The sequence below is a fragment of the Streptomyces radicis genome (assembly GCF_003626575.1).
GTDB classification, from domain to species: Bacteria; Actinomycetota; Actinomycetes; order Streptomycetales; family Streptomycetaceae; genus Streptomyces; species Streptomyces radicis.
In genome coordinates, this window is record NZ_RBDY01000009.1 from 1 (window position 1) to 115343 (window position 115343).

Annotated in this window: 101 protein-coding genes (1 of these 101 running past the window's edge); 59 read left to right on the forward strand and 42 right to left on the reverse strand. The window is 73.0% G+C overall.

All coding sequences use genetic code 11. The annotated features are described in order from the left end of the window. The first annotated feature begins 259 nt into the window (after positions 1 to 259). Positions 260 to 850, forward strand: coding sequence for an HAD family hydrolase (locus D7318_RS14245; RefSeq protein WP_183091427.1), 591 nt, complete (start codon positions 260 to 262; stop codon positions 848 to 850). On the opposite strand, the gene D7318_RS14250 is transcribed toward D7318_RS14245, so the two are convergent. The 5 genes from D7318_RS14250 to D7318_RS14270 form a co-directional block, all read right to left on the reverse strand. After that, entirely contained in the window at positions 840 to 1130 is a 291-nt protein-coding gene (locus D7318_RS14250; RefSeq protein ID WP_147437687.1) for a hypothetical protein, read from the reverse strand. The two genes, D7318_RS14245 and D7318_RS14250, sit on opposite strands and share 11 nt — an antisense overlap. 122 nt (positions 1131 to 1252) lie before the next feature. After that, positions 1253 to 1483 (reverse strand): DUF397 domain-containing protein, encoded by a 231-nt coding sequence (locus D7318_RS14255; protein ID WP_120697372.1) that lies wholly within the window; start codon positions 1481 to 1483, stop codon positions 1253 to 1255. Positions 1484 to 1485: 2 nt separating this feature from the next. Next, a complete protein-coding gene (locus tag D7318_RS14260; RefSeq protein WP_120697374.1) occupies positions 1486 to 2067 on the reverse strand; it encodes a DUF5753 domain-containing protein in 582 nt (193 codons plus the stop codon). A gap of 244 nt (positions 2068 to 2311) precedes the next feature. Continuing rightward, positions 2312 to 2533, reverse strand: coding sequence for a DUF397 domain-containing protein (locus D7318_RS14265; protein ID WP_120697375.1), 222 nt, complete (start codon positions 2531 to 2533; stop codon positions 2312 to 2314). Between the two features lie 210 nt (positions 2534 to 2743). Further along, positions 2744 to 3613, reverse strand: a complete 870-nt coding sequence (locus tag D7318_RS14270; protein ID WP_120697377.1) for a helix-turn-helix domain-containing protein — start codon at positions 3611 to 3613, stop codon at positions 2744 to 2746. 208 nt (positions 3614 to 3821) lie between these two features. Between D7318_RS14270 and D7318_RS14275 the strand changes: the two genes are divergently transcribed. The 3 genes from D7318_RS14275 to D7318_RS14285 all read left to right on the forward strand — a co-directional run bounded on the left by D7318_RS14275 (position 3822) and on the right by D7318_RS14285 (position 5851). Further along, on the forward strand, positions 3822 to 4241 hold the full coding sequence (locus D7318_RS14275; protein WP_183091426.1) for an ATP-binding protein: 420 nt from the start codon (positions 3822 to 3824) through the stop codon (positions 4239 to 4241). A 237-nt stretch (positions 4242 to 4478) separates the two neighbouring features. Continuing rightward, positions 4479 to 4955 (forward strand): DUF7848 domain-containing protein, encoded by a 477-nt coding sequence (locus D7318_RS14280; protein WP_147437691.1) that lies wholly within the window; start codon positions 4479 to 4481, stop codon positions 4953 to 4955. Between the two features lie 236 nt (positions 4956 to 5191). Further along, positions 5192 to 5851 carry a hypothetical protein gene (locus D7318_RS14285; RefSeq protein ID WP_230423734.1) on the forward strand — a complete coding sequence of 220 codons (660 nt, stop codon included), beginning with the start codon at positions 5192 to 5194 and terminating at the stop codon, positions 5849 to 5851. 118 nt (positions 5852 to 5969) lie between these two features. On the opposite strand, the gene D7318_RS14290 is transcribed toward D7318_RS14285, so the two are convergent. Both D7318_RS14290 and D7318_RS14295 read right to left on the reverse strand, forming a co-directional pair. Then, on the reverse strand, positions 5970 to 6656 hold the full coding sequence (locus D7318_RS14290) for a response regulator (protein ID WP_183091425.1): 687 nt from the start codon (positions 6654 to 6656) through the stop codon (positions 5970 to 5972). Then, on the reverse strand, positions 6653 to 8353 hold the full coding sequence (locus D7318_RS14295) for a sensor histidine kinase (RefSeq protein ID WP_120697383.1): 1701 nt from the start codon (positions 8351 to 8353) through the stop codon (positions 6653 to 6655). The genes D7318_RS14290 and D7318_RS14295 overlap by 4 nt, the downstream gene beginning before the upstream one ends. A 77-nt stretch (positions 8354 to 8430) precedes the next feature. Here D7318_RS14295 and D7318_RS14300 point away from each other — a divergent pair, with 77 nt between their 5' ends. After that, the gene (locus D7318_RS14300; RefSeq protein WP_230423736.1) at positions 8431 to 9423 is read left to right on the forward strand and encodes a Bug family tripartite tricarboxylate transporter substrate binding protein; all 993 of its coding nucleotides are present in this window, start codon (positions 8431 to 8433) and stop codon (positions 9421 to 9423) included. A gap of 26 nt (positions 9424 to 9449) precedes the next feature. On the opposite strand, the gene D7318_RS14305 is transcribed toward D7318_RS14300, so the two are convergent. Beyond that, entirely contained in the window at positions 9450 to 9944 is a 495-nt protein-coding gene (locus D7318_RS14305) for a hypothetical protein (protein WP_120697385.1), read from the reverse strand. Between the two features lie 1725 nt (positions 9945 to 11669). Between D7318_RS14305 and D7318_RS14310 the strand changes: the two genes are divergently transcribed. Further along, entirely contained in the window at positions 11670 to 13250 is a 1581-nt protein-coding gene (locus D7318_RS14310; RefSeq protein ID WP_120697387.1) for a S8 family peptidase, read from the forward strand. A gap of 4 nt (positions 13251 to 13254) precedes the next feature. Here the strand turns inward: D7318_RS14310 and D7318_RS14315 are convergent, their stop codons facing one another. Next, positions 13255 to 14211: a cation diffusion facilitator family transporter gene (locus tag D7318_RS14315; RefSeq protein ID WP_120697389.1), complete on the reverse strand. Its 957-nt coding sequence runs from the start codon at positions 14209 to 14211 to the stop codon at positions 13255 to 13257. Positions 14212 to 14268: 57 nt separating this feature from the next. Beyond that, positions 14269 to 14808 (reverse strand): GNAT family N-acetyltransferase, encoded by a 540-nt coding sequence (locus D7318_RS14320; RefSeq protein WP_120697390.1) that lies wholly within the window; start codon positions 14806 to 14808, stop codon positions 14269 to 14271. Positions 14809 to 14939: 131 nt separating this feature from the next. Between D7318_RS14320 and D7318_RS14325 the strand changes: the two genes are divergently transcribed. Continuing rightward, complete coding sequence (locus tag D7318_RS14325; RefSeq protein WP_120697392.1) at positions 14940 to 15692, forward strand: GntR family transcriptional regulator; 753 nt, start codon at positions 14940 to 14942, stop codon at positions 15690 to 15692. A 140-nt stretch (positions 15693 to 15832) separates the two neighbouring features. After that, positions 15833 to 16621 (forward strand): ABC transporter ATP-binding protein, encoded by a 789-nt coding sequence (locus tag D7318_RS14330; RefSeq protein ID WP_120697394.1) that lies wholly within the window; start codon positions 15833 to 15835, stop codon positions 16619 to 16621. Between the two features lie 56 nt (positions 16622 to 16677). On the opposite strand, the gene D7318_RS14335 is transcribed toward D7318_RS14330, so the two are convergent. The 3 genes from D7318_RS14335 to D7318_RS34790 form a co-directional block, all read right to left on the reverse strand. After that, positions 16678 to 19137 (reverse strand): SpoIIE family protein phosphatase, encoded by a 2460-nt coding sequence (locus D7318_RS14335; RefSeq protein WP_230423739.1) that lies wholly within the window; start codon positions 19135 to 19137, stop codon positions 16678 to 16680. A 351-nt stretch (positions 19138 to 19488) separates the two neighbouring features. Further along, on the reverse strand, positions 19489 to 20811 hold the full coding sequence (locus tag D7318_RS14340; RefSeq protein ID WP_120697396.1) for a hypothetical protein: 1323 nt from the start codon (positions 20809 to 20811) through the stop codon (positions 19489 to 19491). Positions 20812 to 21100: 289 nt separating this feature from the next. Continuing rightward, on the reverse strand, positions 21101 to 22090 hold the full coding sequence (locus D7318_RS34790) for an NAD(P)H-dependent oxidoreductase (RefSeq protein WP_120697398.1): 990 nt from the start codon (positions 22088 to 22090) through the stop codon (positions 21101 to 21103). 169 nt (positions 22091 to 22259) lie between these two features. Between D7318_RS34790 and sigJ the strand changes: the two genes are divergently transcribed. Then, the gene (gene sigJ / locus D7318_RS14350; RefSeq protein ID WP_120697399.1) at positions 22260 to 23207 is read left to right on the forward strand and encodes an RNA polymerase sigma factor SigJ; all 948 of its coding nucleotides are present in this window, start codon (positions 22260 to 22262) and stop codon (positions 23205 to 23207) included. Positions 23208 to 23919: 712 nt separating this feature from the next. On the opposite strand, the gene D7318_RS14355 is transcribed toward sigJ, so the two are convergent. Genes D7318_RS14355 through D7318_RS14370 form a run of 4 tightly spaced genes read right to left on the reverse strand, consistent with a single transcriptional unit; the run spans position 23920 to position 27827 of the window. Further along, positions 23920 to 24702 (reverse strand): succinate dehydrogenase/fumarate reductase iron-sulfur subunit, encoded by a 783-nt coding sequence (locus D7318_RS14355; RefSeq protein ID WP_120697401.1) that lies wholly within the window; start codon positions 24700 to 24702, stop codon positions 23920 to 23922. Then, on the reverse strand, positions 24699 to 26636 hold the full coding sequence (locus D7318_RS14360) for a fumarate reductase/succinate dehydrogenase flavoprotein subunit (RefSeq protein WP_120697403.1): 1938 nt from the start codon (positions 26634 to 26636) through the stop codon (positions 24699 to 24701). Before D7318_RS14360 ends, D7318_RS14355 begins: the two co-directional genes overlap by 4 nt. 33 nt (positions 26637 to 26669) lie before the next feature. After that, positions 26670 to 27476, reverse strand: coding sequence for a hypothetical protein (locus tag D7318_RS14365; RefSeq protein WP_120697405.1), 807 nt, complete (start codon positions 27474 to 27476; stop codon positions 26670 to 26672). Between the two features lie 57 nt (positions 27477 to 27533). Further along, positions 27534 to 27827, reverse strand: coding sequence for a hypothetical protein (locus D7318_RS14370; RefSeq protein WP_120697406.1), 294 nt, complete (start codon positions 27825 to 27827; stop codon positions 27534 to 27536). Positions 27828 to 28155: 328 nt separating this feature from the next. On the opposite strand from D7318_RS14370, the gene D7318_RS14375 reads away from it, so the two are divergent. From D7318_RS14375 to D7318_RS14495, 25 genes are all read left to right on the forward strand, one after another. After that, complete coding sequence (locus tag D7318_RS14375) at positions 28156 to 30099, forward strand: ABC transporter family substrate-binding protein (RefSeq protein WP_230423742.1); 1944 nt, start codon at positions 28156 to 28158, stop codon at positions 30097 to 30099. 149 nt (positions 30100 to 30248) lie between these two features. Then, positions 30249 to 30443 carry a hypothetical protein gene (locus tag D7318_RS14380; RefSeq protein ID WP_120697409.1) on the forward strand — a complete coding sequence of 65 codons (195 nt, stop codon included), beginning with the start codon at positions 30249 to 30251 and terminating at the stop codon, positions 30441 to 30443. 23 nt (positions 30444 to 30466) lie between these two features. Next, positions 30467 to 31852 carry a lanthionine synthetase C family protein gene (locus tag D7318_RS14385; RefSeq protein WP_120697411.1) on the forward strand — a complete coding sequence of 462 codons (1386 nt, stop codon included), beginning with the start codon at positions 30467 to 30469 and terminating at the stop codon, positions 31850 to 31852. Next, the gene (locus tag D7318_RS14390; protein ID WP_147437693.1) at positions 31849 to 35010 is read left to right on the forward strand and encodes a lantibiotic dehydratase; all 3162 of its coding nucleotides are present in this window, start codon (positions 31849 to 31851) and stop codon (positions 35008 to 35010) included. Before D7318_RS14385 ends, D7318_RS14390 begins: the two co-directional genes overlap by 4 nt. Positions 35011 to 35018: 8 nt before the next feature. After that, complete coding sequence (locus D7318_RS14395) at positions 35019 to 35756, forward strand: phytanoyl-CoA dioxygenase family protein (protein ID WP_120697415.1); 738 nt, start codon at positions 35019 to 35021, stop codon at positions 35754 to 35756. 171 nt (positions 35757 to 35927) lie between these two features. Further along, complete coding sequence (typA, locus tag D7318_RS14400) at positions 35928 to 37796, forward strand: translational GTPase TypA (RefSeq protein ID WP_120697416.1); 1869 nt, start codon at positions 35928 to 35930, stop codon at positions 37794 to 37796. Between the two features lie 331 nt (positions 37797 to 38127). Beyond that, positions 38128 to 39765, forward strand: coding sequence for a peptide ABC transporter substrate-binding protein (locus D7318_RS14405; protein WP_120697418.1), 1638 nt, complete (start codon positions 38128 to 38130; stop codon positions 39763 to 39765). Between the two features lie 97 nt (positions 39766 to 39862). Continuing rightward, positions 39863 to 40792 (forward strand): ABC transporter permease, encoded by a 930-nt coding sequence (locus D7318_RS14410; RefSeq protein ID WP_120697420.1) that lies wholly within the window; start codon positions 39863 to 39865, stop codon positions 40790 to 40792. After that, positions 40785 to 41735, forward strand: coding sequence for an ABC transporter permease (locus D7318_RS14415; RefSeq protein WP_120697422.1), 951 nt, complete (start codon positions 40785 to 40787; stop codon positions 41733 to 41735). The genes D7318_RS14410 and D7318_RS14415 overlap by 8 nt, the downstream gene beginning before the upstream one ends. A gap of 23 nt (positions 41736 to 41758) precedes the next feature. Further along, positions 41759 to 42781, forward strand: coding sequence for an ABC transporter ATP-binding protein (locus tag D7318_RS14420; protein ID WP_120697424.1), 1023 nt, complete (start codon positions 41759 to 41761; stop codon positions 42779 to 42781). Then, positions 42774 to 43808, forward strand: coding sequence for an ABC transporter ATP-binding protein (locus D7318_RS14425; protein ID WP_120697426.1), 1035 nt, complete (start codon positions 42774 to 42776; stop codon positions 43806 to 43808). The genes D7318_RS14420 and D7318_RS14425 overlap by 8 nt, the downstream gene beginning before the upstream one ends. 218 nt (positions 43809 to 44026) lie before the next feature. Then, complete coding sequence (locus D7318_RS14430) at positions 44027 to 45661, forward strand: peptide ABC transporter substrate-binding protein (protein WP_120697428.1); 1635 nt, start codon at positions 44027 to 44029, stop codon at positions 45659 to 45661. A 6-nt stretch (positions 45662 to 45667) separates the two neighbouring features. Next, positions 45668 to 46591: an ABC transporter permease gene (locus D7318_RS14435; protein ID WP_120697430.1), complete on the forward strand. Its 924-nt coding sequence runs from the start codon at positions 45668 to 45670 to the stop codon at positions 46589 to 46591. Further along, a complete protein-coding gene (locus D7318_RS14440) occupies positions 46584 to 47531 on the forward strand; it encodes an ABC transporter permease (protein WP_120697432.1) in 948 nt (315 codons plus the stop codon). The genes D7318_RS14435 and D7318_RS14440 overlap by 8 nt, the downstream gene beginning before the upstream one ends. A 33-nt stretch (positions 47532 to 47564) precedes the next feature. Beyond that, a complete protein-coding gene (locus D7318_RS14445; RefSeq protein ID WP_120697434.1) occupies positions 47565 to 48554 on the forward strand; it encodes an ABC transporter ATP-binding protein in 990 nt (329 codons plus the stop codon). Beyond that, positions 48535 to 49602, forward strand: coding sequence for an ABC transporter ATP-binding protein (locus D7318_RS14450; protein ID WP_183091424.1), 1068 nt, complete (start codon positions 48535 to 48537; stop codon positions 49600 to 49602). Before D7318_RS14445 ends, D7318_RS14450 begins: the two co-directional genes overlap by 20 nt. Before the next feature lie 352 nt (positions 49603 to 49954). Then, positions 49955 to 50926: an ABC transporter permease gene (locus D7318_RS14455; protein WP_120697436.1), complete on the forward strand. Its 972-nt coding sequence runs from the start codon at positions 49955 to 49957 to the stop codon at positions 50924 to 50926. A gap of 112 nt (positions 50927 to 51038) precedes the next feature. After that, positions 51039 to 52847 carry an ABC transporter substrate-binding protein gene (locus tag D7318_RS14460; RefSeq protein WP_120697438.1) on the forward strand — a complete coding sequence of 603 codons (1809 nt, stop codon included), beginning with the start codon at positions 51039 to 51041 and terminating at the stop codon, positions 52845 to 52847. Positions 52848 to 52938: 91 nt separating this feature from the next. Continuing rightward, positions 52939 to 53919 (forward strand): ABC transporter permease, encoded by a 981-nt coding sequence (locus tag D7318_RS14465; protein WP_120697439.1) that lies wholly within the window; start codon positions 52939 to 52941, stop codon positions 53917 to 53919. A gap of 12 nt (positions 53920 to 53931) precedes the next feature. Continuing rightward, a complete protein-coding gene (locus D7318_RS14470) occupies positions 53932 to 54966 on the forward strand; it encodes an ABC transporter ATP-binding protein (protein WP_120697441.1) in 1035 nt (344 codons plus the stop codon). A 61-nt stretch (positions 54967 to 55027) separates the two neighbouring features. Continuing rightward, complete coding sequence (locus tag D7318_RS14475; protein WP_120697443.1) at positions 55028 to 56125, forward strand: ABC transporter ATP-binding protein; 1098 nt, start codon at positions 55028 to 55030, stop codon at positions 56123 to 56125. Between the two features lie 151 nt (positions 56126 to 56276). Then, positions 56277 to 56471 carry a hypothetical protein gene (locus tag D7318_RS14480; RefSeq protein WP_120697633.1) on the forward strand — a complete coding sequence of 65 codons (195 nt, stop codon included), beginning with the start codon at positions 56277 to 56279 and terminating at the stop codon, positions 56469 to 56471. Between the two features lie 92 nt (positions 56472 to 56563). Next, a complete protein-coding gene (gene mshB / locus D7318_RS14485; protein WP_120697445.1) occupies positions 56564 to 57496 on the forward strand; it encodes an N-acetyl-1-D-myo-inositol-2-amino-2-deoxy-alpha-D-glucopyranoside deacetylase in 933 nt (310 codons plus the stop codon). Then, positions 57493 to 57858, forward strand: a complete 366-nt coding sequence (locus D7318_RS14490) for a DUF6113 family protein (RefSeq protein ID WP_120697447.1) — start codon at positions 57493 to 57495, stop codon at positions 57856 to 57858. The genes mshB and D7318_RS14490 overlap by 4 nt, the downstream gene beginning before the upstream one ends. Positions 57859 to 58112: 254 nt before the next feature. After that, positions 58113 to 59828: a peptidoglycan binding domain-containing protein gene (locus tag D7318_RS14495; RefSeq protein WP_120697449.1), complete on the forward strand. Its 1716-nt coding sequence runs from the start codon at positions 58113 to 58115 to the stop codon at positions 59826 to 59828. 35 nt (positions 59829 to 59863) lie between these two features. Here D7318_RS14495 and D7318_RS14500 read toward each other — a convergent pair whose 3' ends face one another. Beyond that, the gene (locus D7318_RS14500) at positions 59864 to 60844 is read right to left on the reverse strand and encodes a GNAT family N-acetyltransferase (RefSeq protein ID WP_120697451.1); all 981 of its coding nucleotides are present in this window, start codon (positions 60842 to 60844) and stop codon (positions 59864 to 59866) included. Positions 60845 to 60972: 128 nt separating this feature from the next. On the opposite strand from D7318_RS14500, the gene fdxA reads away from it, so the two are divergent. After that, complete coding sequence (fdxA, locus tag D7318_RS14505; protein WP_120697453.1) at positions 60973 to 61299, forward strand: ferredoxin; 327 nt, start codon at positions 60973 to 60975, stop codon at positions 61297 to 61299. Positions 61300 to 61354: 55 nt separating this feature from the next. Further along, positions 61355 to 62458 carry a succinyldiaminopimelate transaminase gene (gene dapC / locus D7318_RS14510; protein WP_120697455.1) on the forward strand — a complete coding sequence of 368 codons (1104 nt, stop codon included), beginning with the start codon at positions 61355 to 61357 and terminating at the stop codon, positions 62456 to 62458. A 37-nt stretch (positions 62459 to 62495) separates the two neighbouring features. Here dapC and D7318_RS14515 read toward each other — a convergent pair whose 3' ends face one another. Beyond that, on the reverse strand, positions 62496 to 62876 hold the full coding sequence (locus tag D7318_RS14515) for an ATP-binding protein (protein ID WP_120697457.1): 381 nt from the start codon (positions 62874 to 62876) through the stop codon (positions 62496 to 62498). Between the two features lie 120 nt (positions 62877 to 62996). Further along, positions 62997 to 63890, reverse strand: a complete 894-nt coding sequence (locus D7318_RS14520) for a hypothetical protein (protein ID WP_120697458.1) — start codon at positions 63888 to 63890, stop codon at positions 62997 to 62999. Positions 63891 to 63946: 56 nt separating this feature from the next. On the opposite strand from D7318_RS14520, the gene dapE reads away from it, so the two are divergent. Next, a complete protein-coding gene (gene dapE, locus D7318_RS14525; RefSeq protein ID WP_120697460.1) occupies positions 63947 to 65056 on the forward strand; it encodes a succinyl-diaminopimelate desuccinylase in 1110 nt (369 codons plus the stop codon). Positions 65057 to 65132: 76 nt separating this feature from the next. Further along, positions 65133 to 65882, forward strand: a complete 750-nt coding sequence (locus tag D7318_RS14530; protein WP_120697462.1) for an LOG family protein — start codon at positions 65133 to 65135, stop codon at positions 65880 to 65882. 2051 nt (positions 65883 to 67933) lie between these two features. Here D7318_RS14530 and folP read toward each other — a convergent pair. Continuing rightward, a complete protein-coding gene (folP, locus tag D7318_RS14535; protein ID WP_120697463.1) occupies positions 67934 to 68794 on the reverse strand; it encodes a dihydropteroate synthase in 861 nt (286 codons plus the stop codon). A gap of 166 nt (positions 68795 to 68960) precedes the next feature. Between folP and D7318_RS14540 the strand changes: the two genes are divergently transcribed. After that, positions 68961 to 69341 (forward strand): DivIVA domain-containing protein, encoded by a 381-nt coding sequence (locus tag D7318_RS14540; protein WP_120697465.1) that lies wholly within the window; start codon positions 68961 to 68963, stop codon positions 69339 to 69341. Positions 69342 to 69361: 20 nt separating this feature from the next. On the opposite strand, the gene D7318_RS14545 is transcribed toward D7318_RS14540, so the two are convergent. Beyond that, a complete protein-coding gene (locus D7318_RS14545; RefSeq protein WP_120697467.1) occupies positions 69362 to 70165 on the reverse strand; it encodes an enoyl-CoA hydratase-related protein in 804 nt (267 codons plus the stop codon). Between the two features lie 195 nt (positions 70166 to 70360). Here D7318_RS14545 and D7318_RS14550 point away from each other — a divergent pair, with 195 nt between their 5' ends. Beyond that, positions 70361 to 70528 carry a DUF3117 domain-containing protein gene (locus D7318_RS14550; protein WP_019434894.1) on the forward strand — a complete coding sequence of 56 codons (168 nt, stop codon included), beginning with the start codon at positions 70361 to 70363 and terminating at the stop codon, positions 70526 to 70528. A gap of 79 nt (positions 70529 to 70607) precedes the next feature. Here D7318_RS14550 and D7318_RS14555 read toward each other — a convergent pair whose 3' ends face one another. Then, positions 70608 to 71318 (reverse strand): O-methyltransferase, encoded by a 711-nt coding sequence (locus D7318_RS14555; RefSeq protein WP_120697469.1) that lies wholly within the window; start codon positions 71316 to 71318, stop codon positions 70608 to 70610. Between the two features lie 87 nt (positions 71319 to 71405). On the opposite strand from D7318_RS14555, the gene sigE reads away from it, so the two are divergent. The 5 genes from sigE (at position 71406) to D7318_RS14580 (ending at position 75956) form a co-directional block, all read left to right on the forward strand. Next, positions 71406 to 72215, forward strand: a complete 810-nt coding sequence (gene sigE, locus D7318_RS14560; RefSeq protein WP_230423745.1) for an RNA polymerase sigma factor SigE — start codon at positions 71406 to 71408, stop codon at positions 72213 to 72215. Further along, entirely contained in the window at positions 72212 to 73024 is an 813-nt protein-coding gene (locus D7318_RS14565) for an anti-sigma factor family protein (RefSeq protein ID WP_120697471.1), read from the forward strand. The genes sigE and D7318_RS14565 overlap by 4 nt, the downstream gene beginning before the upstream one ends. A gap of 19 nt (positions 73025 to 73043) precedes the next feature. Continuing rightward, positions 73044 to 74525 (forward strand): S1C family serine protease, encoded by a 1482-nt coding sequence (locus D7318_RS14570; protein ID WP_408055490.1) that lies wholly within the window; start codon positions 73044 to 73046, stop codon positions 74523 to 74525. Positions 74526 to 74642: 117 nt separating this feature from the next. Continuing rightward, positions 74643 to 75140, forward strand: a complete 498-nt coding sequence (locus D7318_RS14575; RefSeq protein WP_120697475.1) for a sec-independent translocase — start codon at positions 74643 to 74645, stop codon at positions 75138 to 75140. A gap of 135 nt (positions 75141 to 75275) precedes the next feature. Further along, positions 75276 to 75956, forward strand: a complete 681-nt coding sequence (locus D7318_RS14580) for a hypothetical protein (protein WP_113688617.1) — start codon at positions 75276 to 75278, stop codon at positions 75954 to 75956. Positions 75957 to 76055: 99 nt separating this feature from the next. Here D7318_RS14580 and D7318_RS14585 read toward each other — a convergent pair whose 3' ends face one another. After that, on the reverse strand, positions 76056 to 77234 hold the full coding sequence (locus tag D7318_RS14585) for an Mrp/NBP35 family ATP-binding protein (protein ID WP_120697476.1): 1179 nt from the start codon (positions 77232 to 77234) through the stop codon (positions 76056 to 76058). A gap of 80 nt (positions 77235 to 77314) precedes the next feature. Here D7318_RS14585 and D7318_RS14590 point away from each other — a divergent pair, with 80 nt between their 5' ends. Continuing rightward, positions 77315 to 78082 carry a hypothetical protein gene (locus D7318_RS14590; RefSeq protein ID WP_408055491.1) on the forward strand — a complete coding sequence of 256 codons (768 nt, stop codon included), beginning with the start codon at positions 77315 to 77317 and terminating at the stop codon, positions 78080 to 78082. Here the strand turns inward: D7318_RS14590 and D7318_RS14595 are convergent. Next, positions 78066 to 78620, reverse strand: coding sequence for a hypothetical protein (locus tag D7318_RS14595; RefSeq protein WP_120697478.1), 555 nt, complete (start codon positions 78618 to 78620; stop codon positions 78066 to 78068). The two genes, D7318_RS14590 and D7318_RS14595, sit on opposite strands and share 17 nt — an antisense overlap. A gap of 25 nt (positions 78621 to 78645) precedes the next feature. After that, the gene (locus D7318_RS14600) at positions 78646 to 79377 is read right to left on the reverse strand and encodes a ferritin-like fold-containing protein (RefSeq protein WP_120697480.1); all 732 of its coding nucleotides are present in this window, start codon (positions 79375 to 79377) and stop codon (positions 78646 to 78648) included. A gap of 453 nt (positions 79378 to 79830) precedes the next feature. On the opposite strand from D7318_RS14600, the gene D7318_RS14605 reads away from it, so the two are divergent. Continuing rightward, positions 79831 to 81528 carry a DEAD/DEAH box helicase gene (locus tag D7318_RS14605; RefSeq protein WP_230423747.1) on the forward strand — a complete coding sequence of 566 codons (1698 nt, stop codon included), beginning with the start codon at positions 79831 to 79833 and terminating at the stop codon, positions 81526 to 81528. A gap of 39 nt (positions 81529 to 81567) precedes the next feature. Here D7318_RS14605 and D7318_RS14610 read toward each other — a convergent pair whose 3' ends face one another. Continuing rightward, positions 81568 to 83364 (reverse strand): 5'-nucleotidase C-terminal domain-containing protein, encoded by a 1797-nt coding sequence (locus tag D7318_RS14610; protein ID WP_120697482.1) that lies wholly within the window; start codon positions 83362 to 83364, stop codon positions 81568 to 81570. A 143-nt stretch (positions 83365 to 83507) separates the two neighbouring features. Here D7318_RS14610 and D7318_RS14615 point away from each other — a divergent pair, with 143 nt between their 5' ends. Beyond that, positions 83508 to 84416: an alpha/beta fold hydrolase gene (locus tag D7318_RS14615; RefSeq protein WP_120697637.1), complete on the forward strand. Its 909-nt coding sequence runs from the start codon at positions 83508 to 83510 to the stop codon at positions 84414 to 84416. Positions 84417 to 84602: 186 nt separating this feature from the next. On the opposite strand, the gene D7318_RS14625 is transcribed toward D7318_RS14615, so the two are convergent. The 7 genes from D7318_RS14625 to D7318_RS14655 all read right to left on the reverse strand — a co-directional run bounded on the left by D7318_RS14625 (position 84603) and on the right by D7318_RS14655 (position 89227). Next, positions 84603 to 85445: a PHP domain-containing protein gene (locus D7318_RS14625; RefSeq protein ID WP_120697486.1), complete on the reverse strand. Its 843-nt coding sequence runs from the start codon at positions 85443 to 85445 to the stop codon at positions 84603 to 84605. 4 nt (positions 85446 to 85449) lie between these two features. Then, a complete protein-coding gene (locus D7318_RS14630) occupies positions 85450 to 86097 on the reverse strand; it encodes a DUF6758 family protein (RefSeq protein ID WP_120697638.1) in 648 nt (215 codons plus the stop codon). 43 nt (positions 86098 to 86140) lie between these two features. Further along, the gene (locus tag D7318_RS14635; protein ID WP_120697488.1) at positions 86141 to 86734 is read right to left on the reverse strand and encodes a suppressor of fused domain protein; all 594 of its coding nucleotides are present in this window, start codon (positions 86732 to 86734) and stop codon (positions 86141 to 86143) included. Beyond that, complete coding sequence (locus D7318_RS14640) at positions 86731 to 87687, reverse strand: DMT family transporter (RefSeq protein ID WP_120697490.1); 957 nt, start codon at positions 87685 to 87687, stop codon at positions 86731 to 86733. The genes D7318_RS14635 and D7318_RS14640 overlap by 4 nt, the downstream gene beginning before the upstream one ends. A gap of 139 nt (positions 87688 to 87826) precedes the next feature. Further along, positions 87827 to 88054 carry a DUF3107 domain-containing protein gene (locus tag D7318_RS14645; RefSeq protein WP_113688627.1) on the reverse strand — a complete coding sequence of 76 codons (228 nt, stop codon included), beginning with the start codon at positions 88052 to 88054 and terminating at the stop codon, positions 87827 to 87829. 154 nt (positions 88055 to 88208) lie between these two features. Then, on the reverse strand, positions 88209 to 88835 hold the full coding sequence (locus D7318_RS14650) for a TetR/AcrR family transcriptional regulator (RefSeq protein WP_120697492.1): 627 nt from the start codon (positions 88833 to 88835) through the stop codon (positions 88209 to 88211). 149 nt (positions 88836 to 88984) lie between these two features. After that, the gene (locus D7318_RS14655) at positions 88985 to 89227 is read right to left on the reverse strand and encodes a hypothetical protein (protein ID WP_120697494.1); all 243 of its coding nucleotides are present in this window, start codon (positions 89225 to 89227) and stop codon (positions 88985 to 88987) included. A gap of 153 nt (positions 89228 to 89380) precedes the next feature. Between D7318_RS14655 and D7318_RS14660 the strand changes: the two genes are divergently transcribed. The 6 genes from D7318_RS14660 to moeZ all read left to right on the forward strand — a co-directional run bounded on the left by D7318_RS14660 (position 89381) and on the right by moeZ (position 96554). Further along, positions 89381 to 90346, forward strand: coding sequence for an alpha/beta fold hydrolase (locus tag D7318_RS14660; protein WP_120697639.1), 966 nt, complete (start codon positions 89381 to 89383; stop codon positions 90344 to 90346). Between the two features lie 8 nt (positions 90347 to 90354). Further along, on the forward strand, positions 90355 to 91452 hold the full coding sequence (locus D7318_RS14665; RefSeq protein WP_120697496.1) for a DUF3152 domain-containing protein: 1098 nt from the start codon (positions 90355 to 90357) through the stop codon (positions 91450 to 91452). A gap of 159 nt (positions 91453 to 91611) precedes the next feature. Beyond that, positions 91612 to 93192 carry a DUF3492 domain-containing protein gene (locus D7318_RS14670; protein ID WP_120697497.1) on the forward strand — a complete coding sequence of 527 codons (1581 nt, stop codon included), beginning with the start codon at positions 91612 to 91614 and terminating at the stop codon, positions 93190 to 93192. Beyond that, the gene (locus tag D7318_RS14675) at positions 93189 to 94220 is read left to right on the forward strand and encodes a hypothetical protein (protein WP_120697499.1); all 1032 of its coding nucleotides are present in this window, start codon (positions 93189 to 93191) and stop codon (positions 94218 to 94220) included. The genes D7318_RS14670 and D7318_RS14675 overlap by 4 nt, the downstream gene beginning before the upstream one ends. A 106-nt stretch (positions 94221 to 94326) precedes the next feature. After that, positions 94327 to 95253: an NAD-dependent epimerase/dehydratase family protein gene (locus tag D7318_RS14680; protein ID WP_120697501.1), complete on the forward strand. Its 927-nt coding sequence runs from the start codon at positions 94327 to 94329 to the stop codon at positions 95251 to 95253. Positions 95254 to 95375: 122 nt separating this feature from the next. After that, positions 95376 to 96554: an adenylyltransferase/sulfurtransferase MoeZ gene (gene moeZ, locus D7318_RS14685; protein WP_120697503.1), complete on the forward strand. Its 1179-nt coding sequence runs from the start codon at positions 95376 to 95378 to the stop codon at positions 96552 to 96554. Between the two features lie 29 nt (positions 96555 to 96583). Here the strand turns inward: moeZ and D7318_RS14690 are convergent, their stop codons facing one another. The 7 genes from D7318_RS14690 to D7318_RS14720 all read right to left on the reverse strand — a co-directional run bounded on the left by D7318_RS14690 (position 96584) and on the right by D7318_RS14720 (position 105151). Further along, positions 96584 to 98185, reverse strand: coding sequence for an alpha/beta hydrolase (locus tag D7318_RS14690; protein ID WP_120697505.1), 1602 nt, complete (start codon positions 98183 to 98185; stop codon positions 96584 to 96586). Positions 98186 to 98267: 82 nt separating this feature from the next. After that, positions 98268 to 98573, reverse strand: coding sequence for a DUF6881 domain-containing protein (locus D7318_RS14695; RefSeq protein WP_120697507.1), 306 nt, complete (start codon positions 98571 to 98573; stop codon positions 98268 to 98270). Positions 98574 to 98607: 34 nt separating this feature from the next. After that, positions 98608 to 100230, reverse strand: coding sequence for an alpha/beta hydrolase (locus D7318_RS14700; protein WP_120697509.1), 1623 nt, complete (start codon positions 100228 to 100230; stop codon positions 98608 to 98610). Between the two features lie 83 nt (positions 100231 to 100313). After that, positions 100314 to 101108 carry an ABC transporter permease gene (locus D7318_RS14705; protein WP_120697511.1) on the reverse strand — a complete coding sequence of 265 codons (795 nt, stop codon included), beginning with the start codon at positions 101106 to 101108 and terminating at the stop codon, positions 100314 to 100316. A 30-nt stretch (positions 101109 to 101138) separates the two neighbouring features. Further along, positions 101139 to 101945 carry a molybdate ABC transporter substrate-binding protein gene (gene modA / locus D7318_RS14710; protein ID WP_120697513.1) on the reverse strand — a complete coding sequence of 269 codons (807 nt, stop codon included), beginning with the start codon at positions 101943 to 101945 and terminating at the stop codon, positions 101139 to 101141. A 24-nt stretch (positions 101946 to 101969) separates the two neighbouring features. Continuing rightward, positions 101970 to 102377, reverse strand: coding sequence for a TOBE domain-containing protein (locus D7318_RS14715; protein WP_120697515.1), 408 nt, complete (start codon positions 102375 to 102377; stop codon positions 101970 to 101972). Positions 102378 to 102457: 80 nt separating this feature from the next. Further along, the gene (locus D7318_RS14720; RefSeq protein ID WP_230423749.1) at positions 102458 to 105151 is read right to left on the reverse strand and encodes a lysylphosphatidylglycerol synthase transmembrane domain-containing protein; all 2694 of its coding nucleotides are present in this window, start codon (positions 105149 to 105151) and stop codon (positions 102458 to 102460) included. 125 nt (positions 105152 to 105276) lie between these two features. Here D7318_RS14720 and D7318_RS14725 point away from each other — a divergent pair, with 125 nt between their 5' ends. The 4 genes from D7318_RS14725 to nudC all read left to right on the forward strand — a co-directional run bounded on the left by D7318_RS14725 (position 105277) and on the right by nudC (position 113373). After that, positions 105277 to 105675, forward strand: coding sequence for an MGMT family protein (locus D7318_RS14725; protein WP_120697517.1), 399 nt, complete (start codon positions 105277 to 105279; stop codon positions 105673 to 105675). A 113-nt stretch (positions 105676 to 105788) separates the two neighbouring features. Then, positions 105789 to 109058, forward strand: a complete 3270-nt coding sequence (locus tag D7318_RS14730; protein WP_120697519.1) for an ATP-dependent helicase — start codon at positions 105789 to 105791, stop codon at positions 109056 to 109058. Positions 109059 to 109158: 100 nt separating this feature from the next. After that, a complete protein-coding gene (locus tag D7318_RS14735; RefSeq protein WP_120697520.1) occupies positions 109159 to 112425 on the forward strand; it encodes an ATP-dependent DNA helicase in 3267 nt (1088 codons plus the stop codon). 9 nt (positions 112426 to 112434) lie between these two features. Next, positions 112435 to 113373 (forward strand): NAD(+) diphosphatase, encoded by a 939-nt coding sequence (gene nudC / locus D7318_RS14740; RefSeq protein WP_120697522.1) that lies wholly within the window; start codon positions 112435 to 112437, stop codon positions 113371 to 113373. A gap of 18 nt (positions 113374 to 113391) precedes the next feature. Here nudC and D7318_RS14745 read toward each other — a convergent pair whose 3' ends face one another. Further along, positions 113392 to 113649 (reverse strand): glutaredoxin family protein, encoded by a 258-nt coding sequence (locus D7318_RS14745; protein WP_120697523.1) that lies wholly within the window; start codon positions 113647 to 113649, stop codon positions 113392 to 113394. 137 nt (positions 113650 to 113786) lie between these two features. Here D7318_RS14745 and D7318_RS14750 point away from each other — a divergent pair, with 137 nt between their 5' ends. Further along, positions 113787 to 115343 carry the 5' portion of an ATP-dependent DNA helicase UvrD2 gene (locus D7318_RS14750; RefSeq protein ID WP_329604578.1) on the forward strand. Its footprint extends 678 nt past the window's final position, so only the first 1557 of its 2235 coding nucleotides appear in the window; it begins with the start codon at positions 113787 to 113789; its stop codon lies off the right edge, out of view.

Here is a 115343-nt window from a genome sequence, read left to right on the forward strand (position 1 = left end):
CCTGGCGGGAGGGCTCGCCCGGCTTGGCGCCGAGGCCGGTGAGGGTGTCCTTGAGCGGCTGGACGGGGCCGGTGAGCCGGTACTTCTGCTCGACCTCGGTGTACTCCACGGTGTGATCCTCAAGGGGTTGGGCGGGCTGGGGCGTGGTGCGCGTTCATCCTCTCGCGCACGGGTGCCATGACCGTGCGCGCGAAGGCGATGTCGCCTTCCGGCAACGGGCGCTGTGGCAGCCGGGTGGAGAGCGTTTCGGGAGGTGGCCTTGGAAGTCGATCTGACCGCGTATCGGGCGCTGATCATGGACTGGGACGGCACGCTGGTGGATTCCCAGCCGCTGAACTACACGGCCATGGCGGCCGCTTCGCTGTGCCACGGCCATGTGCTGGACCGCCGGTGGTATCAGGTGCGGCTGGGGACGTCGGGGGAGGAGCTGCTGGCGGAGCTGGGGGTGCCCGAGGCCCTTGTGCCCGAGGTGTTGGCGGAGTGCGGTCGGCGGATCATCCGTGAGGTGGGGACGCTGCGGACCTATCCGGTGGTGGTGGACCTGGTGAGGCAGGCTCGTGACAAGGGACTTCGGTGCGCCGTCGCCTCGGGCGGGGGTGGCGCGGTGGTCAGGGCCGGGCTCGATGCGACGGGGCTGGCGCCGCTGTTCGACGCCGTGGTGACGCGGGAGGCCGTCGAGCGGGGAAAGCCCGCGCCCGACCTCTTCCTGGAGGCGGCTCGCGTTCTCGGGGTGGCGCCGGAGAGGTGTGTGGTCGTCGAGGATGCCGAGGAGGGCTTGGCCGCTGCTCGCGCCGCGGGGATGGCGGCGGTCGACGTCCGGCGCTGGGTGACGTCGGCGTTCACGCCATGAGGCCGCGCACCTCGTCGCCGAAGGACCGGACCTCGCTCAACGTCGGGTAGCTCCTGAGCAGGCTGTGCCGCAGCTGCATCGCCCTGTTGCGCGTCGACTGCGCCAGGCGGTCCCCGGCGAGGGCCTGACCCGCCCAGACGAGCGCCGTGCGGCTTCCCGTTCCGGCGTGGGCGCGGGAGAGCTGGGCGCCAGCCGGATCGAGGCGTTGCTTCGCGTGGTCGCGACGGCCGGGCCGCGTGTCGCCGCGCCGAGGAGGGCCAGTGGTCGGCCGACCGAACACGAACACCTCGGCTCGGCTCGGCCGGGCGAACGCGAAGCCCGGTACGCCGAGTCTCCTCGTCGTACCGGGCCGGGCACTTGAGCAGTCACACGGGGCAACGCCCCGGTCCGCTCCGCCCTTGGCTACTCGGGGCGCAGCTCGTGGTTGGCCACGGCCGTGACGAACGCCGCCCAGGCGTCCCGGGAAGTCAACGTAGCCGGGATGCCCCTGTCCTTGGTGTCACGTACCGCCACTCCGAGCGACGCCGGAATGATCCCCACCTCGACGCAGTTGCCGTTGCCTGCGGTGTAGGTGCTCGTCTTCCAGGTGATCTCGCCCAGGTCGGCCGTGTAGAGGTCGGCCCTCTCGCTCATGATCAAACCAGCTCTTTCTCGATGCGTTCCAGCAGCTCACAGCTATCCTGCGCCGACAGGGCAGCGCGGGACAAGTTCTTGAACAAACGGTTCAGGCGTCTCAATACCAACGCCTCGTCCCGGAACGCGGTCGTGTTGTCGGCCGCTTCCGTGAAGGCGGCGGCATCAGAAAGATTCTCCCCCGAAGCGAACAGAGTGAAAGCACCCGTGATGGCTGCTCGGGCGCCAGCCGTGTAGGGGATGACGCGGAAGGTCACGTTCGGCAGTTCGAAAACCCGCCTCAGGTGACGCAGTTGCGCCCTCATCACTTCGGGTCCGCCGACTTGCAACCTCAGCGCGGCTTCGGTGACGACGGCGTCCAGGACGAGTGGGCTGTCGCCGCAGAGGCGCTTCTGTCGCTGCATCCTGACTTCGACGAGGTCATCGACCTGATCGGGACCGAGGGCGAGGAAGCTTTGTTCGGTCACGGCTCGAGCGTAGGGCTCGGTCTGGAGTTGTCCGGGGATCAGCAAGGGCTGAAACTCCAGGCAGTTCCTCGCTTGCGCCTCGTAGGCGAGGAATGTTTCGTACGAGGCGCAGATCACGTCGTGGGGTGGTTTCCCGAACGTGCATGTGATCCATACCCCGGCACGCGAAGACTCGTTGTTGGAGGCCGTATGGTCGGCTCTGACTGCCTCACCCCAGCCTCATGCGGCAATCCGGCATGGTCAGGCAAAACGGCGTGGCGCGCAGCGTGCTGTTTCCCTATATATTCCCCCTCCCATCTGCGTAATGCGGCCCTCCATCAAGGCTCGATGGAGGGCTGAGAATATCGCCTTTGCTTCGACATTAGCCAAGTAGGTCACGCTGGCCCTGCTGGATTCCGCCGACGAACGCCCGGTAGTCCGCAAGAGAGATGACCAGGACTTGAGCGTTCGGGTCGCCGACATCTTTTGAATCCCGGAGTGCCACAACCTCGTCGACGAATGCAACTTCCAGGCAGTTCGTGGTGCCATTGCTCAGTTCCGACTTGACCCAGACGGCAGCGGACAGATCGATCTTCGCTTTCATGAAGAATTTCCTTGATTCGTAGGCAAGAGGAGTGCGAGCCATTCAGGGGGGTGCCTCCGGCGGCAACCTGCTGTCTGCACGGTTGATACCCGAGGCTAGCAATGCGTACGCACTACCTCGTCTTCCCAGAGCCGCATGCGTAGCCCTCTCGGCAGGTGGCTTCCACGGCACCGCTGGGGCCGGAGCCAGCAGCTCTCGGTGACGTAAACCTCACTCATTGGCAAGTCGATCGATGAACTCGCGTGACTCCGCAGCGTCCAGGGCTGCGCCCCGCAGCTGCTGAACGGCAAGCTCATACTGATCCAGGTCGTTACCCTGCTCCAGGTACGCGACTCGGGTCAGCGACTCAACAACCACGACGGGATCGCCACTCTCGAATCGGAAGACTGTGAACGGCCCCTCGACCCCGCAATGGCCTCCCACCGCCGTCGGCAGTACAAGGACGTGCATCTGCGGAAGCTCGTCAACAGTGTTACGGATGGCGCGTAGCTGGCGACGGAGGACCTCGCGATCCCCGATGGGGCGCAGGAGGGCAGCTTCTTCGATCACGCACGAGACGGAGAGAGGAATCCGCCTCCGCAGAACTTCCTTGCGAGCCATGCGTAGTTCGACGAACTGTCTCACCTGCCGCTCAGACTTCCACATGATCCCCGATGAGACGAGGGCCGTAGCGTACTCCTCGGTCTGAAGCAGGCCGGGGATCACCTGCGTTGTGTAGATGTCCGCATGGTCGGCGACCTCCTCCAGCTCCAAGTACCCGGCGAAAAGATCGTCGATGGTCTCCGAGTACTGATTGAGCAGGTCGGTGCGCCGTCCAGACGCCGCCAACTCCCAGAGACGTTTGACAGCCGCCACTCGGGCCTCAGGCACCTGATACACGCGCAGGTAGGCATCGAGCTGACTCTCGCTCAATGATTGCTTGCCGAGTTCCACTCGACTCACGGCCGAGACTGAGCCGCCGACCAGCTCGGCAGCTTCCTGCAAGGTGCGTCCACCACGCAGCTTACGCAGCGTCAACCCAAGTCGTGACCGCATCAGATTTGGTCGTGCTTCGGCAGCCATCAGATCGATCACCTCCACTCGCGCCAGATGCTACGGCATCACGCATCACCAACACCGGGCCTCCCCACGCTAGATGTCGCGAGAATTCTCGCGCCACTTGCCACGGGGAGTGGCGCGGGTCCATGCTGTACTCGACCACGCTCCGCGCTCGTCGCGTGACGCGTGGTCCCTGCGCCCGTGCTTGGGGAGAAGAGCGCGTCTCGTACGCGATGGAGGTGTCATGTCGGTGGCGCTGCACGGAGAGTTGGCCAGGGCCTGGGAGCTGCGGGTCCGGCCCGAGGAGATCGTCGAGTGGCGCCACCGGGTGACCGAAACCGTCAAGGAGTGGGATGTCGCCCGGGGAGCCGAGGACACCGTCTCCCTCGGTGTCACGGAGCTGCTGAGCAACGTTCACCGGCATGCGGGAGATCCGCACTGCTGGTTGCGTCTTCGCCGGTTGGGGGCCTTTGTCGTGGTCAGCGTGGATGACCGTTTCCCGCAGGCCCCGCGGGTCGTCGAGCCCGGTCCGAGCGCGCTCGGCGGGCGAGGGCTCTGGCTGCTGCGCGTGATGGTGGACGGGCACATCGGGTGGGTGCGAACCGACGAGGGCAAGCGGATCTGGTTCAGCGCGGGTCCCAGTGACGCTCCGACGGAGAGCGGCGCATGAAGGCGCGGACACGTGGCATATCGCGTCGGCGACGTGCAACGCGCCGCTTCACGACTCCTCCTGGGGGAGCAGAGGCTCTCCATCCCCGTTGCCGGTCGATATACGCGTGGATCGGCAATGAATGCCGCTGGGTCGCGCATGAGGGTGTCCGCACCCAGCAGCCCGACCACGTGGATTACGCATTCACCGTTCGCCCGGTCACGTCACCGGGCGCCGTCTTGGGAGTTCTTCGCCATCGTGAACAACGGTCAGGTATCCGCACTCGTCCGGCGCGCGATGTGGGGTGAGGGCGGCAACCCGGTCCATATCTACAAGTGTCAAACCTGCGGCACGTTCTCGAAACCCTACGCGGCGTTGGACGGGCCTCAGCCGTGGGCCAGGCGGCACGCCATCAGGGCCAGCACGCCCGGACATCGCATGTTCGCCAGGGTTGCCATTGATTTCTGGATGGCGAAAATCACCGCTGACCAGGACGCGGGCACCGTGGCGACCAGCGACTCCAAGCCCTCCGACGCTCATATGTACCGGCTTCGGGATGCGATCTCCACGGACGTAAAAGTGGGAGACCTGCTGTCGGTGGACGATGTCTTCCTTCTGGTCCTCGATTTGCGCGCGGCGGGTGGAGCCGGGCGTCGAGTTGCGACCCTCAAGAGCAGAAGGGTGCCCTTTGTCCTGGAACCCGGAACGATTTACGAGATAAAGCGGAGCATGTGACGCCCGGTTCATTCAGCCGTTGGTGTTCCACCCGCTCGATCGCTCATCGCCCCGGCGAGATCCCCAGCCACCGCACGGCACGGATCCAGGCGGCGGCTCACCCACCCGTTTTTCTCCGTCAACCCCTCTCCCGGCAGATCGCCGGAAACACGAGGAAACCCCATGAACATTCCTTTCCCCGGCGCCCCCTTGGTGTGCGCCGCCGAATTCTTCTCCCGCGAGCGGGGGGTCGCCGGATGACCACGTTCGTTCCCCGCCCTACAGCGGTCCCGTACATCACGGCCCGTCAAGGGGAGGAGGGCGACCTGGCGACGTTGCTCGTGGCGTCGCCGGATCTGTCGAGGCTGCGCTACCTCGACGAGGGGCCGGAGGACCGTGACCACCTCGGCGTGCTGTGGGCCAGGTGCTCGCAGCTGCTGCACAACGGGGTGCCGCTGGGCAAGCCTCGGTGGCGGGAGGTCCACCCGGGGCGCCAGCGGGAGACGATGATGTACCTGAGGTGCCAGGTGTGCGCCGGGCCCGCCAGCCGAACGGAACTCGGCTGCCTCTTCCTCCACACCCGCCCGCCCCACGGCACCGTGGAGCCCGGGTGGCCGGAGGGGGTCCTGACGACTCAGCCACCGGTGTGCCTTGAGCACGCGGTCATGGCCTCGCGGCAGTGCCCCCACCTCACCGACGCCGGGTATGTCGCGCTGCGTGCGAAACGCCCGCGTCTGTACGGGGTTTTCGGTCACGCCTACACGTTCGACCGGCGCCGTGGAAGGGTGCGGCACGTGCCCTCCGACGGTGCGCTCCCGTATGGACACCCCGCCGCCAGGTGGTATCTGGCGTCGCAACTCGTTCGCGAGCTGCGCGACGTGACGGTCGTGGACCTCGACACCGAAGCCATGGGTTGACGCCTTGCAGCGGACAGCGGTGAGCGCGTTGATGAGGGCGTCGCTGGGCAGGCGGGACATGTCCCGGCGAAGCCCTGTCGGCGTAAGAGTGGCCAACGGGCCTCGGGCCGCAGGGACTTCAGGCGCGGCCGACCCAGTGGAAGCGGCGTTCGGGGCGGCCCGCGACGCCGTAGCGGAGTGACACCGTCACCTCGCCCGTGGTCGCGAAGTGCTCCAGGTAACGCCGCGCCGTGACGCGGGAGAGGCCCGCGCGGGAGGCGCACTCGGACGCGGAGAGGCCGTCGGGCTCCCGCGCGTCGACCGCGAGCACGTCGCGCACGAGCCCGGCCGTCTCGTCCGAGAGGCCCTTGGGCAGCCGCGCGCCCGCCGCCGCGCCGAACAGCCGGTCCACCTCCTCCTGCCCGGGGGCGCGCGTGGTGGCGAGCACCCGGTGATGGCGGGCGTAGTCCCGCAGGCGCTGCTCGAGCAGCGCGACGTCGAACGGCTTGATGATGTAGTGCACCGAACCCCCGCGCAGCGCCGCCCTGATGGTGTCCATCTCCTGCGCCGCCGTGATCACCAGGACGTCCGCCTCGGCCGCGGGCGAGTCCCCGCCGCGCAGCTCCCGCAGCACGTCGAGGCCGCCGATGTCCGGCAGATAGATGTCGAGCAGGATCAGGTCGGGCCTCAACTCCCGTGCGGACGCCAGAGCTTGGCGACCCGAGTGCGCCTCGCCGACCACATGGAACCCCGGGGTGCGCCGCACCACGGTGCTGTGCAGCCTGGCCACCATGAAGTCGTCGTCCACGACGAGCACCCGGATCACGGCCGCGCCTCCGGGCGTTCGGCCTCCGGGCGCCGGGCCTGCGAACGTTCCGCGCCCGAACGTTCCGCGCCCGAACGTTCCGCGCCCGGCCGTTCCGCCGCCGTGCGTGGCAGCCGGGCCACGAACGCCGCGCCCTCCACGCCGACCCCGCCGCCGCGCCGCCCGCACACGAGACGGGTGATCGCCAGGCCCAACCCCCGCCCCGAGTCCCGGGATTCGGCCTTGGTCGTGAACCCACGCCGGAAGATCTCCTCGCCGAACGTCGGATCCACCCCAGGGCCCGAGTCCCGCACCCGCACCGCGACCTCCTCGCCGTCGTCCGTCAACTCCACCGTCACCCACGCCTCTTGATCCCCGCCGCGCACCGCGTCGAGGGCGTTGTCCACCAGGTTCCCGACCACCGTCACCAGGTCAGACGACAGCGCCTCGGGCAGCGGGCCGAGCGCCGCGCCCCGCGTCGGGACGCGCAGCGCCGCGCCCTGCTCCGCGGCCAGGCTGGCCTTGGCGATCAGCAGCGCGGCCAGCGACGGGTCGGCCACCGCGGCCCGCACGTCCGCGGTGCGCCGCGCATGCGTCCCGCTGATCCCGCGCACATAGCGCGAGACCTCCGGATACTCGTGCAGCGCCAGCAGCCCGGCGATCACATGGAGGTGGTTGGAGAACTCGTGGGCCTGCGCCCTCAGCGTGTCAGTGGCGTTCCGCGTCGTCTCCAACTGGTGCTTCAACGCCGCCAGTTCGGTGAGGTCCCGCATCGTGGTGACCGAGCCGACGGTCTGCCCGTGGGTGACGAGCGGCATCCGGTTGAGGGTGAGCACCCGGTCGCGGGTGAAGACGACCTGGTCCCGCCCGTTCGTCCGCCCGGTGAGCGCGTCGCGCACCACCTCGTCCACGCCCAGCTCGGTCAGGGTCTTCTCGGCCGCGTCGGGCGGCAGCCGCAGCAGGTCCCTGACGCTGTCGTTGGCGAGCGTGACCCGCTCGCGCATGTCGAGGCCGAGCACGCCCTCGGTGATGCCGTGCAGCATCGCCTCCCGGTGCCTGACCAGGGCGGTGATCTCGCCGGGTTCGAGGCCGAGCGTCTGCTTCTTGATCCGCCGGGCCAGCAGGTAGGAGCCCACCGAGCCGATCGCCGAAGCGAACCCCACATAGAGCAGCATGTCCGGGGCGGCGGTGCGGACGCGTTCGCCGAAGCTCTGCGCGTGGCTGCCCACCGCGACCACGCCGAGCAGCTCGCCGCGCTCGTCGAACACCGGCACCTGCGCCACCAACGACGCCCGCCCGCCCACCGTCAGCGTCCCGATCCACGACCGCCCCGCGAGCACGCCGGGGTCGCCGAGCTCCAGCGCGCCGCCGATGCGCCGCGGGTCGGCGGCCGTGAGAACGCGGCCCTCCGTGGTGGCGATCTCCACGTACGAGGCGCCCGAGACGCCGCGCGCGCTCTCCGCGCTCGGCTGGAGGATCCCGGCCCGCCCCGGCTGGGCGAGGCCGACGCGCACCGCGCCCTGCGAGGCCACGGACTCGGCGGTGCTCAGCAGCCGATTGCCCTCGGTCCTGCGGAAGTTGGCGTCCGCCTGCACGACCGACACCCACGCGACCACCACCAGGACGAGGACGATCAGCGTGAGCTGGAGCGTGAGCAGCTGCCCGGCGAGGGACAGCCGGGGGGCGGCCCGCCGGAGCGAGGGGAAGCCGCGTCCCATGCGCCGACCTCCCTGTCACCCGTGTGTTCGCGGGCATATTGTCGCCGATGGCACGGGACCAGTCGATGTGTGAATCGATGGATGAGCTGATGAACGCCATGGGTGCACGCCCCTCCCCGCCCGCCCGCCGCGCGGTCGTCGCCGCGGGGCTGCTGGCCGCCGCGGCGGGCTGTGGCGCGCTCGGCCGGGAGCGCCACCGGCTGCGCGTCATGGTCCCCACGGCGGCGGGCGGCGGCTACGACTTCACCGCCCGCACCCTCGCTGTCGTCCTGCGGGAGACCGAACTGGCCCCCGACATCGAGGTGTTCAACCTGACGGGCGGCGCGGGCGCCGCCGCGCTCTCCCGGCTCGTCCACGAGTCGGGCAACGAACGCCTGCTGCTCCAGATGGGCCTCGGCCTGCTCGGCGGCGCGCGGGCCACGGGCGCGGCCGTCTCCGTCGGGGACGCGACGCCGCTGGCCCGGCTGATCGACGAGCCCGAGGCGGTGGTGGTCGCGGCGGGCTCCCCCTACCCGGCGTTCGGCGCGCTGGTCGACGACTGGCTCTCGGGCGGGCTCGCCACCGGGGTCGGCTCGCACGTCGGCGGCCCCGACCACCTCGCGCTGATGCTGATCGCCGAGGCCGTGGGCCTCGCGCCGCGCGCCCTGCCCCACGAGCGCTTCGACGGCGGGGGCGACCTGCTCGCCGCCCTGCTCGGCGGGCGCGTGGACTTCGTCGTGAGCGGCCTCAGCGAGTACCGACACGCCATCGAGGCGGGGGAGTTGCGGGTCCTCGCGGTCACCGGGCCCGAGCGGTCGCCGGGCATCGACGCCCCGACGCTCCAAGAGGCGGGCCTCGACGTGGAGTTCACCAACTGGCGCGGCCTGCTCGCCCCTCCTGGCCTCGCCACCGACGCGCGCGAGCGGCTGGTGACGCTGCTCACCCGGCTGCACGGCACCCCGGAGTGGCGCGGGGCGCGGCGCGACAACGGCTGGCCCGACGCGTTCCTCACCGGAGACCGCTTCGCCCGCTTCCTCGACGAGGAGACCCGGCGCGTGAACGACCTCTGCCGCCGCTTCCTCGGCAAGTGAGCGGGCGCGCCCCGGGCGGCGCCCGGTCAACTCCCGCAGGTGATACGGGGGTTGTCGGCCGCGAAGAGGTCGTCCTGACCCGCGTCCCGATCCCAGACCCACACGTGCAGCAGGTAGTAAGGGACGACGGAGGAACGTTGCAGCTCGTGCCCAAGGAACGTGCCAGGGGTTATCGACGCGTACTCCACGCCGAGCAGCCGCAGGTCGCCGTCCGAAGTGGTCTCGTAGACCAGGACGTTGGGCCGGGTCGGCACCAACGCGTCCGCGGTGTCCGCCACCTCGCGCAGGAAGTGGACGCCCTTCTGGGGCTCGCACTCGGACGTTCGCACGAAGCCGTCGGCCTCGGCGGCGGCCACGTCGTGGTACGCGGCCGTGGCGCGTTTGACGGCGATCAGGTCCCGCCAGGGTGGCGGCGCACCGGCACCCGGCTCCGCGGGCCCGGCCACCGCCGCGGCCGGGATCAGGGCCAGCGCGGCGGCCGGGCCGAGGGACCTTCGGACGAGACGGGCGTTGACGCTCATGGGCACTCCTGCGAGTTCGACGGTTCACGCACGAGACTCATCCCATGCGGGGCACTCCGCCACTCGGGCCCGGCGGACGAGTGCCCGCCGAACGGGCAGGCGTCTGCCTCCGGCGGTCTCGGGGACGAGGCGCTCGCCGCCCGACCGGCGGTTGGCACGTGTTGCCTGACCGGCGGTTGGCGCGTGTTGCCTGACCGGCGGTTGGCGCGCGTGGTGGTGTGTCGGGTACCCGTGTCGTGCGGCGGTCGAGCGGTGGGGTGGTCCGCGTCGCGCGGTGGCCGGTTGACGCGCGCGGCGGTGCGTGTCGCGCAGCGAACGGTGCCGCCCAGGTGGCGGCCGGTGCACATGCCGGTGTCTGCGGGGAGCCCGCGTCGCGCGGTGGCCGATCCCCGCCGCCTGACCGGCGGTTGACGCGTGCGGCGGTGTGCGCCCGGGACCGCGCCGCCCGACGGATGGCTGACGCGCGCGGTGGGGCGTGCTCCGGACCGCGCCGCGCGGCGGCGCGCCCCCGCCGCGCGACCGGCGTTGCCCTTCCACGTTGGTGCGCGTTCACGAACCCCGCCGCGCGACCAACGGCCGTGCCGCGCAGCGATCCGCCGTGCAGCGGCCCGTTCCGTGTGACCGGCGGTGGCCCTCCACGTTGGTGCGCGTTCGAGAACCGCGCCGCACGACCAACGGCCCTGCCGCCCAGCGACCCGCGCCGTGCGGACCAACGGCTCTGCCGCGCAGCGTTCCGCGCCGCGCAGCGGGCCCGGCTGCGTGACGGGCGGTGGTCTTCCACGTTGGTGCGCGTTCACGAACCCCGCCGCGCGGACCAAGGGCCCTGCCGCGCAGCGATCCGCCGCGTAGCGGACTCGGCTGCGTGACCGGCGGTGGCCCTCCACGTTGGTGCGCGTTCGAGAACCGCGCCGCACGACCAACGGCCCTGCCGCCCAGCGACCCGCGCCGTGCGGACCAACGGCTCTGCCGCGCAGCGTTCCGCGCCGCGCAGCGGGCCCGGCTGCGTGACGGGCGGTGGTCTTCCACGTTGGTGCGCGTTCACGAACCCCGCCGCGCGGACCAAGGGCCCTGCCGCGCAGCGATCCGCCGTGCAGCGGCCCGTTCCGTGTGACCGGCGGTGGCCCTCCACGTTGGTGCGCGTTCGAGAACCGCGCCGCACGACCAACGGCCCTGCCGCGCAGCGACCCGCGCCGTGCGGACCAACGGCTCTGCCGCGCAGCGTTCCGCGCCGCGCAGCGGGCCCGGCTGCGTGACGGGCGGTGGTCTTCCACGTTGGTGCACGCAAGAACCGTGCCGCGCGACCAACGGTCCTGCCGCGCAGCGAGCCGCCGCGTAGCGGACTCGGCTGCGTGACGGGCGGTGGTCTTCCACGTTGGTGCGCGTTCACGAACCCCGCCGCGCGGACCAACGGCCCTGCCGCGCAGCGACCCCGCACTATTTCCGTCCATGACAACTTTCGCCGCCCCCCCCACGCGCCCCCGCCCGCGCTCGCCCGCAAGCCGCCCGCAGGGCACCCCTCTCCGACCGGCCCGAAGGCCGCCGGGCGGCCCGTGCCCGGGCGAAGTCACCGTTGCTTCACGAGGATTGCCGTCATGTGACCGAGGCGTGGGCGCCCTTGTGGAGGTCTGTGAAACGTCCGATGATGCGGCAGTGGTCATGTGCACGACCGTTTGTCATGTGCATGGCGCTAATTGGTGCGCTCACCGATGAGGAGGAGAACCCTCGATGGCAGTGATGCGAACGTCCGGCCGCCGCAGGATCAGTGCGACGGTGGCCACCGTCGGCCTGCTCGGCCTGGGGATCGCCGCCGCGATACCCGCGGCGGCCGCCCCGTCAGGGGCCGAAGAGGCCCAAGGAGTCATCGCCAACGCCGGTGCCGAGGGCACCATCCCCGGCAGCTACATCGTCGTCCTCGAGGACGGCGTCTCGGCGAGCTCGGCCACGGCCGAGTCCCTCGCGGTCGAACACGGCGCCAAGGTGACGACCGTATACGAGCACGTGCTCAACGGGTTCGCCGCCGAGCTGACCGAGGCGGAGGCGTTCGAGCTGGCCGCCGACCCCGCGGTGCGCCTGGTCTCGCAGAACCAGACGTTCACGACGACCGCCGTCCAGCCGGGCCCGCCGTCCTGGGGCCTCGACCGGATCGACCAGCCCGACCTGCCGCTCGACGACAGCTACACCTACCCGGACACCGCGGGCGAGGGCGTCACCGCGTACATCGTGGACACCGGGATCCATTACACCCACGAGGACTTCGAGGGCCGGGCCCGCTTCGGCTGGGACTCCTTCGGCGGTGACGGCAGCGACGGCCACGGGCACGGCACGCACGTGGCGGGCACCGTCGGCGGCGAGAGCTACGGCGTGGCCAAGGAAGTCGAGCTCGTGGCCGTGAAGGTCCTCAACGACGGCGGCTCGGGCTCCACGGAGACCGTGGTCGACGGGCTCGACTACGTCGCGGCCGACGCCGATGGGCCTGCCGTGGCCAACCTGAGCCTGGGCGGCCCGGCCGACCCGGTGCTCGACGCGGCCGCGCAGAACACCATCGCCTCGGGTGTCACCCTGGCCGTCGCCGCGGGCAACTCCTACGGCGCCGACGCCAACAACTACTCGCCCGCCCGCGTCCCCGAGGCGATCACCGTCGCGTCGAGCACGATCACCGACGGGGTCTCCAGCTTCTCCAACCTCGGCTCGCGCGTGGACATCTTCGGTCCCGGCAGCAACATCACCTCCGCGTGGAACACCAGCGACACGGCCGAGAACACCATCTCGGGCACGTCCATGGCGAGCCCGCACGTCGCGGGCGCCGTGGCGCTCTTCCTCGAGGCGAACCCGGCCGCCACCCCGGCCGAGGTCACCGACGCGCTCGTGGGGGACGCGGTCTGGAACCGCCTCAGCGGCGTTCCTGGCAGCACGGTCAACGCCCTGGTGCACACCGGCGGTCAGGGCGGCGCGCCCGAGCCCCCGGACGGGCCCCGCTTCGAGAGCGACGCGGTCGTCCCGATCACGGACCTCACCACGTCGGAGTCCACGCTCGACGTGACCGGCGCGGGCGTGCTCGACGGCGCGTTCATCGCGGAGCTCTCCATCCAGCACACCTACATCGGTGACCTGTCCATCGACCTGACCGCGCCCGACGGCACCTCGTGGACGCTGCACGACAGGAGCGGCGGCAGCACCGACGACATCGAGGGCTCGTACTACCTCAACGGCGCCGGGATCGACGCCGACGGCACCTGGACCCTCACGGTGACGGACAACGCCAACATCGACGAGGGCCAGCTCAACTCCTGGGCCCTTCAGTTCTGATCGGTCAGTTCTGATCGGTCCGCTCCGGCCGGTCGGTCCCACCGACCGGCGCTGAGCGGTCGATGTCCGGCTCCAGATAGATGGCCCGGGCGATCGGCTCGGCCTCCCGCACGCGGGACTCCGCCGAGTCGATCGCCCGGGCCACGGCCGCCGCGTCGTTCCCCGCGGGGACGGCGATCTTCGCCGCGACCAGCAGCTCCTCGGGGCCCAGGTGCAGGGTCTTCATGTGGATGACGCGGGTGACCGACTCGCCGTCCACGAGCGCCGTCCTGATGCGCGCGACCATCGCGGGGCTGCCCGCCTCGCCGAGCAGCAGCGACTTGGTCTCCACGGCGAGCACCACCGCGATCGTCACCAGCAGGACGCCGATGCCCAGCGTGCCGATGCCGTCCCACACCCCGTCGCCCGTGGCCAGCGCGAGCCCGACGCCGCAGAGCGCGAGCACCAGGCCGACGAGCGCGCCCAGGTCCTCGAGCAGCACGACGGGCAGCTCGGGCGCCTTGGCGGTCCGCACGAACTGCGACCAGGACTGGGAGCCGCGCACCTCGTTGGACTCGATGATGGCGGTGCGGAACGAGATGGTCTCGGCGATGATCGCGAAGACCAGCACGCCCACGGGCCAGTACCAGTGCTCGATCTCGTGCGGGTGGCGGATCTTCTCGACGCCCTCGTAGACCGCGAAGAGGCCGCCGACCGAGAACAGCACGATGGCGACGATGAACGCGTAGATGTAGCGCTCGCGCCCGTAGCCGAAGGGGTGTTCCTCGGTGGCCGCGCGCTTGGCGCGCTTCCCGCCGACCAGCAGCAGTGCCTGGTTGCCCGCGTCGGCGACCGAGTGGACGCCCTCGGCCAGCATGGAGGCCGAGCCGCTGAACCCGGCCGCGACGAACTTGGCGACGGCGATCGCCGAGTTCGCGCACAGCGCGGCGACGATCGCCCTGGTGCCCCCTGAGGCGCTCATGTCATGGTTCCTTCCGTCTTCCCCGGCCGCAGCGGGCCCGTCAGGCCGCACATTCTGTCAGGGTGCCGAGGCCGGGCGCCGGGGAGTCGGGCGGAGCGGGCGGCGCATGCAGACGCGGGGCCAACGGCCCAGGCCAGCGGCCGTTTCGCGGGCGACGACGGCCCGCAGCCCCTCGGTGAGCGCGGACGCTTCGAGCACCGCGAAGCCGCACCGTTCGTAGTACGGCGCGTTCCACGGCACCTCGGCGAACGTGGTCAGCGTGAGCGCCGCGAGCCCGCGCCCCGTGGCGTGCGCCGCGGCGTGCTCGATCAGGGAACGCCCCAACCCGCGGCGGGCGTTGGCCGGGTGCACCGAGACCTGCTCGATGTGCAGCCCGCCGTCGACCGGATCCGCCACCAGATAGGCCACGGGACGGTCGCCCGATCCGGCCATCACCCAGGACAGCCCCGCGCGGACGAAACGCGCCAACTCCCCGACGCCCGGCGGCTCGTCGTCGGCGATCCCGCCCATGCCGATGGCGCGGAACGGCTCGCCCGCCGCGCGCTCGATGTCCCGCAGCGACTCCAGCTCGGTCAGTCGCGTCTCTCTCACATGCATGGCCCCATTCTGCTCCCGGCAGGGCCTCTGAAGAGGGGTCATCACATCGGGTGAAACTCTGCCCTTCCCTTGCGGATGGCAACCCTCTGTTGTCAAGCTGTTGCCGATTGTCAACATCTCCGGGAGGGCCAGTGCCGTTCGGTGAGCAGCCCGCGTATCTCCGAGTCGCAGAAGACCTTCGACAGCAAATCGCCGACGGCACCCTGCCGCCGCACACCCGGCTGCCCTCGCAGGCCAGCATCCGCGCCACCTACGGCGTCTCGGACACCGTCGCCCTCGAGGCGCGCAAGGTGCTGATGGCCGAGGGCCTGGTGGAGGGCAGGTCGGGCTCGGGCACCTATGTGCGCGAGCGCCCGGTGCAGCGCATCATCTCCCGCAGCGGCTACCGGACGTTGGGCGAGTGCACCCCGTTCCGCCAGGAGCAGACGGACGAGCGCGTGCGGGGCACCTGGGAGGGGCGCAGCGAGCGGCAGGACGCGCCCGCCGTGGTGGCCGAGCGCCTCGCGATCGAGCCCGACGACCCGGTCATGTGCACGCGGTACGTGTTCAGGATCGGCGGCGAGCCGGTGATGGTGTCCACGTCGTGGGAGCCGCTGCGCATCACGGGCCGGACGCCCGTGATGCTGCCCGAGCAGGGCCCGTTGGCCGGTCGGGGCGTGGTCGAGCGCATGGCGGCCATCGACATCCAGGTCGACAACGTCGCGGAGGAGGTCGCGGCCCGCCCCGCGCTCGCCGCCGAGGCCCGCGTGCTCGGCGGGCTGCCGGGACACTCGGTCCTGGTCGTCACGCGGACGTACCGCGCGGGCAGCATGCCCGTCGAGACGGCCGACATCGTCGTCCCCGCCGACCGGTTCAGGATCGCCTACCACCTGCCCGTGCGCTGAGCCCGCCCCCCGCCCGCGGGGTGGTGCCAGCTACACCCGCGCCCGGTGGCTGCGCCCATCGCCGAGGCCGAGGGCGCCGCCTACCTTCGAGGGGAGAGGACGGCGCGCCGGGCGCCGCCGGGAGAGGCGAGGTGAGAGCGATGTTCCGGTCGCGAGGTGAGGGGCGGGGATCCCACTCGGCGGAGGCGCTGCGTCTGGTGTCGGTCACCAAGGTGTACGGCTCCGACGCCACGGGCACCGAGGTCACCGCGCTCGACGGCGTCTCGCTCTCGCTGCCCACGGGCGGCTTCACGGCCGTGATGGGCCCATCGGGCTCGGGCAAGAGCACGCTGCTGACGTGCGCGGCCGGGCTCGACCGGCCCACCGGCGGCCTGGTGGTCGTGGACGGCTGCGAGCTGACCGGCGACGAGACGGCGGCGACGCGGCTGCGCAGGGAGCGGATCGGCTTCGTCTTCCAGAGCTGCGACCTGCTGCCCACCCTGACCGTGCTGGAGAACGTCGCGCTGCCCGCCCGCCTCGCCGGTCGCCGGGTGGACGCGTCCCGCGCCGTGGACATCCTGCGCCGGGTCGGCCTCGGCGCGCGCCTCGACCACCTGCCGTCCGAGCTCTCCGGCGGGCAGCGGCAGCGGGCCGCGGTGGCCAGGGCGCTGGTCACCGAGCCCGCCCTGATCCTCGCCGACGAGCCGACCGGCGCGCTCGACACGCGGTCCGCGCGCGACGTGCTCGGCCTGCTGCGCCGCGCGGTCGACGAGTACGGCAGGACGGTCGTGATGGTGACCCACGACCCGGTGGCGGCGTCGTTCGCCGACGAGGTGCTGTTCCTGGCCGACGGCCGCCTCGTCGACAGGCTGCCCGAGCCCACCCCTGGGGCGGTCGCCGAGCGCCTGGCCCGCCTGCCCGAGCGGTCCCGCGAGCCCGTCGCGGCCTGAGCGCGTCGCGGCCTGAGCGCGCCCGGTCGGCGCCGGGGACGGCGCGGGGGAGCCGCTCAGTCGGGGAGCGTCAGCTCGAACCACACGGTCTTGCCCGCGGGTTCGCGGCGCGTGCCCCAGCGGCGCGACTCGTTCGCGACCAGCAGCAGGCCCCTGCCGCCCTCGTCCTCCGGCAGGGCGTCGCGCTCGAGCGGCGGGTCGGGCACCGGGTCGGTCACCTCGACCAGCAGCGTCGCGCCCAGCACCATCCGCATCTGGATCGGGCCGCCCGCGTGCCGGACCGCGTTGGTCACCAGCTCGCTGACCAGCAGCGCCGCCCGTTCGCCCAGCGGGGCGAGGCCCCACTCGACCAGCGTCCTGCGCACCGCGGCCCGCGCGCGGCGCACCGCGGTGCGCTCGGCGGGGAAGGTCCAGGACGTCACCCGGTCCTCGGGCAGCCGCCCCAGGCGCGCGGCGAGCAGCGCGATGTCGTCCGACTCCCGCTCGGCGGCCGAGGGGTGCAGCGCGAGCACGATCCGGTCGCACACGTCCTCGAGCGACCCGTCGTCCTCCAACGCCTCGGTCAGCGCCTCGCAGAGGCGGCCGATGCCCACCGAGATGTCGTCGTCGCGCGTCTCGATCAGCCCGTCCGTGTAGAGCACGAGGACCGCGCCCTCGGCCGCCTCGATCCGCTGCTCCTCGAACGGCACCCCGCCCACGCCGAGCGGCGCGCCCGTGGGCAGCTCGAGCGGGGTGGCCCGCCACCGGCCCGTTTCCTGGTCCCTGACCGCGAGTACCGGCGGCAGATGGCCCGCCTTGGCGAGGGTGCAGATGTGGGTGGCCGGGTCGTAGACGGCGTAGACGCACGTGGCCATCACGGGGGTGTCGGGCGGCTGGGCGATGTCGCGGCCCAGGTCGTTGAGCCTGCGCAGCAGGTCGGCAGGGGCCAGGTCGAGCCCGGCCAGGGTCCGTACCGCCGTGCGCAGCTGCCCCATCGTGGCCGCGGCGCGCAGCCCGTGCCCGGTCGCGTCGCCGATGACGAACGCCACCCGCTCGTCGCCCAGCGGGATCACGTCGAACCAGTCGCCGCCGATCTCCGCCCCGCTGCGGCTCGGCACATAGCGGTGACTGACCCGCACGCCGGGCAGCGCGGGCAGCGACTGGGGGAGCAGGCTGCGTTGGAGCATCAGCGCGGCCTCGCGCTCGCGCCCGTAGAGGCGGGCGTTGTCCAGCGAGATGCCCGCGCGGGCGGCCAGCTCCGTCGCCAGGGCCAGATCCTCGTGGTCGAACGGCGGCCGGTCGCCCGAGCGGCTGACGACCAGCGCGGCGAGCACCCGGCCCCTGGCGCTCAACGGCACGCAGAGCAGGGAGTGTTCGCCCAGCTCCCGGGAGGCCGCCAGGCGCGGGTCGCCCTCGGCCGCGGCGGCGCGCAGCTCGTCGGGCGACTGGGCGAGGAACGGCGTCCCGCTGGTGACGACCGTGCCGAACAGCGAGTCGCGCGGGTGCACGACCTCCTGCTCCTCCCGCGCGAGCGTGTCCACGGCGGGCCCCGGCTCGACGGTGGCGACGCCGAGCTGGATCAGCGCGACGTCGGACAGCTCATCGGGGGGCGCGGGCTCCTCGCCCCTGGCCACCGACATCAACAGCCCGACGCCCGCGTGGTCGCCGAACCTGGGCACCAGGGCGTGGGTGAGCGCCGAGCAGATGGGGCGGACCTCCAGGAGGTTGCCGAGCGCGCTGCCCACGTCGTTGAGCAGGGCGAGCCGCTGCCTGGCGCGTTCGATCTTGTCCAGCGCCTCGCGCCGCTCGGTGATGTCCATGACCGTGCAGCTCACGCCGAGGACGCGGCCCGTCTGGTCGGTGAGGCGGCCGAACGACACGGACTGGGCGCCGCGCCCGTCGGGCGACGCGGTGACCAGGTCGATCACCGAGCGCCCCGAGTCGAGCACGTCGCGCTGGAGCCGGTGGATCTCCTCGGCCATGGGCCCGGGGAGCACGTCGAGGACCGTGTGGCCGAGCAGCTCGTCCACGGGCGCGCCGTGCAGCAGGGAGAGCGCGTCGTTGCCACGGCTGTAGCGCAGCTCGGCGTCGAACACGGCGATGCCGAGCGGCGAGGCGTTGAAGAGGCTGTTGAGCGTCGCCAGGTCCTTCACGACGAGCTTGAGCTTGTCCTCCTCGACCATGTGGATCAGGGCGAGCGGCTCGCCCGGGATGTGGTCGAGGAGCGCGCCCCTGGCGTCGAACGTGATCGGGTGGCCGTCGCCGTGGCGCAGCGTGACGGCGGCGTGCCAGGCGATCTCCCCCTCAGGGGGGCGCAGGGCGGCCGCGTCGTCGGTGAAGTCGTCGATCGGTCGGCCCACGGCGTCCGACCGGCCGATGCCCAGCGTCCCCTCCGCCGTGGGCCCCCAGAAGACGACCCGCCCCGCGCTGTCGAGCACCACCGTCACGACCTGCGGCAGGCCGAGAGGTGGCTGGCGGGCCGACGGGCCCGTGGAGGCGTCCTCCGGGCCGCGGGCTTCGGATGGATCTGTCCGCACGTGTCGAGCCTCGGTCGGGTGGCTTCACCGGAAAATCCGGCAAAGAGGGGGAAATACCCCTAAACCCGATTGTGCCTGGCTCCGGCCGTCGATGCCCTTCTGAGCTCGACGCGCTCGACGAGATAGCGTGCCGCTCCCTCGGCGGATTCCGGGGAACCCCCCAGGCGCAGGCGCTGGATGAGCCGCTGCGCCTCGGCTCGCGTGGCGCAGTGCCCTATGCGGTACCGGCTGCCGTTCTCCTCCTCGCGAACGACCTGCCAGGGCTGAAGGCCACCGTTCATGTCGCACCCCCCTCTGCCCCCGTCTGCATATGCCAGACCATACGCCAGCGCCTCACCCACCGAACAGGGCTCAGGTGGCGGCGCCGGCGTCGCGCGCGGCCAGCACGCGCGCCCTCCTGGCCAGCGCGTCGGCCCGCCACGCGTGGGGGAGCGCCGCGTCGGTGTCGTGGGGCGCCACGCCGAGGGCGCGGTCGAGCTGGTGCCCGGCCTCGGCCAGCCGGGTGCGCGCGGGGCTGCCGACCTCGCCGCGGTGGGTCGCGACGTAGTCGCGCGCGGCGGCCAGCTCGCCACCCGCGGTGAGCAGGGCGTTGTCGAGCAGCGTGCGCGCCCTGCGGTCGCCGCGCATCGGCGGCTGGTCGGGGGCGAGCGCGCCCGCGAGCGGCGTGCCCGCCCTGGCCAGCGTGCGCAGCCCGCCGAACGGGTCCCTGCGCCCCTGACCGGCGCGCACGGCATCGAGCGCGCGCCTGGCGCGTTCGACGGGGGTGCGCAACGTCGGCAGCGCGGGCGCGTCGGCGACATCGGCCTCGGTGGCGCGCAGCGCCTCGGCGAGCGCCTTGTCGGCCCGCGCCAGCTCGGTGGCTCGCCTGGCCACGCCGTCGGCCAGGGCCTCGGCCCTGCCCATGGCCACCTCGGCGGCGCGCAGCGCCTCGGCCGCGCGCTCCTCGTCGCGCCCCGCCTCGGCCAGCAGGCGCCTGGCCTCGGTCAGGCGCTCGCGCCCGGTGACGGGGTTGCCGCGCACCGGGGCGACCGCCTCGGGCGCGTAGCGCTCGGCCAGCGTGCGCAGCGCGGTGTCCGCCGCATCGAGGCGCGCGGCCAGCTCCTCCGCGCGCTCCCGCGCGCGCGCCAGCGCGCCAGGCGTCACCCCGGGCGGCGCCTCGGCGCCCGCCGCCGGGCCGGGCTCGGCCTCGAGGCGCGCGAGGGCGCGCGAGCAGCGGTCGATGATCTCCCGCAGCAGGCGGCGGCGTTCGGGGTCGTTCCGCTCGATCGACGGATCGTCGAGCCGGTGCCGCAGCCTGAGCGTCGCGTCGGCCTCGGCGCGCGCCTCCACGGTGGCGCGCTGCCCGTCCGCGGCGCCCGCGAAGACCACCTCGTCGAGCCTGCGCAGCACCGCGTCGTCGAGCCGGATCAGCAGCCCTCTGGCCCTGGTGTCCAGCTCGTCGGGGGGCGTGTCATCGCCCCGCCGGGCGCGCGGACTCGCGCGCCCGCCCCAGCCGCGCACCGCCGTGCGCCCGCGGTCGCGCTCGCCGCGGGTCGGCAGCGGCAGCAGCATGCGGACCAGGAGGTAGAGGGCCACCAGGGCGGCCGCGCCGAGAAGTGTCAAGGGCAGCAGCAGTGCCACCCAGCCGTCCGTGCCGGCCGCGGCGACCGGCCCGGCGTCGTGTGCGTCCCGCATCGCTCAACCCTTCGCCGGGGACAGAGCTCTGTCTCCGACGGTAGGCGACGCACAAAGCCCCCGCGACTTTTGTCTCCGACGGCTCACCACGCCCCTCCCGCACCCGCCGTCCCAGCCAGCACCTCCACCCCCCGATCCGCGCCTCCCCGGACTTCGTCCGGTCCGTACCTCACGTCGGACATTGCCCTGGGGAGACACCCCACGGGCCGGTCCGCGTTCCGTTCCCGCGCTCGCGCTGGGGACGAACATGGGCATCAGGCGGGTCGCGGCGGCGCGGGGCCCGTCGGCGTCACGGTTCGAGGTCGACGACCCCCTTGCCGCCCAGGATGTCCAGCGGCACGGAGACCTGGTCGTGCGTGATCAGCCATTCGCCGTCGATCTCCCGGAAGCAGAAGGTGACCCGGACCCACATGCCGCCCGCCGCCGTCCCGTCGGGCAGCGTGCCGCTGAGGCGACCGAAGCCGTGTGCGAACGCCACGTCTTCGCCCACCGTGGACATCAGGTCGCGCACCTCGTACGTCACCTCCTGGAAGAATGTGAACACGTTCGCCCAGTTCTTGAGTTTCGCGTCGATCCCCACATGGTGGAGCGGCGGATCGATGTCGAAGGACACGACGTCCGTCGAGTAGCGCCGCCTCAGACCCTCGAGATCCTTGGCCTGGACAGCGTCGATGATCCCGTCGATGTGGCGGCGGATCGCGGCTTCGCCCGTCTCGCGCTGTGTGGGGGTGGCTGCCCGTCCTTCCGTACTCTGGGCGACGACGTGGTCCAGCAGTGTGTCGAGGGCGCTGACATGGCGGGCGCCCGGCTTGAGCGTCGCCTGGTTCTCGAAGTCGGTGTGCAGGGACAGCGAGACCTGCGGGGTCACCGCACCCATCTGGAGGAGCTCACACAGTGCCCGCAGCTGCCGGGCCGCATGGGCGCCGCCGCGGGCGCCGTAGGAGACGAACCCAACGGCCTTGTGGGTCCACTCCGCGGACAGGTAGTCGATCGCGTTCTTGAGCACGCCGGGTATGGAGGCGTTGTACTCGGGGGTGACCATGACGAATCCGTCGAAGCGGGCCACGGTGTCAGCCCATGCCCGGGTGTGCCCGTGCTGGTACCGCCCAGTGAGCGCGGGCAGCGGCTCGTCCAGATGCGGCAGCGGGTGGTCGAGCAGGTCGATCACCTCGAATTCGGCGTCGCCGCGGCGGGCCGCCCGTTCGTGGACCCACTGGGCGACCTGTTCGCCCTTGCGGCCGGGGCGGGTGCTGCCCATGAGTATTCCGATCCTGGTCATCGCTGTCTCCTGAGGTCTACCACCCGGGTTCTCCGGGCCGGTGGCGTCTCTGAGAGGTACGACGACACGACCCCGTGAAACGTCAGGGAGAGTCGAGGACCTGACAATCGGACGCGCTGTCTCGTCGGACCGGCGAGGGACGATCCGAGATCAGGGAGCCACCGGAACCATGACCGATCACGCGAAGCCACGGCACGACGAGTCCGACGCGGACTTGGACGCGATCATCAGCGAGCGGCGGCGGCTGATCGGTCTCGCCTACCGGCTCCTCGGCTCCCTGGCCGAGGCCGAGGACGCGGTCCAGGAGACCTACACCCGCTGGTACGCCATGCCCCGACAGCAGCAGGAGGCCATCGAGTCCCCCGGCGCCTGGCTGACGACAGTCGCCACCCGCGTATGCCTGGACCTCCTCGGATCGGCGCGGGTCCGGCGCGAGCGTTACGTGGGTGAATGGATCCCGGAGCCGCTGCCCGAGCGGACCGACTGGATCAGCGGGCGCCCAGGCACCGCTGCGACCGACCCTGCGGACCCGGCCGACCGGGTCACACTCGACGAGTCGGTAAGCATGGCGTTTCTCGTGGCCCTCGAATCCATGACCCCGGCTCAGCGCGTCGCGCTCATCCTGCACGATGTCTTCGGCTACCCGTTCGCCGAGATCGCCGGAATCACCGGCCGTACCCCGGCGGCATGCCGCGAACTGGCCTCCTCCGCCCGGCGCCGCGTCCGCGCCTCCCTGCCGCCTGCGGCCCCGGCGGCCCACCAGGCGGGCCTCGTCAGGGACTTCAAGCAGGCGTGGGACGCGCAGGACATCAACGCCCTCGTCAGACTGCTCGCCCCCGGCGCGACATTCACGGCGGACGGCGGCGGCGTGGTCGCCGCCGCGCTCCACCCGATCGAGGGCGGCGAAGGAATCGCGCGCTACCTCACCGACCTCGCCGTCAAGGCAGTCGGCGGCGTGACGGTCCTGGAGCGCACGGTCAACGGCCGGGCTGGCCTGGTGATCGAGCACGAAGGCGTCACCGTGGCGGTGTACGCGTTCGACGTCGCGGACGACCGGATCAGGCACATCTGGGCAGTGCGCAACCCCGACAAACTCCGCCCGTGGACGGCGGGCTGACCGGCTGGACTTCGACAGCGCGGCACCTACTGCAACCAGGCGCTCGGCGGCCCGCACGACGCGGTCGCCGACGCGTGGCTCCTCATTGCGAAACTCGAACAAATGGCCGCGATGCCGTCCACCTCACCCTGGCGATCCTCCCCGAGCGCGAGCCAGGGCCAGAGCCGCACGCGCGGCTACTCTCACAAACGATCCGGGCTCCCGACCGGTCGGACGCGAACGACGTCGAACAGCACGCCTGTCCGAAGTGTGACGCCCAGCCCGGCTCGTCGCGGTGGCGCGTCCCGCGGGCCGTGGGTCAGGGCGGGGCCTCGTGTTCGACCCCGGGCGCCGTCCGGGGGGCGCTCCCCACCGTCCGGTCCGCGCCCCGCCGCAGCAGCGCCGTGGGTCAGGGCCGACCCCTTCGGGCCCGCGTCCGGCTCCGGACGTTGCTCCGGGGAGACACCCCACGGGCCGGTCCGCGCCCTGCCCCGTCGCGGCGGCGCGGGCCGCGCAGGGCACGGGTCAGGGCGGAGCCCCGTGCGGGCCGACCCCTTCGGGCCCGTGCCCGACTCCGGACGCCGTCCGGGCTTCCCACCACCCCGCCGCGGCGGGGCGCCCCGCAGGGCACGGGTCAGGGCAGCGCCCTGCTGCCCCCCCAGGCCCCGAAGGGGCCTGGCACGCGCGCGACGGTGCCGCACCATCGACGCGGTGAAGCCCGCCCGGGCCAGGGCTACTCTCGGCGGCGCCTGATCTTGTTGCCGAGCCAGACGAGGGGGTCGTAGGAACGGTCGGCGGCGCGTTCCTTCATCGGGATCAGGGCGTTGTCCGTGATCTTGATCGACTCGGGGCACACCTCGGTGCAGCACTTGGTGATGTTGCAGTACCCGAGGCCGTGGTCCTCGGTGACCGCCCGCCTGCGGTCGAGCCCCTGCGCCTCCGCGTCGTCGAGCGGGTGCATGTCGAGCTCGGCCATCCGCATCAGGAAGCGCGGACCGGCGAACGCCTGCTTGTTCTCCTCGTGGTCGCGCACGACGTGGCAGACGTCCTGGCACAGGAAGCACTCGATGCACTTGCGGAACTCCTGGGACCGCTCCACGTCCTCCTGCCGCATCCGGTACTCGCCGGGCGCGACCCCCTCGGGCGGGACGAACGCCGGGATCTCCCTGGCCTTGGTGTAGTTGAAGCCCACATCCGTCACCAGGTCCCGCACCACGGGGAACGTGCGCAGCGGCGTGATCGTGATCGTGGCGTCCTGCGCGAACAGCGACATCCGCGTCATGCACATCAGCCGCGGCCTGCCGTCGATCTCCGCGCCGCACGAACCGCACTTGCCCGCCTTGCAGTTCCAGCGCACGGCCAGGTCGGGCGCCTCGGTGGCCTGGAGCCGGTGGATGACGTCCAGGATCACCTCACCCTCGTTGACCTGGACCGTGAAGTCCTCGAGCCCGCCGGACCCGGCGTCCCCCCGCCACACCCGCAGGTGCGCGTCGTAGCTGGTGCTCGTGTCCGTCACCGGTCCTTCACTTCCTCTTCCGTCAGGTACTTGGCCAGCTCGTCGTCGTCGAACAGGTCGAGCAGATCGGGCCTGATCGCCGGGAGGTCGCGGCGTTCGAGCCTGACCGCCCCGCCGTCGGCGCCCTGGGAGTCATCGAGGCGGCACAGCAGGTTGACCCGCCGCCACGCGCGGTCCATGCCGGGGTGGTCGTCCCTCGTGTGCCCGCCGCGCGACTCGGTCCGCTCGCGGGCCGCGCGCGCCACGCACTCGCTGACCAGCAGCATGTTCCGCAGGTCGAGGGCGAGGTGCCAGCCGGGGTTGTACTGCCGGTGCCCCTCGACCGCGGCGCGTTCGGCGCGGCGGCGCAGCGCGGCGAGACGGGTCAGCGCCTCGGTCATCTCCGACTCCCGGCGGATGATGCCCACCAGGTCGTTCATCGCCTGCTGGAGCTCCTGGTGGATGGCGTAGGGGTTCTCGGGTGCGGCGTCGGCCCCCTCGTCGACGGGCGGCGCGAACGGCCTGACCGCCTCGGCCTCCGCCGCGGCCAGCTGCGCCTCGTCCGCCTGGGGCCGCTCGCCCGCGGTGAGCGCGGCGGCGAGCTCGGCCGCGTGGAGCCCGGCGCGGCGGCCGAAGACCAGCAGGTCGGAGAGGGAGTTGCCGCCGAGCCGGTTGGAGCCGTGCATGCCGCCCGCCACCTCGCCCGCGGCGAAGAGGCCCGGCACCCCGGTGGCCGCCGCCGTGTCGGGGTCGACGTCCACGCCGCCCATGACGTAGTGGCACGTGGGGCCGACCTCCATCGGCTCCTTGGTGATGTCCACGTCGGCCAGCTGCTTGAACTGGTGGTGCATGGACGGCAGTCGGCGTTCGATCTCGGCCGCGGGCAGCCGCGTCGACACGTCGAGGAACACCCCGCCGTGCGGGCTGCCGCGCCCGGCCTTGACCTCGGCGTTGATCGCGCGGGCCACCTCGTCGCGGGGCAGCAGCTCGGGTGGGCGGCGGTTGTTGTCGGGGTCGGTGTACCAACGGTCCGCCTCGGCCTCGTCCTTGGCGTACTGCTCCCTGAACACCTCGGGGATGTAGTCGAACATGAAACGGCGGCCCTCGCTGTTGCGCAGCACGCCGCCGTCGCCCCGCACCGACTCGGTGACCAGGATGCCCTTCACCGAGGGCGGCCAGACCATGCCGGTCGGGTGGAACTGCACGAACTCCATGTTGACCAGCGGCGCCCCGGCGAGCAGCGCGAGCGCGTGCCCGTCGCCCGTGTACTCCCAGGAGTTGGAGGTCACCTTGAACGACTTGCCGATGCCGCCGGTGGCCAGCACCACCGAGGGCGCGTCGATCGCGAAGAAGCGGCCCGACTCGCGCTCGTAGCAGAACACCCCGGCCACCCGGCTGCCCTGATCCGCGGCGTCCTCCTTGAGCACCCGGGTGACCGTGCACTCCTGGAAGACCTTCAGCCGCGCCTCGTGATCGCCGCTCTCCTTGAAGTCCTCCTGCTGCAACGCCACCACGCGCTGCTGGAGCGTGCGGATCAGCTCGAGGCCCGTGCGGTCGCCGACGTGCGCGAGCCTGGGGTACTCGTGGCCGCCGAAGTTCCGCTGGGAGATCCGCCCGTCCTTCGTCCGGTCGAACAGCGCGCCCCATGTCTCCAGCTCCCAGACGCGGTCGGGCGCCTCCCTGGCGTGCAGCTCGGCCATGCGCGGGTGGTTGAGGAACTTGCCACCGCGCAGCGTGTCCCTGAAGTGGACCTGCCAGCCGTCTCCCGCGTTCACATTGCCCATCGCCGCCGCGATGCCGCCCTCGGCCATCACCGTATGGGCCTTGCCGAACAGGGACTTGCACACGACGGCCGTGCGCAGTCCCCGCTCGCGGGCCTCGATGGCCGCGCGGAGCCCGGCGCCGCCGGCTCCCACGACCACGACGTCCCACGACTGGCGTTCCACAGTGCTCACATTTCCTCCTTGCGTCCGCCGGGGGCCGTCGTCTCAGAACAGCCGCGGGTCGGTGAACGCGTCGGTGGCCAGCAGGTACACATAGAGATCCGACAGCGCGAGCGACGCGAGGGACGCCCAGGCGAGCCCCATGTGGTGGCCGTTGAGTCGGCTCACCAGGGTCCAGGCGCGGTAGCGGATCGGATGCTTGGAGAAGCTCTTGAGCTTGCCGCCCATGATGTGTCGGCAGGAGTGGCAGGAGAGCGTGTACGCCCACACCAGCGCGATGTTGACCGTGAACAGCAGCGTGCCGAGCCCCATGTGCCCCCACGCGTAGTCGGAGTCCCTGAAGGTGAGCACGGTGTCATAGGTGAGGATCAGGGCGACCACGGCCGCCGCGTAGAAGAAGTAGCGGTGGCTGTTGTTGAGGATCAGCGGGAAACGGGTCTCGCCCGAGTACGCCTTGTGCGGCTCGGCCACGGCGCACGCGGGGGGCGAGGCCCAGAAGCTCCGGTAGTACGCCTTGCGGTAGTAGTAGCACGTGAGGCGGAAGCCCAGGGGCAGCGCGAGGAAGATCAGCGCGGGCGACAGGCCCCACCAGTCGCCGAACAGTGGCCAGTTGGGGCCGTCGCGCATGTCCGCGCAGCTCTCGGCGAGACAGGGCGAGTAGAACGGCGACACATAGGGCGCCGCGTAGTAGTCGGCGTTGGCGAACGCCCGCCACGTCGCGTACACCACGAAGGCCAGCAGGCCCACGACGGTCGCGGCCGGGGCCAACCACCAGCGGTCCAGGCGCAGATGGCGCTGCGCGATGGCGGCCCGCCCCGCGGGCCCGGTCCTGGGTTCAGCTTCGGTTGCCACAAGTCTCTCCGGAGTGGGGGTCGTTCGGGCCGCGCGCGCCGCCTGGCGGCGTCGCCGCTACGGGCCGCGCCGGGTGCCCACGCCCTCGTCGTCGGCGCCCGCCCACAGCCGCTCGTCGTAGGGCGCCTCCGGCACCCGGGTCAACTCGCCTGGTACGGGGGGTACTTCGGGGGCCCGGTCCGTTGGCGCGGTGGCGGCGAGCAGGGCCAGGCTCTCCCGCAGGTGGTCCGTGTCGCTGCGGACCCTTCGCGTCTCCAGGCCGCGGCCCAGCGCCCGCTCCAGGCGGGCGACACAGCGTGCCAGGTCGTCCACGCAGCGCTGGGCAGAGCGCAGCTCATCGTGCAGTGACACCGCTTGCCACCTCCATTGGTGGTGGATCACCGGACGATCGAGTGTGACGCGAGGCACACGCGGTTGTGAAGAGGGCGGCGGGTTCCGACCTGGTCCGCCGCGCCCCCGTCCGGGTTCGCGCGCTGGCCCGGACGGGTGGCCTCGCCCCTGGCGCACGCCGTGTCGCCGCCGCCGCGCGCCCGGCCTCGCCTTCAGTGAGGCGCATACGTGTGATCAGCGCACGTGTGATCAACACACCGGTGAGTACCGGTCAGGCCGGAGGTAACACATGTCAGGCGCGCCAGCGGGACCCGGCCGGGTCCAAGCCCCGCCCCGTGCCGTCCACCGCGTGACGGCCCTGGTCGCGGGCGCACTCCTCCTCTCCACCACGCCGGGGTGCACCACGGAGGGGGGCGGCGGCGGCACGGGCGGCGGCACCCTCCAGTCCGTGGCCGGCGTCGGGCGCGCCCAGCTGGAGAGCGGCGGCAGCGCCACGTGGGGCGTCGACCAGCTGCCCGTGACGCTCAACGCCTTCCAGTTCGAGGCCGACCGCACCACCGACCAGATCGCGGGCGCCGTGCTGCCCATGCTGTTCACCGTCGACGCCCATGGCCGCCCGCGGCTCAACGGCGACTATCTGCGCTCCGCCGAGATCACCGAGCGCGAGCCCAAGCAGACCGTCGTCTACACCCTGAACCCCGAGGCGAAGTGGAGCGACGGCAAGAAGATCGGCGCCGCCGACTTCACCGCCCAGTGGAAGGCGCTCAACGGCGAGGACAACGCCTACTGGTCCGCCCGCAACTCCGGCTACAACGCCGTCGAGAGCGTCGCCAAGGGCCCGGACGCGGGCCAGGTCACGGTCACCTTCGCCCGCCCCTACGCCGACTGGAAGTCCCTCTTCAGCCCGCTCTACCCGCGCTCGGTCACCGATGACCCGGACCGGTTCAACGATGGCGCCCGCACCGAACTCCCGGTCTCCGGCGGCCCGTTCGAGCTCAAGAAGGTGGACGGCGACAAGAAGTCCGTCACCCTGGTCCGCAACGACGCCTGGTGGGGCGACCCCGCCCTCCTCGACGAGCTCGTCTTCACCGCGGTCCCGCGCGGCCAGCGCCGCGCCGCGCTCATCGACGGGCGCCTCGACATCGCCGAGATCGGCCCCGCCGACGCCGACCGCATCACGTCGGCCCACGACGGAGTGAACGGCGACCGCCCGCGCGAGGAGAAGAAGGAGAGCGACGACGCCAAGGGCGACGCCCCCGGCGGCAACCGGCTGACCGGCGACGCGCTGCACGACCTGGCCACGGCGCACGTGGCGGGTTCCGAGGAGCGCGCGGCCGCCGAGCGTTACGCCCGGGCGTACGCCGAGACCGAACGCGCCCGCGAACGCGCCTTCGCCACCCGCGAGGAGGCCGTGCGCGCCAAGCTCCAGGGCTTCACCGTCCACCGCGCGTACGACGCCGGGTACACGCAGCTCGCGCTCAACGGCTCATCGCCCGCGCTCGACGACGAGCGCGTCCGCTGGGCCATCGCCCGCGCGCTCGACCGCAAGAAGCTGGCGGGGCTCGTGCACGAGCCCGCCGGGCTGCCCGTCAAGCCGCTCGGCAGCCACCTGCGGGTCATCGGCCAGGCCGGGTACCAGGACAACAGCGACGCGCTCGGCAAGACCGGCACGGGCGCGGCGACGGCCGCGCTCGACGACGCGGGCTGGCGACTGAGCGACGTCAAGGCGGCGGGGGAGCGGCCCGCGGCGCCCGTCCCCGTGCGCGCCAAGGACGGCGAGCCGCTCGAGCTGCGGTTCGTCCTGCCCGAGGGCCGGGCGGGCGAGCCGCTGCGCGAAGTGGCCCGCGCCATCGCGGACATGCTGCGCGAGGTCGGCATCACCGCCGAGATCGCGGAGGTCGAGCAGCAGACGTACTTCGACGACCACATCGTCGCGGGCAACTTCGACCTGGCGCTGTTCTCCTGGCCCGCCACCGCGTTCCCCGCGAGCGACGCGGCGCCGCTCTACGCCAAGCCGCGCGCCGTCCCCGGCGGCGACCTGCTGATCGAGCAGAACTACACGCGGGTCGGCACCGACTACATCGACCAGCTGCTCAACCAGGCGGCGGCCGAGCTGGACGAGGAGGAGCACGACAAGCTGCTCAACCGCGCCGACTCCCGCCTCTGGGCCGCCGCGGGCTCCATCCCCCTCTACCAGCGCCCGCAGCTGGTCGCCACGAACGACTCCCTCGCGGGTGTCGGCGCGTTCGGCATGGAGACGCCCCGCTATCAGGACATCGGCCACCGGAGCTGAGTCAAGGGAATTACATATTCCCTGTATTCATTCTGTCCGTGGACTGTATTGCCGCTGTATTTCCTCTCGACTTCGAGGCGTTGACATCGTTTACTGCGGGCGGTTAGCTTCCTTTTGTCGTAGCCCCTCTCGCAAGGAGAAGATAAACGGTGGCCACCAAGCTGATCCTTGACTCCGAAGAAGTCGAGACCCTTGACGATCTCGACCTCGACATCAGTTGGATGCCCGAACAGACCCCGGCCGTCCTCAGGACCTCCTACGGGTGCAGCGGAATTCCCACGACCACCTATGGCTGCACGTCCCTCCAGCTGACCCGGGGCACCTGCAACCCCCCGTGTTGCTGACGCGCCGTTGAGGACACGGGCGGATGCCCATGCGCTCCCCGGAGCGCATGGGCATCCCCCTCCGCCCGACCAAGGGCAAGGACATGGGAAAAGGGGGGAAGATCATGGCGGTGACGGCCGCTCGCCGAGAAGCGGGACACGCGGCCGAGGCGCTGCGCATCGCGGATCGCGTCGCCGGGATCCTGCGGTCGCCCGACGCTCTCGCACCGTTGGCCGACGACCCGGGTGACGTGCTGTCCTTCGCCGACGGCTTCTCGGGAATATCCCTTCTCTTCGCCGTTCGCGCGGCGGAAGGACGCGAGAGCAGAACGGTCGCCCACGCGCATCTCCAGCGCGCCGCGGCGGCCGTTTCCCGCGTCCGCTCGCGCAATGCCGGGCTCTATCTGGAAACGGCGGGTCTTGCGTTCGCCCTCGATGCCGCCGCCTCGGTCGGCGGGGGCTATGAAAAGGCGCTCGCCACCGTGGACCAGGCGCTCATCGAGGTCGTCGAAGAACGCTGCCGCGACATCGACGAAAACCCCCTCGGCCCCTTCCACCGCTATGACGTCATCAGCGGCCTCACCGGGACAGGGCGCCATCTCCTCGGCCGCGCCCCCGAGCACCTGCCCACGCTGGAACGGGTGTTGAGCACGCTCGTCGCCCTGACCCGGTCCCTGCGCTACCACGGGGAGACCGTTCCGGCGCTCTGGGCGACCCACCCGCCCAACCTCAGGTCCGAGAACCCGTACTCCATGCGGAAGTACGGCCACCTCAACACCGGCCTCTCGCACGGCATCGCGGGACCGCTGGCGCTGCTCTCGCTCGCCCACGCCCGCGGCGTCGCCGTGCCAGGCCAGGAGCGGGCCGTCAGGACCCTGGTCGCCCTCCTCGAACGGCTCGCGCACGAGGACGAGTTCGGCGTCCACTGGCCCAACGCCGTCTCGCTCGACGAGTGGGCGGGCGCGCCCCGGGAGAGGGGCCGGACGCGGCCCTCGTGGTGCTACGGCGCGCCCGGCGTCGCGCGCGCCCTCCAGCTCGCGGGGGAGGCGTTCGGCGAGCCGGGCTGGACCGCGCTCGCCACGGAGTCGGTCGGCTCGTTCCTCAGGGTCCCCATGGAGCACTGGCACATCGACCACTGGTCGCTGTGCCACGGCTGGTCGGGGCTGCTGCACCTGCTGCGCTTCTTCCGCGACTCCGCCGAGGCCGACCGCGTCCACCACGCCACCGAGGACATCGCCCGCCGCCTCGTCACCGGCCTCGCGGACCCCGACGCGCTGCGGCTGAGCACGTTCCGTGAGACGGCCGCCCCGCGCCACGGCTGGACCACCCCCGGATTCCTGACCGGCGCCACGGGCCTCGCCCTGGCCCTGCACGCCTACGCGAGGGGAGAGCCGTCGGTCGCGTGGGACGCGGCCCTCCTGGTCGCGTGACCGAACTCCCTGAGCACGCAGAGGGGAAGCAGTTGAACGACCCGACGCCCCCGGCCGCCGCCTTCTCGGCCGTCGGCCCCGTCCATCTCCGGCTGGCCGCCCTCGGCCCCGCCGGGCCGCACACCGAGCCGCTGTCCTGCCCCCACCCGGGCGGCCCCTGCGTCGCCGACATGACCGACTGGGTCGTCCGCGCCACGGGGAACGCCGTCTTCCGCGAGGCCATCGCGGTCTCCAGCCCCTCGTTGCACGGCTCGATCCTGCGGATACGCGCAGGCGACGCCATCGGCCGCAAGAAGCTGCGCAGGGTCGTGAGCGCGGTCGCCCGGTACGGGCTGCGGACCTCGGGGCGCCCCAGCCCGTTCGGGCTCCAGGCGGGCGTCGTCCCCGCGCGCTTCGGCGAACGGGCCGCCTCCACGGTCGACGGCGCCACCGACCGGGTCGTCAGGCTCGACGCCGCGTTCGCCGACGTGCTCGCGCTCCGCCGCCTCCAGGACCCGGACGCCCGCCGCGCGCTCGACGTCGCGTTCACCGACCTCGTCCACCGGCGCGGCGAGCACCTGCTGTTCCCCCGCGCCCGCACGTCGGACGACGCGAACGACCCCGTCAGCCGCCAGGCGCTCACCCTGCGGGCCACCCCGCTGCTCCTGCGGGTGCGGGACGCCGCGGCCGAGCCGATCCGCTACGCGGACCTGCTCGCCAAGCTGCTGGCCGACACCCCTAGACCGACCGACGCCCCTGGACCGACCGACGCGCCGGGGCCCTCCGAGGCCGCGCTCGACCGCTACCTTCTCGACCTGCTCCGGCACGACGTCCTCACCACACCCGAGGGACTGCGTCACCTCGATGTCACCCCGGCCGCCCGCGCGGACGGCGTCCCGGGTCAACTCGCCACGCTCATCCGGGAGTACGAGGCCACCGCCGCCGGTGAGGGCGCGGACGCGTGGCACGCGGTGGTCGCCGAGGCCGAACGCCTGGCCCCCGGCCTTCGGCCCGCCACCCCGCAGGTGGATCTGCGCTTCAGGGGCCGGGTCGAGCTGCCGCCCCCCGTCCGCGCGGCGGCGGAGGCGCTCGCCACCGCGCTGTGGCGGGTGTTCCCCCGCGACGGCTCCTATGCCCACATGCGCCGCTACCGCGAGGCGTTCGAGAGCCGCTACGGCGTCGACGCGCCCGTGCGCCTGCCCGACCTCATCGACCCCCACCGCGGCCTCGGCTTCCCCGAGAGCTACGTCGTGCCGCGCTCCGAGCGGTTCGCCGGGGGCGCGGCCCAGGCCGCACCGGGCGCCGACCCCGACCAGCGGCGCACCCGGCGGCTGGCCCGGCTGCTCCACCGTGGCGTCACCGACCCCTCGGGCGAGGTCGTGCTCGGCCCCGACGACATCGATGAGCTCGCCACCGTCGCGCCTGGCGACAGCTCGGGAACGCTCGACGTGTGCTTCCAGCTCCTCGCCCCGAGCCGGTCCGCCGTCGAGGCCGGTGACTTCCTCCTCTTCCCCACCCAGGTCACCGGCGCGCAGACCGGCGGGGCGCTGTCCGGGCGCTTCGCCGCCACCCTGGGCAACGCCGAGGCGCTCGGCGAGGTGCTCGCCGCGCCCGACGACGGCGCGCTGCCCGCCCAGCTGCTGTTCCCGCAGAGCCGGGGCCGCGTCGGCAACGTGCTGCGCACCCCGCCGCTGCTCCCGCACCGCATCCCCTTCGGGCTCCACGCCGACCCGAGGGCTCCCGGCCACATCGACTGGCGCGACGTGCTCGTGGTGGCCGAGGACGGCGTGCTGCGCGCCGTGTGGGAACGCACGGGCCAGTACCTCCGCCCGGTGCTGCCGCACATGCTCGACGCCTCGGCGTTCGCCCCCAACGTGGCCCGGCTGCTCGCCGAGTTGCGGTTCACCGACCCGGCCGAGATCTGGGGCCCCTGGCAGTGGGGCACCGGGCTGGGCGAGCTGCCCTTCCTGCCCCGCGTCAGGCTCGGCCGCTGCGTGCTCTCGCCGCGCAGCTGGCTGCCGGGGGCGCCGCCGCCCGCCGAGGACGAGGGGCCAGCCGCGTTCGACCACTGGCGCGAGGCCGCCGGGCTGCCCCGGCGCGTGGTCATCGGCAGGGAGGACCGCTTCTACGGCGTCGACCTCGCCGTTCCCTTCCACCGCGCGCTGCTGCGCAGGGAGATGGCCGAGGGCGGGGAGCGGATCCACGAGGACCCGCGCGCCGAGGGCGGGGGCCACGGCTGGCTCGACGGGCGCGGCCACGAGATCGTCGTGCCGATGGTCCCGGCCGCGCCCCGCGCCCGGCGCACCGTGCCGCCGCGGCGCGGCGCCCGCGGCCCCGCGGGGGAGTGGGCCTATGTCAAGGTCTACGCGGTCCGCGACAGCCAGGACGCGCTGATCGCGGGCCCGCTCGCCGACCTGGTCCGCTCGGTCGGCGAGCACGCGGACGGCTGGTTCTTCCTGCGCTACGCCGACCCCGTCGAGCATGTGCGGCTGCGGCTGCGGGCCGCCCCCGACGCGCTGCGCCACGAGGTCTGGCCGCGGCTCACCGCCGGGCTGCTCGACCTGGCCGACCAGGGCGTCGTCCGCGACCACACCGTCGCGCGCTACGAGCCCGAGCTGGCGCGTTACGGGGGGCCCGCGGGCCTGGGGCACGCCGAGGAGATCTTCTGCCTGGACAGCCAGCTGGCGCTCGCCGGACTGCGCGCCCTGCGCCGCCCCAGGTCCCGGCTGACCGCCGACACCCTGGTCGCCGCCCACTACGCCGTGCTGCTCGAGGCGTTGGGCCCCTGGGACTGGCCGCGCTGGGCGGCGGCACACTTCGAACGCAGCGTGGACGGCGAGGTGACCCCCGCCGCCCTGGCCGCGGCCCGTGACCTGATCCACCCCGGGGAGACCGCCGCGCGCCTGGAGTCCGCCCTCGCCGTCCGCGGCCTCGCCGCGGCGTGGCGCGAGGCCGCGGGGCCCGGGGCCATGGGCGAGCTGCTCGGCCTCGGGCCCGGGTCGGCGCGCCCTGGGCCCGAGGGCGAGCCCGTGCTGCTCAGCCTGCTGCACATGCAGCACAACCGCCTGGTCGGCACGGGGCACGGGGACGAGCACGTCAGCCTCAAGCTGCTCGGCCATGTGGCCCGCCGCCTGCTGGGCGCCGCCGCCCCGCGCACCCACCGTTCCGACGCACCGTGAGGAGCCCGATGACCACCCGGCCCACCCGGCCCGCCAGGCCCGCCGCCCTGCCCCCGCTCACCGACGACCCCGACGAGGCCAGGGAGCACCTGGCCGCCCACGGCGTCGCCCGGCTGACCGGCGCCCTCCCCGAGCCCGCGCTCTCCGAGCTGCGCGGGGCCGTGCTCTCGGCCGCCCTGCACGACCCCCCGCCCGCCGACCGCGCCCAGGGCGTGGCCAGCCAGCGCGTGTGGGCGCTCTTCGCCCAGGGCGAGGGGTTCCTGCGGCTCGCCGAACACCCCGTCGCGCTCGACCTGATCGCGTCGATCCTCGGCCCGAGCCCCCTGCTGTCCAACCTGAGCGCCAACATCACCCACCCCGGCACCGGCGCCATGACCCCGCACTTCGACCAGGACTGGGCCGAACGCCCCTGGCCCCACGCGCTCGCCGCCCACGCCATCTGGATGCTCGACGACTTCACCGAGGAGAACGGCGCCACCCTTGTCGTGCCCGGCAGCCACCTCGCCCCCGAGCCGCCGCCCGACGCGCACCTGGTCCCCGCCACGGGCCCCGCGGGCACCGCGCTGCTCCTGGACGCGAGGGTGTGGCACGGCACCGGGCGCAACGCGTCGGCCGACGACAGCAGGATCGGCGTTCTCGCCTACTACTGCCGCTCCTATGTCCGGCCGCAGAACAACTTCGCCCTGATGCTGTTCGAACACCTTCAGAAGATGTCGCCAGCGCGCAGGGAACTGCTCGGACTGTGACCGTCGCCACCGCTTCCGGCGAGGCGGGACTCTCGGCCGGGGCGGTGGCCGCGGCGCCGTACCATGGGTGAGGCCGGTGCCGTGGCGTGGTCCCGTGGGGGTGCGACCCTCGCCGGGCGGGCGTCCCTGCCGAGCCCTTTCCGCAGCGATCTCGGGAGAAGCGCCCCAGCCATGCCTATCCGCCACGACATCCGCAATGTCGCCATCGTCGCCCATGTCGACCACGGCAAGACGACCCTGGTCGACGCCATGCTCAAGCAGGCGGGCGCCTTCGCGGCCCATCAGCACGTGGACGACCGGGTGATGGACACCGGCGACCTGGAGCGCGAGAAGGGCATCACCATCCTCGCGAAGAACACCGCCGTGCGGTACCACCCCAAGGGCGCCGCCTCGTCCGTGGTCATCAACATCATCGACACCCCTGGCCACGCCGACTTCGGCGGCGAGGTCGAGCGCGGCCTGTCCATGGTGGACGCGGTGGTGCTCCTGGTGGACGCCTCCGAGGGGCCCCTGCCGCAGACCCGTTTCGTGCTGCGCAAGGCCCTCCAGGCCCGGCTGCCCGTCATCCTCTGCGTCAACAAGACCGACCGCTCCGACGCCCGCATCTCCGCCGTGCTCGACGAGACCTACGACCTCTTCCTCGACCTGGACGCGGACGAGGAGCAGATCGAGTTCCCCATCGTCTACGCGTGTGCGCGCGACGGCATCGCCTCGCTGACCCAGCCGGCCGACGGCACGGTCCCCGACGACAGCGACAGCCTCGAGCCGTTCTTCACCACGCTCCTCGAGACGGTCCCCGCGCCCGTCTACGACGAGGACGCCCCGCTCCAGGCCCATGTCACCAACCTCGACGCCGACAACTTCCTCGGCCGCATCGCGCTGTGCCGCATCCGCCAGGGCAGCCTCCGCAAGGGCCAGACGGTCGCGTGGCTGCGGCGCGACGGCTCGGCGCAGAACGTCAGGATCACCGAGCTGCTGATGACCGAGGCGCTCACCCGCAAGCCCGCCGAGGTGGCGGGCCCGGGCGACATCTGCGCGGTGGCCGGGATCCCCGACATCATGATCGGCGAGACGCTGGCCGACCCGGAGAGCCCGGTGGCGCTGCCGTTGATCACCGTGGACGAGCCCGCCATCTCCATGACGATCGGCACCAACACCTCGCCGCTGGTCGGCCGCGGCGGCAAGAACCACAAGGTCACCGCCCGGCTGGTCAAGGACCGCCTCGACCGCGAGCTCGTGGGCAACGTCTCGCTGCGCGTCCTGCCGACCGAGCGCCCCGACGCGTGGGAGGTCCAGGGCCGGGGCGAGCTGGCGCTCGCCATCCTGGTCGAGACGATGCGCAGGGAGGGCTTCGAGCTGACCGTCGGCAAGCCCGAGGTGGTCACGCGGACCGTGGACGGCTCGGTGCACGAGCCGGTCGAGCGCATGACGATCGACGCCCCCGAGGAGCACCTGGGCGCGATCACGCAGCTCATGGCCGGGCGCAAGGGCCGCATGGAGACCATGACCAACCACGGCTCGGGCTGGGTGCGCATGGAGTTCCTCGTGCCGAGCCGCGGACTGATCGGCTTCCGCACGGAGTTCCTCACCGAGACGCGCGGCACGGGCATCGCGCACAGCATCTTCGAGCGGCACGAGCCGTGGGCGGGCGAGCTGCGGACCCGCAAGAGCGGCTCGCTCGTCGCCGACCGCGCCGGGGTGGCGACGCCGTACGCCATGCTCAACCTCCAGGAGCGCGGCATGATCTTCGTCGAGCCGGGCACCGAGGTGTACGAGGGCATGATCGTCGGCGAGAACTCCCGCTCCGACGACATGGACGTCAACATCACCAAGGAGAAGAAGCTCACCAACATGCGGGCCGCCGCCTCGGACACCACCGAGAACCTGGTGCCCCCGCGCAGGCTCTCGCTCGAGCAGTCGCTCGAGTTCTGTCGCGAGGACGAGTGTGTCGAGGTGACCCCCTCGGAGGTTCGCATTCGCAAGGTGGCCCTCGACCAGCGGGAGCGGGCGCGCGCCACGGCCAGGGCGAAGCGCCAGTAACGTCCCGCCGCGCGTCTTCTGTCCGGTCTGCCCTTTTCGGCCCGGTCCTGTCAAGGACCTTTTCGGCCGTTAGTTCGAGGTACCGTCCGATATGCGGACCAGGGCACTTGAGATACGTCACATCAGTCCGGATACCGGAGAGTGTTCATCTGGGACTTGTCCCATATGTCCCTTCTGCTCTCCTCATCTTCATCAAAATGAAATAGCGCATCGGTGGTTCACCGCAGGTTTATGCCCAATAGTTGTGGGCATTGCGAACCGGACGCGGGTAGACCTCCGCGGTCCGGGGTTCCCTGTGCATTCGAAGTGGACTCCCAAGGAGGCAAAGCCCATGCGTGGTGCTCGCAGCGCCAAGTGGGTCGCCGGGGCGATAGCCGTGGCTCTGGCCGCGTCCGCCTGTGGCGGCGACGATGGTGACGATGGTGAAGACGGCGCGAGCGAAGGCAGCGGCGAGGGCATCGTCAGGATCGACGGCGGCGAACCGCAGAACGCGCTGATCCCGACGAACACGAACGAGCAGTTCGGCGCTCTGGTGATCCAGAACGTGTTCTCCAAGCTCGTCGACTTCGCCGACGACGGCTCGACCTTCACGGTCGCCGCCGAGTCCGTCGAGGCCAACGAGGACAACTCCCTCTGGACCATCACCCTCAAGGACGGCTGGACCTTCCACGACGGCACTCCGGTCACCGCCGAGAGCTACGTCAACGCGTGGAACTGGGCCGCCAACATCCAGAACGAGCAGAACAACGCCTTCTGGTTCGCCGACATCGTCGGCTACGAGGACGTCCACCCCGAGGAGGAGGGCGCCGAGCCCACCGCCGAGACGATGTCCGGCCTCGCGGTGGTCGACGACCTCACCTTCACGATCGAGCTGACCACCCCGGTCTCGTACTACGACTACAAGCTCGGCTACGACGCGTTCACGCCGCTGCCCGAGTCGTTCTACGACGACCCCGAGGCGTTCGGCGAGTCCCCGGTGGGCAACGGCCCCTACGAGTTCGTCTCGTGGGAGCACGAGGAGACCATCGAGCTGGCCCGCTACGAGGACTACCAGGGCGACAACGCCGCGCAGAACGGCGGGATCCAGATCCAGGCGTACGACAGCCTGGAGACCGCCTACACCGACCTCCAGTCGGGCAACCTGGACATCATCCGCCAGGTCGCGCCGCGTGACCTGCCGCTCTACCGCCAGGACCTCGGCGAGGACCGCTCGGTCGCCCAGCCCTACAACGGCATCCAGACCATCACCCCGGTCTGGTACGAGTGGGACGCGACCGACAACCCCGCCCAGGTGCTCCAGGGCGTCTCGATGGCCATCGACCGGGAGACCATCACGCAGACCGTGCTCAACGGCTCGCGCTTCCCGGCCGACAGCTACCTGCCCCCCGGCGTCTACGGGTACCAGGAGAACGCCGACGGCACCATCACGGACTTCAACCCCGAAGAGGCGCAGCGGCTGGTCGAGGAGGGCGGCGGCGTTCCCGACGACCGCCTGGTCATCCAGTACAACGCCGACGCCGACCACCAGGAGTGGGTCGAGGCCGTCTGCAACAGCGTGATCGAGGTCCTGGACATCGAGTGCGTCGGCGACCCGCTGGTCGACTTCGCCACCGACCTGGAGGCTCGTGAGGCCGGCGAGGTCCAGAGCATGTACCGCGGCGGCTGGTTCGCCGACTACCCGCTCAACGTCAACTTCCTGAAGGAGCTGTACGCGTCCTACGCGCACAGCAACTACGGGCAGTTCGACTCCCCCGAGGTGGACGCGCTGTTCGCCGAGGGTGACGCGGCCGCCGACCTGGACGCCACCGTGGCCGCCTACCAGGAGGCGGAGCAGCTGCTCTTCGAGCAGATGCCGAGCATCCCGCTGTGGTTCAACGCCGTCAACGGTGGCTGGGGCCCCAACGTGGACAATGTGGTCTTCAACAGCGCCGGTCAGCCGATCCTGACCGACGTCACGGTCAGCGAGTAACACCGCCGGCCGGGAACCAGCAGTGAAAGGGGGGCCGGCAGGCCGTTCCATCGACCGGAACGGCCTGTCGGCCCCGTCCACATGACATGGAGGAAAAATGGGGCGCTATGTCGCGCGGCGACTGCTCCAGATGATCCCGGTGTTCATCGGCTCCACGTTCATCATCTTCATGATGATGTACGCCCTGCCCGGTGACCCGATCAGGGCCCTGTGGGGCGAACGCGCCCCCGACCACGCCCAGATGGCGGCGATGAGGGAAGAACTCGGCCTCAACGACCACATCCTGAAGCAGTACTGGGACTACCTCCTGGGGCTGCTCCAGGGCGACTTCGGCACCCAGATCCGCAGCAGACGCGAGGTCACCGAGGTCATCGGCGACGCGCTCCCCGCCACGCTGCGCCTCACCGTGATGGCCTTCTCGATCATCGTGGTCGTGGGCATCGGCCTCGGCCTGGTCGCCGGGCTCCGCGCCGGGCGGAAGACCGACACGGCCATCCTCTTCGTCACCCTGCTGCTGATCTCGCTGCCCGTCTTCGTGATCGGCTACCTGTACCAGACCTACCCGGGCCAGCAGTGGGGCTGGATCACCCCCGTGGTCCAGGACTCCGAGAACTGGGGCGACCTGCTCCTGCCGGCCCTGGCGCTGGCCTCGCTCTCCCTCGCCTATGTCGCGCGCCTGACCCGGAGCTCGATCGTCGAGAACCGGCGCGCCGACTACATGCGCACCGCCAAGGCCAAGGGCCTCACGCGGACCCGCGCGGTGCGGGTGCACCTGCTGCGCAACTCCCTCATCCCCGTGGTCACCTTCCTCGGCGTCAACCTGGGCGAGCTGATGACGGGCGCCATCGTCACCGAGGGCATCTTCAACATCCACGGCATCGGGCGGCTGGTCTACAGCGCGCTGAACGAGCGCGAGGGCGCCACCGTCGTCGGCGTCGTCAGCTTCGTGATCGTCGTCTATCTCGTCGTGGCCCTCATCGTCGACCTGCTCTACGCGGTCCTGGACCCGAGGATTCGCTATGCCTGACGCTCTGGAGAAGGAAGCCGTACCCACCGCCGGCGGCCCCGCGACCGTGGCCGTCGTCGAGGCGGGACCCGCCCCCGGCAGGGCCCGCAGCCTGTGGTCGGACGCCTGGCGTGACCTGCGGCGCAAGCCGACGTTCGTCATCCCGGCCTTCGTGATCGCGCTCCTGCTCGTGATGGCCGCGTTCCCCGGCTGGTTCACCTCGGTGAGCCCGCGCGAGGCCGACCTCGCCAACAACTTCCTGCGCGAGCCCGAGCTCACCCACTTCTTCTCGCCCGAGTGGCTCGGCTACAACCAGCAGGGGCAGAGCATCTACGCGCGGATGATCTACGGCACCCGCGCCTCGATCGTCATCGGCATCTCCGTCACCGCCCTCGTCCTGGTCTTCGGCAGCCTGGTGGGCATGCTGGCCGGGTACTTCGGGGGCTGGATCGACGGCCTGCTCTCCCGGGTCATCGACATCTTCCTCGGCATCCCGTTCCTGCTCGGCGCCATGGTGGTGCTGGTCTCGTTCGACACGAGGACCGAGTGGACGGTGATCCTGGCCCTGGCGTTCCTCGGCTGGACGACCATCGCGAGGGTCATGCGCGGCTCGGTGATCTCCATCAAGCAGTCCGACTACGTGGTCGCCGCCCGCTCGCTCGGCGCGGGCACGTGGCGCATCCTGCTGCGCCATGTGCTGCCCAACGCCGCGGCCCCGGTGATCGTCGTGGCGATGATCGCCCTGGGCGGGTACATCACGGCGGAGGCCGTGCTGTCGTTCCTCGGCATCGGCCTCACCGAGCCGGCGATCTCGTGGGGCGGCGACATCAACAGGGCGGGCGGCCAGATCCGCACCGCGTCGTTCCTGCTGCTCTACCCGTCGCTGCTGCTCGGCATCACCATCCTGTCCTTCCTGATGCTGGGTGACGCCGTGCGTGACGCCCTCGACCCCAAGCTGCGCTGAGGGAGACGCACGTGTCGATCGAAATGACCAAGGCGGAGACCCCTGGCGTTCCGCTGCTCGAAGTCCGGGACCTGCACGTAGAGTTCCGCACGAGGGAGGGCGCGGCCAAGGCCGTCAACGGCGTCAGCTACTCCGTGGACGCCGGCGAGACCCTCGCGGTGCTCGGCGAGTCGGGCTCGGGCAAGTCCGTGACCGCCCAGACCATCATGGGCATCCTCGACACCCCGCCGGGCCGCGTCACCGGGGGTCAGATCCTCTACCGCGGCGAGGACCTGCTGACCCTCCCCGAGGAGGCAAGGCGCCGGGTCCGCGGCGACAAGATAGCGATGATCTTCCAGGACGCGCTGTCCGCCCTGAACCCCGTGCTCACCGTCGGGAACCAGCTGGGCGAGATGTTCCGCGTCCACCGCGGCTTCTCCCGCAAGGCCGCCAAGGCCAAGGCCGTCGAGCTGATGGACCGGGTCCGCATCCCGGCCGCCAAGGAGCGGGTGAACGACTACCCGCACCAGTTCTCGGGCGGCATGCGCCAGCGCATCATGATCGCCATGGCGCTGGCCCTCGAGCCCGACGTGATCATCGCCGACGAGCCGACCACCGCGCTCGACGTGACGGTGCAGGCGCAGGTGATGGACCTGCTGGCCGAGCTCCAGCGCGACTTCCACATGGGCCTGATCCTGATCACCCACGACCTCGGCGTGGTCGCCGACGTGGCGGACAAGATCGCGGTGATGTACGCGGGGCGCATCGTCGAGAACGCCCCCGTGCACGAGCTGTACAAGCGGCCCGCGCACCCCTACACCAGGGGCCTGCTCGACTCGATCCCGCGCCTGGACCACAAGGGCAAGGAGCTCTACGCGATCAAGGGGCTGCCGCCCAGCCTGACGGCCATCCCCAGCGGCTGCGCGTTCAACCCCCGGTGCGCCATGGCGCAGGACATCTGCCGCACCGACGTGCCGGCGCAGGTGGACGTCACCGAGCGGGACGGCAGCCCGCTCGGCGGCCGGAGCAGCGCGTGCCACTTCTGGAAGGAGACGATCCATGGCTGACCGGGGCGAGCCCATCCTCAGGGTGCGCAATCTCGTCAAGCACTTCCCGCTCACCCGGGGCATCCTCTTCAAGTCGCAGATCGGCGCCGTGCAGGCCGTGGACGACGTCTCGTTCGACCTCTACGAGGGCGAGACGCTCGGCATCGTGGGGGAGTCGGGCTGCGGCAAGTCCACGGTGGCCAAGCTCCTGATGAACCTGGAGCAGCCCACGTCGGGCGAGATCTTCTACAAGGGCGAGGACATCTCCAAGCTCTCGGGCCGGGCGCTCAAGGCGGTCCGCAGGAACATCCAGATGGTGTTCCAGGACCCCTACACGTCGCTCAACCCCCGCATGACGGTCGGCGACATCATCGGGGAGCCGTTCGCGATCCACCCGGACGCGGCGCCCAAGGGCAGCAGGGACAAGCGGGTGCGCGAGCTGCTCGACCTGGTCGGGCTCAACCCCGAGTACATCAACAGGTACCCGCACCAGTTCTCCGGCGGCCAGCGGCAGCGCATCGGGATCGCCCGCGGGCTCGCCCTGAACCCCGAGATCATCGTGTGCGACGAGCCGGTCTCCGCGCTCGACGTCTCGGTGCAGGCGCAGGTCATCAACCTGATGGAGCGGCTCCAGAACGAGCTGAACCTCGCGTATGTCTTCATCGCGCACGACCTGTCGATCGTGCGGCACATCTCCGACCGGGTCGGCGTGATGTACCTGGGCAAGCTGGCCGAGGTCGGCACCGACGCCCAGATCTACGACCACCCCACCCACCCCTACACCCAGGCGCTGCTGTCCGCCGTCCCGCAGCCCGACCCCGAGGGCCGGGACACCAGGGAGCGGATCATCCTCGCGGGCGACGTGCCGTCCCCCGCGAACCCGCCATCGGGCTGCCGCTTCCGCACCCGCTGCTGGAAGGCGCAGGACATCTGCGCCGAGGAGGTCCCGCTGCTCGCCGTGCCCGAGCGGTACAAGGACAGCGACACCGGGGCGAAGCACGAGTCGGCCTGCCACTTCGCCGAGGACAAGGACATCGTCCACGCCTGAGGGCGGGCCTGAGGGCGGGCCCGAGGCCACGCCCGGGCGCCGGGCGCGCGTGCCGCGGCGGGGAGAGCCCGGCCGGACCACTGGTCCGGCCGGGTTCCGGCATATGGGGGGTTTTCGGGTACGAGTGGCCCGGGCTCGGGAGGGGCGGCGCCCCCCATAGGGGATATAAGCGGTTTTATTGCCTCCGAGCACGGCTCTCCAAGCCCGAGGAGGCACCCATGCGCCCACGTGCCCGCCTGTGCAGCGTCATCGCAGGCACGGCGGCCCTCGCCCTGGCGGCCGCGGCCTGCGGCGGGGGCGACGGAGGGAGCGGCGGGGGCGACGGCGTGGTCCGCGCTTCGTGGGGCGACCCCCAGCACCCGCTCGAGCCGGCGAACACCAACGAGGTCCAGGGCGGCAAGGTCCTCGACATGATCTTCCGTGGCCTCAAGCGGTACGACCCCGAGTCCGGCGAGGCCGAGGACGCGATGGCCGAGTCCATCGAGACCGACGACCAGCGCCATTTCACGGTCACCATCGAGGACGGCTGGACGTTCCAGGACGGCACCCCCGTAACCGCCGAGTCCTACGTGGACGCCTGGAACTACGGCGCCCATGTGGACAACGCCCAGGTGGCCAGCTATTTCTTCCAGTTCATCGAGGGCTATGACGAGGTCCACCCCACGGAGGAGGGGCAGCGGCCCACCGCCGACACGCTCAGCGGCCTCGAGGTGAAGGACGACCGCACGTTCGAGGTCACCCTGAGCGAGCCGTTCTCCCTGTGGCCCGAGACCCTCGGCTACGCCGCCTACGCGCCGCTGCCACGGGCGTTCTTCGACGACCACGAGGGCTGGCTGGCCAAGCCCGTCGGCAACGGGCCCTACAAGATCGACTCCTACCGGCAGAGCCAGGGCATGACGCTCTCCCGCTACGCGGACTACGCGGGCCCCGACCGCCCCCGCAACAACGGCGTCGAGCTGCGCGTCTACACCGACAACAACACCGCCTACACCGACCTCCAGGCCGGCAACCTCGATGTCATCGACGACGTCCCCGCCGGTCAACTCGCCAACGCCGAGAACGACCTGGGCGACCGTTACATCAACCAGCCCGCCGGGATCATCCAGACCCTCTCCTTCCCCCTCTACGACCGAGGCTGGCGCGGCGAGGAAGGCCGCAAGCTGCGCCAGGGGCTCTCGATGGCGATCGACAGGGAGCAGATCACCTCCCGGATCTTCCACGACACCCGCACCCCGGCGGGCGACTTCACCTCCCCGGTGCTCGGCGACAACGGGGGCTTCGACCGGGGCCTGTGCGGCGACGTCTGCTCCTACGACCCGGACCGCGCCAAGGACCTCATCGACGAGGCGGGCGGCCTGCCCGGCGGCTCGGTGACGATCACCTCCAACGTCGACACCGGCTCCCACCGCCAGTGGATGGACGCCGTGTGCAACAGCGTCAACAACGCCCTCGACCAGCGCGACGCCTGCACCGTCAACCCCGTCCCCACGTTCGCCGACTTCCGCAACCGCGTCGCGGGCCACGAGATGAACGGCATGTTCCGCACCGGGTGGCAGATGGACTACCCGCTCATCCAGAACTTCCTCCAGCCGCTCTACTACACCGACGCCTCGTCCAACGACTCCGGCTACAGCAGCGGGGAGTTCGACGACCTGATCGACCGGGCCAACGCGCAGGGCGACGAGGGCGAGGCGATCGACACGTTCAAGGATGCCGAGCGGGTCCTGGTCCACGACATGCCCGCCGTGCCCCTCTGGTACCAGAACGGCACCGCGGGGTTCTCCGAACGGGTCAGCGACGTCAGACTCAACCCCTTCTCCGTGCCGGTCTTCACCGACATCAAGGTGGGCTGACGCGACGTGGGGCGCTATGTCATCCGCCGCCTGGTCCAGATGGTCCCGGTCTTCCTCGGGGCCACGTTCCTCATCTTCGTGATGGTCTACGCGATCGGCGACCCGGTCTCCGGACTCTTCGGCGACCGAGGGCCCGACCCCGCCACCGCGCAGGCGCTGCGCGAGGAGTTCGACCTCGACGAGCCGCTGCCGCTCCAGTACGTGCTCTACATGGGCAAGATCTTCACCGGCGACTTCGGCACCGCGTTCAACGGGCAGCCCGTCACCCAGCTCATGGAGCATGCCTTTCCGATCAGCTTCCGGCTGATGCTGGTCGCGCTCGTTCTCGAAGTGGTCCTCGGCATCGCCCTCGGCGTCATCACCGGTCTGCGCCGCGGCCGTTCCCTGGACACCTCGGTCCTGGTCGCGACGCTCGTGGTGATCGCCGTCCCCACCTTCGTCCTCGGCACCACCGTCCAGTACGTCCTCGGCGTCAAGCTCGGCTGGATCGACCCGGCCGTCAGCCCCGACCCGCGCCTCGACGAGCTGCTGGTCCCCGGGCTGATCCTGTCGCTCGTCTCGCTCGCCTATGTCACCCGGCTCACCAGGACGTCCGTCGCCGAGAACACGCGCGCCGACTACATCCGCACCGCCCACGCCAAGGGCCTGCCGCGCCGCCGTGTCACGGTCCGCCACCTGCTGCGCAACTCCCTGATCCCCGTGGTCACCTACCTCGGCGCCGACGTCGGCAACCTGATGGCGGGCGCCATCGTCACCGAGCGCATCTTCAACATCCAGGGCGTGGGCTACCAGCTGTTCCAGGGCATCCTGCGGCAGAACTCCCCGACGGTCGTCGGCTTCGTCGTCGTCCTGGTCCTGATCTTCCTGCTCGCGAACCTGCTCGTCGACGTCCTGTACGCCGTGCTCGACCCCAGGATCCGCTATGTCTGACGCCACCTCAGCGCCCCCGCCGATGGAAGCGGAGGAGGAGAACGCCGCCAAGGGCCTGACCGCCGGCACCTCCTCACCCGACAAGGACGCGCCCCGCGGCCTGTGGAGCGACGCCTGGCACGATCTGCGACGCAATCCGATCTTCGTGGTCTCGGCGTTGCTCATCGTCTTTCTGGTCGTGATCGCCCTCTGGCCGAGCCTGATCGCCACCCGCGACCCGCAGCGCTGCGACCTGGCCCGCTCGCTCCAGGGCCCGAGCGCCGGGCACTGGTTCGGCTTCGACACCCAGGGCTGCGACGTCTACACCCGCACCGTGTACGGCGCCCGCGCCTCCATCGCCGTGGGCCTGTGCGCCACCGTGGGCGTCGCGCTGGTCGGGGCGGTGGTCGGCGGCCTCGCGGGCTTCTTCGGCGGCTTCTGGGACACCCTGCTCTCGCGCCTGACCGACGTCTTCTTCGGCATCCCCGTCGTGCTGGGCGCCATCGTCTTCCTGTCGATGATCTCGCTCTCCGGCATCTGGCCCGTCGTGCTCGTCATCGCCGCGCTCAGCTGGCCCCAGGTGGCCCGCATCGCGCGCGGCGCGGTCATGACCGCCAAGCAGCACGACTACGTCCAGGCCGCCCGCGCGCTCGGCGCGGGCAACGCGCGGCTGCTGCTGCGCCACATCATGCCCAACGCGGTGGCCCCCGTGATCGTGATGGCGACGATCATGCTGGGGACGTTCATCGCCCTCGAGGCCACCCTCAGCTACCTGGGCGTGGGCCTGCGCCCGCCGACCGTCTCGTGGGGCGTGGACATCTCCGCCGCCTCCGACGGCATGCAGTTCCGCAACGCGCCACACATCCTGCTCTATCCCGCGGCGGCGCTCAGCCTCACCGTGCTGGCCTTCATCATGCTCGGCGACGCCGTCCGCGACGCCATCGACCCCAAGCTCCGTTGAACGCCCCCGAGCCCGCCGAACGGGAGACGCCGCATGCTGCTCGAAGTCCAGGACCTGCGCGTGGAGTTCGCCACCAGGGACGGGGTGGTCTCCGCGGTCAACGGGGTCAGCTACGGCGTCGACGCGGGCGAGACGCTCGCGGTGCTCGGCGAGTCGGGCTCGGGCAAGTCGGTGACCGCGCTCGCCGTGATGGGCATCCTGGACAGCCCGCCCGGGCGCGTCGCGGGGGGCCGCATCCTCTTCCAGGGGCACGACCTGCTCACCATGGGCAGGGAGGAGCGCCGCAGGGTGCGCGGCGAGCGGATGGCGATGATCTTCCAGGACGCGCTCTCCTCGCTCAACCCCGTGCTCACCGTCGGGTACCAGCTGGGCGAGATGTTCCGTGTGCACCGCGGGAGTTCGCGGGCCGAGGCCAGGGCGGGGGCGGTCGAGCTGATGGACCGGGTGCGGATCCCGGCCGCGGCGCAGCGGGTGAACGACTATCCGCACCAGTTCTCTGGCGGCATGCGCCAGCGCATCATGATCGCCATGGCGCTCGCCCTCGAGCCCGCGCTGATCATCGCGGACGAGCCGACCACCGCGCTCGATGTCACCGTCCAGGCCCAGGTGATGGACCTGCTCGACGAGTTGCGCCGCGAGTATCAGATGGGACTGATCCTGATCACCCACGATCTGGGTGTGGTCGCCGATGTCGCCGACCGGATCGCGGTGATGTACGCGGGGCGCATCGTGGAGAACGCGCCCGTCAAGGAGCTCTACGCCCGCCCCGCGCACCCCTACACCAAGGGCCTGCTGGAGTCGATCCCGCGCCTCGACGCCAAGGGCACCCGGCTGAGCGCCATCAAGGGGCTGCCGCCCAATCTGCTGAGGGTACCGCCGGGATGCCCGTTCCACCCGCGCTGCCCGCGGGTGCGGGACGTCTGCCGGAAGGACCCGCGGCCCCCGCTGTACGAGATCGGTCAAGGCCGATCAAGCGCCTGCCACTTCTGGAAGGAGACGCTCGGTGACGCAGGTCGAAGGTGAGGCCGGGGCCCCGGGCCCCGCGCGCGAGGTCATCCTCGAGGCCCGCGGTCTGGTCAAGCACTTCCCGCTCACCCGGGGCATCCTGTTCCGCCGCCAGGTCGGCGCGGTCAGGGCGGTCGACGGGGTGTCGTTCACCCTGGGCAGAGGCGAGACGCTCGGCGTGGTGGGGGAGTCGGGGTGCGGCAAGTCCACGGTGGCCAAGCTGCTGGTGAGCCTGGAGCGGCCCACCGCGGGGGAGATCATCTACAAGGGCGAGGACATCTCAAGGCTCTCGGGCCGGGCGCTCAAGGCGGTGCGCAGAAATATCCAGATGGTGTTCCAGGACCCCTATACGTCGCTGAATCCCCGGATGACCGTGGGCGACATCATCGGGGAGCCGTTCGACATCCATCCCGAGGCCGCGCCCAAGGGGGACAGGCGCCGCAGGGTGCGGGATCTGCTCGATGTGGTGGGGCTGAATCCGGAATATCTCAACCGCTATCCCCATCAGTTCTCGGGGGGCCAGCGGCAGCGCATCGGGATCGCCCGCGGGCTCGCGCTCAATCCCGAGATCATCGTGGCCGACGAGCCGGTCTCCGCGCTCGATGTCTCGGTCCAGGCGCAGGTCGTCAATCTGATGGAACGGCTCCAGGAGGAGTTCGGTCTTTCCTATGTGTTCATCGCGCACGACTTGTCGATCGTGCGCCACATCTCCGATCGTGTGGGGGTGATGTACCTGGGAAAGATCGTGGAAATCGGCACGGACCACGCCATTTACGACCACCCCACCCATCCCTACACCCAGGCCCTGCTCTCCGCCGTTCCCGTGCCCGATCCCGAGGCGCGCGAGCGGCGGGAACGCATCATTCTGGCCGGAGATGTGCCCTCGCCCGCCAATCCGCCCTCGGGGTGCGGATTCCGCACCCGCTGCTGGAAAGCGCGCGATCTGTGCGCCGATGTCGAGCCGCCGCTCGCGGTGCCGGTGGAGTTCGCGGCCGCCCCCGGCGTCGTCGCGCACGACTCCGCCTGTCACTTCGCCGAGGAGAAGCCGCAGGTGGCCAGCGCCTGAGGCGGAGCGCCGCCCCCGCACGGCACCGGGGCGGCGTGGACCAGATGGCCACGCCGCCCCGGGCTACGGCACCCGCACGGCCGTACCGCCTCAGTCTGAGGCGTTCGCATATCGGTATAGGGTCCACGGTGTTGCGGACCGGTTAACAGGCCGCTTCCCCTCTTATGCCCACATTTCCGATCGCCGATCGTCGGGTCAAGCACGTTTGTGCGTCAATCCGCATAACCTTGGCTCACCAAATGATCGTCATAGGTTTATACCATTGCTATGTCTTGACGGGAAACTCTGGGCCTTGCGACAGTCCGGTCTACTCGCATCGCATGCCGGACGACCACACAGTCGGGGGGACTTGATGTCCAGCGAAGTCCAGGCCGCCGAGGGCGCGCCCGTCGGCCGCTCGCCGGGCCAGCTGATGTGGCGGCGCTTCCGGCGTGACCGAACGGGCGTGATATCCGCCTGCATTGTGCTGTTCTTCTTCGCGATCGGCCTGCTCGCCCCGGTCATATCCTGGCTCTACGGCAAGGACCCCTACACCAGGTACGGACAGCTCGAGGACGGCCTGCTCAACGAGTACGGCTATCCGGTCAAGCCCAATGGCGGCATCGACGGGGAATTCTGGTTCGGCCTCGAACCCGGCACGGGACGCGACGTTCTCACCGAACTCCTCTACGGAATACGCACATCCCTCCTCATCGCCCTCGCGGTCACCGTTCTCGCCACGCTCACCGCGATCGTGCTCGGCATCGCGGCCGGCTATCTCGGGGGCCGCTGGGACTATGCCATCAGCCGCCTGATCGACCTGCTCATGGCGTTCCCCCAGCAGCTGTTCTTCGTGGCCTTCATGCCGATCATCGCCACCCTCTTCATCGACCCGAGGGAGGAGACCCCGACCTATGTGAAGGTGGTCTCCATCGTCATCGTGCTCTGGGCGCTCGGCTGGATGACCCTCGGCCGGATCCTGCGCGGGGCCACACTCGCCCTGCGCGAGCGGGAGTTCATCGAGGCGGCCAAGGTCTCCGGGGCCTCGCCCTGGCGGATCATCCGCAAGGAGCTGCTCCCCAACGTCGTCTCGCCGATGCTGGTGCAGGCCACCTACATGCTGCCCAACTTCGTGACCACCGCGGCGGCGCTGTCCTTCCTCGGCGTGGGCCTGACCGAGCCGACCCCCGACTGGGGCCGCATGTTCGCCACCGCGGCCGAGGTCTACCGCAGCGACATCACCTACATGTTCTTCCCCGGGGTCTCCATGGTGATCTTCGTGGTCGCCTTCAACCTCCTGGGGGACTCGGTCAGGGACGCCTTCGACCCCAAGACCGTCCGATGAACGGCCACTCGCGGCGCGGCTCGACGCGCCATCCCTGATTTCCCGATACCCCACTGATTTCCCGATACCCCCTGATTTTCCGATCACAACGACGGGCAGGTGCCAGCAACCGATGAGCAAGAGATCACTGGGCGCGAAACGCGCCGCCGGGGTGTCCCTCGCCCTGGCCGGGGCGCTGATCCTCAGCGCGTGCAGCAGCGGCGGAGGCGGCGGCGACGGCGAGGGGAACGGCGAGGAGGAGAGCGCGGCCCCCGAGGAGCTGGCGACCATATCCTTCGGCACCGCCGAGGACTCCCAGGGCCCGGCCGAGCCGGTCGAGGGCGCCGAGTCGGGCGGCACGGTCACCGTGCTCCAGCAGACCTCGCCCGACCACCTGGACCCGGCGCAGATCTATGTCTCCCACGAGTCCAACATCGCCCGCCTGATCCACCGCGGCCTCACGGCCGTCCACCTGGACAACGACGGCGCCTACACCGTCGTCGGCGACCTGGCGACCGACTCGGGCCAGGTGTCCGACGACGGCAGGACGTGGACGTACACGCTCAAGGACGACATCTACTTCAACGACGGGTCGCCCATCACATCGGCCGACCTGCGGCACACGTTCGAGCGGCAGTTCGCCCCGTTCATCGCCCAGGGCCCCACCTATGTCCAGCAGTGGCTCGCGGGCACCGAGGGCGTCGACTACCGCGACCTGCTGCCCGATGGCCCCTACGAGGGCGACCACCTGCCCGACTCGATCCTGGAGACCCCGGACGAGAAGACCGTCGTCTTCCACTTCGACGAGCCACAGAACGACCTGCCCTACGCCCTGGCCATCGCGGGCTACGCGGTCGTCTCCGAGGAGGGCGACACCCGGGAGCGCTACGACCAGGAGCCGCTGACCTCGGGCCCGTACCAGATCGACGAGTACCGGCCGGGGCGTTCGATGACCCTGACCAGGAACGAGCACTGGGACCCGGCCACCGACCCGGCGCGCAACGCCTACCCCGACCGGTTCGAGATCAGCTTCGGCCACAGCCAGGAGGACTCGACCGCCCGCCTGATGGCGGACAACGGCGACGACCAGACCGCCATGACGTTCAACAACGGCCTCGACGCGGGCAACGGCCCCACCGTCATGGAGGACCCGCAGTACCGCGAGCGCCTGGTGGACGGCTTCCAGCCCTATGTCGCCCAGCTCGCCATCAACCTCGACCGGGTCACCGACCCCACGGTCCGCGAGGCCATCGTCCAGGCGGTGCCGCTCAACGGCGTGCTCAACGCGTACGGCGGCTCGATCGGCGGCGAGTACGCGGGCGGCCTGCTCAGCCCGCTGCTGCCGGGCTACGACGCGGACTACGACCCGTTCGGCAAGCTGGCCAACCCGCGGGGCGACGCCGAGCGCGCGCGTGAGCTCCTCGAGGAGGCCGACGCCGTCGGCTACGAGCTCAACTACGTGCACAACACGGTCCCCGAGGACACCGAGGCCGCGGTCGCCATCGCCGACGCCCTCGAGGCCGCGGGCTTCGAGGTCAACCGCAGCGAGGTGCCGCCCGAGACGTACTACGACACCATCGGCGTCGTCGACAGCGGCTACGACATCTACCGCAGCAGCTGGGGCCACGACTGGCTCTCCGCCGCCACGGTGATCCCGCCGCAGTTCGACGGCCGCCAGATCCAGGACGGCGCCTCCAACTACAGCCACCTGAACGACGAGCACGTCAACTCCGAGATCGACCGGATCCGCCGGATCCCCGACGCCGCCGAGGCCGCGGCCGAGTGGGCCGAGCTCGCCGCGCACATCCAGGAGGAGCTGATCCCCGGCGTGCCGACGTTCTACTACCGGCAGACGGTCATGCACGGCTCGCGCATCGGAGGGGCCGTCTTCAACGACGACATCGGCAGCGTCGACATGAACCGGATCTACGTCATCCCGTAGCCGCGTCCCACCCGACCGGGGCCGCCGCGGTAACCCCCGCCGCGGCCCCGGTCCCCGGTGAACCGGCTTTCGATCAAAGGCTGTTACCCCGATGCTCCGATTCATCCTCAGGCGAACGCTCGGCGCCATCGCCATTCTCCTGGTGATCAGCGCCGTGACGTTCTTCCTCTTCTACGCGATCCCGCGCAACCCCGCGCTGCTCGCCTGTGGCAAGGGCGTCTGCACCCAGGAGCAGCTGGCCGTCGTCGAGCACAATCTGGGCATCGACAAACCGGTCCCGCAGCAGTACATCGAGTACATGTCCGGCCTCTTCATCGGCCGCGACTTCCCCGCGGGCAGCTGCCCCGCGCCCTGCCTCGGCTTCTCCTTCCGCGACAACCGCCCGGTGCTCGACACCATCCTCGACCGGCTGCCCACCACCGTCTCCCTGACGGTCGGCGGCGCGCTGGTCTTCCTCGTCCTCGGCCTGGCGTTCGGCATGCTGGCCGCCGCCCGCCGCGGCACGCTGCTCGACAAGACGATGAGCTCCACGTCGCTCGTCCTCAGCTCGATGCAGATCTACTTCCTCGGCCCGCTGGCCCTCGCGGTGCTGGTCCACAACACCCAGCTGTTGCCCCAGCCGCAGTACGTGCCGATCAGCGAGGACCCCTGGGGCTGGTTCCAGGGGCTGCTGCTGCCCTGGCTCGTGCTCTCCACGATCTTCACCGCCAACTACACGCGTCTGTCCCGCGCGACGCTGATCGAACAGCTCCAGGAGGACCACGTCCGCACCGCCAAGGCCAAGGGCATGGCGCCCCGCACGGTCTTCTTCCGCTACGCCTGGCGCGGCTCGTTGATCCCCATCGTCACGATCTTCGGCATCGACATCGGCTCGCTCTTCGGCGGCGCCATGATCACCGAGTACACCTTCTCGCTGCACGGCCTGGGGCGGCTCGCGGTCGAGTCGGTGACCCAGTCCAACCTCCCCATGCTGATGGGCGTGATGCTCTTCGCCGCCCTGATGATCGTCCTGTTCAACATCGTCATCGACGCCTGCTACGCGCTGATCGACCCGCGCGTCAGGCTGGACTAGGAGCGACCCGAGATGAGCACTCAGGAAAGCGGGCCGTTCCTCTCCGTGCGTGACCTGCGTGTCCACTTCCCCACCGACGACGGGGTCGTCAAGGCCGTGGACGGTCTTTCGTTCGACGTGTGGCGCGGGAAGACCCTCGGCATCGTGGGCGAGTCGGGCTCGGGCAAGTCCGTGGCCAACCAGGCCGTCCTGGGACTGCACAACCCCAAGCACACCCGCATATCGGGGGAGATCCACCTGGAGGACCAGGAGCTGACCACGGCGCCCGAACGCCGCCTCGAGCAGCTGCGCGGCAACAAGGTCGCGATGATCTTCCAGGACCCGCTGACCGCCCTGTCGCCCTACTACACCGTGGGGCGGCAGATCGGCGAGCCGTTCCGCAAGCACCGCGGCGCCTCGCGCAAGGAGGCGAGGGAGCGGACGATCGACATGCTCGCCCGCGTCGGCATCCCGCACCCCGCCCGGCGCGTGGACGACTACCCCCACCAGTTCTCCGGCGGCATGCGGCAGCGCGCCATGATCGCCATGGCCCTCATGTGCGACCCCGACCTGCTGATCGCCGACGAGCCGACCACGGCACTCGACGTCACCGTCCAGGCCCAGATCCTCGATCTGCTGATGGAGCTCCAGCAGGAGTTCGGCTCGGCGATCATCATGATCACCCACGACCTCGGCGTGGTCTCCCGCGTCTCCGACGACGTCCTGGTGATGTACGCGGGCCGCGCGGTCGAACGCGGCACCGCGCGCGAGGTGCTCGGCCGCCCCCGACACCCGTACACCTGGGGCCTGTTGAGCTCGATGCCGCGGCTGCGCGGCGACGTCGGGCGCGACCTCGTGCCCATCGCGGGCACCCCGCCGAGCCTGCTGGCGCCGCCGCCAGGGTGCCCGTTCGAGCCCCGCTGCGCGTTCTCCGACCACGTCGCCGACCCGGTCGACTGCGCCACCGACCGGCCCGCCCTCCCCGAGGAGCGCGGCGCCGCCTGCCATCTCACCGCGGAGCAGAAGCGGACCATCTTCGCCGAACGGATCCGGCCCAGGCTCCGCTGAGCCCGGCCGACCACCCGCCGACCGACGCCTTCGAGCACACGAGTTGAGAACGGACGACCAGATGACCAGCGGCACGCTGAGCAAGGACGGCGCCACCGAGGGCCCTGGCGGCTCAGGGGCCGGGGCGGGGACGCCCCTGATGACCGTCAGGGACCTCACCAAGCACTTCCCCGTCAGGGCCGGATTCCCGTTCAAGCGCACCGTCGGCGCCGTACGGGCGGTGGACGGTGTGGACTTCACCGTCCACGAGGGCGAGAGCTTCGGCCTGGTCGGCGAGTCGGGCTGCGGCAAGTCCACCACGGGGCGGCTGCTCGCCCGGCTGATCGACCCCACCGCGGGCACGATCAGCTACCGGGACCGCGACATCACCCACGCGGGGCGCAAGGAGATGGCACCCATCCGCTCCGAGATCCAGATGATCTTCCAGGACCCCTACTCGTCGCTCAACCCCCGCCAGACCGTGGGCACGATCATCCGCGGGCCCATGGAGATCAACGGCATCGACCCGCCGGGCGGCCGCGAGGCCCGGGTCCGCGAGCTGCTCGAGACCGTCGGCCTCAACCCCGAGCACTACAACCGCTTCCCGCACGAGTTCTCCGGCGGCCAGCGGCAGCGCATCGGCGTGGCCAGGGCGCTGGCCCTCGAGCCCAAGCTGATCATCGCCGACGAGCCGGTCTCGGCGCTCGACGTCTCCATCCAGGCCCAGGTCGTCAACCTCCTCAAGGGCGTGCAGCGCGATCTCGGCATCGCGTTCCTCTTCATCGCCCATGACCTCGCCGTGGTGCGGCACTTCTCGCAGCGCATCGCCGTGATGTACCTGGGCCGCATCGTCGAGGTGGGGGAGCGCGCCGACATCTACGAGCGCCCCCGGCACCCCTACACCCACGCGCTGCTGTCCGCCGTGCCGGAAGTTGACACGGGTGACACGGACGCCGCGGGCCAGGGGGACGCCGCGCCCGCCCGTGAGCGGATACGCCTCCAGGGTGATGTGCCCTCGCCCACCGACCCGCCGTCGGGCTGCCGCTTCCGCACCCGCTGCTGGAAGGCACAGCAGCGCTGCGCCGCCGAGACACCCCCGCTGATCAGGATCGGAGGCAACGCCGAAGGGCACCTCACGGCCTGCCACTTCCCCGAGGAAGGCACGACGCTCGCCCACTGAGCCGGGGGCGTGCGCCCCTCTTCTGCACCCGTGCACCGAGCCATGCTCGGCCTGTTGATCGTTATGATTCGTCACGCGGGGTGGGCGGGTGCTTCCAGAGATGGAAGATCCCTCTGGCCTGCCCGGACACGGGTACGACTCGATGGAGGTGATCCTGGTGACCGTCTCTGCGGTGCTGCTCCTCGCGGTCATCGTCGTCCTGTTGGTCAGGAAGAACGGACTGAAGATCGTGCACGCCGCGGTCTGCGTTCTCCTGGGCTTCTACCTCGCAGGGTCGAACATGGCCCCCACGATCGACGACTTCTCGACCAGCCTCTCCGACATGATCAGCGAGCTGAGCTTCTGATCGGCCACGGCGGCCACGGCGGCCACTTCGGACACGTCGGCCACGTCGGGCACTGATCGGAACGCGCCCGCGCCGGGACGTAAGCTCGCCTCATGAGTTCAGGACCGGCGCGTGTGCTCCTCGTGCACGCCCATCCCGACGACGAGTCCATCTGCAACGGCGTGACCATGGCCGCCGCGCGCGCCGCGGGGCACGCCGTCACCCTTGTCACCTGCACGCTCGGCGAGGAGGGCGAGGTCATCCCGGCCGAGCTCACGCACCTGGTGGCCGGCTGGGACGACGCGCTCGGCCCGTTCCGCGCCACCGAGTTGGCCGCCGCCATGCGCGCCCTCGGCGTCACCGACCACCGCTTCCTCGGCGGCCCGGGCCGCTGGTCCGACTCCGGGATGATGGGCCTGCCGTCCAACGACGCGCCCACCGCGTTCTGGCGCGCCGACCTCGACGAGGCGGGCGCCGCGCTCGCCGAGATCATCGCCGAGGTGCGGCCCGCGGTCCTCATCACCTATGACCCGCACGGCGGTTACGGCCACCCCGACCACATCAAGGCCCACCGGGTCGCCCTGCGCGGCGCCGAGCTCGCCGCGTCCCACCCCACCGCGCCGCACCGGGTCGCCCGCGTCCTGTGGTGCTGCCTGCCGCGCTCCGCCGCCGAGAAGCGCCTCGACGCCCTGCGCGCGGCCGGGCCCGGGCCGTTCGCCGGGGTGGCCTCGATCGGCGACCTGCCGGGCGTCGTCGAGGACGACGAGGTCGCCCTCGCCGTCACCGGCACCCCCGAGCAGGTGGCCGCCAAGGCCGCGGCGATGGCGGCCCACGCCACCCAGGTCGAGGTCGCGCGGACCCGGGAGGGGCCGATCTTCGCGCTCTCCAACGGCCTGGCCCAGCCGCTGTGGGACACGGAGTTCTACCGGCTGGCCGCGGGGGCGCCGCTCCCGCCGGGCGCGCGCGACGTCTTCGCCGGCCTCGACCTCGCGCCGGAACGGCCGGACATGTCCGATGGATTCGAAGGGGAGGGGGAGCGCGCATGAGGGCGGTCGTCCATGGCGTTCTCGCGCTGCTCGGCGCCGCGGCCGGGGTGGCGGGGGCGTTGATCCAGGGCGGCTGGTTCCCCGGTGGGTTGCTGCTGGCCCTGGGGGGCGCGGCGGCGCTCTTCTGGGGCGGGGCGCTGGCCACGCGCTCCCGTCTCGGCGCCGGTACGCCGGCGGGCGGCTGGACGGTCGCCGTGGTGTTGCTCACGTTCACCCGGCCCCAGGGCGACTTCATCTTCGCGGCGGGCGCGGGCAGTTATCTGTTCCTGCTGGGGGGCATGGTGATCGCCGTGCTGTGTGCGACGCTCGCCCCCAGCGAGCGCCCCCTGTTCGCGCTGCCCGAGGTCGGCCCCCGTTCATAGCTCGTGCGCTGTGTAGCAATCCTGTGGTGGCGGCCTGGCACACCCCGGACCCCAGTATCGTGGGGCCACGCCGCTCGGTGCAGGGCCTGTCCCGGGCCGGCCGGTGAAGCTCAACCGGGAGATCAGCCTTGAGTCGTGACAGTGACAATCCGCCCCCCGGGCCTCCGGGGTGGGGTGAACCCCAGCACGGGGACCGGGACGGTGAAGGCCGCCCCGGAGCCTCTCGGGCGGAGGAGAAGAAGACCGAGACCACGATGACGACCCGGGCCCGGATCAACATCCCGGGCTCCCGGCCCATTCCGCCCATCGTGGTGCGGGAGACGGTGGAGCAGCCCGCCGTTCAGGAGGCGCCCACCCCGCCGCCGCTGCCCACGCGCACCGGTGGCGAGTCGATGGCCGCGCGCGGCGGCCCCCAGGGCCAGGGCGGCGGCGCCGGTGGCCAGGGCGGCGCGGGCAAGAAGGCCAGCTCGTGGTTCGAGCCGAGGAAGCCGCCCACGCCCCGAGGCACCCAGGGTCCCGCCGGAGGGCCGCCCGAGCCGGAGCGCGAGCGTCCGCCGGGCCCTGACACCCCGCCGGGCGGTCACCCGGCGATGACCGAGACGCCGTCGGGCGGCATCCCCGCCGACTGGCTCCACCAGCCCACCGAGACGCCCCCCGCGGGCACCCCGCTCGGGCTGCCCCCGCGCCCCGTAGGGCCCACCGCGGGCCCGGCCACCGGCGACATGCCGCTGCGCTCCCCCGCGCCGCCCGCCGAGGACGACCCCGTCTCCACGACGATGGACCTCGGCGGCCCTTTCCCGCCCCCGCCCCCGCCCGAGGTGACGTCCACCGGGCCGATGGCGGCGGTGGGCGGCCCTTACGACAGCGGCCCTTACGACACCGGCCCGAGCCCCGTGGTGCCCCCGCCGGGGCCGCGCCCGCCCGCCCCGGTCGACGAGGACGCCGAGCCCGCGGCAGAGCCCGCGGCGGCCACGCCGAAGAAGGCCGCCAAGTCGGCCAGGCCCAAGGGGCGTTCGAAGGTGCGGCTGCTCGCCGTCGGGGTCATCGGCATCGCCGTCGTGGCCTATGGCGCGGGCCTCTACCTCAGCCCCGAGGACGTGCCCCAGGGCACCACCGTGCTGGGCATCGACATCGGGGGCCTCAGCTCGGAGGAGGCCGTCGAGCGCCTCGACGCGGAGTTGCAGCGCGCCAACAACGACCCGTTGACGCTGCTCATCGGCGACCAGGAGTTCGAGCTGAAGCCCAGCGTCGCGGGCCTCGCCGTCGACACCGAGGCCACGGTCGACGCCTCGTCGGGCCAGGACTACAGCCCGGTCTCCGTCTACGGCTCGCTGCTCGGCGCCGAGCGGGCGCGCGACGCGGCGTTCGCCGTGGACCGCGAGAAGCTGACCGTCGCCCTCCAGGACCTCACCGGCGACACGGGCGCGGGCCCGGTCGACGGCACGGTCGTCTTCGAGAACGGCCAGGCCATCGGCCGCAACGGCGAGCCCGGCAACGCCATCGACCTCGACGAGGCGGCCGACCGCGTCGAGTCGGCCTTCCGCGAGCGCGCGGCGACGGGCCGCAACCCCACGGTCGAGCTGACCGCGAGCGAGCAGCAGCCGCTCGTCGGCGAGGAGCAGGTGCAGCGGGCGCTCACGGAGTTCGGCGAGCCCGCGATGTCGGGCTGGATCTGGCTGATCGCCGCCGAGCGCGAGCCGCTGCCGCTCAGCCCCGAGACCCTGAGCGGCCTCCTCACCATGGAGCCGAGCGACGAGGGCAACCTCCAGCCGGTCATCGACACCGAGGCGCTTGCCACGCTCTACGGCAGCCGGTTCGACGGGCTGATGATCGACGCGGGCGCGGGCCTGGTGCCGATCACGCCCGAGCATGTCGCCGCGGCCATGGTCCCGGTGCTGCGCGAGACGGCCACGACGGACGACGGGCCCGGCCGCCGCGAGGCCGTGGTGGAGGGCGCGACGGAGGGCTGACGCCCCTGGCCGACGTCCCCGGTCAACGGCACCGGTCAACGCCCCTGAGGAGCCGGAGCCGTCAGGTAGTGGTACCTGTGGTGCTCGCCGAAGCCGAGCGCGGCGTAGAGCGCGCGGGCGGGGGCGTTGTCCGTCGCCACCTGGAGGTACGCCGCGCTCGCCCCCGCGCCGAGCGCGGCACGGGCCAGCTCGCCCATCACGGCGGTGGCCAGGCCCGTTCCGCGGTGCGCCGGGGCCACGCGCACCGCGGCGTACCCCGCCCAGCGCCCTTCGACGACGCACCGGCCCACGGCCGCGCCCGGCACGACTCCGAAGAACACCCGTGGCCCGCCCGCCAGTACGCGGCGGGCCACCGCGGGCGCCTCGGCGGCCCGCGGCCACCCCGCGAGCCACGCGTCCGTCAACTCCTCGGTGACCACCACCCGCTCGTCGGGTGTGCGATCGGCGAGCGGGGCCAGCGCGCCCACCAGGAGCGCGGCATGCCCGTCCGCGCTCCAGCCGCGCCCCTCGAGCTCCGCGGCCAACGCCTCGTGCCCTGGCCCGAGGTGGAGCACGGTCGGCAGGTGGCGTTCGGCGTACCACGCCCCGAGCCAGGCCAGATCGGGCGCGCCCGCCCCCGGACCGCCGGGCGCCACCGCGGAGTTGGCCCGGCGCGTCCAGCCGCCCGCGGCCCTGGCGAGCCAGTCACCGCGGCGTTCGGTCTCGGGCGCGGGCCAGGCCCGCACGCCCACCGCGGTGAGCTCGGCCACGTCGGCGGCGGGCAGCCCGCGCCGCCGCGCGGGCACCGGGGGGACGACCTTGGCCGCCACCATCGCCGCCTCGTCGATCTCCACCACGCGGCCGTCGCGCCGTGTGACGCTGAGCACGCCGTCGGCCCACGACGTCAGCACGCCCACGGTGTCGGTGAAGCGCGCCCCGGCCTCCTCCCGGCCGGTCACCGTCCGTACCGAGACCCGTCTCCCCACGTCATCAGCCGTGATACGAACGATAAAGTGTGCGCCCGCGGAGAACTGCACCGTCTTCTCGGCCCCTCTTGTTCGCCCTTTAGCCTCAACCGGCGATACTAGGGCTGAGCATCGACGACGCCGCGCTTCCGCGCGCGACCGCGGCGGATCTGCCGCCCCCAACGAGGAGGACTGACAGCGTGACCTACGTCATCGCGGAGCCTTGTGTCGACCTGAAGGACAAGGCGTGCATCGAGGAGTGCCCCGTCGACTGCATCTACGAGGGGCAGCGCGCTCTGTACATCCACCCCGACGAGTGCGTGGACTGCGGTGCCTGCGAGCCGGTCTGCCCCGTGGAGGCGATCTTCTACGAGGACGACACTCCTGAGGAGTGGAAGGACTACTACAAGGCGAACGTCGAGTTCTTCGACGAGCTGGGCTCGCCCGGTGGCGCGAGTAAGCTCGGCCTGATCGAGCGGGACCACCCGCTGATCGCCGCGCTTCCCCCGCAGAGCCACGACGAGTGACGCGGGGCCGGCGCCGCCGGTCACCGCGTCGCAGCGAGAAGTGAGAGCCACCACCGTGCCACCCGTCTCCGCCCGCCTGCCGGTCTTCCCCTGGGACCGGCTCGAGCCGTACAAGACCGCCGCGGCCGCCCACCGCTCGGGGATCGTCGATCTGTCGATCGGCACCCCGGTCGACCCCGTTCCCGAGGTCGTGCGCGACGCCCTGGCGGCGGCATCGGACAGCCCCGGCTATCCGACGGTGTGGGGGACCCCCGCGCTGCGCGACGCCCTCGTCGGCTGGTGCGGGCGGCGGACCGGCGCCGTGGGGCTCGACCACCACCATGTGCTTCCCGTCATCGGCTCCAAGGAGCTGGTGGCGGCGCTGCCCGCCCAGCTCGGCCTCGGCGCGGGCGACCGGGTGGCCTTCCCCGAGCCCGCCTACCCCACGTACGAGGTGGGCGCCGTGCTCGCGGGCGCCGAGCCCGTTCCCTATCGCGATCTGCCCACCGGGCTCGACCCGGAGAGGCTGCGGCTCCTCTGGCTCAACTCCCCGTCGAATCCGACCGGTCGGGTGCTCACGGTCGACGAGCTGCGGGCCGTGGTGGCCTGGGCCAGGGAGCACGGGGTGCTGGTCGTGAGCGACGAGTGCTATCTGGAGCTCGGCTGGGAGGCCGACCCCGTCTCGGTCCTCCACCCCGATGTGTGCGGCGGCGACGTGACGGGCCTGGTCGCCGTTCACTCGCTCTCGAAGCGGTCCAACCTCGCCGGGTACCGCGCGGCGTTCCTCGCGGGGGACCCGGCCGTTCTCGGGGAGCTGCTGGCGATCCGCAGGCACGCGGGGATGATGATGCCATCGCCGGTGCAGGCGGCGATGATCGCGGCGCTCGGGGACGGCGCGCATGTGACGGAGCAGCGGGCGCGTTACGCCGCGCGCCGGGACGCGCTGCGAAGCGCCCTGGAGGGGCGGGGATTCCGGATCGAGCACAGCGAGGCGTCGCTGTATCTGTGGGCCACGCGCGACGAGCCCTGCTGGGACACGGTCGCGGAGCTGAGCAAGCGGGGGATCCTGGTGGCGCCCGGGGAGTTCTACGGGCCCGCGGGGGAGTCGTTCGTGCGGGTGGCGTTCACGGCGACGGACGAGCGCGTCGCCGAGGCGGTGCGCCGCCTCGCCGTGGCGTGAGGCGGCGCTCGCGACGTCCTTCGCTCCGCCGGGTGGCTCAGCGGCCGTTGCCGACCTGGTCGACCAGGGGCAGCAGCCCGGTGCCATGGGTGGTCCTGGCCAGGTCACCGGCCAGCGCGCCCGCGGTCGTCCCGGTCTCGTGCGCCGCGCCGTGCGCCAGCGGGCCCACCACGGGCATGGCCGCCTTCACGGCGTCGCCGCCCATGGTCTCGGTGGCGCCCGTGGCGGCGAGCGCGGCGTTGTCCACCGTGTCACCCACCGTTCGGTTGACGCCTGCCTCGTCGAGCACCAGGTTGCTCAGACCCGAGGGCAGCGGCGCGACGGCCGCCGCCTGGCCCGCCGCCCCGAGCACGGGCGCGGCGCCGGCGGCGAGCAGGAACGCGGCCTTGGTGAGGTGTCGGGTGAGGGGGTGGGACATGATGCTCCTTCGCCGTGCGTGCTGTGGACGACCTGCCTATCGCCCGGCGGCGGCCCGAGGTTGCGGCCGCCTTCGGTAAAGGATCGGCAATGCCCCGGGCCGAGGGGTGGTCGGCGGCCCTCAGAGGAGCGCGAGCCGCACCTCGCCGTCGGCGCCCTCCTCGGCGTTCTCCCGCCATCCCTCGCCGGCGCTCCTGGCGTCCCACACGTGGTCCCCGTACGTGATCCGCTCGATGCCGAGCTCCTCGGAGTGCGCCATCGCCCAGTGCGCCAGCTCCCAGCCGCGCGAGGTCTCCTCGCCCTCGTCGAGGGGAACGGTCACCGACCCCTCGCCGCCCAGCGGCCGCACGCCCTCGCCGAACTCCCGCACCATGAGCGCGTGCACCTCGTCGGGGCCGCCCACCCGCGCGCCGCCCCCGGCCCGTTCGGCGCGCTCGCCCACGGACCACACGCAGCTCAGCGCCGCGGCGTCGCGCCCGGTCAGCGCCCCGGCGAGCAGCGCGGCCTCCTCCTCGTGCTTGGCGTACTCGTCGGGGAACGCGCTGCGTTGCACCTCCTGCGCGGCCACCGTCAACGCCATCGACTCGTACCCGTCGATCTCCACCAGCCGGTCGTAGAACGCGCCCGCCGCGAACACCGGGTCGGTCACCTCCTCGGGCGTGCCCCAGCCCTGCGAGGGGCGCTGCTGGAAGAGGCCCAGGGAGTCGCGGTCGCCGTAGTCCAGGTTCCGCAGGCTCGACTCCTGCATCGCGGTGGCGATCGCGATCGTCACCGCCCGTTCGGGCAGCCCGCGCGACGAGGCGACGGCCTCGATGGTCGCGGCGTTGGCCGCCTGCGGGAGCGCGAGCGTCATCGCCGTCTCCCCGTCCGCGCCGGCCACCGCGCAGTGCGGCTCGTCCGTCGGATCGGGGCCGAACTGCGCCCAGGCGTAAGCCCCGAGACCCACGAGCACCAACGTCGCCGACACGCCGCGCAACCAGGGGCGGCGTCGCTCGGCGGTCGTCCGTTCGGGCATTGGACGAGGGTAACCGGTCGCGGTCGGGCACCGTTCCGCCCGGGTACGGTGAGGCCATGGAACGCCCCGCGGAACCGCCCGCCCTCGATCTCGCGCTCGACGCCGCGGCCCTGACCGCGCGGCTCGTCGACATCCCCTCGGTCAGCGGGAGCGAGAAGCCGCTCGCCGACGCCGTGGCCGCCGCGCTGGCCACGCTGCCCTGGCTGCGCGTCGACCGGCACGGGAACAACGTGGTGGCGCGCACCGAGTCGGGCCTGGCGCAGCGGGTCGTCCTGGCCGGGCACCTCGACACCGTGCCCATCGCGGACAACGTCCCCTCCCGCCTCGACGCGGACGGCGTGCTGTGGGGCTGCGGCACGAGCGACATGAAAGCGGGCGTCGCGGTGCAGCTGCGCATCGCGGCGACGGTGCCACGGCCGAACCGGGACCTCACGTTCGTCTTCTACGACAACGAGGAGGTCGAGGCCGAGCGCAACGGCCTCGGCCACCTCGCGCGTGACCATCCCGACTGGCTCGCCGGGGACTTCGCGGTGCTGCTCGAACCGTCGAGCGGCCAGGTCGAGGGCGGCTGCCAGGGCACGTTGCGGATGGTGCTCCGCCTGCCGGGCCAGCGCGCGCACTCGGCGCGCTCGTGGATGGGCGACAACGCGATCCACGCCGCCGCGCCGGTGCTCGAGCGGCTCGCGGCGTATGTCCCGCGCCACCCGGTGGTCGAAGGCCTTGAGTACCGCGAGGGGCTCAACGCCGTGCGGATCGAGGGCGGCGTGGCCGGGAACGTCATCCCCGACGCCTGCCTGGTCACCGTCAACTACCGTTACGCGCCTGATCGTTCACGGGACGAGGCGGTCGCGCACGTGCGGGAGGTCTTCGAGGGCTGCGGGGTCGCGGAGTTCACGGTGACCGACCACTCGCCCGGTGCGTCGCCGGGGCTCTCGCACCCGGCGGCGCGCGCGTTCATCGAGGCGGTGGGCGGGGAGCCGAGGCCCAAGTACGGCTGGACGGACGTGTCCCGCTTCAGCGCCCTGGGCGTCCCGGCCGTCAACTACGGCCCCGGCGACCCGAACCTCGCGCACAAGCGGGACGAGCGGGTGGCCATCGACGCGATCGCGCGCTGCGAGGAGCGCCTGCGCGCCTGGCTGAGCGCGGGCGTGTCCGCCGCGGCGTGACCGTACGCTGCGGGCAGGCGTTCAAGCAGGCGTTCAAGCAGGCGTTCAAGACGGCAGAAGAGGCGAGGAGCACGGCATGAACGGCAGTCCCGAGTCCCCCGAGCGGCACCACCGCAACGAGCAGCACCTCGGCCCCGTGGTGCGGCGGCGAGGGCAGGTGATGTCGGGCACGGCGGACCAGCGGCTGCTCGACACCAGGGGCCCGTCGGACTGGGTGCACGGCGACCCGTGGCGCGTGCTGCGGATCCAGTCGGAGTTCGTGGAAGGCTTCGGCGCCCTGGCCGAACTCGGCCCGGCCGTCAGCGTGTTCGGCTCGGCCCGCACCTCGCCGGGGGCGCCCGAGTACGAGCTGGGGCGGCGCATCGGGCGCGGGCTCGCGGAGGCGGGCTTCGCGGTGATCACGGGCGGCGGCCCCGGCGCGATGGAGGCCGCGAACCGGGGCGCGAGCGAGGGCGGCGGCGTCTCGGTCGGCCTCGGGATCGAGCTGCCCTTCGAGCAGGGGCTCAACGACTATGTCGACATCGGCGTCAACTTCCGCTACTTCTTCGTGCGGAAGACGATGTTCGTGAAGTACGCGCAGGGCTTCCTGGTGCTGCCCGGCGGTCTCGGCACGCTGGACGAGCTGTTCGAGGCGCTGACGCTGGTGCAGACGCAGAAGGTGACGCGCTTCCCCATCGTGCTGGTCGGCACGGCGTACTGGCGCGGCCTGGCCGACTGGGTGCGCGAGACGGTGATCGCCCAGGGCAAGGCGTCGGAGAAGGACCTCGCCCTCTTCCATGTGACGGACGACGTGGACGACGCGATCGCGAGGGTGACCAAGCCGTAGCCCCTGCGGGGAGCCTGGCCGCCCCGCCCCCGGGGCCCGGCGCGCTGCCCGCGCCGGGGCCCCGGCGGTCGGGGTTCGCGCCTGCGGCGCGGGGGCGTTGTGGGAGTGGGTGGCCTGCGGCCCGCTCGGCGCCTGCGGCGCGGCTGGTGGCGGGTGTTCGCGGTTCGCGCCTTGCGGCCCGTTCGGGCCCGTGGTGCAACGGATGTTGCGTTGTGGGGCGGCCTGCTTGGCGCCTGCGGCGCGGCTGCGGGTGCCGGACGGCTGCCGGGTGGCCAGGCGGACGGCCTGCGGCCCGCGCAACGCCTGCGGCGTGGCCGGGTGGTCGACGCCCGCCGCACGCCTGCGGAACGGCCTGCGGCCTGCTTGGCGCCCACGGCGTAGGCCGGGTAGTCGATGTATGTCGCGCGTCTACGGGGTGAGCCGGTGGCCTGCCTGACGCCTGCGGCGCGCTGGGCGTTCGCAGCGCCGCTGAGCAGTCGACGTATGTCGCGCGCCTGCGCGGTGAGCGGGCGACGTGCTTGATGCCTACGGCATCGCCGGGGAGCTGACGCGCGTCCGACGAGCCGCGGCCTGCTTGGTGCCTGCGGCGTGGCCGGGTGTCCGCAACACCGCCGGGTGGTCAACGCCCCTCCGGCGCCTGCCGGATCACCTGTGCCGCGCTCGACGTCTGTGGCATGGCGCGAAGTTGGCGGTGCCGAGGGGTGGCCAGGCGGACGGCCTGCGGCCTGCTTGGCGCCTGCGGCGTGGCCGGTTGGTTGACGCCCGTCGCGCGCCTGCGGAACGGCCTGCGGCCTGCTTGGCGACTGCGGCGCGTTGGGCGTTCGCAGCGCCGCTGAGCAGTCGACGTATGTCGCGCGCCTGCGCGGTGAGCGGGCGACGTGCTTGATGCCTACGGCATCGCCAGGGAGCTGACGCGCGTCCGACGACCTGCGGCCTGGGCAACGCCTGCGGCGTGGCCGGGTGTCCGCAACACCGCCGGGTGGTCAACGCCTGCGGGATCGCCTGTGCCGCGCTCGACGCCTGTGGCATGGCGCGAAGTTGGCGGTGCCGAGGGGTGACCAGGCGGACGGCCTGCGGCCTGCTTGGCGCCTATGGCGTAGCCGGGCAGTCGACGTGTGCCGTGCATCCGTGGGTCGGAGCCCCGGGCCTGGTGGCACCGAGCGCCTGCCCCCGCCGCAGGCGGGAGCTGGCCGCAGGCCCGACAACGTAGGCCACCACGGCCCTGGAAAACACGGCGGCCCCCAACCCCGGGTAACAGGACGGGCTCCGCCCGGACAACACCGGAACGACCATCCCCCCAGAGGCCCGAGCCGCGCCAACCACCCCAACCGCGCCGCAGGCACCAAGCAGGCCGCAGGTCGTCGGGGCGCCGGGAGTCGTCGGACGCGCGTTAGTTCCCCGGCGATGCCGTAGGCATCAAGCACGTCACCCGCTCACCGCGCAGGCGCGCGACGGGCGTCAACCACCCGGCCGCGTCGCGGGCACCGAGCGGGCCGCACGGCCGTCCGTCTGGCCGCCCGGCACACGCCAACCATGCAGCCACGCCGCAGGCGCCCAGCAGGCCGCCCCACAAGGCAACATCCGTTGCACCACAGGCCCGGACGGGCCGCAAGATACGAACCGCAAACACCCGCCACCAGCCGCGCCGCAGGCGCGCGACGGGCATTGACTGTCCGGCGGTGTTGCGGACACCAGGCCACGCCGCAGGCGCGAAGCGGGCCGCAGGCCATCCAGCAGGTGCGCGACGGGCGTCAACCACTCGGCCGCGTCGCGGGCACCGAGCGTGCCGCAGGCGTTGCGCAGGCCAGGCCGTCCGCCTGGCGGCCCGGCACACGCCAACTTCGCAGCCACGCCGCAGGCGTGAAGCAGGCCGCCCCACAACGCAACACCCGTTTCACCACAGACCCGCCACCAGCCGCGCCGCAGGCGCCGAGCGGGCCGCAGGCCGTTCCGCAGGCGATTTCCGCGGACGCGCGACGGCGTCAACCACCCGGCCACGTCGCGGACACCGAGCGCGCCGCAGGCGTCACGCGCGCCGCAGGCGCGGCGCGCTACGCCAGGCCGCGGCGGGAGACCTTCGGGGGGCGGTGGCCCGCGATCGAGGCGACCATGTCCAGGACCTGTCGCGTCTCGGCGACCTCGTGCACCCGGTAGACCCGGGCGCCGAGCCAGGCCGAGACCGCGGTCGTGGCCAACGTGCCGATCAGGCGGTCCTTGACCGGGGCGTCGAGCGTCTCGCCGACGAAGTCCTTGTTGGACAGGGACACCAGCACGGGCCAGCCGGTGGCCACCATCTCGTCGAGCCGCCGGGTGGCCTCGAGGGAGTGGCGCGTCGACTTCCCGAAGTCGTGCCCTGGGTCGATCAGCACCGCGTCGCGCCGCACGCCGAGCGCCACGGCCCGCTCCGCGAGCCCCACGGTGACCCGCAGGATGTCCGCCATCACGTCGTCGTAGCTGACCCGGTGCGGCCGGGTGCGCGGGCGCGCGCCCCCCGCGTGCGTGCACACGATGCCCACGCCGTGCCGCGCGGCCACCTCGGCGAGGCGCGGATCCACGCCGCCCCAGGCGTCGTTGAGCAGGTCGGCGCCCGCGTCGCACACCGCCTCCGCCACCTCGTGGCGCCAGGTGTCCACGCTGATCACCACGGAGGGGTGGCGCCTTCTGACCTCGGCGACGAAGCCCGCCGTGCGCCTGATCTCCTCGGCCGCGTCCACCTCGTCGCCCGGACCGGCCTTCACGCCGCCGACGTCGATGATGTCCGCGCCCTCGTCCACCGCGCGCGCCACGCGGGCGAACGCCGCGTCGTCCGCGAACGTCGCGCCCTGGTCGTAGAACGAGTCCGGCGTCCGGTTGACGATGGCCATGATCACCGGCTCGCCGGGGCCGAACTCCCGCGTCCCCAGCCGCAGCATCCGTTCAGCACCCCGATCTCGCCCCTGTGAGCGCTCTCGCGTCATACCCTGTCCCCCGAAACTACCTGCCCCCCGTTGTCGGCGCGGCATGCGACCATCGGCGGAGCGGCCGACGTGGGCGGCGAGCAGGGCGAGGCAGCACCGAAGAGCGCAAGGGGAGACGGTCGTGTTCTGGTTTCTGATGGCGGCGATGGTCGTGGTGATCGCCGCGGTCACGCTGGCGGTGCTGGGCAGCGGGGACGGCACCGGCGGGCCCGCCACCGGCGGGCTGGCCGACGCGGAGCCCGACCGCATCGACGACCCGTTGCCCGGCGACCGCCCGGTGGCCCCCGCCGACGTGGTGCGCGTGCGGCTGCCGGTCGCGCCCCGCGGATACCGGATGGCCGAGGTGGACGACGTGCTCGACCGGCTCGCGGCCGAGCTGGCCGAGCGGGACGCGCGGATCACCGAGCTCGAGACGGCGCTGGCCGGGGCTCGCCCCCCCGGCGCGCCCCAGGAGGCGGAGCGCGCCGCCGACGCCAACGCCGCGCCGCCCGAGGCCCCGTGACCCCGGGGCGGACGCGCGCCTCACCGCCCGTGGAAGCGCGGACGCTCCTTCCTGGTGAACGCGTCCACCGCCGCCCTGTGGTCCTCCGAGGCCCCGGCCTCGGCCTGGAGCCGCTCCTCCACCTCGAGGGTCTCGGTCAGCGGATGCCCCGCGGCGAACGCGAGCGACTCCTTGATCGCGGCGAGCGCCAGCGTCGGCCCGTGCGCGAGGCCGAGCGCGATCTCCCGTGCCACCGCGGGCAGTTCGGCGTCGGGGACCACCCGCTGGGCGATGCCGATCCGTTCCGCCTCGGCCGCGTCCACCTTTCTCGGGAAGAGCAGGAGATCCGCCGCGCGCCCGTGTCCGACGAAGCGCGGCAGGGTCCACGACAGGCCGGAGTCCGCGGTGAGCGCAATTCCCGCGAAGGCCGTGCTGAAAGAGGCGCTCTCGGCCACCACGCGGTAGTCGGCGGCCAGCGCGAAGCCGAAACCCGCACCGGCCGCTACACCGTTGACGGCCGCGACGACCGGTTTCCGCATTCCCGCGATCGCGCTGACGATGGGGTTGTAGTGGAGTGCCACGGTGCGCATCGGCTCGTCTTCTCCCGCCAATGCCGCGACATGTTCCTTCAGATCCTGTCCCACGCAGAACGCCCGGCCCTTCCCGGTCAGGAGAACGGCCCGCACCTGGGATTCCAGCGCCGCGCGCCGGAGAGAGTCGCGCAGCGCTTCCTTCGCCTCCACATTCAGGGCATTCATCGCGTCGGGGCGATTCAGCGTGACAGTCGCGAGACCGTCGGTTACCTCGTAGAGCACGGTGTCGGTGTCGGCCATGCCGCTCAGCATGACGCAGAGATCCGTGCTATCGCGGGACAATCGGCGAATTGAGTGGTTTTGCGCGTGCGCGTTGCCGAAGGGATACAGGCCAATGTTGGTCATGAGGACGTTCCATGCGGGATAATGGCGTGAAGCAATGTGTTCGAGGCCGGTGACCCCCGTGTTGTCGGCTCCGACGAGGCTGGTTCAGGAAGGGGAACGAGCATGGCGGCCATGAAGCCGCGGACGGGCGATGGTCCGCTTGAGGTGACCAAGGAGGGGCGGGGCATCATCATGCGCGTTCCGCTCGAAGGTGGTGGCCGACTCGTCGTCGAGCTGACCCCGGACGAAGCGGTCGCGCTCGACGAGGAGCTGAAGAAGGTGACCGGCTGAGGCCGCCGCGCTCCGAGCCTTACCCTTCGGCGCTGCCCCGGACACTCCGGGGCAGCGCCGTCTCGCTGTCGGCCCGTGCTCAGGCGCGGGCGGCGCACAGGAGCCCGTCGCCCACCGGGAGCAGGGCGGGCACCAGGTCATCGCTCTCGCGGATCGTGCGCAGCAGCTCGCGCAGCGTGCGCACCTCGGTGGGCGCCGCGGCCGAGTCCACGGTCCTGCCCCCGGCGAAGACCCCCGCGAAGCACACCAGGCCACCGGGCCGTAGCAGCCGCAACGATTCTGCCAGCGACTCCAGGCACTCGAGCCGGTCGCCGTCGCAGAACACCAGGTCGTAGCCGCCGTCGGTCAGCCGCGGCAGGACGTCGAGCGCGTGCCCGGGGATGAGCCGCGCGCGGTTCGCGGCGAAGCCCGCCATGCCGAACGCCTGCCGCGCGAACTGGAGCCGCTCGGGCTCGACGTCCACCGTGGTCAGCACGGAGTCGGGCCGCATGCCGGAGAGCAGGTGGATGCCGGAGACCCCGGTGCCGGTGCCGATCTCGACCACGGCCCTGGCCCCCGAGACGGCGGCGAGCAGGCGGAGGGCGTCCCCGGTGCCGGGCGAGACGGAGCGCACACCGGCCTCGCGCGCCCGCTCACGGGCCCAGCGCAGCGCCGCCCCCACGGCGGTCTCGGCGTCCGGTGCGCCATACGCCTCGGCGAACGTCCAGCTCGTCAGCCGGTTGCCGGTAATGGCCCTCTCCTGTCCCCGTCTGTCACGCGCTTTGACTGTATCGACTCCCCAGGGGAACAGGGCGCCCGGACCGCACGTTGGATCAATGGACGGCAGAGGAAAGCCGGTCAGGAAAATGCTTATCCGGAGCTAACGGGGCAGGTGGCTATGGTAGGGGCTCCACTGGACACCACCAGAGCCAACAGGGGAGGTGCGGCTGCGTCCACAGGCAGGGGGGTGCTCAAACGCTTCCTGAAGTCTTCCGACGGGCCGAATTCCGTGACAGAGATCGCTGACACCGACAGGGAGCGGTCCACCACCGAGGGGGCCGACGGCCCGCAGACCACCGTCGCCACGTTCAACACCCCGTCCGACGGCGCCACTTGGGCCCCGCCGAGCTGGGAGGAGATCGTCAGCACGCACAGCGCGCGGGTCTACCGCCTGGCCTACCGCCTCACGGGGAACCAGCACGATGCCGAGGACCTCACCCAGGAGGTCTTCGTCCGGGTCTTCCGCTCGCTCTCCACCTACACCCCCGGCACGTTCGAGGGCTGGCTGCACCGCATCACGACCAACCTCTTCCTCGACTCGGTGCGCCGCAAGCAGCGGATCAGGTTCGACGCCCTGGGCGAGGACGCCGCCGACCGGCTGCCGAGCCGCGAGCCCACCCCTCAGCAGCACTTCAACGACACGCACTTCGACGCCGACGTCCAGCAGGCCCTCGACACCCTCGCCCCCGACTTCCGCGCCGCCGTGGTGCTGTGCGACATCGAGGGGCTGAGCTATGAGGAGATCGCGACGACGCTCGGCGTGAAGCTCGGCACGGTCCGCAGCCGGATCCACCGAGGCCGCTCGCATCTGCGCAAGGCGCTGCGCCACCGTTCCCCGCGCGAGCGGGGAGCGCGTGACGAGTCCGTGCTCGCCGCCGCCCAGGGCGCGCCCGCCGCGGGGTTCGCGGAGGAAGGCGGGCGGGAGTGACAAGCGCCGAGCCAGGCCCGGCCGACCACCACCTCGGGGAGAGCCTCGCGGCTCTCGTCGACGGGGAGCTGTCGCACGACACGAGGGACCGGGTGCTGGCCCATCTCGCCACGTGCCCCAGCTGCAAGGCGGAGGCGGACGCCCAGCGCGAGCTGAAGAGCGTCTTCGCGGAGAGCCCGCCGCCGGGCCCGTCCGACGGGCTGCTGGCCAGGCTCCAGGGGCTGCCCGCCTCGGACGGTGGCCTGCCCTCGGGCCCGGGGACGCGGACGCCCCCCGACCCTCCCGCCCCGCGCGGCGGCGGCACGGCGTTCCGCCTCGATCTGCTGCCGGGCGGCAAGGGGCGCGAGTCGCTGCTCGGCCCGCCCCGGCTCGGCTCGGAGCGTGGCTTCCGCATACACGACGGCGGTGGCCCGCGCCTGCATCGTGGCCGTCGGCTCGCCTTCGCGGCCGCCGGCGCGGTCTCGCTCGCCGCGGTCGCCATCGGGGGAGCGGTCACCAGCGCGGGTTCGGGCGTGGCCGCGCCAGGCTCGGGCGGTTCGGAGGCCGCGGCCGCCGGCGCCACCGTCACCCAGGCCGCGGCCGCTCGCTCGTCGGGCGCCCGTTCCCAGGAGGAAGAGGCGGGCGGGACCGGCGGGTTGACGGCCCACACGGTCGGGCTCTCCCTGCTCAGCGCCCCCGCCGGACCCATCGGCGCGACGAGCCAGCTGTTCCCCCTGCTGAACGACGAGCTGCGCCCTTCACCCGCCGTGGGCCCGGTGGAGCCGCCCTCCTCGGGGGCCGGGACGGCGGGAGCCGTGAGCCCCCGCTGAATCCCGGCGGCTGACCTGGTTGAATTCCAGGCCGGAAGAGGACGTCGCCGACACGATGGGGACCGCCGCCATGGACAAGGCGAACAGCGCGCCGGGCCAGCCGGAGTCCCGGCCCGGACACGACCCGTACGGCACCCCGCCCTACGGTCAGCCCGGACCGTGGGCCCCGGCGCCTCCCGTGCAGCGGCCCCAGCCCACCCCGCCCACCGGCACCCATGTCCCGCCCGTGTCCCCGACCCCGCCCGGCGGCACCCAGGTGCCGCAGGCCGGGCCGCCGCCCCAGCACGGGACCCCCGCGGGCGGCGCTCCCCGGTACGACCCATGGGCCGCCCCGGCGGGGCATGCCGCACCGCCCCCGTCCGACCCCGCGGCGGGCGGGCCCGAGGAGCCGGGGGGCCGCCGGGGCGGCGGCAGGCTGATCGCGGGCGCCGCGGCGATCGCGCTGGTCGCGGGCCTCATCGGCGGCGGCGTCGGCTCCTATCTCGAGAGGCACGGGACGTTCAGCGACGTGCGGCTCCCGCAGACCGTGACCGAGGGCGCCCCCGCCCCCGAGGGCAGCATCGCGGGCATCGCCCAGACCGTGCTGCCCGGCGTGGTCACCCTCCATGTCTCGGGCTCGGGCGAGGCGGGCAGCGGCACCGGCTTCGTGCTCGACGACGAGGGCCACATCCTCACCAACGCGCATGTGGTCCGCCCCGCGGGGCAGGGCGGGGTGATAGAGGTCACGTTCGGCAGCGGCGACTCGGCCCGCGCCGAGGTCGTCGGCCAGGACACCGGCTATGACCTCGCCGTCGTCAAGGTCGATGGCGTCTCGGGCCTCAGCCCGCTGACGCTGGGCGACTCCGACGCCGTCAGGGTCGGCGACCCCGTGGTGGCGATCGGCGCGCCGTTCGAGCTGGCGGGCACGGTCACCTCGGGGATCATCAGCGCCACCGAGCGCCCCATCACCGCGGGTGGCGCCGAGGCCGACGGCTCCGACATCAGCTATGTGAACGCCCTCCAGACCGACGCGCCGATCAACCCCGGGAACTCAGGGGGCCCGCTCGTCGACATCAACGGCCGCGTCATCGGCGTCAACAGCGCGATCCGCACCGCCGACGGCGGTGGCGGCCTCGACCCCGGGCAGGCGGGCAGCGTCGGCCTCGGCTTCGCCATCCCGGTCAACCAGGCGAAGGACGTCGCCGAGCAGCTGATCAACACAGGCCGGGCCACCTACCCGGTGATCGGGGTCACCCTGGACACCGGCTATCTCGGCGACGGCGCCCGCGTCGGCAGCTCGGGCGGCGGCCCCGCCGTGGTGCCAGGGGGCCCCGCGGACGACGCGGGCATGGCCGACGGCGATGTGATCACCGCCGTGAACGGCGAACGGGTGCGCAGCAGCGACGAGTTGATCGTCAGGATCCGCAGCCACCGCCCCGGCGACCGCCTCGAGCTGACCGTGGAGCGCTCGGGCGACGAGCTCGAGCTGACCGTCACCCTGGGCGAGTCGAGCGGTGACTGACGAGCGCGGGGGCGCGCGTGTCCTGGCGTTCACCGCGTTGTCCGCTCCGTCGTCTCCCCTCGGCGCCCCATGCCGGGGTACCGTGGCCATCTACCGAATGCGTGAGGGAGCTGCCAGGTGTTCTTCGATATAGGCTCACTCGAGTTCATCGTGCTGCTCGTCCTGGCAATCCTCGTCTTCGGCCCCGAGAAGCTGCCGAAGATGATCCAGGACGCCGCTCGCTTCCTGCGCAAGATCCGTGAGTTCTCGGACAGTGCCAAGGCGGATATCCGCAGTGAGCTGGGACCCGAGTTCAAGGATTTCGAATTCGAGGACCTCAACCCCAGGGCGTTCGCCAAGAAGCACCTCCTCGACAACGACGAGCTCGGGCTCAAGGAGCTGACCAGCAGCCTGGACATGCGCAAGGAGCTGACCGAGGTCACCGACGCGGTGAACGGGCGGCCCGCGCGCCGCACCAGCCTCGACAAGCCGGGCGCCACGTCGTCCAAGCTGGCCAAGGGCGCGGGCGCGGCGGGTGCCGCGGCGGCGGGCGGGGGCGCGGTGCGCCTCGACAAGGACGGCTCGGGCTCCTCGGCGCGCGCGACCCCGCCGCCCTTCGACGCCGACGCCACCTGAGTGGATTCGCGCCCCTTCGGGGGCATATGACACCACCCGATCTCCCGGCATGCCCGACACCCCGGATCCGGATGGCTATCCTCCCTATGTCCGGGGTGTGCCCAGGACGAGGGCAATGAGGAGGCGTCGCGTTAGATGGAGACGACGAGTCGGGCGGAGCCGCAGGACGCGACAGGCGGCCCAGGCGCGTCCGGGGGAAAGGACGCATCGCAGGGGGTGCCCGGCGCGCGCCGGGCGGTGGAAGGCTACCTGATGGCGGGCTTCCCGTGGTACGGCCTCGACGACGCCTTCACGGGCGCGCGCTGGCTGATGCAGGTCGGCGTCGCCGCCGACGGCGCCGTGGAGCACGGCTCCACGGGGCATGGCGACGAGCCGTCGCTGCGGGGTGAGTTGGGCGAGGAGGAGCAGCGGTTCGCGGTCGTGGTCACGGTCGCGAGCCGCCCGGTGCGCCGCAGCCCCGACGGGAACGGCGTCCTGGAGGCCACCTCGGTCTCATCGGCCGCGTGGCTCGCGGGCTCCGGTCTGCTGTCATGTACCTGGCCTGCGCAGATGGAGAGGGCGCTGCGCCAGGACTGGCTCGAGCAGCAGACCGCCATCGCGTGGGAGCTGGCCGACGACCTGCACGGCGGCGCGTGGACGATGCTGTCGCTGCCGGTGGACGGCGTGCCGACGGACTTCCACTACCGGGAGTCGGAGTACGGCTGGGTGCTCGCCGGGGCCGCCCAGCACGAGGTGCACATCGGGGCCTATGGCCGCGGCATGAGCGCCTACGGCCTCGGCTTCGCCGTCGTCAAGGACATCGAGAGCTACGCCTGACGCCGGTGGCGCGGGTGGGCCGCCGCGACGGCCGCCCACCCGGTGCCGGGTCCCGCGCTCCCGGAACGTTCGGGATCGGAACGCTCGGGATCGGAACGTTCAGAACTTGTTGCTCGGCGTGAGGCCCAGCGACATCCCCGCGAGACCCCGGGCCCGTCCCGAGAGCGAGGACGCCACGCCGCGCAGCGCCGCCCCCGCGGGTGAGTCGGGGTCGGACAGCACGACGGGCTTTCCCTCGTCGCCGCCCTCGCGCAGCCGCACATCGATCGGGATCGTGCCGAGCACCGGCACCTCGGCCCCGGTCGTCCGGGTCAGCCCCTCGGCGACCCGCTTGCCGCCGCCGCTGCCGAACACGTCGACCATCTCGCCGCAGTGCGGGCAGGGCAGGCCCGCCATGTTCTCCACGACGCCGACGATCTTCTGGTGCGTCTGCACCGCGATCGACCCGGCACGCTCGGCCACCTCGGCCGCCGCCTGCTGCGGCGTCGTCACCACCAGGATCTCCGCGCCCGGCACCAGCTGCGCCACCGAGATGGCGATGTCCCCCGTCCCCGGCGGCAGGTCGAGCAGCAGCACGTCCAGGTCGCCCCAGTAGACGTCCGCGAGGAACTGCTGGAGCGCCCGGTGCAGCATCGGGCCCCGCCACACCACGGGGGCGTTCCCTGGCGTGAACATGCCGATCGAGATCACCTTCACGCCGTGCGCGGACGGTGGCATGATCATGTTCTCGACCTGGGTCGGGCGGGCGTCCGTGCCCAGCATGCGGGGCACCGAGTGGCCGTAGATGTCCGCGTCCACCACGCCGACCTTGAGCCCGTCGCGGGCCATGGCCGCCGCGAGGTTGACCGTCACGGACGACTTGCCGACGCCGCCCTTGCCCGAGGCCACGGCGTAGACCCGGGTCAGCGAGCCCGGCTTGGCGAACGGCACCTCACGCTCCGCCTGCCCGCCGCGCAGCGACGTGGCCAGCTCCTTGCGCTGCTCGTCGCTCATCACGTCGAGCTCCACGCGCACCCCGGTGACGCCGGGGACGGCGCGCACGGCGTCCGTGACGTTCGCCGTGATGGAGTCGCGCATCGGGCAGCCCTGGATCGTCAGATACACCCCGACCGCCACCGTGCCGTCCGGGGCGATCTCCACGGACTTGACCATGCCGAGATCGGTGATCGGGCGGTGGATCTCCGGGTCGTTCACCCGGGACAGGGCGGCCCTGACCGCGTCCTCGCTGGGCAGCGTGCCGGTCGCGCCCGCGGGGGGCGGGGGGGTATCGGTAGCCATGTCCCCGATGGTACGGCGCTCCCGGCGCCGCGGCGGACCGCCCCTTCGGGGGGTCGCGGGCGTGCCGTACGCTGCGGCTCGTGACAGAGAAGTCCCCCGCACTCCGTCCCAACTGGCGCCGTGCACTGGGGAGTGCGGCGTCCGCGGGAGCCCTGGTCGTCGCCCTCACCGCCCTCACCGCCTGCGGCGCCGACGAGCCCGAGCCCGAGACGAACGGCGTCGACGAGCTGCCCGCGGCGGAGATAGAGGAACGCGCGAGAGCCGCGGCCGCGGAGGCGTCCTCCGTCCGCCTCTCGGGGACGGTGATCACCGAGGCGGGGACGTTCCGGCTCGATGTGCGGCTCGGCGACGAGGGCGGGGTCGGCGAGGTCTCCACGGAGGGGACGACGTTCGAGCTGCTGCGGATCGGTGAGGACCTCTACATCAAGGCCGACCAGGCGTTCTGGGAGAGCGAGGGCATCCCCGACGAGCTGGAGACGGACCCGACGGAGAAGCTGGACAGCAAGTATGTCCGCGTCGTGCCCGACGATCCGGCCTATGAGCAGCTCAGCGGCTTCACCGACAAGAACACCCTCCTCGACGGGCTGCTCACGCTCGACGGCGAGCGCGCGATCGGCGAGGAGGGCGAGATCGACGGCAGCCCCACCATCCGCGTCGAGGCGGGCGGGGGCGCGGGGGGCGTGATCGAGGTGGCGCTCATGGGCACGCCCTACCCGCTGCGCCTGGAGCGCGGCGGCGCGGCGGGGCAGCTGACGCTTGACGACTGGGGCGAGGAGTTCTCGTTGAACGAGCCCAAGGAGGACGAGATCGTCGACTACGGGGACGCGCTGATCAACCCCGACGAGTAGCCCGGTGGCCCGACGCCCCGCGCCTGCGCACGGGCAGCCCGCTCGGCGTCGCGACGCGGGTGCTCGCCGGGGTCGGCAGCGGCGGCGCGGCCGACGACTCGGAGGGCATCGCGCCCGGGCGCTGGGAGGGCTCACCGGCCGGTTCGAGGCGCAGCACGCGGCACTCGCGGGCCCAGCGCTCGGCGATGCCGTCGGCGTCGGGGGCGTTGAGCCGCTTCCCCTTCAGCTCGGCGACCGCGTCGGACCAGCTCTCGCTCCCCGGGGCGGGCTCGGCGACCACGGCGGGCCACACGACCAGGCGCCCGCCCTTGTCCTTGCTGCGGCAGCTGACCGTCGCGGCGGCGCCATCGGCCAGCCCGAGCCCGTCGAGCGGCTGCTCGCCAGGACCTCCGACCAGGCACACCGCGCCGCCCGACCACACGTGCCACAGCGCTCTCGCCGCGCCCTCGGGGCCGCGCACCCAGACCAGTGCGGACTTCTTCGCGGACTCCTCGATCAGGGCCAGGTCGAACGCGGCGATGGCGGCGTGGGAGGTCATGCCAGGGAGCGTAGCCGTGGGTGGCTCACGCGGACAGGCCGAGGGCCGCCATGCGCCGGGTGTGCGCCTCGGTGATGCGCGAGAACATCCGGCCGATCTCCGCCAGGTCGAAGCCGTCGGCGACGCCGCCCACCAGCATCGTGGAGAGCGCGTCCCGGTCGGCGACCACCCGCTGGGCCTGCGACAGCGCCTCGCCCATCAGCCGCCGCGCCCACAGCGCGAGGCGGCCGCCCACCGGGGGCTCGGCCGCGATCGCGGAGCGCACCTTCTCGACGGCGAACTCGGCGTGCCCGGTGTCGTCGAGCACGGCGAGCACGAGCGAGCGGGTGTCGGAGTCGAGGCGTGAGGCGACCTCGCGGTAGAAGTCGGCGGCGATCGCGTCACCGACGTACGCCTTGACCAGGCCCTCGAGCCAGTCGGACGGCGCGGTCAGCCGGTGGAAGTCCTCGAGGGCCGACGCGAAGGGCTCCATGGCCTCGGTCGGCTCCTCGTCGATCTGCCGCAGCCGCTCGGTGAGCTGCTCGAAGTGGTGGAACTCGGCCGCGGCCATCCGGGCCAGCGCCGCCTTGTCGGCCAGGGTGGGCGCCAGCTTGGCGTCCTCCGCGAGGCGCTCGAACGCCGCGAGCTCGCCGTAGGCCAGGGCGCCGAGCAGGTCCACCACGGCCGCCCGGTACCTCGGGTCGGCCGACGCCTCCGCCCAGTCGGCCGCGGGCCGCGGCGCCTCGGAAGCGGGGGTCGAGGTCTCGGACGTCTCCATCAGCTCTCCTCCGCGGGCGGTCGTGGGCCCCGCCCTCTCCTGGTCACGCCGTGCACAATAGCCCCTGAGCGTGGCCCTCCGTCCCGTGTGACGATCACCCGGACGACAGGGCCTGCCGCATGTGCGCCGTTCCGGGGTACAGTGGTATAGCGGCCCACTTGTATGTGGTGGGCCCATCCCCATGCCGGAGACCTGGGCCGGTCGCGTCCGCCGTCGCCTCGGCCGGACGTGCCGTAGGCCCAGACCCCCGAGGATGCCCGGTCGGTGGCCCGATCGGCTCCGACCTGACCAGCCCTCCGCGGCGGTGCGGTGTTCGCACCCTCCGCGGCATGAGGGACCCCGCTCGCGCGGTGCGTGCGCTTGAGCGAGACGACCGGGTCCCGCGCCCGAAGGCCGGCCCCCGACAGGGCCGCCACCCGCAGGCGCGGTGCAATCGACCCGCCTCGCCGCCGGGTGCCGCGTCACACAGAAGAGGCAACGACCCTGTCCGCTACCACCACACCCACCAGCTTTCGGGATCTGGGGATCCTGGCCGAGACGGCAGAGGCCCTCGAGGCCGTCGGCATCACCACCCCGTTCCCCATCCAGGAGATGACCCTCCCGGTCGCCCTCGCGGGCACGGACGTCATCGGCCAGGCCAAGACCGGCACGGGCAAGACGCTGGGCTTCGGCCTGCCGCTGCTCGAGAAGGTCACCGTTCCCGCCGACGTCGAGTCCGGGCGCGCCGAGACCGCCGGGCTCACCGACGCCCCGCAGGCGCTCGTCGTCGTGCCCACGCGCGAGCTGTGCCAGCAGGTGACCAACGACCTGCTGACCGCGGGCAAGGTGCGGAACGTCCGCGTCGTCTCCATCTACGGAGGCCGCGCCTACGAGCCGCAGGTCGAGGCGCTGGCCCGGGGCGTGGACGTCGTCGTCGGCACGCCGGGGCGGCTGCTCGACCTCGCGGGCCAGCGCAAGCTCGACCTGTCGCACATCCGCTGCCTCGTCCTCGACGAGGCCGACGAGATGCTCGACCTCGGCTTCCTGCCCGACGTGGAGAAGATCATCGAGCGCCTGCCCGCGAAGCGGCAGACGATGCTGTTCTCCGCCACCATGCCGGGGCAGGTCATCGGCCTCGCCCGGCGGTACATGAGCCAGCCCACCCACATCCGCGCCACGGAGCCCGACGACGAGGGCGCGACTGTGGCCAACACCACGCAGCACGTCTTCAGGGCGCACTCGCTCGACAAGCCCGAGATGGTCTCGCGCATCCTCCAGGCCGAGGGCAGGGGCCTGGTGATGATCTTCTGCCGCACCAAGCGCACGGCCGCCGACGTGGCCGAGCAGCTGGGCCGCCGGGGCTTCGCCGCCGCCGCGGTCCACGGCGACCTGGGGCAGGGGGCGCGCGAGCAGGCGCTGCGGGCGTTCCGCAACGGGAAGGTCGACGTCCTCGTCTGTACCGACGTCGCGGCCCGCGGTATCGACGTGGACGGCGTCACCCATGTGATCAACTACCAGACGCCCGAGGACGAGAAGACCTATCTGCACCGCATCGGCAGGACGGGCCGCGCCGGTGCCACCGGCATCGCGGTCACCCTGGTCGACTGGGACGACATCCCGCGCTGGCAGCTGATCAACAAGGCGCTCGGCCTGGCGTTCCCCGACCCGCCCGAGACGTACTCCACCTCCCCGCACCTCTTCGAGGTGCTGCGGATCCCGGAGGGCACCAAGGGCACGCTGCCGCGCGCCGAGCGCACCCGCGCCGGGCTCGCGGCCGAGGAGGTCGAGGACCTGGGCGGGCCCGGTTCGCGGCGCCGCGGGCGCGAGACGCGCCCGCAGCGCGCGACGACCACCCGCACCCCGCGCCAGCGCCGCCGCACCCGCGGCGGGGTCGAGGTCGGGGACGAGGGCGGCGAGGCGCCCGAGGCGCCCGAGCCGCAGGGCGCGCGGAAGGCCGCGGCGCCCGCGAAGGCCAAGGCCGCCAAGGCCCAGGCCGCCCCCGCGGGGGACGCCGCGCCCGAGTCGGGCGGGGACGGCGCGGAGGGCGTCGCCGCGCCGCGCACCCCGCGCCGCCGTCGCCGCAGGACCCGCGGCGGCCAGGCGGGGGCCACGGGAGCGGCGGGCGCGGGCGGCGCGGCCACCGCCACGGACCCGGCGCCGACCGAGTCCTGAGGATCGGCGCCTGACACGGCTCACATCGAGGCGGGGCCCTCAGAAGACGGGCTCGCCGTCCCGGGTCAGGCGCCAGTCGACCGAGGCGAACGCGGCGGGGTCGATCTCGCCGTTCGCCTGGACCCACGCGATGATCGTGTTGCGGATCTCGTCCGAGTTCGACCAGAGCTGGTCGGCCGCGGCCACATGCGGAAAGTTTCCGCCGCCGTTGGCGCGGTAGTTGTTCACCGCGAGCACGAACTCCGCCGTGTCCGCGACCGGTTCGCCCTCGAACGCGAGCCCGGTGATCCGCGAGCCCGCGGGCTCGGCGATGTCGATGTCGTAGGTGACCCCGCTGACCACGTCGTAGTTGTAGTCGGGCGTCCCGTCCGCGTTGGTCAGCTCCTCCGGGTCCACCGGGGCGCCCGCCGGGACCCGCGCGAAGTAACGGGCCGAGAACTCCAGGTAGTCCTTCAGCTGCGCGCCCGTGACGAGCCGGGCCTCCAGCGTGTTCTCGAAGACGTACATCCCCGCCACGTCCCGGATCGTGACATCGCCCGCGGGGATCGCCGCGGTGCGCGAGAAGCAGGCCGCCTGCGACAGCACCGGCAGGTCCCCGTACTCCGTGCCCGCCATCGCCGCGCGCACCGTCTCGGCCTGCACATGGTTGATGAAGTCGATGATCGGGGTGTCGCGCCATGGCGCCTCGGCCGCCGTCATCGCCTCGGACGCGGTGCCGATGACCTGGTTGACATAGGCGACCGCGTTGGCGTGCTCCTCGGCCACGAGCGCGGTGATGCGCGGGTCCTCGTCGGCCGTGTTGGCGTTCAGCACGCGCGAGCCGACCGACTCGACCTGCCAGTGGCCGCGTCGCCACACCAGCTCGATGTCGAACACGCTCAGCCGCATGCCCCAGCGCAGCGGCTCGGAGAGCACCACGTCGCGCCCGGTCTCGGCGTTGGTCACCCGGCGCTCGGCGATCTCCTCGTGCGCGTGGCCCACCAGGATCGCGTCGATGCCCGGCACCTGCTCGGCGACCAGCGCGGCGGCGTTCTCCACGTGCGGGAGCTGGTCGCCGTACGAGGACGTGCCGCTCGTGCCCGAGTGCGCGGAGACGATGACGACGTCGGCGCCCGCGGCGCGCATCCTCGGCACCCAGTGCGCGGCCTGCTCGGGCAGCCCGGGGAACGTCATCAGGCCCTCGACATGCGCGCGGTCCCACACGGCGATGCCGGGGTTGGTGAGGCCGAGCACCCCGACCTTGACGTCCCGCCCGTACGGGTTGCGCAGCGTGCCGATCCAGTACGGCGGGAACGCGGGCCGCTCGGTCGCCGCGTCGAGCGCGTTGGCCGCGAGCAGGGGGAAGTCGCACTGCTCCTCGAAGGCGCGCAGCAGCGGGATGCCGTAGTTGAACTCGTGGTTGCCCAGCGCGACCGCGTCGTAGCCCATGGCGTTCATGGCCAGCGCCATGGGGTGCACGGGGCCGCCGTTCCCGCCGGTGATGGGGTCGATCTTGGCGTAGTAGTAGGCGAGTTGGGTGCCCTGGATGGTGTCGCCCGCGTCGATCAGCAGGGTGCGGTGGGGGCCGCGTTCGTCGCGGATCGCGTTGATCAGGGTGGAGAGCTTGGCCAGGCCGATGTCGTTCCCCTCGCCGTCGGTGAACTCGGCGTCGGTGAAGTAGTCCCAGTTCAGGACGTTGCCATGCAGGTCGGTCGTGCCCATGACGGAGAACGAGAAACGCAGGGGGTCGGGCGTCCACTCCGCGGCGGCGGGGGTGGTGCCCGCGGCGGTGGCGAGCGCGACGCCCGCGCTCGTGGCCGCGGTGCGGCCGATGAAGGTGCGGCGGTCGAGCGACATGGGGGTGACTCCTCGCGGGGTGGGGCCTCGGAACGCGCGTAGATTCTGGCGGAGCCGCCCGTTCGGCAACACCCCCTCGGCGTTTCTCCTCGATGACGGAACGATGTCGTCGGCCGTCTCCCGAGCCGGTTACCGTCGTGGGTGTGAGCAGACCGCCCTTCTGTGAACCGCCCGCCGAGGTGCGGGCCCACCGGCTCGCCACCCGCAGGGGCGAGTTCGCCGTGCTCGACGCCGTCCCCGCCGACCGCGCGCCCGTCGCCACGGCGCTCCTCGTGCCCGGGTACACCGGCAGCAAGGAGGACTTCATCGCGCTGCTCGTCCCGCTCGCCGAGGCGGGCATCAGGGCCGTGGCGGTCGACGGCCGCGGCCAGTACGAGTCGGTGTGCGCGGAGGGACCCGCGGCGTTCGGTCTCGGCGCGCTCGCCGAGGACGTGCTGGCGCAGGCGGCGGCGCTGGGCGAAGGGCCCCTGCACCTGGTGGGGCACTCGCTCGGCGGGCTGATCTCGCGCGGCGCGGTGCTGCGGGCGGTGGCCGCGGGGAGCGCCCCGCCGTTCGCCTCGCTCACGCTCATCGGCTCGGGTCCGGGGCGGATCGTGCGCCGCCAGCGGTGGCGCGCGCGGGCGCTCGGCGCGGTGCTGCCGCTGCTCGGCGCGCGGCGCATATGGTGGCTGACCCGGCGGGGCGTCGAGCCGGGCGAGGTGGGGGCGTTCCTCCACCGCCGCTGGCTGGCCAACGCGCCCACGCAGCTGCGGACCACGGGCCGCGCGCTGTGCTACGAGCCGGACCGGGTGGACCTGCTGGCGCGGGTGGGGCTGCCGATCCATGTGCTGTCGGGGGAGCGGGACGGCGTCTGGCCCGTCCCCGACATCGACCGCATGGCCGAACGCCTCGGCGCGCACCGCACGGTGATCGCGGGCGCCGAGCACTCGCCCAACGCCGAGGCCCCGGCGGCCACGGCGGCGGCCCTGCTCACGTTCTGGGCCGCCCTCCCCTCCCCGCGCCCGCCCGCCTCCCCCGACCCGACCGAACGGGACCGCTCGGCGGCGGGCTGACGGGGGCGCGTTGATCGGTGGCCCGCCGCGCGCGTGACCGCTTCGCGCGGGCGCTCGCGGGTACGCTCACCGATCCCGCGTTGGCCGCGCTGCCGCCCGTGGGCGCCGTTGACCAGTGGGCCGACGGCCTGGAGCTCCTGGAGCGGCAACGCCCCCCCCGCGCCGCCGTCGAGGCGTTCGGGCCGGTCAACCGACCAGCGGCTGGGCGCCCTTCGCGCGGGTGAGCAGCTCCGCGTAGACCTCGGGGGGCGTCGTGAACGCGCCGAGGTCGACCGCCTTGCGCGTGCCGTGGTAGTCGCTCGACCCCGTGGTCAGCAGGCCGAGGTCGCCCGCCAAGCCGAGCAGCCTCGCGTGGGCGTCGGCGTTGTGGTCCATGTGGTTCAGCTCGACACCGTCGAGACCCGCCTCGGCGAGCCGGACGATCGCGCCGTCGGGCACGCACCGGCCGCGCTGCTCGGCGAGCGGGTGGGCGAAGACGGCGACGCCACCGGCGTTCCTGATGAGGCGGATCGCGTCGAACGCGTCGAGCTCGTGCTTGCCGACCCAGGCCACGCCGCCGTCGCCGATCCACTGGGCGGTGAACGCGGCCGGGATGTCGGGGATGACGCCCGCCTCGACCATCGCGGCGGCGATGTGCGGGCGGCCGACCGAGCCCGCCGCCAGCTCGCGGACCCGCTCCCAGGTGATCGGGACGCCCATCTCCCGGAGCTTGGCCACGATGCCCTTCGCCCTCGGCACCCGGTCGTCGCGCAACAGGTCGCGCTCACGGGCCAGCTCGGGCTCGGTGGGGTCGAACAGGTACCCCAGCATGTGCAGCGAGACGCCGTCGAGGCGGCAGGAGATCTCCGCGCCGGTCACCAGCGTCAGGCCCGCGGGCAGCGCCGCGGCCGCGGCCGCGTGGCCCGCGACGGTGTCGTGGTCGGTCAGGGCGACGACGTCGAGCCCGGCGGCGCTGGCCGCTGCGACCAGCTCGTCGGGGGTGTCGGTGCCGTCGGACGCCGTGGAGTGGGTGTGCAGGTCGATGCGCACCGGTTCAGGATAGCCGCGGCAGCAGCTGCGGTGAGAGGGCGCCGCAGGGCACCAGGTCCACCTCGGACCCGGCGTCGCGCAGATCGGTCAGCACCAGCTCGTCGTACAGCAGCATCCCCGACTCGGGCGGCCACACGACGGCCCACAGCCACAGGCCCATCGCCTCGCCCGCGAACACCGCGCGGTCATCGGGGGCGTCCCGCACGAGCCACAGCGGGGTGGGGCGCCCCGCGGCCAGCACCTTGGCCTGCGGCGGCTCGTCGACGTCGAGCCGCGGGCCGGGGTCGGGGCCCGGCACGCCCGCGTATCCGGCGCCGAGGCCGACGCCCAACTCCTCGGCGATCAGCAGCAGCTCGCCGGGCCCGCCGAGCGGTCCAGGGCCCGTGCACGCGACGGCCGTGGCCCGGCCGCCGCCGCGGTCGTCCCCCGCGTAGGCGATGCCCGTGAACAGCCAGCCCACGGGCAGTGGCCACGGCATCCACACGGGAACGCGGGCGCGGCCGACGGCCACGGTGAGCGCGTTGACGCTGGGCGGGACGACGGGCTGGAGCGGGTGCACAGCGCCGTGGTCGGCACACTGCCAGGAGTCGGCGAAGAGCCCGGGCGCCCGGACCCGCCCACCGCATTTCGGGCAACTGGGTTCGCCCCTCATGGGGAACAACAGTCCCTCCGCGCCGCCCATGAGTCAAGGCGATTCACGGGCCGAGCGGGACCTGGGCGCGCAGCGGATCACGGGGATCGGCGCCATGGCCCGCCCAGCGCTCGGTCAACGCGTCCGCGCCGTGGGCCCGTTGCCAGGCCGCCTCGTGCGGGGTCATGGGCAGCAGCGGCAGGAAGCGCACCGGGTCGCGGGGCGCGGGGAGCGCCAACTCCGGTACGGATCCGTCGGGTCGGCCGACCAGCACCGCGGTGAACGGCGCCCCTGGCCACAGTGGCTCGCCCAGGTCGAGCGAGCCGCCAGGGGCCACCACGACGCCCTCCACCTGAGGCGAGGCGGCCACCACGGCCAGCGGGCGCAGCACCGCGTCGGTGGCGGCGCGCCCCGCGCGCAGGGTCAGCAACAGCTCGGCGCGCGGCCCTCGTTCGGGGTCGGCGACCGGCGCGGTGGGGTCGGCCATGGGCGCGGCCGACATGCCGAGGGTGGCGTAGCGCACGAGCCCCGCGGCCTGGTCGGGGAAGCGCAGCACCTCGATGCGGTCCACGCCGACGAACGTCACGGCCGCGCGCGCGTCCGGCTCGCCGAACGCCGTCCGCAGCCGGTCGGTCACCCGCGCCAGGACGCCGGTCACCGGACGGGCTCCGCGCGTTCGTCGAGGGGCGCGTCCACGGTCGCGCGCTCGGGGGTCACGCCGCGCTCGGCCCTGATCACCAGGGCGAGGCCGAGCAGGATGAGCGCCAGCGCGGGGTAGGCGGCGGCGGGCGGCAGCTGGCCGAGCCACACGGCCGCGATCAGCGCCGCGCCCGGGGTCTCGAGCAGCAGCGCCGTCGAGGTGATCGAGGGGCCGAGGCCGCGCACGACGCGGTTGATGAGCGAGTGGCCGAGCAGCTGCGCGGTGGCGGTGAGGGCGAGCAGCTTGAGCCAGGTCTCGCCCGCGTACCCGGCGCCGAGCGACGCCCCGGCCAGCAGGCACACCACGAGCAGCAGCGCGGCGGTCGCGCCGTAGCACAGGAACGTGTACGTCGTGGTGCTCGTCGTCCTGCGCACCTCGGCGCCGATCAGCACATACCCGGCCGCGGCGATCCCCCCGCCGAGCGCCAGCGCGTCCCCGGCCAGCGCCTCGGCGGAGAGCGAGAGGTCCACGCCGGTCAGCACGAGCACCCCGGCGAACGCGATCGCCGCGCCGCCCCACACCGCCGCGGGCGGCCGGTGGCCCGTCATCCGCAGCAGCAGGGTGGTCCAGACGGGGGTGGTGGTCACCAGCGCGACGGACGAGGCGACCGACGTCAGGTGCAGGCTGGGCAGCCAAAGACCGAAGTGTGCGGCGAGCGCGGCGCCCGAGGCCAGCGAGAGCAGGACCGTGCGGCGGCTCGTGGCGGCCAGCTCGGCGCGCAGCCGCCGGCGCAGCGCCATCACGGGGGCGAGCCCCGCGACGGCCAGGGCGTTGCGCCAGAACGCGATGGCAAGCGCGGGCGCTGCGGTGGCGGCGGCCAGGGGGCCCGAGACCGAGACGGTGGTCAACGCGACCGTCAGCAGCAGCGCGTCGAGGCGCGTGCCCGACGGCGCGGCAGGAGTGGCGGCCACGCGCTCCTCCTCCCTCGACTCCCTCGGCTCTTCCGGCTCCGTCGGCTCTTCCGGCTCGTCCGACGGCGGGAAAGCGAACGGCGGCCGGGATCAGCTCCGGCCGCCGGCGGGGGCGAGGGGCATGCCCCCGCCACAGGTGCTACAGGGCACCGAAGCCCACGCGGCGCGCGGTCGGCTGACCGATCTCCACATAGGCGACGCGGTCGGCGGGCACCAGCACCTTGCGGCCGCGTTCGTCGACCAGCGTGAGCACCTTGGCGCCACCCGACAGGGCCTCGCCGACGGCGGTCTCCACCTCCTCGGCAGACTGCCCGCTCTCGAGAACGATCTCGCGCGGCGTGTGCTGAACGCCGATCTTGATCTCCACGGCTTGTCCCTCCGGCTGGTCCATGACGTGCGCGACGGTACGCGCCGTACCCGCACAGGTTATCCGCGCCGGTCGGCCCGCTCGGCCACGGGCGGCCACGCCCAGAGCGAACAGCCGGTCGGCGGGGCGCGGGAACCCGGCCGGGTGCCGGACCTCAGTGCTGCATGGGGAAGCCCGCGATGCCGCGCCAGGCCAGCGAAGCGGTGAGCCTGCGCGCCATGTCACCGGGGATCTGCTGGCCCGAGCTGAGCCAGTGCCGCGCGGTGATCTGGGCCATGCCGCACAGGCTGACCGCGAGCAGCATCGCCTGCTCCTCCGGCAGGTCGGCGTCCTCGGCGATCAGCGGCGAGACCATCTTGGCGCAGTCGAGCGCCACCTGGTCCACGCGCTCGCGCACCGAGGGCTCGTTGGTCAGGTCGGACTCGAAGACCAGCCGGAACGCGCCGCCCTCGTGCTCCACATAGGAGAAGTACGCGTCCATCGTGGCGGCGATGCGCTGCTTGTTGTCGTTCGTCGAGGCGAGCGCCTCGCGCACGGCCTGCACGAGCGCCTGGCAGTGCTGGTCGAGCAGCGCGAGGTACAGCTCGAGCTTGCCGGGGAAGTGCTGGTACAGCACCGGCTTGCTGACCCCCGCCCGGTCGGCGATGTCGTCCATCGCCGCCGCGTGGTACCCCTGGGCGACGAACACTTCCTGCGCGGCGCCCAGCAGCTGATTGCGCCGGGCCCGGCGGGGCAGGCGCTGGCCGCGTGGGCGCGCCTCGGTCTGCTCGGTGGCTGTCACGCCGCCTCCCGGTGGTTGTGGTGTGCCCCCGTGCTGCACACGTCCTGGTGGTACACCGCTCCTGGTCGTACACCGTGCCGACATCGTACGTTCGAGCCGTCGCACAGCGTGCATCGCGAGCGGAGGAATTCGCTCATCGGACAACCCGCTCAGCGGTACTCGTCGTCGCCCGGGTCCACGACCCGCGCCTGCTCGGCGGCGTCCGCGGGGTCCGCCTCCTCGGCGGTGCGCTCGGCGAGAGGAGTGTCCCGCAGCCGCAGCAGGTCGAAACGCTGCTCGGCGGTGTCCGCCTCGGGAGCCTCCTCGTCGAGGCCCTCGTCGAACAGCTCGTCCGCCTGCTCGTCGTCGAGGAACTCGTCGAACGACTCGGGATCGGCCGGGTCCTGCGTCATGGCCGCCTCCTCCTCGTGGTCCTCTCCGGTCCGCCTGGCATCTTCCGGCCCTCCCAGCGTAGGTGTGTCCCGCCGGGGAGGCGAACCCACCGATTCGGGACCGGTCGCGGAGGGGTGCGTGCCAGGGGCGCGGGGGGCTCCTACTATGGCGCCATGCCAACCACCGAGGAGCTGCGCGTCCATGCCGCGCTCGCCGCCGCGGAGGGCTGGCCCGGGGTGCGGGACGGGGAGACGATGCGCTCGGTCGCGCTCCCGGGGATGACACTGGCGATCCGCCGCCGGGCAGCAGCGCTCGACGGCCTGGATCCTGCCCTCTTCGTGCACGGCCTCGGCGGCTCGTCGCGCAACTGGTCGGCGCTGATGGAGCGCCTCTCGTCCGACGTGGAGTGCGAGGCCGTCGACCTGCCGGGCTTCGGCGCCTCGCCCCCCGCGCGGACCGCCGACTACTCCCTCTACGGGCACGCCAGGGCGGTGATCCGCTGCCTCGAGGCCAGCGAGCGCGGCCCTGTCCACCTGTTCGGGAACTCCCTGGGCGGCGCCGTCGCCACCCGCGTCGCCGCGCTGCGGCCCGACCTCGTGCGCAGCCTGACCCTGGTCTCGCCCGCCCTGCCCGAGCTGAACCCCCAGCGCACCGCGCTGCCCACCGGGCTGCTCGGCGTTCCCGGCGTGACCCGGCTGCTGCGCCGCGTCACGCGGGACCAGCCGCCCGGGCAGCGCGCCCGCCAGGTGCTGCGCCTGTGCTACGGCGACCCGGCGCGGATCACGCTCGAGGAGTTCACCGCGGCCGAGGCCGAGCTCGAACGGCGGCAGTCGCTCCCGTACTTCTGGGACTCGCTCACCCGCAGCACCCGAGGGCTGGTCAACGCCTACACCCTGGGCGGCCAGCACTCGCTGTGGCGGCAGGCCGAACGGGTGCTCGCGCCCACGCTCCTGATGTACGGCGTGCGGGACCGTCTGGTGTCCTTCCGGGTGGCACGTCGGGCCAGTCGGGCGTTCGGCTGGTCGCGGCTCGTCGTGCTTCCCGAGGCGGGGCACATGGCCATGATGGAGTACCCGGAGGAAGTGGCCACGGCCTTCCGGGACTTCCTGCCCCTGACCACGCCGGCCGGGGCCGGCTGAGGGAGCGTATGGACCACCGAGACGCCGCCGCACCGACCGCACGGCGCGCGGAGCCGCTGCCGGGTCCCGGCGGCCGCGGACAAGGACCCCGTCAGGAGTATCTCGATGCCTTCGACGACAGACAGTTCGGGTACACCATCCCCGAACAGCGCCGCCCCGAAAGGCGCCGCCCCGAGGGGCGGGAGGGGCGCCCGAGGACGCAGTCGGGCGGGCGCCACGCGTCGCCGCGCAAGCGCAGGGCCGTGCTCGGGGATAGGCAGCGCCGCCGTGCGCCCGGCGGCTGGGGCAGGACGCTCAGCGGGATGGCCGCCGCCGCGGTCGTGACCGTGCTCGGCATCGCCGTCGCCGTCCGCGTGGCCGACCCCGGCTCGGGCGGCGCCGACGTGGCCGACGCCGAGCACCCGGCACCCGAGGGCCAGGCCGGGGGCGGCGCGGCCGAGCCCGACACGCGCCCCCGGGTCCCGGAGGACGCGCCCCCCGAGCGCGGTCCCGCGCCCGAGCCGACCTATGAGGAACTGCTGGGGCAGCGCGTGGAGATGGCGGCCGACCTGGCGGGCTCGGGCGAGCTCGTGCCGGTCGACGGCAGCGACGAGGCGGCCGACCCCGACGCGACCACGCTGGTGCGCTACCGCGTGGACGTGGAGGACGGGCTCGGCGTGGACCCTGAGTTCTTCGCCGACGCGGTGCAGCGCACGCTCAACGACGGCCGTGGCTGGAGCAACCGCGGGGAGCGCTCGTTCGCCCGGGTCTCCGGCGGCGACCACGACTTCGTCGTCACCCTGGCCAGCCCAGGTACGGCCGCGGACTGGTGTGCGATGTCGGGGCTCGACATCACCGAGGACAACGTCTCCTGCAACTCGTCGAGCACCGAGCGGGTCATCATCAACGCCTGGCGCTGGGCACAGGGCTCGGAGACCTACGGGGACGACATCGCGGGCTATCGGCAGATGCTCATCAACCACGAGGTGGGCCACCGCCTGGGCTACGGCCATGTGACCTGTCCGGCGGAGGGCGAGCCCGCGCCCGTGATGATGCAGCAGACCAAGTTCCTCGAGACCGAAGGCGTCACCTGCCTGCCCAACCCCTGGCCGCACCCCGGCAATTGACCGCGTGGGCGCGCGGTAACGACGCGGGGTCGCGCGAAGTCACGAATATTCACCCCTTCTGATGGTGCGGCGGACAACCGTCCGTCGCGCCGGGCACATGTAGACATACCGTCTTTCCGTCAGTGACCTGTCAGTGACACGGAGAGAGGGGGTGCGCGGGTGCGCGTCGCATTGCTCACGGAGGGTGGGTACCCGTATGCGCGGGGCGAGTCGGTCGCCTGGTGCGACCGGTTGCTGCACGGCCTGACCGGCCACGACTTCGACATCGGCGCCCTCAGCCGCGGCAGGCGGCAGGAGCGCGGGCCCCGGCGCCCGCTGCCGCCGCACGTGCGCCGGGTGCGCACCGCGCCGCTGTGGGGACCGCCGCCCGCCGGGCGCGCCTCGCGCGCGGGCGCGCGGCGGTTCGCCGAGCACTTCGCCGAGTTGACCGCCGCCCTGTGCCCCGGGCATCAGCTCCTGGGCGGGGAGGGCACCAGGCGACAGGCGGACCGTTTCGCCCATGGCCTGCACGGGCTCGCCGACGCCGCCGATGCCCATGGCGGGCTCGGCGGCTGGCTGCGCTCCGAGCGGGCCCTGCGGATCCTGGAGGCCGCGTGCCGCGCGCGGGGCGCGCCTCGGGCCCTGCGGTTCGCGCGGGTGGCCGACCTGCTCGCGGTCGCCGAGCGGCTCGAACGGGCCCTGCGCCCGCTGTCCCTCGACTGGTACGGCCCCGACGGGCTCGACGCGGCCGATCTGTGCCACGCCGTGGGCGGGGGGCCCGCCGCGCTCGCCGGGCTGCTGGCCAGGCGCCGCCACGGCACGCCGCTGCTCGTCACCGAGCGGCGCGTGCGCGTGCGCGAGCACTACCTCGCGGGGGCCGCGGCGGGCGCGGGGGCGCCGGTGCGGGCGCTGCTCGGCGCGTTCCAGGTGGGGCTGGCCCGCGAGATCTACGCGTCGGCCGCGCTGATCACGCCGGGCGACGCGCTGGCCAGGCGCTGGCAGGAGCGGTGCGGGGCCGCGCCCGAGCGGCTGCGCACCGTCTATCCGGGCCTTGACGCGCGCCCGTTCGACGCGGTGGCGAGGGCGCGGGGCGGGGCGGCGGCGCCCGCGCTCGTGTGGGTGGGGCGGCCGGTGCCGGAGAAGGACCTCGTCGGCCTGCTGCACGCGTTCCACCTGGTGCGCGCCGCCGAGCCGGGGGCGCGGCTGTGGATCGTGAGCGCGCCGGCGCACGGCCGGGGCGACGGCGCGTATCTCGCGCGGTGTCGCGCGCTGGCGGCCAGGCTCTTCCCCGCGCCTCGGGGCGGGCCCGGGCCCGTGGCGTTCGCCGAGGTGGGGGACGCCGAGGTGCCAGGGCTCGCGGACGCCTACGCCCGTGGCGGGGTCGTGGTGCTCTCCAGCGCGGTCGAGGGGTTTCCCGTGCCGCTCATCGAGGCGATGTTCAGCGGCGGGGCGACCGTGTCCACCGACGCGGGCGCGGTCGCCGAGGTGGTCGGCGGCACCGGGCTCGTCGTGCCGCCGCGCGACCCGAGGGCGCTCGCCGAGGCGTGTCTCGCGCTGCTGCGCGACCCCGAGCGCCGGGCGCGGCTGGGGGCGGCGGCGCGCGCCAGGGCGCTCGAGCTGTTCACGGTCGAGCGGGACGTCGCGGCGTTCGGCGCGATCTACCGCGAGCTCGGCGGGGAGCGCCAGGCGGCGCCACGGCGGCCCGCCCGTGCGCGGGAGACCATACGCCTGACCGCCGTCGGGGGAGGCGAGCGGGCGTGACCGGCTCACCCGATCCCGTGCGCGCGCTGCTCTCCGACCACCGCGCCCTGTGCGAACGGGCCGTCGACCCGCTGGAGATCGCCGCGGGGCTCGAGGCCAGCGGCGTCACCGACCGGGCGGCGGCGCGTTTCCGGCACCGCGACGTGTTCTCGCTCGCCGATGAGCTGTTCGCGCGCGTCACGCCCCCCGAGCGCGCCGAGGGCGCCGACGCGGGGCGCGCGCCCCGGCGCCGTCGGCGGGCCGCGCGCCTGCTGTCCCCGCTGCTGCCCGGCGTGCTGTGCGCCGCCACGGTGGCCGCGGCCCTGGCCCGCCCGTTCGCCGCTGTCGTGCTCGCGGTCGCGCTGGCCGCGCTGACGCTCGCCGCGGCGCGCCTGGTGCTCTCGCCGCTCGGCCCGCCGGGGCTCGCCGGGATCTGCGCGCTCCCCCCGGTCGGCTACGCGCTGTTCGGCGACGCGGCGCTGGCCGAGCTGCTGCCGGGGCGGCAGTCCGTGCCCCAGGACGTGGCGACCGCGACCGCCCTCACCCTGGCGTTCGCCGCGGCGCCCACCGCGTGGTGCCGCGGCTGGTTCGCGGTGCGCCGCCTGAGGCTGCTCGCCACCAGCCGCGGGTTGCGCGAATTCGCCGCGGGGGCACGGCCTTTGCTCGCCGCCGCGCTGGCCCTCGTGCTGGCCGGGCTGCTGGCCGTGCAGGGCGCGGCGCGGCTGCTTCCCGTGCCGGGCACGCCGGGCGCGTTCGCCGCCACGACCGCGCTGGGGCTGCTGCTCGGCCTCGCCGTCCTGCTGGTCGGCCACGGCCGCACGGGCGCCGCCGCCGCGGGCCTCGCGGCGGCGGGCGCGGTCGAGCTGCTCGCGCTCGCGCTGGCGGGCGGCGCGTGGCTGCCCGGCTGCGCGGGCCTTGCCGCGCCCGTCGAGGCGCTGGTCGCGGCGCACGGCACGGCCGTCGTTCCCGCGCTCGCGTGCGGCGGAGCGGCGGCCGCGCTGCTCGTCCCCACCGTCCGCACCCTGACCCGCGCCGCCACCCCCCTGTGAGCCCGTCCCCCCACGAGACCCGTTCCGATGCGACACGAGGAGTTCGAGAACCGATGACCCGACAGCTGCCCGGCGTTCGCGCCGCCGCCTCCAGGGAGGCCGTCCGATGAGAGTGCTGCTTCTGGGCGCCGGCGGGTATCTGGGCCGGTTCGTGGCCGACCGGCTGCTCGCCGACCCCGCCGTCCAGCTCACCGCGCTCGGCCGGGGCGACGACGCGGATGTGCGCTTCGACCTGTCCACCGGGAGCCCTGGCGCCCTGACGCGTTTCCTCGACGCCGTCCACCCCGGCGTCGTCGTCAACTGCGCGGGCGCCATCCGCGGCACGGCGAGCGAGCTGACCCGGCACAACACCGTGGCCACCGCGACCCTGGGCGAGTCGCTGCGGCGCAGCGGGTGCCGGGCGCGGCTCGTCCACCTGGGGTGCGCCGCGGAGTACGGCCCCTCGCAGAACGGCTCGTCGATCGCCGAGGACGCGGTGGCCAGGCCGGGCGGCCCCTACGGCGTGAGCAAGCTGGCCGCGACCGAGCTCGTGCTCGGCTCGGGCCTCGACGCGATCGTGCTGCGGGTGTTCTCGCCGACCGGGCCAGGCACGCCCGCGGGGTCGCCGCTCGGGCGCCTCGCCGACTCGCTGCGCCGCGCGATGCAGCACGGCGACAGCGAGCTCAAGGTCGGCGGGCTCGGCGTGCAGCGCGACTTCGTCGACGTCCGCGACGTCGCCAGGGCCGTGCACGCGGCGACGCTGTCCGCCGCGCAGGGGGTGGTCAACATCGGCACGGGCCACGCCGTTCGGCTGCGCGACGCCGCGAGCGCGCTGGCCAGGATCTCGGGGTACACCGGGACCCTGCACGAGCTCGACGGGCCGCCCGCGCCCCGGCACCCGGACGGCGTCGCGGTCGTTCCCTACCCGGACGGCTGCGGCGCGTGGCAGCAGGCGGACGTGCGCACCGCGCGCGACCGGCTCGGCTGGCGGGCCCGCATCGGGTTGGAGGAGTCGCTGGCCGACATCTGGATGGAGGCGGCCTGCCGGATGTGAGGCCGCCTCCTGGAGGGGTGGCGGCCGCCTGCCCACAGGGTGGAACGGGTGTCTCGGAATGGGACGGGCCGTGGCAGTGTTGAACCACGAAGGACTGTCCCTCAAGACCCCACGGAGTCACCGTGTCGCTGCCACCCCTGGTAGAGCCGGCCGCCGAGCTCACCGTCGACGAGGTCCGCAGGTATTCGCGCCATCTGATCATTCCGGACGTCGGGATGGACGGGCAGAAGCGGCTGAAGAACGCCAAGGTGCTGTGCGTGGGCGCGGGCGGCCTGGGGTCTCCCGCGCTCATGTACCTGGCCGCGGCCGGGGTCGGCACGCTCGGCATCGTCGAGTTCGACGAGGTGGACGAGTCGAACCTCCAGCGGCAGATCATCCACAGCCAGGCCGACATCGGGAAGTCCAAGGCCGTCTCGGCCAAGGAGACCGTCCTCGGCATCAACCCGTATGTGCAGGTCGAGGTGCACGAGGAGCGCCTCGACTCCTCCAACGTCATGGAGCTGTTCGCGCGGTACGACCTGATCGTCGACGGCACCGACAACTTCGCGACCCGTTACCTGGTCAACGACGCGTGCGTGCTGCTGAACAAGCCGTATGTGTGGGGCTCCATCTACCGCTTCGACGGCCAGGCCTCGGTCTTCTGGTCCGAGCACGGCCCGTGCTACCGCTGCCTCTACCCCGAGCCCCCGCCGCCCGGCATGGTGCCCTCGTGCGCCGAGGGCGGCGTGCTCGGCGTGCTGTGCGCGTCGATCGGCTCGATCCAGGTCACCGAGGCGATCAAGGTGCTGACCGGCACGGGTGAGCCGCTGGTCGGGCGGCTGATGATCTATGACGCCCTGGAGATGACGTACCGGCAGGTCAAGGTCCGCAAGGACCCCGACTGCGCGGTGTGCGGCGAGAGCCCCACGGTCACCGAGCTGATCGACTACGAGGCGTTCTGCGGCGTGGTCTCGGACGAGGCCCAGGCCGCCGCGGCGGGGTCCACGATCACCCCGGCGCAGCTCAAGGAGTGGATCGACGCCGACGAGAAGATCGACATCATCGACGTCCGCGAGCCCAACGAGTACGAGATCGTGTCCATCCCCGGCGCGCGGCTCGTTCCGAAGAACGAGTTCCTGATGGGCAACGCCCTCAGCGGCCTGCCGCAGGACCGGCGCATCGTCTTGCACTGCAAGACGGGTGTCCGCTCCGCGGAAGTTCTCGCGGTGCTCAAGAACGCCGGGTTCGCGGACGCGGTGCACGTGGGCGGCGGCGTCATCGGCTGGGTGAACCAGATCGAGCCGCAGAAGCCCGTCTACTGAACACCCCGTAGGGCGGCCTGCGGCGCGGCTCAGCCGCCGCAGGTCAGCCCGGGCTCGGGGACCGTGCCGTCGAGCAGGTAGCGGTCGGTCACCGCGGTGACGCACGGGTCGCCGCTGCCGTAGGCGCCATGGCCCTCGCCGTCGTAGGTGAGCAGCACCCCGACGCCGTCGCCGAGCGCCTCGCGCATGCGCTCGGCGCCCGCGTAGGGCGTGGCCGGGTCGCCGGTGGTGGCGAGCAGCAGGATGGGCGCGGCGCCTTCGGCGGACACCTCGGGCCTGTCGCTCTCGCCGCTCACGGGCCAGTGGGCGCACGCCAGCACGGACCAGACCAGCTGCGGGCCGAAGACGGGCGAGGCCGCCTCGAACTCCGCGCGGTGCTCCGCCACGTCGTCCACGGTGAGGCGGGAGGCGAAGTCGGCGCAGTTGATGGCGTTGTTGGCGGCGTGGAGGTTGCGGTAACGGCCTTGGGCGTCACGGCCGTTGTACTCCTCGGCGGCGGCGAGCAGCAGGTCGCCGCGGTCCTCGTCGAGCGCCTGGCGCAGCGCCTCGGTCAGATAGGGCCATGACGCCTCGGAGTAGAGGGCGGAGAGCAGGGCGGTCAGCGCGAGGCCCGCGGTCAGCTCGCGCTCGGTCGCGGTGGGCAGGGGGCGTGCGCGGAGCGCGTCGAAGAGGCCGTTGATGGTGTCGTACGCGGGCCGCCCGCCGTCGCCCGTGGGGCAGTCGGGTCCGGTGGCGGCGCAGTCGGCCAGGTAGTTGTCGAGGGCGAGCTGGAAGCCCTCGGCCTGGAGGAGCGCCCGCTGGGTGACGTCCCTCGTGGGGTCCACGACGGCGTCGAACACGGCGCGCCCGACGCGCTCGGGGAACAGGTGCGCGTAGACCGCGCCCAGCTTGGTGCCGTAACTGACGCCGAAGTAGTGCAGCTTCTCGTCGCCGAGCGCGGCGCGCAGCAGGTCGAGGTCGCGGGCGGCGTCGCGCGTGGTGACGTGCGGCAGCAGGCGACCGGCGTTGGCCGCGCAGTCCCTGGCGTAGTCGCGGCTGTCGGCCAGGTACGCGGACTCCTCGTCGGGCGTCAGCGGGGGGCCGTCGTCCTGCTGGCCCGCGGCGTCGATCTCGGCGTCCGAGCGGCACACCACGCCCGCGCTCTCGCCCACGCCGCGCGGGTCGAAGCTCACCAGGTCGAAGCCACCGGCGCGCAGGGCCTCGTAACGGGTGGCGGCGCGGGGGAGCGTGGCCACCCCCGAGCCGCCGGGGCCGCCGAAGTTGAACACCAGCGATCCGACCCGGTCACCCTCGGCGGTGGAACGGGCGCGGATGACCGCGATGTCGATCGTTTCGCTGCCCTCGGGGTCGGCGTAGTCGAGCGGCACCGAAAGACGCGCGCACTCCCAGCCGTCGCCCGGCGCCTCGCCCGCGCCCTGGAGCGCGCTGGGCGCGGGGCACTCGGCCCAGGTGAGGGTCTGCTCCGTGAACTCGGCGGGCAGCGCGGGCTCGTGGGCCTGCTCGGGCCCGGGCGCCGCGTCCGCCTCGGGTATCCCGAGCGCCGCGGGGGGCGCGCCGTCTCCGCTGCACGCCCCCACCGTGACCGCCATGGCCACGGCCAGGGCCGCCGCTCGTGTCCCACCCCGGCGCATTCGCAAACCCCCTCGCACGCCACGTTCCCCTGCGAGGCTACCCGCAGGGGCGGCCGCCCCGCGCCATCACGTTCGCGAACGGTCAGGCGCCCGGCGGCTGTTCGCGGCCCCCGCCGCGCCGCGCGCGGCGCCAGGCGTCCTCGAACTCCGCCGCGTCGATGACGGATCCGGAGAGCCCCGGCTCGCCCGACACGTCGTCGATCGCGCCGAACGCGATCTCGGCGAGCAGCGTTCCCCTGGAGCCGCCGTGCGCGTCGGCCCACCCGGTCCCGCCGTCGCCGAACTCCTCGACCCTGCGCGTTTCCCGGTCGTCGTCGCCGATCTCGCAGTACAGGGTGACCGGCTCGTCGGCGTGGTCGTGGTGCCAGTGGACTCTCCAGTGCCGCATCGGACCACGGTAGTCGGGCACCGCGCCCGGGGCGTCAGTCGCACGTGTCGCCGTTGTCGGGGAGGTCGCCGCGCAGGAGGTAGGCGTTGGTCTTGTCGACGACGCAGTCGTTGCCGCTCGTGTACGCGCCATGGCCCTCGCCGTCGAACGTGAGGGTGACCGCCACGTCCTCGCCGCCCAGCGCCTTCTGCATGTGCTCGGTGCCCTGGAACGGGGTCGCCGGGTCGCCCGTCGTGCCGATCAGCAGCATCGTGTCGGCGCCCTCGGCCCCGACCTCGGGGTGCGGGCGGTCGCCCCGCACCGGCCAGTGCGTGCAGTTGAGCAGCGACCAGGCCATCGCGGGGCCGAAGACCGCCGATGCGTCGTCGAACGCGTCGCGCACGCGCCGGACATCGGCATCCGTGTAGCGCTCGCTGGAGTCGGCGCAGCTGATCGCGGTGAGGGAGGACTGGAGGGTGCTGTAGGTGCCGTCGGGGTTGCGGCCGTTCATCGCGTCGCCGAGGGCCAGCAGCACGGTGCCGTCGGGGCGTTCGTCCGACAGCGCGTCGTCGAGGCCCTGGGTGAGGTAGGGCCAGAAGTCCTCGGAGTAGAGCGACTGCGCGATGCCGCCCCAGGCGAGCGACTCGGTCAGCCGCCTGTCGTCGGGGTCCTGGGTGCGCAGGGGGCGTTCGCGCAGCCGGTGCAGCAGGTCGGTCAGCCGGTCCTCGGCCTCGTCCTCGTCGTCGCCGAGGGGGCAGTTCTCGCTCTCGGCGCAGCGGTCGATGTAGGTGTCGAGAGCCAGCTGGAAGCCCTTCGTCTGGGCCAGGGCGCCCTGTTCGGTCGTGCCGGTGGGGTCGACGACGGCGTCGAAGACGGCGCGGCCGACGCGGCGCGGGAAGAGGTGCGCGTAGACGGCGCCGAGCTCGGTGCCGTAGCTGACGCCGAAGTAGTGCAGCTCGCGGTCGCCGAGCACCCGGCGCAGCAGGTCCATGTCGCGCGCGGTGGCCTCGGTGGTGAGGTGCGGCAGCAGGTCGCCCGCCGACTCCTCGCAGCCCTGGGCGAACTCGCGGAGCCGGTCGTTGAGCCGGCGCCGCTCCTTCGCGTTCTCCGGCACGGGGTCGGCCGCGAAGTAGCGGTCGAGGCCCTCGGGGTCGAGGCAGTTGACGCCCTCGCTGTCGCCGACGCCGCGCGGGTCGAAGCTGACGAGGTCGTAACGCCGGTGCAGATCGCGGTAGTCCTGGCCGAACGCGGGCAGCGTGAGAACGCCGGAGCCGCCGGGGCCGCCGAAGTTGAAGATCAGGGAGCCGATCCGGTCGTCGCCGCGCTCGTGGGCCTCCGACCTGATCAGCGCGATGTCGAGGGTGTCGCCCTCGGGGGAGCGGTAGTCCACGGGCGCCCGCATCGTCGCGCACTCCCACTCGGTGCCGTCGGGCAGCGGGCTCGGCGACATCTGCTCGTCGCCCTGGGACGCGTCGGGCGCCTCGCAGCGTGACCAGTCGAGGGACTGGTCGGTGAGGGAGTCGGGCAGGTCGGACGTGTCGGCGGGCTCCGACCTGGCCGCGGGCGCCGAGCCGAGGCCGCGCCCGCCGCGTTCGACCCCCGAGCACGCGGGAAGGGCCAGCAGCGCGCAGGTGGTCGCCAGGGCGGCGCAGGGGAGGGCCAGCCGGGCTCGGATCATGAGGGGGGCTCCCATCCTTGGCGCCGACAGGTCCTTCAGGCACATCGTCGGCGCGCGCCCGACGCGTTCGCACGCGGGCGGCGTCAACCGGGTGACGCGCCCCCCGGCGCGAGCCAGCGCCCGCGCAGCGCGATCAGCACCGCGGCCGCCACCGCGAGCAGCACGAGCGAGACGGCGGTGGCGCCCGCGGGGTCGTCCTGGAGCAGCAGGTACACCTTGAGCGGCAGCGTCTGGGTGGCCCCTGGCAGGTTCCCCGCGAACGTGATCGTCGCCCCGAACTCCCCCAGCGCGCGCGCCCAGCACAGCGCCGCCCCCGCGGCGAGCGCCGGGCCGACCATGGGCAGGGTGACGAGCCGCAGCGTGGTCAGCGGGCCCGCGCCCATGGTGGCGGCGGCCTCCTCGTAGTGCGGCTCGAGCCCGGAGAGCGCGCCCTCGAGGCTGATCACCAGGAACGGCATCGACACGAAGACGGCCGCGACCACCGCCCCCGCGGTCGAGAACGGCAGCCGCACGCCCAGCGACTCCAGCGGCCCGCCGAGCAGCCCACGCCGCCCGAGCCCCTGGAGCAGCGCGACCCCGGCGACCGTCGGCGGCAGCACCATCGGCAGCAGCACCAGGGAGCGCACGAGCGTCTTGCCGCGGAAGTCGGTGCGGGCCAGCAGCCAGGCCAGCGGCACGCCGAACGCCAGCGAGATCACCAGCGCCCACCCCGACACCAGCAGCGACAGGCGCAGCGCCTCGGTCACCGCGGGGTCGGTGAGCCGTTCGCCGAGACCCGACCAGGGCGCGTCGGCGACGATGCCGAGCAGCGGCGTCAGCAGGAACGCCACCCCGAACAGCGCGGGGACGGCCAGGGTGAGGGGCGGGCGGCGCCTCACGAGGGGCTCATGGGTGGGCTCACGAGGGGCTCATGGGGCGAGGAAGCCCGCGTCGTCGAGCAGCCCCTGGGCCTCGTCGCCGCTCAGCCACTCCACGAACGCGGCCGCCTCGTCGGGTCTTTCGGCGCCGTCCAGGGTGGCGGCGGGGTACTCGGCGAGGGTGTTCTGCTCCTCGGGGATCGGCACGGAGAGCACGTCGTCCCCCGCGGACGCGGCGTCGGTGACATAGACCAGGCCCGCGTCCGCCTCGCCGAGCCGCACCTTGCCCAGCACGGACCTGACGTTGGGCTCCTCGGAGTCGGGCCGCGCCTCGACGCCCGCGCGGTCGAGGATCTCGCGCCCGTAGCGGCCCGCGGGGACCTCGGGGGCGGCGAGCACGAGGTTGATGGCCGGGTCGGCCAGGTCATCGAGGGCGTCGATGCCCGCGGGGTTGTCGGGCGGGGTGACGATCGTCAGCTCGTTGCGGGCGATCACGGTGGGCTCGCCCGTCTCGCCCTCGACGCCCGCCATCGTCTCGGTGTCGGCGGTGACCAGCACGTCGGCGGGCACGCCCTGGGTGACCTGGGCGGCCAGCTCCTGGGAGCCCGCGAACGAGAAGCGGACGGTGACGCCGGGGTTGGCCTCCTCGTAGAGCTCGCCCGCCTCCTCGAACACGTCGGTCAGCGAGGCCGCGGCCAGCACGGTCAGCGTCGTGTCGCCGCCTCCGCCGCCTCCGCCGCCTCCGCCGCCTCCCCCGCCCTCGTCGTCCGACTCGTCCGAGCCGCAGGCCGCGAGCGGCAGCGCGAGCGGCACGAGCAGCAGTGCGGCGGCCAGGCGCCGCGGGATGCGTGTGGACATGTCCCGAACCCCCTCCGGGCCTCGTCAGGCCCTGTCGATGTGCACGCTCGTCGCCTTGACGCGGGCCACGGCCTCCATGCCGACGGCCAGGCCGAGCTCCTCGACGGCCTCGCGCGTCAGCAGCGAGACCAGCCGGTGGGGACCGGCCTGGATCTCGACCTGGGCCGCGACGTCGCCGAGCGTGACGGCGGTGATGATGCCGGGGAAGGCGTTGCGCGCGGTCGTGTAGGGCCCGTCCCGGTCGTCGCCCGTGCCGCTCGGCGCCTCGCTCGCGAGGGCGACGGCGAACGTCGCGAGGTCGGGGCCGGCTATCAGCCGCCGCCCCGCCTCGTCGCGCCGGGTGGGCAGCCGCCCGGCGTCCGCCCAGCGCCGCACCGTGTCGGGGCTCACCCCGAGCAGCCGCGCCGCCCGCCCCATGCTGTAGGACCGCATGTGCGGGACATTAGGCGCTCAAGGCTCGCAGGCACAAGGGGACTCCGGATCCACGGCTGGCAACTGCGATCCCTGAGGCGCTAGATGGCTTCCTTGCGGGTGAGCTGGGTGAACGCCAGCCACCCCGGGAGCACCGGCAGCCAGAACGTCATCATCCGGAACAGCACCACCGCGCCGAGCGCCGAGCTGTCCGGCACGCCGAACGCCACGAGCGCGCCGGTCAGCGTGATCTCGATCGCGCCGATGCCGCCGGGGGTGGGGGCGGCGGAGCCCAGGGCGTTACCGGCCAGGAAGACCACCGCGAGCGTGGGGTAGTGCACGTCCTCGCCGAACGCCCGCAGCGAGGCGTCGAGGCACAGGATGAACGCCATCGTCATCAGCAGCATCCCGCCGACGCCCGACAGGAGCTTCTTCGGCTGCTGCACGACGTCGAGCATGCGCGGCACCACCCCGGCGAACAGGCTGCGGACCCGGTCGAGGATCGCCTTCCTGAGGCTGGGCACCGCGGTGATGATCAGCACGATCACGGCCACCGTGAGCAGGCCCGCGATGACCGTTCTCGACGGCGAGAGGGTCGGGGTGCGCTCGGTGCCCGTGAGATAGCCGAAGAGGAGCAGCAGCCCGATGTGCGCGGTGGCGCCGAACAGTTGGGACGCGCCCACGCTGGCCACCGCGTGCCCGGGGCGCAGGCCCTGGCGTTGCAGGAAGCGGGCGTTGAGCGCCGCGCCGCCGATCGCCGCGGGCGCGACCAGCTTGACGAACGAGCCCGCGACCTGCGCCGTCACCGTCCGCTTGTAGGACACCTTCTCGGGCACGAACCCCAGCAGGCTCAGCGCCGCGGCGAAGTACGTCAGCGCCGAGAAGCCCGCGGCGACCAGGACCCAGCCCCAGTTGGCGTTCTCCCACACCCGCTGGAACTCCGGCTGGATGAGCTGCGACAGCAGGAAGTACGCGGCGAACGCGGCGGCGATGATGGTGACCAGCGTGCGTGGCTTGATCCGTTCGATGCGCGCGGGCTCTATCGGCGCCTGGGGGCGGACGAGCAGCACCTGCTGGCGGATCTTGGAGAGCAGGTCGGGCTCCCTGGCGTTGTCGAGGGCCTCCTCCATCGCCCGCTTCTCCGCCTGCTTGGCCGCCTTGACCGTCCTGCGGTTGGTGTCCTCCGGCAGGCTGCCGCGCGCCTCGCGGTACGCGCGGGCCGCGTCGAGCACGATCTGCCGCTCGCGCTGCGACCGTTCGCGCGACAGCTGCCGCAACGCGGTCCTCGTGGTGCGGCTCAGCGCGATCGGCTGGAGCATCGGCAGGCTGGCCGCGACCGCGTCGGGGCCGAGCACGGCGACGGCGGCGGAGACGGCACGCTCGGCGCCGACCCGCAGCCCGAACGTCGTGAGCAGCTGTGAGACGTCCATCCGCAGCAGCAGGTCGCCCGCCGCGATCTCGCCGCCGCGCAGCTCGGTCAGGTACACCTCGCCCTCGCGGTCGACCAGGAGCGAGCCGCCGTCCAGCCTGCGGTGCGCGATGCGGCGCGACTGGAGGATGGCCAGCTGCCGCCAGGCCGCCTCCATCAGCGCGTCGGTGACCTCGTCGTCGGGCAGCGCGTCCAGGTCGCGGCCGCCGATGTGCTCGTAGACCAGCATCACCGCGTCGGGGCCCAGCTCGGACGTGGCGATCAGCTTGGGGGCGCGCGCCCCCGCGGCTCCCGCGGCGTACGCCAGGAGCGCCTCCTGCTCGAGCGCCTGGCGCAGCGAAGGCAGGCTGCGGCGCTGGGTGATGCCGCGCAGCGCGAGCCGCCGCCAGAGCCGGTAGAAGAAGCCCTGCGCCTGCTGCGCCCTGTCCACCACGGTGACGTCGAGCGGCGGCCCGGTCTCCAGGGTGACCAGGTAGCGGCGCGTGCGCTCCTGCTGGCGGTCGCCGGTGTCCTTGCCGCCGTCCCGCTCGCCGAGGTGCTCGGCGCGCAGCGCGCTGACCGGGCGGAAGCCGACGTTCCGCAGCCCGGCGAGCAACTGCTGGCCCGTGGCGCGGACGTTGGGCGAGCCGACGGCGTAGAGCGTGCCGTAGGCGATGGTCCAGCCGATCAGGACGGTGACCACGATGGAGAACGGCGTGGTGTAGCCCGCCACCAGCATCGAGAGCGCGTCGAGCAGCAGCACGGCCCACATGGCGAGCCGCCAGCGGGGGCGGTGGTTCATGCCGACGGCCGTGGCATAGGCGATGACCGGCGCCAGATAGCCGTGCACCGGCTCGGTCACCGCGCCGCTCGGCGCGATGCGGGTCAGCGCGTCCTGCACCGAGTCGGGCGCGAGCCTGGCCACCCACAGGCTGAACGACAGCGACACCCCGTGCGCGAGCACCGCGGCGAGCACGCCGTCGGCGATGCGCAGCCCGTCGCGTTTCACCAGCCGCTCGATCGCGAACGCCACGGGGATCACCAGCACGGCCACGCTCGACGCGAACCCCGCGAAGTTGATCAGCAGCGAAGGCGCCTGGTCCGCGCCCTTGTCGACGTCGTCCTCGATGCCCTGGGTGGTGCCGATCGCGAACGTCGCGAGCGCCACCACGAGCGCGATCCCGAGCACCCCGAGGAGCACGCGCAGCAGATCACTCGGCCGGTGGACGCGGGCGGCCAGGATCGGCTCGTCCACCTCGAGATGGTCCGCGCGCGTCGGATCCGCGCGCAGCAGCGCGTCGAGCGGCTCGTCGGCGCCGTCCGGCTCGTCCTGCCGACGCGCCGTGCGCCCGTCCGCGTGCTGTGCCTCTTCTTCGCCCCGTATCACTGGTCGCTTCCCCAGGATTCTCCTCGTGCTGGAACTGCCGACCAGCCCTCCCCCGTGCTGGGACGATAGTGACACGAGAGACGGCCGCGGGTGGGCCGTCCGTGAGATACGGCACCATGAGCGCCATGGCTGACCCCACCGAAGACGCGGAAGGGGCGCCCACCCGGGGTGGCGCGCACCGGCTGCCCGAGTACGCCGACCGGGTCCTCACCGAGGTCGAACGCATCCCGCCCGGGCGGGTGCTGACGTACGGGGACATCGCGCGGCGCCTCGGCGACGGCGGGCCGCGCCAGGTCGGCAGGGTCATGGCGCAGTACGGCGGCGCGGTGCCCTGGTGGCGCGTGGTGCGCGCGGACGGGCGGCTCCTCCCCGGGCACGAGCGGCGCGCGTTGGAGCACTACCGCGCCGAGGGCACCCCCCTGCGCGCCGGCGCGGACCCCGGCGCGACGCCACGGCTCGACCTCCGGCGCGCGGTGTGGGACGGGGGCGTGGGCGGCGGGCGCCTGGCGCCCGGGCGCGGCTGAGCTTCGGCTCACGCTCACCAGCTTGCGCCGTCCGTCCGGGGGACGGGTGCGAAACGCTGCGCCCCGGGAGCCGTCTGGCGTACCGTCTCCTCCAACGTCCCCGAGAATGCGCGATGCACGTGAGCCTCTCCGTCCCCTTCACTGACCGGCCGCCCGCCCCGGGAGCGTACCGACTGGTGCGCGCCCCGGTCGGCGACGCACGGGTTGTAGCTGTGGACGCGAGCCAGCGCCAGGTGGTTGACCACCGGGGCGGGCCGCTGCTCGTGCTCGCGGGCCCCGGCACGGGGAAGACGACCACGCTGGTGGAGGCCGTGGCCCGCCGGGTGACGGACGGCACGGACCCCGAGCGCGTCCTGGTGCTGACGTTCAGCAGGAAGGCGGCCGCCGAGCTGAGGGACCGGCTGACCGCGCGCCTGGGAGGAGCCTCCCCGCAGGCGACCACGTTTCACTCCTTCGCCTACGCGTTCGTACGGGCACATCAGGACCGCGACCTGTTCGCCGAGCCGCTGCGGCTGCTCTCGGGGCCCGAGCAGGACCTCTATCTGCGCGAGCTGCTCGCGGGCCACCGCGACCCCGGGGCCTCGGGCTCGGGCGTCGAGTGGCCGGACGAGCTGCGCGCCTGCCTGACCACCAGGGGCTTCGCCGACGAGCTGCGCGCGGTGCTCGCGCGCAGCCGCGAGATCGGCCTCGAGCCCGACACGCTGGCCGGGTTCGCCCGCCGCACCGGGCGGCCCGACTGGGAGGCGGCGGCCCACTTCCTCGCCGAGTACCTGGATGTCACCGAGGCCCAGGGCGTGCTCGACTACACCGAGCTGGTGCGCGGCGCGGCGCGGCTCGCCGATGACCCGGGCGTCGCGGCGGCGGTCAGGGCGCGGTACGACGCGGTGTTCGTCGACGAGTACCAGGACACCGACCCGGCGCAGGTCGCGCTCCTGCGGGCGCTGGCCGGCGGCGGGCGCGACCTGGTGGTGTTCGGCGACCCCGACCAGGCGATCTACGCCTTCAGGGGCGGCGACGTGAACGGGATCCTCGGCTTCCCCGACGCGTTCCGCACCCGCGCGGGCGACCCGGCGCCCGTCGCGGTGCTGCGCACCGGCAGGCGCAGCGGGGCCGCGCTGCTCGCCGCCACGCGCCTGCTCGCCCAGCGCATGCCGCTGTCCAGGCTGCCCGCCGACGCGGTGCGCGGGCACCGGGCGCTGACGGCCGAACGGGACGGCGGGCGCGTCGAGGTGCGGACGTATCCCACGCCGGGCGCCGAGCTCGACAACATCGCGGATCTGCTGCGCCGCGCCCATCTCGAGGACGGCGTGCCATGGGGCGACATGGCCGTCCTGGTGCGCGCCGGCGCGCGGTCCATCCCGGTCGTGCGCCGGGCGCTCACGGCGGCGGGTGTGCCCCTCGAGGTGGACGGCGACGACCTGCCCCTGCGTCAGGAGCCCGCGGTCGCCCCGCTGCTGATGGCGTTGCGCGCGGTCGCCGGGCCAGGCCCCGACGAGGGCGCCGCGCTCGCTCCCGAGGACGCGCTCAAGCTGCTGACGTCCCCGCTCGGTGGCATGGACGCCGCCGACCTGCGCCGCCTCGGCCGCGCCCTGCGCAACGAGGAGCGCGCCGCGGGCGTCGCCACCCCGCGCCCCTCCGACGAGCTGATCGCCAGGGCGCTGGCCGAGCCCGAGCGGCTGGTCACCCACGACCCGGCGTACGCGGGGGGCGCGCAGCGCCTTGGGACGCTGCTGCGCAAGGCCCGCGAGCTGCTGGCGGGCGGCGGCAGCGCCGAGGAGGCGCTGTGGCTGCTGTGGGACGGCACGCCGTGGCCCGGGCGGCTCGAACGGGCCGCACGGCGCGGGGGAGCCGCGGGGCGCAACGCCGACCGCGACCTCGACGCGATGTGCGCGCTGTTCGACGCGGCGGCGCGCGCCGAGGAGCGCACCGGAGGGCGAGGGGCGCGCAACTTCCTGGCGGAGCTCGAGGCGCACGACATCGCCGCCGACACGCTCGCGCCGCGCGCCGTGCGCCCCGAGGCGGTGCGGCTCATGACGGCCCATCGCTCCAAGGGCCTCGAGTGGTCCCTCGTCGTGGTCGCCGGGGTGCAGGAGGGGCTCTGGCCCGACCTGCGGCGCCGCGGCTCGCTCCTCGAGGCCGACCGCATCGGCCGCGACGGTCTCGCCGAGCCGCTGAGCCAGGCCGCGCTGCTCGCCGAGGAGCGGCGGCTGTTCTACGTGGCCGCCACCCGCGCCAGGGACCACCTGGTCGTCACGGCCGTGCGCGGCGCCGACGACGGTGACCAGCCGTCGCGTTTCCTGCGCGAGCTCGGCGTCGAGCCCGAGGAGGTGAGCGGCCGCCCGCGCCGCCCGCTCGCGCTCGCCGCGCTCATCGCCGAGCTGCGCGCCACCACCGTGGACCCCGACGCCTCACCCGCGCTGCGCCGCGCCGCCGCCGAGCGCCTCGCCGAGCTGGCCGCGCTCACCGACGACGAGGGCCACGCCCTGGCGCCCGCCGCCCACCCCGAGCGCTGGTGGGGGCTGCGCGAGCCGACCCGTTCCGCCGCGCCCGTGCGCGACCCCGAGGCGCCCGTCGCGCTGTCGGGCAGCGCGCTCGACCAGCTCGTCAACACGTGCTCGCTCCAGTGGTTCCTGGGCCGCGAGGTGCACGCCGACGCGCCCGCCACCACCGCGCAGGGCTTCGGCAACGTTCTGCACGTCCTCGCCGACGAGGTCGCGTCCGGCACCACGCCCGCCGACCTGTCCGTGCTCATGGAGCGCCTCGACACGGTGTGGGACTCGCTCGCGTTCGAGGCGCCCTGGCAGTCGCGCAGGGAGCAGGCCGAGGCGCGCGCGGCCCTGGAGCGCTTCCTGCGCTGGCATGTGCTCCAACGCGCCGACGGGCGCGAACCGGTCGCCAGCGAGGCCGAGTTCGACGTCACCCTCGACGCGGGGCCGCACAGCGTCCGCATCCGCGGGGTGCTCGACCGGGTCGAGCGGGACGCCGAAGGCCGCGCGTATGTCGTCGACTTCAAGACGGGCCGCACCCGCCCGACCCGCCGCGAGGTGGAACGCCACCCCCAGCTCGCCGTCTACCAGCTCGCGCTGCGGCACGGCGAGGTCCCGGGCGCGGGGGACCCGGCGGGCGCCGCGCTCGTGCACCTCAGGCAGGGCGCACCGGCGCGCGAGGGCGGCGACGCGCTCCCCACGGTGCAGCGTCAGGAGCCGCTGGGGCGCGAGGGGAACGGCGACGCGGGCGGTGACTGGGTCGGGGACCTGCTGGCCAACGCTGCGGGGCGCGTCCTCGACGAGCGCTTCACCCCGCACTCGGGCCAGCACTGCGGCTCGTGCTCCTTCCGCGGCGCGTGCGGCGCGCGCCCCGAGGGCCGCCACGTCGTCGACTGAGCGGCGACGACCGAGCGGCGTCGGCGGAGTGGCGTCGGCGGAGTGGCGTCGACCCTCGGCCGGAACGGGACTGTCGGAGGCGGGGGTTAGGCTCACTCGGGTGCCCGTCCGACTCAGCCGCCCCGAACAGCTCAGGGAGCTGCTGGGGATCCCGTTCACCGAGGAGCAGCTGGCCTGTGTCACCGCGCCGCCCGCGCCCCAGGCCATCGTCGCGGGGGCGGGCTCGGGCAAGACCACGGTGATGGCCGCGCGCGTCGTGTGGCTCACCGCCACCGGCCAGGTCTCCCCTGGGCAGGTGCTCGGCCTCACCTTCACCAACAAGGCGGCGGGCGAGCTGGCCGAGCGGATCCGCGCCGCCCTCGCGGGCGCGGGCGTCGAGACCGCGGAGGACGGCGAGCCCCAGGTGTCCACCTACCACGCGTTCGCGGGGCGGCTGTTGGCCGAGCACGGGCTGCGGCTCGGCGTCGAGCCCGCCTCGCGGCTGCTGGCCGACGCAGGGCGGTTCCAGCTGGCCGCCGAGGTGCTGCGGTCGGCGCCCGCCGAGTTCGACCCGCCCGCCGCGACGTTCACCGCGCTGGTCACCGATCTCGTCGCGCTCGACGCCGAGCTGTCGGAGCATCTGGTGGCCCCCGAGGCGCTGCGCGCGTACGACGCCGGGCTGCTGGCCGAGCTGGCGGGGGCCGAGCTGACCAACGCCGACCTGCGCCGCGTCCCCGAGGCCGCCGCGGGGCGCGGGCGGCTGCTCGACATGGTCGAGGAGTACCGCGGGCGCAAGCGCGCCCGCGACCTGCTGGACTTCGGCGACCAGATCGCGCTCGCCGCGACCCTCGCCCGCGACGTGCCCGAGGTGGGCCGGGCGATGCGGGAGGCGTTCTCCGTGGTGCTCCTCGACGAGTACCAGGACACGTCCGTGGCCCAACGGATCCTGCTCGCCGGGCTGTTCGGCGGCGGCACAGGGCACGCCGTCACCGCGGTCGGCGACCCGTGCCAGGCGATCTACGGCTGGCGCGGCGCGTCCGTGGCCAACCTCGACGACTTCCCCGACCACTTCCCGCACCGCGACGGCACCCCCGCGCGCCGCGACAGCCTCAGCGAGAACCGCCGCAGCGGCGGGCGGCTGCTCGCGCTGGCCAACGACCTGGCCGCGCCGCTGCGCGCGCGCCACCCCGCGGTCGTTCCGCTGCGGCCCGCCGACGGCGCCGAGCTGGCCGGGCGCGTGCGGTGCGCGCTGCTGCCCACGCACGCCGATGAGCTGGAGTGGCTCGCCGACTCGATCGCGCACCTGACGCGGACCGGGACGCCGCCGCGCGAGATCGCGGTGCTGTGCCGCACGGCGGGCGACTTCGCGGAGATCCAGGGCGCGCTGGTGGCCCGCGACGTGCCCGTCGAGGTGGTCGGGCTCTCGGGCCTGGTGCACCTGCCCGAGGTCGCCGACCTCGTCGCGGTGTGCGAGGTGCTGGCCGACCCCACGGCCAACGCCTCCCTCGTCCGGCTGCTCACGGGCCCCCGCTGGCGGATCGGGCCGCGCGACCTGGCGCTGCTCGGGCGGCGCGCCAGGGTGCTGGTGCGGCGGGCCGGGGGCGACGGCTCGGACGGTGGCTCGGGTGAGGGCGCTGGCGAGGACGCGCGGCTCGCGGCGGCGGTCGAGGGCACCGACCCGGCGGAGGTCACGTCGCTCGCCGACGCGCTCGACACGTTCGTCGAGGGCGCGGGGGAGCCCGCCGACGGGCTGCCGTTCTCGCCGGACGCGCGCGTGCGTTTCGCCCATCTGGCCGCCGAGATCCGGGAGCTGCGGCGCGCGCTCGGCGATCCGCTGATGGACGTGCTGCACCGCGTGCTGTCCGCCACGGGCCTCGAGGTCGAGCTGTCCGCGTCCCCGCGCGCGCTCGCGGCGCGGCGCAGGGAGACGCTGGGCGCGTTCCTCGACGTGGCCGCGGGGTTCGCGGCGGGGCGCAGCGGCACGGCGGTGGACGGGGAGGCGACGCTGCCCGCGTTCCTCGCGTTCCTGCGGGCCGCCGCGCAGTACGACAAGGGCCTCGACAGCTCGCTGCCCGGCGCGGAGGACACCGTGAAGGTGCTCACGGCGCACAAGGCCAAGGGCCTGGAGTGGGACGTCGTCGCCGTGCCGGGGCTGTGCGCGGGGGCGTTCCCCGCCAAGCCGTCGCGCGACTCGTGGCTGCGGCACCCCCGCGCCCTGCCGCACCCGCTGCGCGGCGACGCCGGAACGCTGCCCGAGCCGCCGGAGTGGACGAGCGCGGGTCACAAGGAGTATGTGGCGGCGACGGCCGAGCACCTGGAGCTCGAGGAGCTGCGGCTCGGCTATGTCACGTTCACCAGGCCGCGGTCGCTGCTGCTCGGCTCCGGGCACTGGTGGGGTCCGAGCCAGAAGAGGCGGCGCGGGCCATCGGCGTTCCTGGCCGCGCTGCGCGCCCACTGTGACCGCGATCCGGCGCACGGCGAGGTGGAGCACTGGGCGGACCCGCCGCCCGAGGACGCGGAGAACCCCGCGCTCGCCGGGCCCGCGCGCGAGGAGGCGTGGCCGCTGCCGCTCGACCCGGCGGCGCTGGCCCGGCGGCGCGCGGCGGCCGACGCGGTGCTGGCGCGGCTGCGCGGGGTGCCGGGGCCGCGGGACGCGGGCGCCGCGGACGGGCTGACTCCCGAGGAGCGGCGGGCCGTGGAGTCATGGGACCGGGACCTGGCCGCGCTGGCCGGGGAGTTGCGGCAGTCGCGGGCCGTGGTGCGGGACGTCGGGCTGCCGCTCTCGCTGTCCGCGTCGCAGGTGCAGCGGCTCGCGGCCGACCCCGAGGGGTTCGCGCGCGACCTGGCCAGGCCGATGCCGCGCCCGCCGCAGCCCGCGGCGCGGCGGGGGACGCGGTTCCACGCGTGGGTGGAGTCCAGGTTCGAGACGCTGGCGCTGCCGATGCTCGGCCCCGACGAGCTGCCGGGGGGCGACCCCGACGAGGAGGCCGAGATCCGCGACGAGCGGGAGCTCACGGCGTTGAAGGAGGCGTTCTCCCGCACGCCCTACGCCGCACGCAGGCCCTACCGGATCGAGGCGCCGTTCCAGATCCAGCTGGCGGGGCGCGTCATCAGGGGCCGCATCGACGCGGTCTACCGGACGGCGCGCGGGGGCTTCGAGATCATCGACTGGAAGACGGCCCGCCGCCAGGACGCCGACCCGCTCCAGCTGGCGATCTACCGGCTGGCGTGGGCGGAGCGGCACGAGCTGCCGCTGTCCGCCGTGTCGGCCGCGTTCCTCTACGTCCGCAGCGGCGAGCTGGTGCGGCCGACCGTGCTGCCGGGGCGGCGCGGGCTCGAGCGGCTGCTCCTGGGGGAGGAGTCCTGGGAGCCCAACGACCCCGGTTAGGCTTTTGGTATGCGCACCACCCCGGACGACGCGGTCCAGCCGATCCCTCTCACCGGCACCGGTGGCATCGACCGCTGCGCCGGATACCGTCTCGACGAGGCGTGGCTGGGCGCGGCCTGGAGCCACCCCTCCACCCGGGTGTTCGTGGTGTCGGGCGGCCAGGCGCTGATCGAGGAGACGGCCGACGGCAGGACCGAGCTGGTGCTGATGCCGTCGTTCGACGCGCCGCTCACCGAGGCCCACCGGTACTTCCTGGGCGCGGACGCCGACGGCGTGCGGTACTTCGCCCTCCAGAAGGACGCCCTGCCGGGGCGCATGGACGAGGCGGCCAGGCCCGCGGGGCTGCGGGAGGCCGCGCCCCTGCTGTCCGAGCGGGACAACGAGCTGCTGGTGCACGCCGTCGCCCTGGAGAACTGGCAGCGCCTCCACCGCTTCTGCTCCCGCTGCGGCGAGCGGACGGTGATCGCGGCCGCGGGGCACATCAGGCGCTGCCAGGCGTGCGGCGCCGAGCACTATCCGCGGACCGACCCCGCCGTGATCATGCTGGTGGTCGACGAGGAGGACCGGGCGCTGCTCGGGCGGCAGCTGCACTGGCCCAAGGGGCGCTTCTCGACGCTCGCGGGCTTCGTGGAGCCGGGGGAGTCGATAGAGCAGGCCGTGGTCCGCGAGGTGGCAGAGGAGGTCGGCGTCGTGGTGGAGGAGGTCGAGTACATCGCCTCCCAGCCGTGGCCCTTCCCCTCGAGCCTGATGCTGGGGTTCGTGGCGCACGCGGCCTCGTCCGAGCCGGTCGTGGACGGCGACGAGATCGAGCAGGCGCGCTGGTTCTCGCGCGAGGAGCTGCGGGCGGCGATGGAGTCCGGCGAGGTGCTTGCCCCGTCGGGGGTCTCCATCGCCGCCCGGCTCGTGGCGCGCTGGTACGGCAAGCCGCTGGTGTCCGCGCCCTGGTGAGCCCCGGTGGGGGCACGTTCAGGCGGCGAGGGCCTGCTTGACCTCGGCGAGGGACGGGTTGGTCATGGTCACCTCGGGGCCGCCGCCACCGGGGACGACGACAAGGGTCGGAACGGTACGGTTGCCGTCGTTGGCCTTCTCGACCAGGGCGACCGCGTCCGGGTCCTCCTCGATGTTGATCTCGGTGAACGCGATGCCCTCGCGCTCCAGCTGGCTCTTGAGCCGACGGCAGTAGCCGCACCACGTGGTGCTGTACATCGTCACGGTGCCGGACATCGTCTCCCGCTCCTTCGGTGTGTTGCGCGGCGGCGGTTGTCGCACGCGCAAGGAGAACGCGCGGGGCGGTATGAGTAATTCCTGGGGGCTGTGGACAACCACCCCACGCTCCCCGCCGAACCTGGCAGCATGGCCGGGTGACATCAGCAACGCACGCCTCCCCTTTCCCCCAGGATCCGTTTCCCCGGGTGCCGGACTCGGCCGACGCCGTGCTCGAGGGGCTCGACCCCGAGCAGCGCGCCGTGGCGACCACGCTCCAGGGACCGGTGTGCGTGCTCGCCGGGGCGGGCACAGGCAAGACGCGGGCGATCACCCACCGCATCGCGTACGGCGTGCGGGCCGGGGTCTTCCAGCCGTCGACGGTGCTCGCCGTGACGTTCACCGCGCGGGCGGCGGGGGAGATGCGGGGGCGGCTGCGGCAGTTGGGCGCGGGCGGGGTGCAGACGCGGACGTTCCACGCGGCGGCGCTCCGGCAGCTCCAGTACTTCTGGCCCAAGGCGGTCGGCGGGGAGCCGCCGCGGCTGATGGAGCGCAAGGTCGCGCTGGTCGCGGAGGCGGCGGCGCGCGGCAGGCTGCGCCTCGAGCGGCCCGAGCTGCGGGACGTGATCTCCGAGATCGAGTGGGCCAAGGTCACCCAGACCGTGCCCGAGGACTATCCGGCGGTCGTGGCCAAGTCGGACCGCGAGCCGCCGCGCGACCCGGCCGAGACGGCCAGGATCTACGCCACCTATGAGCAGCTGAAGCGGGACAGGGGCGCGATCGACTTCGAGGACGTGCTGTTGCTGACGGTCGGCATCCTCGCCGACCGGCCCGACATCGCCGAGGTGGTCCGCGGCCAGTACCAGCACTTCACCGTCGACGAGTACCAGGACGTCAGCCCGCTCCAGCAGCGGCTGCTCCAGCAGTGGCTGGGGGAGCGGGACAGCCTGTGCGTCGTGGGCGACGCCAGCCAGACGATCTACTCCTTCACCGGCGCCACCCCCGATCACCTGCTGGACTTCAGGACCCGCCACCCGCACGCGACGATGGTCAAGCTCGTGCGGGACTACCGCTCCACGCCCCAGGTGGTCCACCTGGCGAACGGGCTGCTCGGGCAGGCCCGCGGCCGCGCGGCCGAGCACCGCCTCGAGCTGATCTCGCAGCGGCAGCCGGGGCCCGAGCCGGTCTTCGCCGAGCACCCGGACGAGCCGGCGGAGGCGGAGGCCACGGCGAAGCGGATCAGGGAGCTGATCGCGCCGGTCGCCGAGGGCGGCGCGGGCATCCCGGCCAGCGAGATCGCCGTGCTGTTCCGGGTGAACGCCCAGTCCGAGATCTACGAGCAGGCGCTGGCCGACGCGGGCGTCCCCTACCAGCTGCGGGGCGCCGAGCGGTTCTTCGACCGGCCCGAGATCCGCCAGGCGGGCCTGGCGCTGCGGGGCGCCGCGCGCGCGGGGGGGAACGACGAGGCGCTCGACGACGCCGACGGGCTCGCCGGGCAGGTGGGCGCGGTGCTCGCCACCACCGGCTGGACGCCCGAGCCACCCGCGGGCTCGGGGGCCGTGCGGGACCGTTGGGAGTCGTTGCGCTCGCTGGTGACGCTCGCGGAGGACTTCGGGCGGGCCAGGCCCGACGCGGGGCTGCGCGAGTTCGTGGCCGAGCTGGACGAGCGGGCCGCGGCGCAGCACGCGCCGACCGTGGAGGGCGTGACGCTGGCG

Bases quoted from the DNA above. Each gene is read 5' to 3' on its own strand.
- D7318_RS34790 (WP_120697398.1), bottom strand. From the start codon at position 22,090: ATGACCAGGATCGGAATACTCATGGGCAGCACCCGCCCCGGCCGCAAG.
- D7318_RS14285 (WP_230423734.1), top strand. From the start codon at position 5,192: ATGACCACGTTCGTTCCCCGCCCTACAGCGGTCCCGTACATCACGGCC.
- dapE (WP_120697460.1), top strand. From the start codon at position 63,947: ATGGAACGCCCCGCGGAACCGCCCGCCCTCGATCTCGCGCTCGACGCC.
- D7318_RS14665 (WP_120697496.1), top strand. From the start codon at position 90,355: ATGGACCACCGAGACGCCGCCGCACCGACCGCACGGCGCGCGGAGCCG.
- D7318_RS14595 (WP_120697478.1), bottom strand. From the start codon at position 78,620: ATGACCTCCCACGCCGCCATCGCCGCGTTCGACCTGGCCCTGATCGAG.
- D7318_RS14680 (WP_120697501.1), top strand. From the start codon at position 94,327: ATGAGAGTGCTGCTTCTGGGCGCCGGCGGGTATCTGGGCCGGTTCGTG.
- D7318_RS14695 (WP_120697507.1), bottom strand. From the start codon at position 98,573: ATGCGGCACTGGAGAGTCCACTGGCACCACGACCACGCCGACGAGCCG.
- D7318_RS14420 (WP_120697424.1), top strand. From the start codon at position 41,759: ATGACCAAGGCGGAGACCCCTGGCGTTCCGCTGCTCGAAGTCCGGGAC.
- D7318_RS14725 (WP_120697517.1), top strand. From the start codon at position 105,277: ATGGCTGACCCCACCGAAGACGCGGAAGGGGCGCCCACCCGGGGTGGC.
- D7318_RS14475 (WP_120697443.1), top strand. From the start codon at position 55,028: ATGACCAGCGGCACGCTGAGCAAGGACGGCGCCACCGAGGGCCCTGGC.
- D7318_RS14610 (WP_120697482.1), bottom strand. From the start codon at position 83,364: ATGTCGCTCGACCGCCGCACCTTCATCGGCCGCACCGCGGCCACGAGC.
- mshB (WP_120697445.1), top strand. From the start codon at position 56,564: ATGAGTTCAGGACCGGCGCGTGTGCTCCTCGTGCACGCCCATCCCGAC.
- D7318_RS14495 (WP_120697449.1), top strand. From the start codon at position 58,113: ATGACGACCCGGGCCCGGATCAACATCCCGGGCTCCCGGCCCATTCCG.
- D7318_RS14530 (WP_120697462.1), top strand. From the start codon at position 65,133: ATGAACGGCAGTCCCGAGTCCCCCGAGCGGCACCACCGCAACGAGCAG.
- D7318_RS14310 (WP_120697387.1), top strand. From the start codon at position 11,670: ATGGCAGTGATGCGAACGTCCGGCCGCCGCAGGATCAGTGCGACGGTG.
- sigJ (WP_120697399.1), top strand. From the start codon at position 22,260: ATGACCGATCACGCGAAGCCACGGCACGACGAGTCCGACGCGGACTTG.
- D7318_RS14545 (WP_120697467.1), bottom strand. From the start codon at position 70,165: ATGCTGAGCGGCATGGCCGACACCGACACCGTGCTCTACGAGGTAACC.
- D7318_RS14340 (WP_120697396.1), bottom strand. From the start codon at position 20,811: ATGCGGGACGCACACGACGCCGGGCCGGTCGCCGCGGCCGGCACGGAC.
- D7318_RS14660 (WP_120697639.1), top strand. From the start codon at position 89,381: ATGCCAACCACCGAGGAGCTGCGCGTCCATGCCGCGCTCGCCGCCGCG.
- D7318_RS14410 (WP_120697420.1), top strand. From the start codon at position 39,863: ATGGGGCGCTATGTCGCGCGGCGACTGCTCCAGATGATCCCGGTGTTC.
- typA (WP_120697416.1), top strand. From the start codon at position 35,928: ATGCCTATCCGCCACGACATCCGCAATGTCGCCATCGTCGCCCATGTC.
- D7318_RS14690 (WP_120697505.1), bottom strand. From the start codon at position 98,185: ATGCGCCGGGGTGGGACACGAGCGGCGGCCCTGGCCGTGGCCATGGCG.
- D7318_RS14630 (WP_120697638.1), bottom strand. From the start codon at position 86,097: ATGAGGGGCGAACCCAGTTGCCCGAAATGCGGTGGGCGGGTCCGGGCG.
- D7318_RS14300 (WP_230423736.1), top strand. From the start codon at position 8,431: ATGGATGAGCTGATGAACGCCATGGGTGCACGCCCCTCCCCGCCCGCC.
- D7318_RS14330 (WP_120697394.1), top strand. From the start codon at position 15,833: ATGTTCCGGTCGCGAGGTGAGGGGCGGGGATCCCACTCGGCGGAGGCG.
- nudC (WP_120697522.1), top strand. From the start codon at position 112,435: ATGCGCACCACCCCGGACGACGCGGTCCAGCCGATCCCTCTCACCGGC.
- D7318_RS14405 (WP_120697418.1), top strand. From the start codon at position 38,128: ATGCGTGGTGCTCGCAGCGCCAAGTGGGTCGCCGGGGCGATAGCCGTG.
- D7318_RS14305 (WP_120697385.1), bottom strand. From the start codon at position 9,944: ATGAGCGTCAACGCCCGTCTCGTCCGAAGGTCCCTCGGCCCGGCCGCC.
- D7318_RS14460 (WP_120697438.1), top strand. From the start codon at position 51,039: ATGAGCAAGAGATCACTGGGCGCGAAACGCGCCGCCGGGGTGTCCCTC.
- D7318_RS14585 (WP_120697476.1), bottom strand. From the start codon at position 77,234: ATGGCTACCGATACCCCCCCGCCCCCCGCGGGCGCGACCGGCACGCTG.
- D7318_RS14320 (WP_120697390.1), bottom strand. From the start codon at position 14,808: ATGCATGTGAGAGAGACGCGACTGACCGAGCTGGAGTCGCTGCGGGAC.
- D7318_RS14715 (WP_120697515.1), bottom strand. From the start codon at position 102,377: ATGCGGTCCTACAGCATGGGGCGGGCGGCGCGGCTGCTCGGGGTGAGC.
- D7318_RS14255 (WP_120697372.1), bottom strand. From the start codon at position 1,483: ATGAGCGAGAGGGCCGACCTCTACACGGCCGACCTGGGCGAGATCACC.
- D7318_RS14490 (WP_120697447.1), top strand. From the start codon at position 57,493: ATGAGGGCGGTCGTCCATGGCGTTCTCGCGCTGCTCGGCGCCGCGGCC.
- folP (WP_120697463.1), bottom strand. From the start codon at position 68,794: ATGCTGCGGCTGGGGACGCGGGAGTTCGGCCCCGGCGAGCCGGTGATC.
- D7318_RS14550 (WP_019434894.1), top strand. From the start codon at position 70,361: ATGGCGGCCATGAAGCCGCGGACGGGCGATGGTCCGCTTGAGGTGACC.
- D7318_RS14465 (WP_120697439.1), top strand. From the start codon at position 52,939: ATGCTCCGATTCATCCTCAGGCGAACGCTCGGCGCCATCGCCATTCTC.
- D7318_RS14445 (WP_120697434.1), top strand. From the start codon at position 47,565: ATGCTGCTCGAAGTCCAGGACCTGCGCGTGGAGTTCGCCACCAGGGAC.
- modA (WP_120697513.1), bottom strand. From the start codon at position 101,945: ATGTCCACACGCATCCCGCGGCGCCTGGCCGCCGCACTGCTGCTCGTG.
- D7318_RS14295 (WP_120697383.1), bottom strand. From the start codon at position 8,353: ATGGGACGCGGCTTCCCCTCGCTCCGGCGGGCCGCCCCCCGGCTGTCC.
- D7318_RS14600 (WP_120697480.1), bottom strand. From the start codon at position 79,377: ATGGAGACGTCCGAGACCTCGACCCCCGCTTCCGAGGCGCCGCGGCCC.
- D7318_RS14425 (WP_120697426.1), top strand. From the start codon at position 42,774: ATGGCTGACCGGGGCGAGCCCATCCTCAGGGTGCGCAATCTCGTCAAG.
- D7318_RS14700 (WP_120697509.1), bottom strand. From the start codon at position 100,230: ATGATCCGAGCCCGGCTGGCCCTCCCCTGCGCCGCCCTGGCGACCACC.
- D7318_RS14385 (WP_120697411.1), top strand. From the start codon at position 30,467: ATGCCCATGCGCTCCCCGGAGCGCATGGGCATCCCCCTCCGCCCGACC.
- D7318_RS14730 (WP_120697519.1), top strand. From the start codon at position 105,789: ATGCACGTGAGCCTCTCCGTCCCCTTCACTGACCGGCCGCCCGCCCCG.
- D7318_RS14520 (WP_120697458.1), bottom strand. From the start codon at position 63,890: ATGCCCGAACGGACGACCGCCGAGCGACGCCGCCCCTGGTTGCGCGGC.
- D7318_RS14470 (WP_120697441.1), top strand. From the start codon at position 53,932: ATGAGCACTCAGGAAAGCGGGCCGTTCCTCTCCGTGCGTGACCTGCGT.
- D7318_RS14515 (WP_120697457.1), bottom strand. From the start codon at position 62,876: ATGTCCCACCCCCTCACCCGACACCTCACCAAGGCCGCGTTCCTGCTC.
- D7318_RS14265 (WP_120697375.1), bottom strand. From the start codon at position 2,533: ATGAAAGCGAAGATCGATCTGTCCGCTGCCGTCTGGGTCAAGTCGGAA.
- D7318_RS14655 (WP_120697494.1), bottom strand. From the start codon at position 89,227: ATGACGCAGGACCCGGCCGATCCCGAGTCGTTCGACGAGTTCCTCGAC.
- D7318_RS14415 (WP_120697422.1), top strand. From the start codon at position 40,785: ATGCCTGACGCTCTGGAGAAGGAAGCCGTACCCACCGCCGGCGGCCCC.
- D7318_RS14580 (WP_113688617.1), top strand. From the start codon at position 75,276: ATGGAGACGACGAGTCGGGCGGAGCCGCAGGACGCGACAGGCGGCCCA.
- D7318_RS14315 (WP_120697389.1), bottom strand. From the start codon at position 14,211: ATGAGCGCCTCAGGGGGCACCAGGGCGATCGTCGCCGCGCTGTGCGCG.
- D7318_RS14430 (WP_120697428.1), top strand. From the start codon at position 44,027: ATGCGCCCACGTGCCCGCCTGTGCAGCGTCATCGCAGGCACGGCGGCC.
- sigE (WP_230423745.1), top strand. From the start codon at position 71,406: ATGGTAGGGGCTCCACTGGACACCACCAGAGCCAACAGGGGAGGTGCG.
- D7318_RS14455 (WP_120697436.1), top strand. From the start codon at position 49,955: ATGTCCAGCGAAGTCCAGGCCGCCGAGGGCGCGCCCGTCGGCCGCTCG.
- D7318_RS14395 (WP_120697415.1), top strand. From the start codon at position 35,019: ATGACCACCCGGCCCACCCGGCCCGCCAGGCCCGCCGCCCTGCCCCCG.
- D7318_RS14440 (WP_120697432.1), top strand. From the start codon at position 46,584: ATGTCTGACGCCACCTCAGCGCCCCCGCCGATGGAAGCGGAGGAGGAG.
- D7318_RS14745 (WP_120697523.1), bottom strand. From the start codon at position 113,649: ATGTCCGGCACCGTGACGATGTACAGCACCACGTGGTGCGGCTACTGC.